Here is a 113,379-nt window from a genome sequence, read left to right on the forward strand (position 1 = left end):
CCGCGGAATCCTCGGCCGGCACACGCTCGCGATAGGCCGGCAGGCCGCCGGAGGAGGGCAGGCCGGCGACGTCGAAGGCGTCCTTGATCGTGATCGGCAGGCCTTCCAGCGGGCGGGCCGAGCCATTCCCGATCCGTTCGTCACTGATGCGGGCCATGGCGCGAGCGGCCTCGCGATCCTGCGCGACGATGGGGTTGAGGCGCGGGTTGAGCGCGTCGATGCGGGCGAAGGTGGCCTCGAGCAGTTCGGTGGCGCTGACGCGGCGCGCGAGCAGGGCCGCGCGTAGGGCGGTGGCCGAGGCGGTCAGGTCGATGTCGGCAGCCATCGCGGCATCATTCCGCGTCGACGGCGCGGGCAAAATCGCGCCAGAGCAGGACGAGGCGATCGAGCTCGGCGAGATCGTCAGGCTTCAGCTTGCCGAGCGTGCTGGCGACGAAATCGCGCTGGGTGGCGATGCCGGCCTCGGCCAGCCGGCGACCTTCCGAGGTCAGGTGCATGGCATAGGAGCGTCGGTCGCCGGCGATCGCACGACGCTCGACGAGGCCGGCCTGGACGAGGCGGTCGACCAGCCCCGAGACATTGCCTTTGGTGACATAGAGCCGCTCGGCGAGCTCGCTCTGGCTGATGCCTTCCTGTTCGGTCAGGGTCGAGAGCAGGTCGAATTGCGGGATCGAGAGGCCGAGCTTGCGGATGCGCCCGGTCATCTGCATCAGCATGCGCTGGTGCAGCCGCATGAAGCGGAACCAGACCCGGTCAGGCTCCGTCGCCGCGTGCGGCACGCTCTTCGGTGCGGTCATCGCGCTTCCCCCCCTTTGGAACGATCAGACCTAAACCATCTGGAGCCGGCAGGCGAGCCTTCGATGGTGCACTTTCCTTTCGCGGAGGCACGTCGTTATCCTTCGGAAAAAGATAAGTCTTCGGGAGGAACGCGCATGCTCGGCCTGATGCAGGATTGGCCTCTTCTGCTCCACCGGATCATCGACCATGCCGCGATCCAGCATGGCACGCGTGAGGTCGTCAGCCGCGCGGTCGAGGACGGCACATTGCGGCGGCGCAGCTATGCCGAGATCAGGGGCAGGGCACTCCGCGTGGCCAAGCGGCTGCAACGTGACGGCGTCAAGCTCGGCGACCGGGTGGCGACGCTGGCCTGGAACAGCGACCGGCATCTCGAGCTCTGGTACGGCATCAGCGGCATCGGCGCGATCACGCATACGGTCAACCCGCGGCTGTTCCCGGAGCAGATCGCCTGGATCATCAACCACGCCGAAGACCGGCTGCTGTTCCTCGACCTGACCTTCGTACCGATAATCGAGCAGCTGCAGGAGAAGCTGCCGAGCATCGAGCGCTACGTCATCCTCAGCGATGCCGCGCATATGCAGCAATGCAGTCTCAAGGGCGCGGTCGCCTATGAGGACTGGCTCGCCGAGGCGGATGAGGATTTCGCCTGGGTTGCCTGCGACGAAAACACGGCGGCGGGGCTTTGCTACACCTCCGGCACCACCGGCGGACCGAAGGGCGTGCTCTATTCGCACCGCTCCAACGTGCTGCATGCGCTGGCCTGCGCGGCGCCCGACTATATGGGGCTGTCCTCGCGCGACACGGTGATGCCCGTCGTGCCGCTCTTCCATGCGAACAGCTGGTCGCTGGCCTATTCCGCGCCGATGACCGGCGCCAAGCTGGTGATGCCCGGCGCGAAGCTCGACGGCCCCTCCCTGCACGAGCTGCTGGAAGGCGAGGGCGTGACTATGACCGCGGCGGTGCCGACGGTCTGGCTCGGATTGCTGCAGCATCTGGAGGCGACGAACGGCAAGCTTTCAACGCTGAAGCGGGTCGTCATCGGCGGTTCAGCCTGCCCGCGCGCGATGACCGAGGCGTTCGAGCGCAAATACGGTGTCACCGTCGCGCATGCTTGGGGCATGACCGAGATGAGCCCGCTCGGCTCCTTCTGCTCGATGAAGCCGGTCTATCAGGGGCTCGAGGGCGATGCGCTCTACGACCTCAAGGTCAAGCAGGGCCATCCGCCCTTCACGGTGGAATTCCGGCTGACCGACGATGCCGGCCGCGACCTGCCCTGGGACGGCAAGACCTTCGGTCGGCTGAAGGTACGCGGGCCGGCGGTGGCTGGCGCCTATTACCGGCGTGAGGACGAGAACATCCTCGACGACCGGGGTTTCTTCGATACAGGCGATGTCGCGACCGTCGATCCGGCCGGCTACATGCAGATCACCGACCGCTCGAAGGACGTGATCAAGTCGGGCGGCGAGTGGATCTCCTCGATCGATCTCGAAAACCTTGCCGTCGGCCACCCCGATGTGGCCGAGGCGGCTGTGATCGGCGTCGCGCATCCGAAATGGGACGAGCGGCCGCTGCTCGTTATTGTGCCGAAGCCGGGGCGCACGCCGAGCAAGGAGGAGATGCTCGCCTTCATGACCGGCAAGATCGCGAAATGGTGGCTGCCGGATGATGTGGTGCTGGTCGAGGCGATCCCCCACACCGCGACCGGCAAGATCCAGAAGACCGTGCTGCGCGAGATGTTCAAGGATTATCGGCTGCCGGGCTGAAGCTTATCGCCCTTTGCGGGAACCACGTCGTCATTCCGGGCTTGACCCGGAATCCATCATAAGGCTCTGAGCCCTTCGATGGATTCCGGATCGGCGCCGCTAACGCGGCTTGTCCGGAATGACGGCGTGTTTCGTCTGTCAGAACTCCTCCCAGCCGGCATCCTGGGCGCGGCCATTGGCGACCTTGCGCGGGGCGGGGGCGGCCTTGGACTGGGCGAAGGCGGCTTCCGCCAGCTGGCGCAGCCGCTCCGGCTCGGCGGCCGGGGCCTTGGCGGATGCAGCCGGAGCCGCTGCCGCCAGAGCGACCGGTCGTGCGGACGCGCGAGCCGGGGCCTTCACCGGGCGCGCCGTGGACGAGGCCGCTGCCGGGACGGGCTGCGGATAGCCTGACTGGCCGATCGCCTCGCGGCCGGTGCGGAAGGTCGCGACCAGCTCGTTGAGCTGGCCGATGCGGCCCGAGAGCGCATTGGCGGAAGCGGCGCTCTCTTCAGCCAGCGCCGCGTTCTGCTGGGTCATCTCGTCGAGATGCGCCACCGCCTGGCTCATCTCGTCGATGCCGTTGGCCTGCTCGCCGGAGGCCGCCGAGATGTCGGCGATGGTCGCCGCCACCTTCTGCGAGGCTTCGAGGATGCGCGCGAGCTGGTCGCCGGCCTGGCGCACCAGCTTCACGCCCGCGCCGACCTCGGCATTGGAGGAGGAGATCAGGCCCGAGATGTCCTTGGCCGCCTCGCCCGAGCGCTGCGCCAGCGTGCGCACCTCGGAGGCGACGACGGCGAAGCCCTTGCCGGCCTCGCCGGCACGCGCCGCCTCGACCGCGGCGTTGAGGGCCAGGAGGTTGGTCTGGAAGGCGATGTCGTCGATGACGCGGATGATGTCGGAGATCTTCTGCGAGGCGCTCTCGATGCGGGCCATGGCCTCGACCGCCTGGCCGGCGATGGCGCCGCCGTTCTCGGCGGCCTGCATGGCGTCGTCGGCGATGCGGGCGGCATCCTTCGCGGCCTGGGCCGAGGCCTTGACCGAGGCGGCGAGCTCCTCGGTGGTGGCGGCGGTCTCCTCGAGCGAGGAGGCCTGCTCCTCGGTGCGCTTGGAGAGGTCGTCGGCGCCCATGTTGATCTCGCGGGCGGCCAGCCCGACATCGGCCGAGGTGGTCTGGATCGTCGCGACCGTGGCCGAGAGCCGGTCGACCGTCTCGTTGATCGCGCCCTTGAGATCGGCGAAGCGGCCGCGATAGGCGGTCTCGACCCGGCTGGTCAGGTCGCCGCCCGCGATCGCCGACAAGGCCTGCGCAAACTCCGTCGTCGCAGAATCAACCACAATGTTGATATCGTTGATGCCCTCGACGAGCTCCTTCAGCGGGCCTTCCATGTTGCCGACCTGGGCCTGACCGGAAAAGTTGCCGTTGCGGGCGTCGGCGACGATGGTCGCGACTTCGCCGAGCAGCTTCTGGACATGCGCCGCCTGCTCGGCATCGGCCAGCATGGCGAGCTCGCGGTCGCGCCGGTTCTGTTCGAGCGCCAGCGCATTCTCGCGATAGGTTTCGAGGGCGCGGCTCAGCGCACCGATCTCATCCGGCGAGGGGGCCGGGGGAATGGCCTGCGCGAAATCGCCCTGCTGCATGCCGTCCAATGCGGATTTCAGCGAGACCAGCGGACGCGCGACGCGCCGCTGCACGCCGCGCCAGCTCAGGACGCAGATGACGAGAAGCACCGCGAGCAGGGAGCCGACGATGCCAAGCTTCCCCCAGGCTTGGTTGAGCTTCTCGCTGGTCCGCACGCTCATGTCGTCGAGCGACTGGGTCACGGCGGCGACGATCGGCTCGAAGGGGGCGTTGCACTGCTTCGTCCATTCCTCTGCTCCGATGATGGGGCCGGAGCCCTGGCCGAGCTTGCCGATCAGCTCGTCGATCTTGCGGTTCGACACGTTGACCTCGGCGGTCATGACACCGATCTTCCGGACGAGTTCGCTGCCCACGCCCGGCCGTGAAGCGAGCTGCTTCAAGGTGTCCAAAGAAGCGTTCGAGACGCCGCGCATTTCGCCTAGGCGGCGCAGCTGCGCGGCATCGAGCGCCTTGCCCGAGCCGAAGGCCGGACGCAGCAGCGAGCATTGCGTGCCGTAATTGGCGCGAACATCCCAGCCGGTGGATTTGAAGCCCTGCAGATCGGCCAGGACCGGGTCGGCGAGGCGGGCGGCATTGGAGGTTTCGTCCGATGCCTTGACGATGGCCGTCTCGATGGCGCCGACGCTGTTGTACCAGGGCATGGTCGCCGCGAGGCTGCGCTGGGCCTTCGGCTTCCCGGCCTCGGCATAGAGGTCTGCCATTTTGGCGTTGGAGAGCTTCTGCTCCTGCTGGATGCCGGCGATCAGCTCCTTGCGGTTCGGCAGATCCGTTTCCTGCAGCTGCGTGATCGCTTCGGCGATGCGGGTGCGGCTGGCCTGCTCGATCTGCTTCAGTGTCGGGGTCGGGTCATCCGCGACCTGGATGCTGGTCTGCGCCTGGCCGCGGGCGGAGCGGATCATGTTGCCGGCGAGGAGCAGCGCCTTGTCGGCCTCGACCAGCTCTGCCAGCCGCAAATTGGTGTGCACCTCCTTGATGGACTGTTGCGCCATGTAGGTCAGCGCGCCGATGCCGGGCACGCACAGGCAGGCCATCGTGGCGACGAGATAATTCTGGATCGAGGAGGGGAAGAATTTCACGGCGGGACTCGGAGAGCGACGTGCGGCTGGGAAGGCGGTTTACGCAGGCCGAAGAGACGCCTCGGCGCGGGCCGGCGCCTCTTCGCGCCCAGTTACCGCCAATTTGATTAAGATTGCGCTTAGCGCGCCGCTTGCCTTCCTCTTCGTCCGGCGTCACCTAAAGGCGATGCATCGCCGTCTCGTCTTCGAGGAACCGGTTTCGCGCGCCGCCATCTGGAGCCGGCGGCTGGCGTGGTTTTCGCTCGCGGTGCTGCTCCTGTCGCTTTTGCTCGTCCGGCTGCGGGAGCCTAGCATCGAAGGGCTCGCGCCTGTCGCCGGGGCCTATATCTTCGTCTTTGCTGCGCTCGGCCTGGCGATCCTGGCCTTCATCCGCATCTGGCAGTCCGGCCACCGCGGCATCGGCATGGCCGCCTGGGCGATGCTGCTGTCGCTGATCCTGCTCGTTCCGCTCGGCTATGTCGCAGTGAAGCTCGTGACCAAGCCTGCTCTGGCCGACGTCTCGACCGATATCGATGATCCGCCTGCCTTCAGCCGCTCGCAGGCCGCATTGACGGCACGCGGGGGGCGCGTGCCGCCCGACGTGCCGTCCGTGCGCCGGCGCGTGCAGCGTCAAGCCTATCCGAAGGTCGTGCCGATTCTGCTGGAGATTCCCGCCGAGAGCGCCTTCGACGTCGCGCGCCGTGCGGCGACCGGGCTGGGCTGGCAGGTGCTGGAAACCGCGCGGCCGGGCGGGCGCAGCGGGGCAGGGCGGATCGAGGCGGTGGCGCGAGGGCGCATCCTGCATTTCTCGGAGGACATCACCATCCGGGTCAGGCCGCGCGTCGACGGCAGCCGCATCGACATCCGCTCAGCCTCGCGGCTGGGCAATCATGATCTCGGCGCCAATGCCGCGCGCATCGCCGCCTTCGTCGACGAGGTCGAGCTGCTGATGGACAATCGCTAGATCAAGCGAGACGGTAGCGGCTCGTCAGGGCCGGCACGGCGTCGCTGACCTCAACCGCGCCACGCTGCACCAGATCCTCAAGCTGCGCCAGCACCGAGAGCGCAGCGGCGCCGTGCAGGGCCGGAGCCAGCCCCTGATAGATCACCGGAACCATGGCGGCGATCGTCTCGTCGCCTTGGCCCAGGCGGTTGAGAACCGCCGCCTCGCGCTGTCGGCGATGATGGACGAGCCCGCGTAGGAAACGCTGCGGCTCGGTGACGGGGCCGCCATGGCCCGGCCAGTAGCGCGCATGATCGAGGCCGCGCAGCTTTTCGATCGAGGCCATGTAGGCGGCCATCGAGCCGTCCGGCGGGGCGACGATCGAGGTCGACCAGGCCATGACGTGGTCGCCCGAGAACAGCGTCGCTTCTTCAGCCAGCGTGAAGGCCAGATGATTGGCGGTGTGGCCGGGCGTCTCGACCGCGGCAAGGCTCCAGCCCGGCCCCGTAACCGTGTCGCCGTCGTGCATCAGCCATTCCGGCTGGTAGACCGTATCGGCCGCGGCATCGAGGACGCGGCCTTCGCCGGGGCCGAGCTCGCGGGAGGGGCGATGCGGCCCGCAGCCGACCACGCGCGCGCCGGTGGCAGCCTTGAGCGCCGGCACGGCGGGGGAGTGATCGCGATGGGTGTGCGTCACCACGATATGGCTCACCGTCTCGCCGCGGAGCGCGGTCAGCACGCTCTCGACATGGGCGGGATCATCGGGACCGGGATCGATAACCGCTACCGTGCCATGGCCGACGATGTAGGTGCAGGTGCCGGTGAAGGTCATCGGCCCGCTGTTGCCGGCAATGATGCGGCGCACCAGCGGCGACAGCGTCGCGACCTCGCCGGCCGGCGTCGTCGCGCTCCTGTCGAATTCGATCTCGTCCGCCATCTCGCCGTGCCTCGTCCGGGCCTGAGCCGATTTCGCTAGATCGCCGTGCGTCCTTTCGGACGCAAGGTGGCGATCTAGCTCCTTGTTTGAGCATCGGATTTGCCCGAAAAGTGGATTCCACTTTTCGGTCCGATGCTCAAGGCCGGTTGCCCATTCCTGCAAAGCCTGCTCGCTTGTGAGGCTCCGTCGCATTTTCTATAGACGCAATAGCGGCCGCGTCGCGCGGTCTTTTCGGGAAAGGACGACAAGCCCATGGCCGACATGATCCCCATGCAAGCTCCGACGCTCGCCGGCACGCTCCTTCCCGCGGCGGGCACACGCGCCGCCATGCTGCGCAATGTTGCGCTCGCCTTCGCTGGCAGCCTGCTCCTCGTCGCGGCCGCCAAGATCAAGGTGCCGTTCTGGCCGGTGCCGATGACGCTGCAGACGCTGGCCGTGCTCGGGCTCGGCGCCGCCTATGGCGCGCGCCTCGGCGCCGCGACCATGGCCCTGTACATCGCTTATGGGCTGGCCGGGTTGCCTGTGTTCACCAATACGCCGCCGGTTGCGGCAGGCCCGCTCTATCTCGTCGGACCGACGGGCGGCTTCCTGATCGGCTTCATCGTCGCGGCGGCGATCGCCGGCTGGGCGGCCGAGCGCGGCGGCTCGTTGCTGCGGCTCGTCGGCGGGCTCATCCTGGCCGATGTCGCGCTCCTGGCCATCGGCTGCCTGTGGCTCGCCTTCGGTGCCCAGATGGCGGGCGGCGCGACGGGCGTCGGTCTCGCCAAGGCTTTTGCCTTTGGCGTGCAGCCCTTCCTTCTCGGCGAAGCGCTGAAGGTCGCGCTCACGGCTTGCGTCGCCGGGGCGGGCTGGTCGCTGATCGGCCGGCGCGGCTGAGCAGGCCTGCTTTTCGCGAGAATAGCATCTTCAAGAAGAAAGGCCGGGGTTTCGCGCCCCGGCCTTTCTCGTTTCTTGTGCGCTCGCGGTAGAGCCGTTTTCGATCAGAATGAACCGTCATTGCGAGCGAAGCGAAGCAATCCAGGGGGCTGGGTGAGACGTTCAACCCAGTCCCCCTGGATTGCTTCGTCGCTTCGCTCCTCGCAATGACGGCTCCCGCGATCCAGCCTGATCGAAAGGGCGCTAGCTTGTCGACTGACCGCCGCCGCAGCTCTTGCCGTCATAGGGGCCGAAGAGCGGGCCGAAATTTCCGCATTTGTCGCAGCCCGAGAGCGAGAGAGCCAGCCCGAGCAGGCCGGCGAGGAGGATGATGCGCTTCATGGCCCCAACCGTTCGATTCGATCCGGGCTGCAATCTAGAGCATTTTCGAGCGAAGTGGATACCGGTTCGCGTGAAGAAAATGCGACAAAACAAGGAGATAGAACGGGTCGGCGACGCGCGACAGGGGTGAAGACGGCGCTCAGAGGCTGACGTCCACGAGCCAGCCCAGGATGCAGATCGCCGAAACGGCGATCAGGGCGATCGTGGCTTTCGCGTCGTTCGGCCAATGGCGCAGCATGCTTCGACTCCGTTGCGGGAGCCGTCGCAATAGTCATGCCATTTAACAGGGGGGTGACGGTTTCCCCGGTGCCTGGGAACCCCGGGGAAACCGCCGTCTCGACCGGCCAGGGCGATCTCGCCGGTCGACGTTCCGAATTCAGGTTTCGCGGAAAGCCCGCGCCATGCTGTCCTTGAGCGGCTGCAGCAAGTACTCGAAGAAGGTCCGTTCGGCCGTTTGAATGTAGACATCGGCCGGCATGCCCGCCGTCGGCTGGAAGCCGGGAACGCTGGCGAGACTCCTGGCGTCGAGGCGAGCGCGCACCACGTAGAGATCGGGCACGCCGGGATAGGCGCGCTGCTTCTCGTCCGGCAGCGCATCGGCGGAAATGTAGATGACGCGGCCACTGACCATCGGTGTGGTGCGCTGGTTCAGGGCGGTCAACCGCACGGTGGCGAGCTGGCTGTGCTTGATCTTGTCGATGTCCTGGGGCCGGACACGCGCCTCGATGATGAGTTCGTCCTGCAGCGAGACGATCTCCATGATGTTCTTGCCGGCTTCGATGACGCCGCCAGGCGTATGATAGCGCAGCTTGACGACGGTACCTCTGACGGGAGCGGCGATCGTCGAGCGATCGAGGATTCCCTTCACCGTATGGATGCGCTCGCGCACGTCGTTGAGGTCGGCGCTGATATCCTGCAACTGGTCGGAGGCGACCTTCTGGGCGTTCTTGCGCACGCCGTCGATCTGTTCGAGGGAGCGGGCGATCCGCTCGCGGGAATCACCGATATCGCCGGTGATGCGCCCGGCTTCACCGACCAGGTTGGCGGCCTGGCGCTGGAGCGAGAGCACCTCCGGCTTGCGGATGTAGCCGCGTTGCAGCAGCGCCTGCTTGCCTTCGAGCTCCTCCTTCAGCAATCGCGACTGCTGTTGGACGCCGGCCAGCTGCACCCTGCTGCCGGTGATCTTCTCCTCCAGCGCGTCGATGCTCTTCTGGTGAGCGGCGATCTCGCTTGCGATGTTGTTCTGCCGGGCCCGGAATGCGATGCGCTGCGCTGCCATCAACGTGGCGATGTCGGGGTCATCGCGCCTTTCGGTCAGATGCTGAGGAAAGGAGAAGTCGCTGCGGCCGGCGACTTCCGCCCTGAGCCGTGCCTCGATCGCCTCCAGGCGAAAGAGCTTGAGCTCATGGCGGCGCAACTCGGCGCGCGAAGAGGTGTCGTCGAGCTTGACCAGGGGCTGGCCGCTTGCGACCACATCGCCCTCGCGGACGAGGATTTCCCGGATCACCCCGCCTTCAAGATGCTGGATCGTCTTGTTCTGGCCGGTGGTGACGAACACGCCGGTCGCGATGACGGCGCCTGCGATCGGCGCGGTGTTGCCCCAGACACCGAAGCCCATGACCGTCGCGGCGACGATGACGACGCCGCTCAACGTGGCCATGCGCGTGCTGCGCGGCACGTCCGCATACCAAGGCTGCGAGATCAATTGCCTGGCCATATGCCCACTCCCGTCTCCCTAGATCGCCCCGGTCTCGTCAGTGTGGCTTCGGCGTGCCGCCGTCGATGCTGCGCCGGCCGACGATCATCGGCAGGATGTCGTCGCGTGCTCCGATCGCCTGCACGGCGCCGTCCTTGATCATCATGATCTTGTCGACGCTGCGGAGCAGGGCAGGGCGCTGCGTGATTGCCACCACCGTCATGCCGCGCGCCTTTGCTCGTTCGAAGGCGCGCGCGAGCGCCATTTCGCCCAGCACGTCGAGATTGGAATTCGGCTCGTCGAGCACGACGAGGCGCGGATTGCCAAAGAAGGCACGCGCCAGACCGAGCCGCTGCTTCTGCCCGCCCGAGAGCGGCGCGCCGTCGATGCCGATCTGCGTCTCGTAGCCATGGGCGAATTGCGCGACCATCTCGTGGATATCGGCGATTTCGGCAGCCTCGAAGACATCGGTGTCGGAAGCGTCCTCGCGCATACGGGCGATGTTGGCCTTGATGGAAGCCGGGAAGAGCTGCACGTCCTGCGGCAGGTAGCCGACATTCTCGCCGAACTGCCGCGGGTCCCAGTTGCGCTGCTCCATCCTGTCGAGCCGGACCGTGCCGGCGGTCGGCGTGATCGAGCCGACGAGCATGCGCGCCAGGGTGGACTTGCCGCAGCCGGAGGCCCCGACGATGGCCAGTGAATCCCCGGGCTCCAGGCTGAAGCTGATGCCGTTGAGGATGACCTTCTTGGTCGGCGGCGGCACGTAGAGGATGCGCTCGACATCGAGGCGCCCCTTGGGGTTCGGCAGCTTCAGGCGGTCGAGATTGAGCGGGGAGGCCTGCAGCAGCGCCTTGACGCGCTGGAAAGCTGCGCGCGCATGGATGAAGTTGCGCCAGCCCTCGATCGTGCCTTCGAGCGGCGCCAGCGCACGGCCGGCGACCACGGAGGAGGCGACCACCATGCCGCCCGTCAGCTGGCCTTCGAGCGAGAGCATCGCTCCCCAACCCAGCATCGCCACCTGCGTCCCGAGGCGGAAGAACTTGGAGGCGCCGGTCATCACGATGTTGCGGTCCTGGGCGCTGACCTGAGCCTTCAGGGATTCCGCCGTCTCACGGCCCCACATCACGACGCCCTCGGGGATCATGCCCATGGCGTTGATGACCTGCGCGTTGCGGGACATCGCTTCCGACTGCAGGTTCGCCCTGGTCGAGAAGGCGCTCGATCGCGCGAAGGGGGCGGCCGTGAACTGCTGGTTGAGATAGGCGATCACGAGCAGGACGATCGCCGCGACGGTGACGATGTAGCCGAGATGCGGATGGATCAGATAGACCGCCAGCAGATAGATCGGCGCAGTCGGCGCATCGAGCATGGTCAGGATGACCGGGCCGGTCAGGAAGCTGCGGATCTGCTGGAGATCGGCGAGCGTCTGAAACTCGCGGTTGGAGCCTGTCTGGGCTGCCTTGGCGGCCGCGGCGAGCACCGGACCGCCGAGCCGACTTTCGACATCGACGGCCACGCGCATCAGCATGAAGCGGCGCACCATGTCGAGCAGCACATGCGCTCCGATCGCCAGCATGACGATGATCGAGAGCATCATCAGCGTGTCGATGCTGCGACTCGTCAGCACGCGGTCCGACATCTGGAAAAGATAGATCGGCACGGCGAGGACGAGCGTGTTCACCACGATCGAGAACAGCGCCACGATCATCAGGTTGTGCCGCGCGCCGGCGAGGCCCGCGCCGAGAACCTGCTTGAAGTCACGATCGCCGAGGCGCTGCTCGATCGGCGTGCCGCCACCCGGACCTCCGCCACCTCCGCCGCCGCCGCCGCCGCCCCGGCCCTTGCCGCCGTCAGGGGCCTTCTTCGGAGCCTCCGAGTCGGTCCTGGAGCGCAGCGTGACCGGCTCGGGTGCCGGCTGGCCATCACCGCGCGCATCCGCACGGACATCCTCTTCCTTGCGCGGCAGCGGCGCCTCGATCGTGGGAGAAGCGGTCGGGCTGTTGGTGTTGGCCGTGCCGTTGACCATGATTGCCGCCAGCCCGATCGTCGGCGGCAGGCCGACCACTCGCATCGGTTTGGCGGCGGCCGAAGGCAGCGCTACGGACGTTGCTTCGCTCTTCTCGGTCATGCCCCTTCCCCGTCTCGTTCTTCTCGCTTTCAGACCATGATGTTCGACGTCACGTGATCGTGCTGGGCCGGGTCCGGTGGCGGCGCATGTCGGCAATGCGGCTCAGGCTCCGGCGCGGCGTGCTCGGCGAAGGCGACGAGCTCCGGAACGAGCGTGCTGGTGTCGTGGACCTTCACCGTGTCGCTGTCGGTAACGATGTTGACCTGGATCAGCACGGACTCCTCATAGGCTTGGCCGCTGAGGTAGTTCGAGGTCGACATCAGCCCGGGATCGACGATGAAGGCCTCGTTGAGGGCGCTGTTGCCGCCCGCGGCGACACCTTGCTCCGTGCCTTCCTTGGCGCTGGCCTGAATGCTCTGGTCGCCATCCACCATGAAATTGACCTGGGTGATGACATTCGCATCGTAGTAGTCGCCGGCCACGTAGAGGATCTTCAGCGTCCCGGAGGCATCGCCGTAGAGGTGCCAATCGGCATTCGGCGTGAGAATCGTTGCTCCGGCGGCGAACTGGTCCACCAGTTCGTGATGGGCATCGAGCATCGGCTTGAAGGCCGCGTCGTAGGTCTCGATCGAGGCCTTGTTGGTGAGGCTGTTGAAGCCGCTGGTGACGGTGGTGTCGTCGTCCGCGTTGCCGGTGCTGTAAAGCTTGGCATAGTCCGGATCGAGCAGGATGTTGTATTGATAGATCCAGTCGGCGCGATGGTAATTTCCGTCGATGACGATGACGTCATAGTCGGCGATGCCGCGGATCTTGGCCAGGTTGAGCTGTTCGTTCTCGCCGGTATGGAGGTTGAAGTAGGTGCCGGCTTCTGCCTGGACGGTTCGGTCGTTGTCATCCAGGCTGTTGAACTGAACGATCGACTTGATGTCGTAGAACTCGCCGGAGATGACATCGACGCTCCAATGGGGTGTCGCCGCCGCGCCCTTGACGTCGATGGTCGCGTGATGGGTCACGAATTCCGCGATGTTGTGGGCGTCGTTGCCGTGGGTTTCGATGGCGGGGGTGAGCGCGCCGGCGACGGCGACATCGACGTGGTCGTTGTCGACCAGGATGTTCAGCTGAACGATCCCGCGGCTGTAGAAATAGTCGCCGCCGACCATCATCGATCCGACGGCTTCATTGGTGTCGACGATGGCGGCGGCGTTGATCTGCTTGTTCAGACCGGTTTCGGCCAGCGTCGCGACGCCGCCCGTCGGGGCCGCCACGTCCAGCTTCGCCTCCGTGACGGTCTGAACGGGAGGATCCTCCGGCCGCCAGGGGGCGCTGTCGAGGACGGTCGGCACGTGGGGATCGGGGGCGCCGACGACGCCGTCGACGATGCGCCCTTCCGGCGCCGCAGGAACGGTGCTGCCCTCCGGATACGGACTCCCGGTTTGTGTCCACAAGGCATCGCGAGTCGAAACCATCGCGATGATCTCGCTCGGCCCCGCCCGAAGCGCCTCGTTCATCGTCGGAATGCCGTCCGGCGCGATGTCGTTGGCCTGATCGACGAGGGCCTCGAACTGCTTCTCAAGATGGAGTTCCGGCGGGATCACCGGGCTGCCGTCGGCATGGGTCACGGCATTCGACGTCACGAGATCGCGGTCATCCGCGACATTGATCTGCCTGAGCTGCAGCAGGGCCTCGTCCCCGCCCGCTTGGTACTCGACGGTGATCACCCGCGGGCCCGAGTGGTGCGCAAGGCTCATGTCGTAGGGATCGGGAGGCTGCGGCTTCGACGGCGGCAGTCGAAGCGCCGGCAGTTCCTTGTTCGGAAGGCCATGGGGATCCGGCATGGATACCGGCGCGAAGCTCACATGCGAATCCGCGGTCGGCGGTTCCCTGATCGTGGTGGGAACCGAAACGAGCTCGTCGAAATCGAGGCCGTGGCGGGGCTCGCGAAGAAGGTCGTCAACGGCCGGAGGGAGCGGCGGCGGCGTCTCGCCGTCATAGAAGCCTGATGTCCGCGCGACGGAGTCGGACAGGCGCAGATAACCGATGAACTGCCAGATCGTCTCGGTGAAGCCGCCGGCTTGCATGGCACGATCTCCTCCATCGCGTTCGGCTTGCGCCGGGCGGGAAGATTTCAGCCGCATGTCGCGAAGGGACATGTCGGGCCCGGAGCGGAAACCGCGCGGGGCGTATCAGTCCCCACGCGGTCGCTGGTTGCGCCGGTTTTCAGAACGCGTCGTTCGCGTCCCCTCCGACCATCGTCAGGTCGACCGAGTTGAACTGGATGTTGGCACCCATGACGATCGACTGGGTGAAAGCCTCCTGGGTGAGGCTGGCGGCCGCGGAGGCCGCGCCGATGCCGTTGAAGCTGCCATCGTCGCCGGTGATGGCGCCGACATGGGATTCTGCCGCGCCACCGACGGCCCGTGCGATCATCGTGAAGTCGCCGACACCGCCCGTATCGCTCGAGGCATGGCAGCCGGACGTGTCGGCCAGGCCACCCGTCAGGCCGCCTGCGCTGTAGCTCACGGACGGGCTGCTGAGCGTATCGTAGTCGGCCAGGTTGTTGACCTGATCGAGATTGAAGTTGTTGCCGCTTTCGAGGGTCTGGGTGACCACGTCCGGCATGATGATCGATTCACTGATATCGTGGATCGTGTCGATATCGATGACATCATTGTCCGCTGGCGGCAGGAGCGCCCCTGACAGGTCGAGATCGACGGTCACATCGACGTTCACGCTGTTGTTCACGTGATTGTCGACCTGGTTGTCGATGTGATTGACGTTCTCGTTGAAGTTCAGGTTGCCGTTGGCATTGAGGTTGCCGTTTCCGTTCAGGTTGAGATTGCCGTTTTCGCTCGAATTACTGGCGGAGTTCCAGACGTCGGTGTCGACGGCCTGAGCCGCATACTGAGCCTGCCCCTGCGCCTGGCCCTGTCCTTGACCCTGGCCCTGTCCTTGACCTTGACCTTGACCTTGACCCTGCCCCTGCCCCTGCAGCTGAGCCTGCAGTTCAGCCTGACCCTGCAATTGGCCCTGCAATTGGCCCTGCGTCGGATCGTCTTTGTGATGCTTGTTGGACTGACCCATGACATACTCCTACGCATTCGGGAGACATCGATAGGGTCCGGCAGCGCCTCTCTTCTGCGGTGCGCGGCACGGATTCGGACGATGTCGGTTGGAGATGGTTGAGCACTGCAAATCTTACGCTTTACATGGAAGATGTGCTCGCTCTTGGTTTTATTCGTGGATTACGCTTCCGTTATTCCATTTATTCTCCTTTCCCGAGTTAGAGGCAGTGGAGAATCAATTCTTCGAGAAGGTTATCCGGAAGGCCATATTGAGGTTGTCTATTGGCTGTAACGATCTGTGAGTGCGCATAGATTTTTGTATTATTTAGTTGTAAAAAGTAATTTTTGTATCATTTCTTTAAATATCGAGCTAGTAGATATGTGTAATACCGCTTATATTGCGAGCCATTCTGGCGCGCGGTCGGTATTTTTTCTTTCATAGTTCAAATTTGATGTATATAAACAGCCATGAAGGGGCTGAAGGGTCAATGTGCTGAATCGTTACCCTGCGTTATCGGGGTCATTGAATTTTCGTGACCCAGGAGGTGGCCTCGTGAAGCTTGGTGCCTTGTGTGCCGGAGATTGGCTATGCCGAACGCCGTCCGCATGCACGACGAACAGGCTGCTTTCCTCTCGCTCGAGGCATTGGTCTGGCGGGACGGGCCGGTCTGCCCGCATTGCGGGGAAAGCAGCCGGCTCGGCCGGCTGAGTGGGCTCAGCACGCCGATCGGCATGTGGAAATGCTATGCTTGTCGCAAGCCGTTCACCGTCAGGCATGGCACGATCTTCCAGAACAGCCACGTGCCCATGCATGTTTGGCTGCAGGCGCTCTATCTGCTGACGGCGACTGGTGAGCGCATCAGCTCACAGAGGCTGGGACAGATTCTCGGCGTGTCTGTCCGGACCGCCTGGCATCTCAAAACGAAAATCGCCGCCAGTGTGGAAGCCGCGAAGGATCCGCAGGGTCCGTGGCACGGCGAAAGCGCGGTCAATCGCGTTCTGCGGGAGCCGTTTCCCGACAGCCCCGCGCCGCTCCAGCCCGGGCAGGCCGTCTGCAAGGCACGCTACGAACGCTTTCTGGCGGCGACCGCGGGCGTAGCGCATCATCTCGACGACGCTGTTTTCGTTGCGGCTTTGCACAAGCTGCTGCGAAGCTCCGGCACGGGCTCCGATCCCGGGGACGACGTGTTGGAACAGCAGCTCGAACTGAGTCTGTTCGATGAACCCTCTGGTCGAGGGGGCGGCGCGGACGATGAGGGGCTGCGTTGACCGGTGTCCCCGGAGAAGCCGGCATCGTCTTGGCGCTATCGGTTATTGCGGCCGGGGGCTGCGGCGGAGGCACTGATCGACATGTTCCTCCCAGAGTCGCTGCAAGGCCGGGTCGAGCGGCATGACGAGAGCGTCGAGCTCGTCAAGCTCGGTCGCAGGGCGCAGTATCTCGAGAAAGGCGACGGCGCCACGGGCGCCGGCTGCGAAGGCCGGATCCTCGTGGCTGGTGAGCAGGCAGATTTCCTCTCCGATCAGCTCCGGACCCATTCCTGTGACGGCGTTCAGGACATGGGCTTGAACAGCAGCCAGCGCATGCGTGCGCATCGGGCCGCAATGGCGCTGGGCGATCAATGTAACGAGCGTGGCGAGGAAGCCGATGATCTGCGGATGAAGCCAGTCGCCGGCTTGCAATATTGCCGTTCCAGCAGGGTCGCGACGCAGGAAGGGGTCGATCGCGGCATGGGCCATGCGGCGCGCCTTGCGAATCTTGAGCAATTCGAACATCGCGCCTCCGCTCTGCGCGAAGCCTAACCCGAGGGAACCTCCGATGCGCATGCTCTCTCGAGGACAAGCAGCCTTGCCGCCCCGGCCGGATTTCGATGTGCTGGAAGCGGCTGCCGCGCGCCCGTCCTCCAGCCGCAGAGTAGCCTTCATGAACCTCGTAGGCGATCTGAATCTCGCCTGGTCGAACAACGAAAGCCTGTTCATCTATGTGCTGATGTGGCTGCTCGGCAGTGACGAGAAAGCGGCGGCGATCGTCTTCGCCACGCTGAACACCACGCGCGCGCGGCTGGATCTCGTGCAGCGTCTGGCCAAGATCGCATTGGCCGACAAGGCCGTGCGTAGCGAGCTCAACGAGATCGTGGAGCGCTTTTCGGCGGCGACGCGGCTGCGCAACGATCTCAGCCACGCAACCTTCGTCCTCGATTCGCAAGGCGAGATCACCCATACCCAGCACATGAAGGTCGAGGAAAGCCGGGGCAGTCTGCGCTTCGGCGTCCGCCGGGCCGTCGATGACGCCAGGCTGGAGGAGATTTCCCGCACGATCCGCGAGCTTCACGCGCTCAACCGGCGAATCTGGGATCTCATGCCGGTCCTGGAGGCGGCGACGCGGGGGTGAGAGGTAGTCGTTGCGTCGATGCTGCCGCCATCAACTCGGAGCGGGCGCAGGTAGAGATGTGTCCTGCGGCCCGAAACTGTCCGGATATCTGTCAGGAAAAGAAAAAAGGCCTTTCGGCCCTGTTCTCAACTACTTGATATTTCTCGGGAATTTTGGTCGGAGTGGCAGGATTTGAACCTGCGACCCCCTCGTCCCGAACGAGGTGCTCTACCAGGCTGAGCCACACTCCGATCAACTGGTGGCCGGCTTATAGCCAGCACGCGGCCGCGGTGCAACAGCTCGTTTGCAGGTTCGGGATGATTTCTTGCGAAGGCCCCGGATGCGCGTCGCGAGGCGGTTGCGCATGACGGCGACGCGTTCTAGAAGGCGCGACGCATTGGGGCGTCGCCAAGTGGTAAGGCAGCGGTTTTTGGTACCGCCATTCCCAGGTTCGAATCCTGGCGCCCCAGCCATTCTCTCGTAAAGCACTGATTTCAAAACGGTTCTTCTGCCCTTTGCGGCCCGTGTAGCGCGGCGCGATCTTTTGCACAGGGCGGTTGGTTCTGTGCTCCGTAGGTCCGCTCATGACCCGTTGCGCATTCTGCGCATATCGGAAGAGGTCGACTTGTTTGTCCCTGGGGTTGGCTGTCCAGCTTGACGGGATCGCATCTCTCATTCCGCCATCGCCGGCTGGACGGTGCTTGGCGAACTCAAGGCTGCGGCCAGAAGCCGACCCACGACGACAATGAACAGGTCGGGGCGTTCAGGATATTCCTGCAGGTCGAAGGCTACGCCCAACACCACAGGCTGCTGATTGGGAGCTTTGATCGGCCAGAAGTCGAAGCGCGAGGTATCGAAAGGGTATACCCCCGCTCGCACAAGATGGCCTTGGTCGAGCGATGATTGCGCCGCAGCCAGTTCGCTTGCGCTGGCGGTTATCGGTCCAAGCGACGAGATGATTTCAAGCAATCCATCAGCGGGCGTCATCACAGCGACCGAGACATGGAACATCTCTTCGAGCGCCGCAGCTGCCCTGTTCGCCATGTCACGAGGTTGCCTCGCTTCGGAGACGGCTGAGCTGAAGGACTGCAAAGCTTGTTCCTGGCGGAGCCGCAATTTGATGGCCGCTTGCCGTCGGGCCGCCAACGATGCCAGGCTACTCGCTAACCCGCCCACGACGAGAAGCAATCCAATCGCCCAGACGTTCGCCGGATCCTCGACCTGAAACGAGAAGCGCGGTGCCGTGAAGAAGAAATTATATGCCGACGCGCCCGCCACAGCGGCGAGCATCGAGGGGCCGAACCCGAATATGATGGCTGCTATGATGACTGGCAGCACGTAGATGAGCGAAAGGTTTGGAACTGCCGCCACGCTTTCCAGGGCGGACGCAATCACCGTCGCAAATGCCGTCAAAACGAGAGCGGCGAGATATCCGGCCACCACCGGAAGATCGGGGCGATCCCGATACGCGGCGCCGGCGATTGGACCGGCAGGAAGATTATCTCGGTCGTGGGTGCTTTCCGAGTTCGCCATGACAAGCCTTCCTCGATTGCCCAGCTGCCGCTGACGGCCATCAGCGACCCGACGCCCTCAGATTTATGACGGAGGGCATAGGCGTTCCATGCGAGAGAACGCATCCGGAAATAGGAATTTGATAGGCGTGGATCCGATGGTTGCCGCCGTCGGCGAGAATGCCGAGACCGGCCGTCAGCCGGGACCCTTCCCAAATCGCCGGCGCGGCGGACATGTGCAACTCCCGGTCGATTGACTCTGTCGCTCGATTTGTTCTTCTAATGTTCTCATTCTTGAGGGCGAGAACAATGACAGCCGAGCCGCTGGACGAGCCGCCGGAAGCCGACGAATTCGACTGGGAAATCGTCGAGCTCGTCGACGAGTATGGGACCGAACGGGCCGCCCTGCGCGCGACGTACCAAATCTTGAAAGCGGTCCTGGCCGATGCCGATCGGGCGGTTTCCCGAGGCTTCGTGCGCGGCCTGTTCTCTCAAGGAGCGCGGCCCATCCGTGATCCGGGGTGACTGGGCAAAAAGGCGAGAGATGGCCGATGCTTTCATTACGGATCTTGAAGGCAGGCGCATTGACCTGCCGGGGAGCGGCGTATTGTCCCTAGGGACAGGTGTCATGGCCTCGAAGGCCGCGACATGATGCAGGACGGGTGCGTGGCTGCATAGATGCGCATGGCCCAAGAAGACTTTGGCGCGAGATCTTGGATAGTGTTTCGGGCCTGGTGCGAGGTCATGCCATGCATATGCGAATTGTGCTCGCCAGCCTCATCGTCAGTGGGCTCGCCTCTCAGGCGCTTGCGCAGACGACTGCCGCGCCCTCTCAATCGCCGGCGCCAGCGGGAATTCAGGCAGGGCAGGGCGAGCAGGCTCTCTCCAGCGCCCAGCTCGATGCGCTGGTCGCGCCGATCGCGCTCTATCCCGACACCTTGCTGGCGCAAGTTCTGATGGCCTCGACCTATCCGCTCGAGGTGGTGCAGGCGGATCGATGGGTTGCGGCCAACAAGAAGCTCAAGGGCGACCAGCTCAAGGCGGCGGTCGACAAGCAGCCGTGGGATCCGAGCGTGAAATCGCTGGTCGCGACGCCCTCCGTGCTGGAGATGATGAGCAAGAATCTTGACTGGACACAAAAGCTCGGCGACGCGGTCCTTGCCCAGCAGCCTGATCTCATGGACGGCATCCAGAGGATGCGGACGCGGGCCTACGATGCCAAGAAGCTGTCTTCCGGCTCTCAGCAGAAGGTCACGGTCCAGCCAGCCACCGGCAGCAGCAAACAGACGATCCTGATCGAGCCGACCAGTTCGGACACGGTTTACGTGCCCTATTACGACCCGGCTGTGGTCTACGGTTCCTGGCCCTATCCCGACTATCCGCCCTACTATTTCCCTGAGCCGGGCTATATCGCCACCGGCGTTCTCGCGACGGGCCTCGCCTTCGGCACCGCCTATGCGCTCGGACGCTGGGCCACGGGGGGATATTGGGGCGGAAACGTCAACTGGGTCGGTGGCGGAAACATCAATATCGACCGCGATCGCGTGACCCATTGGGAGCATAATCCCCAGCATCGCCACGGCGTTCAGTATCGCAACGACGCGGTCAGGCAGAAATTCTCCGACAACAACATCCGCGCCGGAGCCGAAGGTCGGATGGATTTCCGCGGGCGCAGCGGCGAGCAGGTTCTGCGCCCCGAGGGCGGTCGCGGCGGGGCCGGAGCGGTCGCCGGTGCACGACCGGAGCAACGGCCGGGAGAGCGTCCCGGAGCCGGCGCCAGACCCGAGCGTCCGGGCGGCGACCGTGCTGCGGCCGGCAATCGGCCGGGCGGGGACCGGGCGGCGCGCCCCAGCGGTGGACGCCCGTCCGCCGACCGGGGTCGGGGCTCGGCGCCGCCGCGGGCAAGCACGCAGCCGCGTCGTCCTCAATCCGGAGCAAGCCGTCCGGGGCCGGCGCGCGACAGCGCCTTCGGCAGCATGCAGCCGGGCCGGGCCGCGAGCCTTCAGTCACAGCGCGGACATGCCAGCATGGCCCGTATGCCCGCGGGCGGTCCCCGGATGGGGGGTGGAGGATATGGCGGCGGAGCGCGTATGGGAGGCGGGGGCTTTGGTGGGGGCGGACGCGTAGGCGGCGGTGGCGGTGGGCGCGGGGGTGGCGGGCGCCGTTCCGACATCCAGCTCAAGAACCACGTCATGCTGCTGGGGGTGATGGAGAACGGGCTCGGCTTTTATCGCTTCGCCTATAATGGCTCCCAAACCAGCTATGTCGGTGTGATCGCACAGGAGGTGCAGACTGTCGCGCCCGGTGCGGTGCATCGCGGCGCGGATGGCTACCTGCGGGTGGACTACCGCCAGATCGGGGTTCCCTTTCAGACCTTCGAACACTGGAAGGCTTCGGGTTCGCACATTCCCACCGGGAAGCCCTGGAACTGAAACAGCGTCGTCGTCTGCCGGTGCGTTTCGCAACTGAGGATGCAGTTCCATGATCATGACATGGCCAGCGGCGCATCTGCTCGTTCGCCTGCTTTGCGGGATGGTCGCGGGCTTCTGTGTCGCCTCGACGGCCGCTCGCGCACAGGAGCTGTTCCAGTCTCCCGAAGAGGCTGCCGCGGCGCTTGTCGCCGCGGTGCGCGACGGAAACTCCACGGGTTTGTACTCGGTTTTCGGGATGTCCGGGCGGGACATCCTCTTCTCGGGTGACGAGGTTCGCGATGCCGACAATCGCAAGCGCTTCATCGCGGCCTATGATGCCCGGCATTCGATCGTCGAAACCGGCCGGACAGCCACGCTGCTGGTCGGCGAGGATGCATTCCCGTTTCCGATCCCGATCGTCCATTCACGCGGCGGCTGGAAATTCCTGGTGGAGGCCGGGCGCAGGGAACTCCTCGCCCGCCGGATCGGCAAGAACGAACTGGATGCCATCCAGGCAAGCCTCGCGATCCTCGATGCGCAATTCGAGTACGCCGCAAAAGGCCATGACGGTCGAAATCCGGGGATCTACGCCCAGCGAATCGTCAGCCAGCCGGACAAGCATGACGGTCTCTACTGGCCGACCGGGCCAGGCGAGGAGCCGAGTCCGCTTGGTGAATTCGCCGCCCAGGCTGCAGCTGAAGGTTACAAGGCAAGCGAGACGCCGCAGCCTTATCACGGCTACTACTTCAAAATCCTGAGAAAGCAGGGACCTGCAGCCGTTGGCGGGGCAACCGACTACGTCGCCGGCGGCAACATGATCGGCGGTTTCGCGGTTCTTGCTTATCCCGCAACCTATGCGAGATCCGGGATCACGAGCTTCCTCGTCAATCACGCGGGCACGGTCTACCAGAAGGATCTCGGGCCCAATACACGCCTGATCGCATCGCGCATGCAGAGCTTCAATCCCGATCAAGGTTGGGAGAAAGTCGCACCGGAGAAAGCGCAATAGTGGAGTGGCAGGCCCCACCGCGCTGGCGGTCGAGGCCGAAGGGCGGCTCCGCTGCGCTGACGACAGCTCGGGGTGGTGGCGTCGATGAAGCGCTGGTTGCCGATCGCGGACGGGCTGCTTCCCTACAGGTGGGAATGGCTGCGCTTCGACATTACCGCAGGGCTTGCGATCGCCGCCGTCGCCATTCCAAGCGCGATTGCCTATCCCGCCATAGCCGGGCTTCCCGCCGAGGTCGGGTTCTATGCGAGCATCCTGCCTCTGGTCGGCTATGCGCTGTTCGGACCATCGCGCAAGCTGATCGTCGGGCCCGACGCCGCGACCATGACCGTTCTGGCTGCAACGCTCGCGACGCTGCCGCTGGACAATCCGGCAGACCGAGTGGCCGCAGCCGCCGGGTTGGCGCTGATCGTCGGAGCCTTCTGCATCCTCGCGAGCATGCTCAATCTCGGGGTGGTCGCGTCGTTTCTGTCGCGGCCGATCCTGATCGGCTTCATCAGCGGCATTTCGATATCCATTCTCGTCGGGCAGATCGGGCGATTGACCGGCGTGCGCATCGAGTCCGATGGCCTCGTGCTGCCTCTGCTCGAGATCATTCGGAAAGCCTCCCAGATCCATTGGCTGACCGTGTGGTTCGGCGCTGCGATGTTCGCGCTGCTCGTCGTGCTGGCGCGCCTCCGCTCTCCCATTCCCGGGCCTCTGGTCGTGGTCGTCGTGGCGGTTCTGGCATCGGCGGTCTTCGACTTCGAAGACCGGGGCATGAAAGTCATTGGAAGCCTGCCCGGAGCGCTTCCGACCATGGTCCTTCCGAAGATCGCGCATCTGCCGATCCGGGAGCTTCTGCTCGGTGCGGCAGCCATCTGGCTTGTCGGGGTCAGCTCGGGGCTTGTCGCGGCGCGCAGCTTCGGCGCGAAGGACGGTTTCAAGGTCGATGCCGACCGGGAGCTGACCGGGCTGGGAGTGGCCAATATCTGCTCCGGCCTGTTCAGCGGCTTTCCCGTCACGATCACGGATTCGCGGACAGCGACCAATTTGGCTGCCGGCGGCCGCTCCCAGCTGTCCGGCCTGATCTCAGCCGCCACGCTGACGGTCCTGCTGCTCTATCTGAACGATGTGCTGCGCGTCCTGCCCAACACTGCGCTTGGCGCGATCCTCGCCTTCGCGGCGCTGAGCCTGATCGATATCTCGGGGTTGCGGGAGACCTGGCGGATCAGCCGCATGGAGTTCGTCTTCGCCCTGATCAGCATGTGGGGCGCCATCAGCCTGGGCGTGCTCAGCGGCGTCGTCATCGCCATTGCCGGCACGCTGCTCTATGTCCTGCTGAAGGAAATGCGGCCGCGCGATGCCTTGCTAGGGCGCGTTGAGGGCCGACCGGGCTTCTACAAGATGCACCGGACGGAGAACGCCGCGCCACCGCCGGGGATGGTGCTCTTCATGATCCAGGGCAGCATTCTGTTCTTCAACGCCGACTACATCCGCTCCCGGCTCGAAAGCGTCACGAAGGAGGCCCCACCCGGTACGTTCTGGTTTGTGCTGGATGCGGGTGCCGTCGCGCAGATCGACACGACGGCAGCCGCCATGCTCCTGCAGTGGCGCTCCGACCTGGCGGCGATGGGGCTGACATTCGCCATTGCGGAACTGCACAGGGAGCCGCGGGAGATTCTGGAACGCGCCGGGTTCTTCGAAGGGGCGAGCGCGACGATGGTTTTCGAGGATCTGGAGGACGCGGTTCGAACTCTCGGGGAGAGATCGTCACGGTAAGAGACCGTTTTCCGATCAGGCTGGATCGCAGAAGCCGTCATTGCGAGCGCAGCGAAGCAATCCAGGGGGACTGGGTGAGACGTTCAACCCAGTCCCCTGGATTGCTTCGTCGCTGACGCTCCTCGCAATGACGGTCCAGACGGATCGAAAAATGCTCTATCCGGAGCGTTCGGCGGGCCGGTATTCCCGAACCAGGATGTCGCAGCTGACGATCAGCACCCACATCGGAAAGACCAGGAAGGTCCAGTCGACGAGGTGGCTTCCGAAGAGGATAACCGTCGCAGCCGCATAGCCAGCGATCGCCGTCCAGCGCGCGGTGATGCCGGTACGGAGCACGATGGTCGAGGCGGTAATCAGGAAAACGCTCGATACCTTCATCGCGTAAATGCTGGCGAGGTTGTAAGCGAAGGATCGTGCCAGGGTGAAGGTCACCGAGCCCGCGAGCTCGCCCGGCCGAGCTGCATGCGTGATGAGGATCGCGCCGATCGCCGAGGCCGCGACGAACAGCATACCGATGAAAAGAAACCCGCTGCCGAGAAATACCGTCGCGAACAACCTGTTTTCTTGAGCACCCAATCGGTCACGCAGCACGCCCATGAACCAAAGGAAAGCGATGCCCGCAAAGGGGATCAGGTTCAGGGCCAGCGCGACCTTCCAGGATTGGGCTCCCACCCAGTCGCCTGGATCCTGTGGGTGAAGCCGCAGGGTCTGCAGCACCAGCACCAGCGCAAACAGGAGCAGAACCGAAAACAGAATGCCGGCGACGGCAGCTGCCTTCGGCGTCTTGAGCCCATCCGGCGCATGGCGAGGAGGCGGCACGTTGCGACCCTCGTTTCAGGAGCCGGTGCGGATATCTCCGACCCAAAGAGCCTGGTTGGCAGCCGGCCTCAACCTCACCTCTCAGGGACTTTCAGGCCGGAGCAGGCCGAGCCGCTCGGCACAGGTCACGAGCTCGACGACGGAGCGGACCTGCATCTTTTCCATGACCTTGTGCCGATGGGCCTTGATGGTCCGCTCGGTCGTCCCAAGCGTGAAAGCTACCTGCTTGTTCATTTTGCCGCGGACGACCAGATCGAAGACCTGCCGCTCGCGTTTGGTCAGCCGCCCGAGGCGTGCCAAGCCGGTGCGAACCCAGTTTTCGTGTTCATTGACGAGGCGATGGCGCGAGATCGCGCGATCGATGGCGTCGAGGAATTCGTCGCGCTCGACAGGCTTCGTGAAGAAGTCTTCAGCTCCGGCCTTGATCGCCCGGACGCCAACCCGGACGTCACCTTGGTCAGTCAGGAAGATCACGGGCAAATTCAAGCCAGCCTTGCTGAACAAATTTACGAAATCAGGGATGGATTTGTCTGGCGATAGAGTATCGATAACGATGCAGCTTGCGCTTTCGATATCCGGCCTGTGATTCAAGATTTCGTCGGCGCTGACATATGCCTTGGTCTCATACCCGCAAGCTCGAAGCATGCGCCCGATGCCGGCCTGAGATGCCGCGTCACCATCGACGATGTGCACAAGAGCTGACATGGCCAATCCCTCGATCTCACCGTAGGCAGCTCGCCTTCCGGCAAGCGCCGAGCGGCACCGGGTTTAAGGACTCTTCAGCGCCTCCGGAGTGCAGCGCCGATATCTGGTTGCAGTGCCCCCCTCGGGCGCGCTGTAGCGATAGAGGCCGCCATCCTGACTTAAGGAGAGCACGGCCCGTGCGGTGTCGGTCGCGATCGTCGTCGTACAACTGAGATGGATGATCTGCCGCTCGCCTTGTGGGTTGATGCGGCCGATCCGGCAGGTTGCGAGCGGAGTGGATAGCTGCTGGCCCCGGATGACGAATGCCGCGGCAAAGGCGTTGGCCGGCCGCTTGAAGCCGAGTGTCTTCCCCGCTGCGACGAAGACGTTGGCGCAGATCTGCCCTTCTTCGAGCCAGGCTCCTTGGAAAGCCGTCGTCCGTGCCCATGCGCCCTGTGTCGCGAGCGCCGCAAAGGCGATGACGAACAAACACGGTCGTGCAGCCATGGCAGTTATCGCGCCTCCGATCGGCAACCGGTGTGACTGAGACGTGAAGAGCAGCCCCCGGGGGGCCTCCATTCGGGATCAAAGCGGGAATACCGCTAGCTCACAGCTGCGACGGCACAACACCGCTACGCCACCGGCCGCTTTGCTTCCCATCGGTCAGAAGTGAAAGCCGCGAACCAAGTCCGGGGTAGTAGGTTACGGTTGGTTACGTGCCGCGCCGGTTTCCGGTGTTCCCGAATTCGAAGGAGCACTCGAACTCCGCTCGATTTCAGCGGCGAAACGGACAGGGACGGGGAAACCGGCCTCGATGGCGCCGCGGATTAGAATGACGCGATCCCTTGCATTGAAGTTGCGGCTGTTCAGCTCGTCGTCGAAGTCGTTGAAGAATCCGGGCATCAGGCGCAGGAATTCGGCGCGGGATTGTGCCGCTTCTGTCTGCAATCCCTGCCGCGCGAAGATCAGTGCGGCGACGAAATGGTAGATTGAAAAGCGACGCAGGTTTGCGCGGCGGATGAGGTCGGTGGCTCGCACATTGTCGCCTTGCATATAGGCGGCCAAAGCCAGGAGCCCGACATAGTAGTCCGAGTGGCCCGGGTTTTTTGCCATCGCCTCTTCGAGCAAGGAGGTTCCTCGCTGCCAGTCTCCGGCCTGGGCTACCCGGCTGCCGAACTCGCCGAGCAGTTCGGTGTCGTTGGGGTTGAGCGTGAGCGCCTGAGAGCCGACCCGTAGCGCCTCGCCGGGCTCCTTGCTGAAATACAGGACGGTCATCAGTGCCTGAAGGGCGCGGATATTCTCCGGATCGAGGCGGACCGCGCGCTCGGCTGCCGTCCTCGCCCGTTCCAATGGCGGCGGCGAGCCCAATCGCTTGTTCAGCTCAAAGCGATCCTCGTCGAGATAGAGGTAGGACAGCATCGCCCAGCCGGTCGAAAAGTCCGGATAGCGTGCCGTGACATTCTCGAGGCACGTGCGCGTCGCTGCATGCTCGGTTTGATCGAGTACGGTGCGGTAACGGTAGAAGCGATAGGTGCATTGATAGGTTTCCAGATTTTGGACACCTCTCAATTGCGTTGGCCGTGGTGGGGCGCTGAAGATGATTCCGTAGGGCTGGGCGATCGCGGTCGCGACCCTCGAGGCGATCATCGCTTCAACGCCGACGATATTGGCGGCACGTGGATCGGCGTCATAGGTTCCCGACCAGACGATGGCGGAACTTTCCCCATCCAGGACGCGGGCTGTCACCCGCAGCTTGCCGTCGGAAAGACGGATGCCGCCCTCAAGAATATAGCGGTTGCCGAATTGGTTGGTGATTTCCGAGGCCGAGGCGCTGGGTGATACGGCGGCAGAAGTCTCCCGGCCGAAAACGGTCAATTCCTTGAAGCGCGAGAGCTGCGTCAGCAGTTCCTCGCCGAGACCGGCAATATAGAAATTGACCTCCGGTTGCCCCGACAGGTTCGAGAATGGCCTGACGATCAGCGAGGGTCCTTGCGGTCCTGGCGGCTCGTTGGCAGGGGGCGGTGGAGATGGCAGGACGGCTAACCACAGGAGCGGGGCGGCAAGGCACAGTGTCGCCATAGCGATAGCCCAGGCGAACCAGCGGTTTCCCCACCGCGCGTCGCCTGTCCCCGCCAGCTCTTGCCCTTCCGGAGCAGCGGCGTGCGCGGGACCTCCACTATGGTTTGGCTGAGCCTGTCGCCGTTGGAAGCGCGGCACGTAGCCGCCCTTGGGTATCTCGATCAGGATCGGGTCCGAGTTCCCATCCAGGAGATAGTAGCGCTCCAGGGCGCGCCGGAGGCGCCCCGCTTCGATCCGAACCACCGGATCGTTCTGCATGTCGAAGTTCGCGTCGCGGCCGAAGACTTCGACCGCGACGGAGTAAGCTTTGATACGGTCTGAGTGACCCTCGAGAGTTCGATTGATCACATAGGTCAAGAACTGGCGCACCCGATCAGGGACGTTGAATTCAGTGCTCGCCAGGATCTTGTCCAATTGCGCACGAATTTCATTGTCCTGAAGCCTGGCTTCTGGACAATTTTCCAAATTTTCATAACTACTGAGTCGATTATTTTCCATGGAATTGGCTACCCCAAGCCAAAAATCCACGTGAAAACTTGAAATCTAGGTCGCGACCTTCGCGTAAGCTCCCGTTATTTACTCCCAAACGCGCTGCGCGGCCAGATAATTGTTCGCGTTTCGCAGGGGGGCTCGTTCCAATGGATCCGGGCGTTCTGGCTGCCATTCGGCTGCTGCCGAAGCACAGGAAGGCGATCGAGGAACTGGTGCTGAGCAGCGAGAATTTTCGGTCGTTATGCGTGGACCTGGGCGACGCAGAACGAGCTCTTCGACGTTGGGAGGCTTCAGAGGCTCCCGGGACGGCTGCGCGATGCGTCGAGTATCGGCATCTGATCGATGGTCTCGAGTCCGAGCTTCGGCAGTCGATACGGGAATGGCAGGCCCGGTCCCAAGGGGGCATCAAAGAGTAACGAGCGGTGGCTTCAACTCAGGGTGGAGAGTGACGATGTCGAAGCATGTAAGCTGGGCTCTGGCGATCTCGTTGGCCTTGGGCGTCGCCGCCTGCGCGCCCACGATCACCAGCCGGACCATCGTGGTGGCCGGTGTCGGACCCGTGGAGGTCGAGCGGATCAATGTCGAAGTCGCGGGAGTCGACCCTGGCGCGCGCATCGTCGCCGTGCGGCAAGGACGCTTCGTGTGGGACGTCGCGGTTCCGGAGGTGTTTGGCGACCTGCAGGGCATTCGCGTCGGCGACAGACTGGACATCCAGCGCGCCGAAGGGGTGATCCTCGGCGCCCGGCGCGCAAGGAAGGGAGCCCGGCCGGGGATCGTCTACACCGATACCGTCGGTGCGCCGTCCTTCAGCAATCTGCCCGACAAGTTCGTGACCCGGTCGCTGACGCTGACTGCGCGCTTCGAGAGGTTCGACCCGGCTACGGGTGTCGTGGACTTCGTCGGACCAGCCGGACCGCGCAGCCTCACCGTGGCCGATCCCATGATCAAGGACGATCTCAGGCGCATGCGGCGCGGTGACATGATCGAGCTGTCGTTCGCCGAGGCCGTCTACATCCAGAAATACTGAATTCGCCGGCTCAACGCTGCGTCAAGAACGCTGGTTGCGATCGATGAAGGAGATGCAACGATGTCGCCCGCTGGTCAAACCCCCCACGCCGCAACGCTCGCCGACGAGAGTTTCATGTCGGCCGATGATCTGCGGTCCTACATGACCGACCTCGAAATGGCTCGGGCGTCCAAGCTGGGGGGCGCCATGAACAAGGCCGAGGAGGCGCAGCGCAAGCTCGTCGCGACGCTGCGCGAGGAAATTGCCGTCACGCCGGAAAAGATCGAGGAAATCAAGCAAAGCCTCGCGACAAAGACCCGCGCGGCGGCCAGCCGGGGTGAGACGGAGGTCCTGGTCATGCGCTTCCCGAGTGCGCTCTGCACGGATCGGGGGCGCGCCATCAACAACGCCGAGCCGGATTGGCCGAGCACGCTCACCGGCCGGCCGCGGCAAGCCTATGAATTCTGGAAGGAACATCTGCAGCCTGCGAAGTACAAGCTTCGCGCCATGATCATCGACTGGCCGGGCGGGCTGCCCGGAGATGTCGCGTTCTTCTTGAGCTGGTCCTAGAGCATCGAACCGAAAAGTGGAATCCACTTTTCGGCGAAATCCGATGCTTAAACAAAGGGATAGATCGCCACTTTGCGTCCGTAAGGACGCACGGCGATCGAGAGCATTTTCGAGCGAAGTGGAGACCGGTTCGCGTGAAGAAAATGCGATCAAACAAAGACCTAGCGGAGAGGGAGCCGGCGATGAAAGCCAATGGCAGCGAGCCTCTGAAACGAAAGCCCTATGAGCGGAAGCTGCGTGATCTTCACGCGGAGCTGGTCAATCTCCAGGAGTGGGCGAAGCATGCGGGCGGAAAGGTCTGCATCGTCTTCGAAGGGCGCGACGGGGCCGGCAAGGGCGGTGTCATCAAGGCGATCACGGAGCGTGTCAGCCCCCGCGTCTTCCGGGTGGTGGCATTGCCGCCGCCGACGGAGCGAGAGAAATCGCAAATGTATGTGCAGCGCTATCTGCCGCATCTGCCGGCGGCGGGCGAGATCGTGATCTTCGATCGCAGCTGGTACAATCGGGCGGGCGTCGAGCGGGTCATGGGCTTCTGCACCGAGGAGCAGGCGAAAGGCTTTCTGCAGGTCGTCTCCGGCGTCGAGAAGGCGATCGTCGATTCCGGCACCATCCTGCTGAAATACTGGCTGGAAGTCGGCCAGGAAGAACAGACGCGCCGGATGCAGGAGCGCATCACCGATCCGCGGAAGATCTGGAAGCTGTCTCCCATGGATCTGAAATCATACGCGCGCTGGTACGATTATTCGCGCGCCCGCGACGAGATGTTTCGCGCCAGCGATACGGTCTGGGCGCCGTGGTACGCGGTTCGCTCCGACGACAAGCGCCAGGCACGGCTCAACGTCATCTCCCACATTCTCAGCTCCGTCCCCTACAAGGCGCCGTCACGGGAGAAGATTAAGTTGCCCAAACGGCAGAAGCCTGATGACTATGAGGAAGTCGATTTCGCACGGAATTGGATCGGCTGATTCGAGACCGGAGTGCGTTTATGGCAGCCGACCTTCATCCGCTCGCGCCGCATCATCTGCCAGCTTTCATTACTGCGCCGGGCGAGACGGACGTGCTCATGGTCGTCTCGGCCGTGATCCTGCTTCTGGCCGTACTGGGCATCGGCCTGATCTTCCTTCGACTGCACACCCTGCCGGAGCGCATGGCGCATAAATCCCAGAAGCTCCAGTTCGAGATCGTTGCGGTACTTGGGTTACTTGCGCTGTTCACCCATGTGCATCTGTTCTGGGTCGCCGGGCTGTTGCTGGCTTTGATCGATATTCCCGATTTCTCGGGGCTGTTCGGCAGAATGGCGCATGCGCTCGAACGCATTGCCGGGATGGCGCCGAGGCAGCCGGCTACCGCTGACGATGCGGCGACAGCGGAGCCGGCGACCGCAGCCGCCGCAGGCGATCCAACCACGCCCCATCGGACGGAGAGCGAGCATGCTTGAGCTTCTCGTCTGCTCCCTGCTGACGCTCCTGCCGGACTATCTCTACCGGCGGTACCGGCAGGGAAAGCGCCTCGGCAAGGAAATCACCTTCTATTCGGTGTGGTTCGAGCTGAGATGGGGCATCATCTCCTGCCTCATGCTGACGGTCGGCCTGATCACGGTGATCTTCTACAATCACCCGTCGACGACGAACGCGGCTGTCATGTTCCGCACTGTTCCGATCGTTCCGGAGGTGAACGGGCGTGTCGCGCAGGTCCATCTGGGGGTCAGCGGCACCGTTGCGAAGGGTGATCCCATCTTCCGCCTGGACAGCAGCAAGCAGGAGGCGGCCGTCGAGGCGGCGCGGCGCAAGATCGCGGAGGTCGAAGCCTCGATCGTCGTGGCGCGGGCGGAAATCGTGGCCGATGAAAGCCGGATCCTGGAAGCCAAGAGCGCTCACCAGCAGGCTCTCGACGAATTGGAGACGAAGCAGGAGTTGCGGCGGCGGAACGACGATATCGTCGCCCGGCGTGAAATCGAGCGGCTCGAGAATCTGACCGCCGGGCGCGAAGCGGCTCTTGCGGCTGTCGTTGCCGGGAAATCCGCGGCGGAGACACGCATCTCGACCTTGCTGCCGGCTGAAAGGGCGAGCGCGGAGGCCGCGCTCGCCCAGGCGCAGACCGATCTCGACAAGACTGTCGTGAGGGCGGGTGTGAGTGGACGTGTCGAGCAATTCACACTGCGCGTCGGCGACATCGTCAACCCGTTCATGCGCCCGGCAGGCGTCCTCATTCCGGAGGAGGCGGGACGGAATGTTCTTCAGGCGGGCTTCTCGCAGATCGAGGGGCAGGTGATGAAGGTCGGCATGGTTGCCGAGGTGACTTGCCTGTCGAAGCCATGGGTGGTCATTCCCATGGTGGTGACGGGCGTTCAGGATTTCATCGCCGCCGGTCAGGTCCGGGGTGGCGAGCAATTGCTCGACGTGCAGCAGGTCTCCAAGCCGGGGACGCTGCTGACCTTTCTCGAGCCTCTCTATCCCGATGGGCTTGATGGCGTGACGCCGGGCAGCAGCTGCATCGCCAACGCCTATTCGAGCCATCACGAGCTGATCGAATCGGGCAAGCTCTCGACCGGACGAAAGATCGTTCTCCACGCCGTCGACGCAGTAGGCTTGGTGCATGCCCTGCTGCTGCGCATTCAGGCGCTGGTGCTGCCGATCCAGACTCTGGTCTTCAGCGGGCACTGAGCGCGCCACGCCTTGCAAAGCAGACGCCCCAAGCGTTGATCATGGGCCGCTGTGGTCGGTTCATGGCTTGCGGGGGAGAACGTCGGGCCTTTCCGCAATTGGTGGGCGTTGCATTCGAACAGTGGTCCATCACACAGCTCGGGCAGATCCGGCACGGGGTCGGCGCGCCTCCATTGCGCTCCGGGCCGCCGCCGCCAGGCCGACCGTGTTCGACGATGGCGCCTCCCGGCGCCTATGGCGGTCGAGCATGAACCGGCACGGAACTTGCCGCGACAGAGGGACATTAGTCCGGGTCGATAGGGATGAAGCCGGTCAGAAATCCCGTGATGAATAACCCAAGACCCCACCGGATAAACTGCCAGCTCAACGACGTGGAAGTCGTAACAGCTTGACCGCTCATCGAAATGGTTGCGTTGGTCATCATTGTGCCTCTCGCTGTGTTCTGATGCGCATAACTGTCGATCGGCGCGACAGAGGGAGTTACTACTGTTGATGCCGTGAGTTTGGGGACCCTGAGTCAGATCGGATGAAACGGATGTGCGCAGGGCATCGGGGGAGTACATGGACAGGCTTCACGGCGGCGTCATGAAGAATCATGTAACTAGTTGGTCGGCTGCTCTGGCCATCAGCCGCCAAATTTGTGTCTGCCCCCATCAGCCTGCCGGATAGCAGACGTCGCCAACGTACAGGGATGGTCGAGAGCTGACCTCAGCCCTCCGTCTTCAGCGCCGTACACCGATCGATCTCGGCGCGCTGCAATTCGTGCAGGGCACTCGCCCTTCTGCGCATACTTTAGAAGATCGCCAATCTATGGACTAATGCGCGTGTTTGCCTCGAACACGCCAGCAAGTGACCACAAATGCGCCATACCCCGAGATCGCTGCTCCCAGCATCGAGTCAGCCGATCCTATCCGACCGCTTTGTCGAGTCGCTGACGAAGGACGGTTTTCTGACGTTTCGAAATGTCAGGCTGCAGTACCTGCGCGCTGCCGCCGCACTTTCCGTCCTGCTTTACCATGCCTCCGTCGTCGTCGAGCGCATCAACGGCAACGCTAGCTTTCTGACGGTCTTCGGCGGGTTCTGGGGCGCCTATGGCGTAGCGGTGTTCTTCGCCCTCTCAGGCTACTTAATGGGAGAACTCATCCAGCGCGACGATCCTGCCCGTTTCATGGTGAGCCGCCTGGTCAGGATCTACCCGCCGATGCTGCTCGCAGTGGTGATCTTCTGGGTCGCGTTCTTCGCGGCCGGATTCCTGCGCAGCATCGATCCCATCGGCCTCCTGCTCGCGCCAGCCGGATCGCGTGACTACTTCCTCGCCGTCGAATGGACGCTCGTCTACGAGATGAGCTATTACGTCATTCTCGCTCTGCTGGGCTTTGCCGGCCTACGCCGGTTCGCATCCTGGCTAGCGGCGTGCTGGATCGCCCTCATTCTCGTCGTGCTCGCGAAAGACGGTCTTGTGCGCGACGAAACTCTCCCGCTCCTCAGCGAACTGCCGCTGCAGGCGATCAATCTGCCATTCTTGGTCGGCTTCTTGCTCCCAGTTCTCGCCCGGCGCCGCTGGTTGCCTCCGGGCCTCTGGCTTGTCGCAATACCCGCGACCGCAGCAGCCGCCTACCTCATCCCGGGCGATCCGCGAATGAAGTCGGTCATCCCAGCGATCCTCATCGTCGCGGCAGCCGTCCGTACTCCGAAGCCAACACCCGAAACCGCATTCGGCATGATCGGTGAGCGCCTGGGTGACGCGAGCTACATGCTGTACCTCTGCCATATGCCGCTGATGACCCTCTTCGGCAGCTTCGCGCCGGCTTTCGCGCCTAGCCTCGCGCTTTGGCTCGGCGGAATAGGGGCTTCCATTGCATTCTCGCTGGCGCTCGCGCCGGCGGATCTCTGTATGCACCGCTGGTTCAAGACCAGGATCGCTGCAGCCCCGGTGTCCCGCCTTCGCGCGCTCGCGCTGAGCTTCATCGCGATCTTCGTCGGCATCGCCGCCTATGCCGATTTCCACGCCCGCGAAAAGCGGGAGGCATACGCTCATGCGATGGCGATCATCACCCGCGGCAAGCCAGCCTCTTCGGCGACGATTCGCGCGGAAGTCGACTCCGTCGACCGGCTGCCAGACGGCACACTGATCATACGCGGATATGCCGTTGACCTCGACAAGCCGAAGCTCCTGGCGCACGCCGCCGTCGTCCGTGACGGAAGCATCGTCGTCATGGAGCGATTGCGGCGGATGCGGGCAGACAAGGCACGTTCCTGGTCGCGCCCCGATCTAGGCGGCTCCCGTTTCGGCTTCGTGCTGACGGTGCCGAAGAGAATTGCCTGCTCGGCGGGCGAATTCGACGTGCGTGTCGCATTCGATGATGGTCGGCACATCGTCCCCGTGATCGCGCCGTCAGTGCGATTGTGCGCGTAGCCTCACCGGCGATCGGCTGGTTCGATCTCAATCACGCAAATCCCGCGGCGCGAAGGCGGACGAGCCGACAGAACTTATCTCCGGCGGCGCCACGAAAGTCTGAGGCGCCTAGCATCAAGCCCTGGACAGGCCCCGGCGCAGGCGTGCGATTGCTCGGCCCCAAATAGCCGAGTCGTGTTGCGGCGATGCTGTATGGAGCCGCCGCACTACCTTTGTAAAGCATTGAAATCTAACGAAGCGTGTTGCGTGCGGTCGCAACACGAAATCACGCTCTGTTCTCAGGTGCAACTTCGCCTAGGTAATTGATTTTGCTTTGAAAAGTTGTGGTAGCGGGAGAGGGACTTGAACCCCCGACACGCGGATTATGATTCCGCTGCTCTAACCAGCTGAGCTACCCCGCCACAGACCTCGTAGCCGGCTGGGCCGGCCCGTCGTCGAGGCGCGATATATGCGCCGCGATAGGGGTGCGTCAAGCCTTGGATCGCGAGTTATCAGCAGAGGAGAGCTTGCGCAGCCGGACGACCTTGAAATAGCCCCGTCCGACATGGACGGCTTCGTAGCGGCCCGTCGCCTTCGCCCAGTCCGTCAGACGGCTGACCTTGAAGTCGGAACTCCAGCCGATCGCCTTCGACAGCGGAGCGACGGCGCTCCAGAACGGGGCGAGAAGCCCGCCGTCATCGACGAGGCGGCTCGAGATGATGATCTCGCCACCCGGCTTCAGGACACGGTCCATCTCGGCCAGCGCCTGCTCGGGATCGGGCACGAGGGTGATGACGAACTGCGCGGTCACGGCGTCGAAGCACTCGTCGCCGAAGCCTAGCCGGCAGGCATCCATCACCATCAGCCCGCGCACATGCCGCAGATTCTGTCTGGCGACCTTGCGATGCGCCACCTTGAGCATGTCGAGCGAGAGGTCCGCGCCGAGGACGCGCGATTCCGGCGTGAAATAAGACAGGGTGAGGCCGGTGCCGACACCGATTTCCAGGATGTCCGGCCCGCAGGCGCAGGCCGCGGCGACCGCCTCGCGCTGAGGGCGCGCCAGCATGCGCTGATAGATCCGGTCGTAGAACTTGGCCCAGGTCGCATAGACGCGCTTCTGGCCGTCGAGGTCGTAGGTCACCGGCATGGCTGGAATCCGAGCAGAGAAGCGGGGCCTGTCAGGACAGGGCGAGCGCCGCGGGCACGGCGGTGGCCGGCATGGCGAGCGGCCGGCGCAGGATGGTGCCGCCGCCGAGCACGCGCGAGCCGGGGCCGGCATCGGCGTAGATCACGCAGGCCTGGCCGGGCGACACGCCTTCCTCATCGCCGGCGAGTTCGATGCGCAGGCCCTCCGCGTCGCGGAACAGGCGGGCCGCGCGCGGCGCGCGGGTCGAGCGGACGCGCACCGCGACATCGAGGCCCTCCGGCGGCAGAGCGTCGAGCGCGGTTTCGCCGAGCCAGTTGAGATCGCGCAGCCGGATTTCGCGCACGCTCAGCGCCTCGCGCGGGCCAACGATGACGCGCGCAGCATCGGCGTCGAGGCGCAGCACATAGAGCGGCTCGGCCGCGCTGATGCCGAGCCCCTTGCGCTGCCCGACAGTGTAATGAAGCACGCCCTCATGGTGGCCGAGCACGCGCCCGTCGAGATGGACGATGTCGCCGGGCCGGGCGGCGCCGGGCTTCAGCCGCTCGATGACATCGGCATAGCGGCCGTTCGGCACGAAGCAGATGTCCTGGCTGTCCGGCTTGTCGGCGATGGCGAGGCCGAGCTCGGCCGCGAGCGCGCGGGTCTGGGTCTTGTCGATATGGCCGAGCGGGAAGCGCAGCAGATCGAGCTGCTCCTGCGTCGTGGCATAGAGGAAATAGCTCTGGTCCCTGCTGGCGTCAGCGGCGCGAAACAGGCCGCGATGGCCGTTGCCGAGGTCGCGACTGACGACATAGTGCCCCGTCGCCAGCGCATCGGCGCCGAGCTCCTTGGCGAGGTCGAGCAGGTCGCGGAACTTGACGGTGCGGTTGCACTCGACACAGGGGATCGGCGTCTCGCCGGCGAGATAGCTCTCGGCGAAGCGCTCGATGACGGCATCGCGGAAGCGGCTCTCATAGTCGAGCACGTAATGCGGGATGCCGATCGCCTCGGCGACGCGGCGAGCGTCATGGATGTCCTGCCCGGCGCAGCAGGCCCCGGCGCGATGGACGGCGGCGCCGTGGTCGTAGAGCTGAAGCGTGACGCCAATCACGTCATAGCCCTCGCGCTTGAGCAGGGCGGCGACCACCGAGGAATCGACGCCGCCCGACATCGCCGCGACGACGCGCGTCGCCGCAGGCGGCTTGGCGATGTCGAGGGAGTTGCGGGGCGTGGTCATTGTCTGCGGAGGCGTCCGTGGCTCGAAACTGCGATCTTTGCGCGTCTGCCGGCTCTATACCGGCTTTGGCCGGATGCTGCCAGCAGGATCGGCAAATCCTGCCGCCTTGCGGCCTCTGCACCGGCGTTTCTTGCCGCAAGAGGCTGGTATCCTTGCGCTAAGACCTTGATTCCGAACAGCTCTGCTCTGGCGTGCAACTTGCTGGTGGCGGGCGGGTGCGTTGTTGCCCGCATCGCGGAACCATTCATGTCGATCCAGCCCGTCTTCACCAATCAGCGCGCTTCGGACGCTCCCGCTTCGCGCCGTCGCGCCGAGGGCGGGGAGGGAGAGGCCTTTTCCCTGCCCGGGTTGCAGGAGGAGAGCGACGCCGGGGCGGCGAAGAGCACCAGCACCAAGGCAACCGACAAGACTGGTGCGGTCGAGGAGGCGGTTGCCGCGGCTACGGGCTCCCAAGCTGAGAAGATTTCGGCGGCGGCGAACGGAAAGGGCGAGCTTGTCGTGAAGCCGGGCGATGTCGTCGCCAAGCCGTCCAAGCCGCAACAGACCGAAGCTCCTGCTCCTGCCAGCGGGATCGATTTCCTGATCGCGATGGCGGCTGCGCAGGCTGAGGCCGCCGCGGTTCAGAGCGGCGAGGGAAAGCCGAAGGCGGACGGCCAGGCGAAATCCACTGAAGGCGAGCCGAAGCCGACCGAAGCCAAGACGGATGATGACGCAACCGATGCGGCGAGCCAGCTATCGGGCGCGGACCAGGTCAAGGCTGTCGCCCAGCCGCCTCATCCCGTCGCGATGATGGCGGTTCCATTGTCGGTTCCGGCCTCTGCTGCCGGTGGGGATGTGTCGCAGTCTGCGAATGCATCCGCGATCGCCGTGGGTGACGGAGCAAAGCCGCAAGCGATACCGCTTCCGCTTCCCGGCTTCGCCAAGGCTGACGCGAGTTCGGCGAAGGCCACCGAAACGGTCGCTGCTGGAGATACCGCACCCGTCGACGGCAAGACATCGCTGACGGCAGGTCACGTGGCCGAGATCAAGGGAGCGGAGGAGAAGGCCGTCGTTGGCACAGCCACGAAGGTCGATGGTGCGCCGGCCGCGGCCGATCCAAAGCTTCTCGACGGCCTGCAGCAGGCGCTCGGCCCGCTCGATCTCTCGACCATGCTGCAGCAGACGTCCGGCACGCCCGCTCATGACCGCCTTGCCCAGCCGTTCGATCCGAACCTGGCGGCGAACGGAGCCGCGCCGGCTCAAGGGCAAGGCGTTGCGAGCGGCCAGCAGACGCCGGTCCATATGGTGCCGATCGAGATTGGCCTGCGCGCGATGTCGGGTTCGAAGCAGTTCGATATCCGTCTCGATCCGGACGAGCTCGGACGGGTCGATGTCAATCTGTCGATTTCCGACAAAGGTGAGGTCAGCGCCAGGCTGGTCGTCGACCGGGTCGAAACCCTGCACCTCCTGCAGCGCGACGCCCGCACGCTGGAGCGCGCCTTCGAGCAGGCGGGTCTGAAACCGTCGGATGGCGGAGTCGATATCAGCCTGCGCGACCCCTCCGATCAATCGGCCTTCCGTCAGAACCGCCAGCATGACGAGGCGCCGCAGCGTCCGCGCGTGCCGCAAGGCGCGGAGCGGGCGGACGAGGCTGCCCTTTCCACCGATCCCGCCCCGCAGCGCCGTCTCGTGCGGCTCGGCGGCGTCGATCTCAGCATCTGAGCAAGGACAAGCGCCATGGCTGTTTCCGGGACAAGCGGCACGTCCGGCACGTCGACCAACAACAACAGCACGGTCACCGGCGGTACCACCGGGATCGCAAACAACTTCGACCAGTTCCTGCTGCTGCTGACGACGCAGCTCAAGAACCAGTCGCCGCTCGATCCGCTCGATACCAACCAGTTCACGGCGCAGCTCGTGCAGTTCGCTGGTGTCGAGCAGCAGCTCAAGACCAATGAGACGCTGAGCTCGCTGCTGAGCCTGAACGCGGCCGGCACGGCGACCAACGCCGTCGGCTTCATCGGCGCCAAGATCACCGCCGATGGCGCCACGACGCGGCTGATCGACGGCAAGGCCGAGTGGAAGGTCAACATGGCTTCGGCCGGAACGGCCAACATTACGATCAAGGATTCGAAGGGCAACGTCGTCCAGACCGCCACCAAGACGCTGGTCGCTGGCGACCAGACCTATAGCTGGGACGGCACGACCTCGATCGGCTCCAAGGCGCCGGATGGCGAGTACACCATCACGATCGATGCGAAGAACGTGGCGGGCGAGCCCGTCACGGCCAAGACGCAGATCGGCGGCATCGTCGACGGCGTCGACTTCACCTCCTCGATCCCCATGCTGAAGATCGGTTCGATCAGCGTGCCGATCGACAAGGTGAAGAGCGTGGTGCGCAGCGAATGAGCCGGGGCGAATCAATCGTGGAGATACGACACGATCGTTTTAGCCAATTTTTAAAGCCGGCCACCTATGCTGCCCTCAGTAGCTCTGTTGAGTTGTGTGAGTGTACCATGACCGAGCCATTGCGACCGCGGGTGAAGTACGTGATCGGACCGGACGGAAGTCCGCTGACGATTGCGGACCTCCCGCCGATGAATACAAGGCGCTGGGTCATCCGGCGGAAGGCAGAGGTGGTGGCCGCAGTGCGCGGCGGCCTGCTCAGCCTGGAGGAAGCCTGCCAGCGCTACACGCTGACGGTTGATGAGTTCCTGAGCTGGCAGATGTCGATCGATCAGCACGGCCTCGCCGGGCTGCGGACGACCCGGATCCAGCACTACCGCCAGTAAGCCGCGGATCATTGCGGTTGTCTTCAAAGGCGTCGGTCCGGGCAGGACCGGCGCCTTTCGCGTTTGCGCGGCGTGTCCGCACGGAAAGTTTAACGGAGAGCCGCGAAAAATTAACCGACCGCTAACCATGCACTGGGAAAAACTTGCCTAGTGGGTCGGGGCCAATGCGCCGTCCCTTCGATTCTGTGGGACGGATGGCGGCGTGAACGGCCTGATCGAGCAGTTTGCCAAATTCGGCGCGGCGCGGCTGGCGGCCATGCTGGCGGTGACACTGGCTCTCGTCGGCTTCTTCGGCTTCGTGATGCTGAAGATGTCCCAGCCGGCGATGAGCGTGTTGTTCACCGATCTTTCCAGCCAGGATGTCAGCGCGATCCTCAAGGATCTCGACACGCGCGGCATCAAATACGAGCTGCGCGGCGACGGCCAGACCGTGCTGGTGCCCAAGGCCGATGTGCCGCGGCTGCGCCTCGACCTCGCCGGCAAGGGCATCCCGGCTGGCGGCGGCGTCGGCTACGAGATCTTCGACAAGGGCGACGCCTTCTCCTCGACCAGCTTCGTCCAGAACATCAACCATCTGCGCGCGCTCGAAGGCGAACTCTCCCGCTCGATCCGTTCGATCAGCCGGGTGCAGGCGGCGCGCGTGCACCTCGTCATCCCCGAGCGGCGCCTGTTCGAGCGCGACCGCGAGCCGCCGCGTGCCTCGATCGCGCTCAAGCTCGCCGGCGATCTCGACGCCGCGCAGGTGCGCGCCGTGCGCCACCTCGTCGCCTCGGCCGTCGACGGGCTGAAGCCTGAACGTGTCTCGATCGTCGACGAGCGCGGCCGCCTGCTGGCCGATGGCGCGCAGAGCGATCAGGGCCTGATCGGGCTCGGCATCGAGGAGCGCCAGACCGCGATCGAGAAGCGTATCAAGTCGCAGGTCGAGGATATCGTCGCCAGCGTCGTCGGCTATGGCCGGGCGCGCGTGCAGGTTTCGGCGGCGCTCGACACCAACCGCATCGAGAGCCGCTCCGAGAACTTCGATCCGGAAAGCCGTGTCCTGCGCTCCAGCCAGAACCGCACGGAGGCATCGACGACGAGCGAAGGCGGCAACGGCGCCGTCACGGTCGGCAACGAACTGCCAGGCGCCCAGCAGACGCAAGGCACGCAGCAAGCCCAGCGCGAGAACTCCTCGAAGAACGAGGAGGTCGCGAATTACGAGATCTCGCGCACGACCCGCACCGAGGTGCTGGAAGGCGGGCGGATCAAGAAGCTGTCGGTCGCCGTTCTCGTCGATGGCAACTACAGCCGTAGTTCGGCGGGCGAACTCTCCTATCAGCCGCGTAACGCCGACGAGCTCGAGCGCATCGGCGAGCTGGTGCGGACCGCCGTCGGTTTCGACCAAGGGCGCGGCGACAAGGTGGAAGTCGTCAACCTGCGCTTTGCCGAAGCGCCCCCGCCGCCAAACGACCTGACCGAGCAGACGCTGATGCAGCAGCTCACCTCCTTCACCCGGGAGGACCTTGTCCGCTTCGCCGAGCTCGGCGTGATCTCGCTGCTGACGCTGATCGTGCTGATGACCGTGGTGCGGCCGCTGCTGAAGCAGGTTCTGGCCTCCGACAACAGCAATGTCCGCACGATTCCATCCTTCATGCGCAATGGCGGCGCGCTGGCCGGGCCTGATGCGGCGACGGGCGATCCGGCAGGCAGCCCGGGCCGGGCGGTCGCCACGGTCGGCCCCGATGGGGAGGTGCTGCAGGCGGAGGTCGAGATGCCGTCCGAGCGGATGCTCGCGATCGCGCAGGTCAAGGGACAGCTCAAGGCGCAATCGGTGGAAAAGATCGGGGCGCTGGTCGCGCAGAACCCGGCCGACTCGGTCGCGGTGCTGCGTAGCTGGATCCACGAGAAAGTTCCGGCGTGACGGGCTGCTGAACCATGGCCGAGACACGATCCATCGCAACGCGCAGCACGGCCCTCCAGGGCGGCATCGAGGGCGGCGGCTTCGGCGTGACCTCGATCGCCGAGATGACCGGCCCGCAGCGGGCGGCCGTGATCCTGCTCGTGCTCGGTGAGGACCACGGCCGGGCCATCTGGCAGGAGTTCGACGACGACGAGATCCGCATCATCACCCGCGCGATGGCTGAGCTCGGCACGGTCGATGCCGACGAGGTCGAGCGGCTGATGCTCGATTTCGTCGGAAAGCTCTCCAGCGCGGGAGCCGTCACCGGCTCCTTCGACCGCACGATCTCGTTGCTCGAAAAGATCCTGCCGACGGAGCAGGTCGCGCTGATCATGGAGGAGATCCGTGGACCGGCTGGCCGCAACATGTGGCAGAAGCTCGGCAACATCGACGCGATGGTGCTCGCGAATTTCCTCAAGAACGAATACCCGCAGACGATCGCCGTGATCCTGTCGAAGATCCGGCCCGACCACTCAGCGAATGTGCTGCGCAACCTGCCGAACGACCTCTCGATCGAGGTGGTCGGCCGCATGCTGCGGCTCGAATCGGTGCAGAAGGAAGCGCTCGATCATATCGAGAACACCCTGCGGACCGAATTCGTCTCGACGCTGACCCAGACGCGCCGGCGCGATCCACATGAGATGATGGCCGAGATCTTCAACGGTTTCGACCGGCAGACGGAGATCCGCTTCCTTTCGGCGCTCGATGCTTCCAACCAGGAATCGGCCGAGCGCATCCGGGCGCTGATGTTCACCTTCGAGGATCTCGCCAAGCTTGATCCCGCCGGGCTGCAGACGCTGATGCGCCAGGCCGACAAGGACACGCTGGCGCGGGCGCTCAAGGGGGCGAGCCAGTCGATGCGTGACTTCTTCTACGGGGCCATGTCGCAGCGCGCCGCCAAGAACATGCAGGATGACATGGAAGGTCTGGGGCCGCTGCGGCTCAAGGAGGTCGACGAGGCCCAGACTAAACTCGTCCAACTGACAAAGGACCTGGCGGATAAGGGCGAGATCGTCCTGTCCAAGGGAAATGCCGACGACGAGCTGGTGTACTAGAGGCTGCTGTGAACCAGGAGGTGGATTTGATGAGGTCAAACCGGCGAAGATGGGAGGAGCATTGCGCCGCCGATACGTCGGTATCGGCAAGCGATGCGACGCTGCAGCTCCGCCGTTTTCACCTCACCCGCAGGGCGCGGCGCTTTTGCGCGACTGCTGTGTCGTTCTTCGTAGCAAACCGAAGGGTTTGCGTCCTCGAACTCCTTGCATTCGCGCAAAAGCGCCAGCGTCAAATCCACCCCCTGGTTCACAGCAGCCTCTAAGATGGTTTCCACCACGAAGTTCATGTTCGGGACGGATTTTCGCGAAGGCGGCCGCAAAGCCGCCGGCGAGGCCGATCTCGCGGCGGCACGGGCGGAAGGATTCCGTGCCGGGCAGGAGCAGGCGCATCGAGAGGCGCAAAGTCAGCTTGCCGGGCTGACCGGGCAGCTCGCCCGCTCCGCCGAGCGGCTCTTCGCGCAGGAGGCGGCGCGGACCGCCGCGATCGAGGAACATGCGGCGCATGTCGCGCTCGTGACGGCGAAGGCTTTGGCGGGCGCTGCCCTGGCGGAGAAGCCGATGGCGGCGCTGGCGGGAGCGATCCGCGAAGCCTTAAGCCATGCCCGGACGGCGCCGCATCTCGTCTTGCGCGTCAACGAGGCCGTGGTCGAGCAGGCGGAGGAACTGATCCGCAAGCTCGCGGCCGAGCATGGCTTTGCGGGAAAGCTGATCGTGCTCGGGCAGGCGGACATCGTGCCCGGCGATGGGCGCATCGAATGGGCCGAGGGCGGTTTCGTCCTCGACAGCCAGCAGCTTTCGGCCCTGGTCGAACAGGCGGTCGCCCGCGTGTTCGGCCATGGCCAGGCGGAACCATGAAAGTCTGAGCCATGAGCCAGCAGAACGACCTCAACCTGCCGCCGCTGAATCAAGCCGACTTGTCCTTCGACCAGAACCAGAACTCGGTCGCACATTCCGGCCCGGTCCCGGTCAAGACGGCGGAGGATCTCGAGCAGGTCTTCGACGTGCCGGTCACGGTCTCGGCCGTGCTCGGTTCCTCGAAGGTTGCGGTGGGCGACCTGCTCCAGATCGTGCCCGGCGCGGTGTTGGAGCTCGACCGGCGCGTCGGCGAGGCGATCGACATCTTCGTCAACGAGCGGCTGGTGGCTCGCGGCGAGGTCGTCGTCGTCGAGGACCGGCTCGGCGTGACCATGACCGAAATCATCAAGGCGGACCGGTGAGAACCGGCCCCGCCATCGTGACGCTAGATCGCCGTGCGTCCGAACGGACGCATAGTGGCGATCTACCTCTTTGTCTTAGCATCGGATTCCTCCGAAAAGTGGAATCCATTTTTTGGTCCGATGCTCTAAACAGAAGGACCTGAGCCATGCGCCTCATCATCGCCGGCGGTCTCAAGGGACAGATCATCGCCGCGGCCAAGATCGCGATGTCGCACGGAGCGGCCGTGACCCATACCGATGGGCTCGATCAGACGCTCGCGGTGCTGCGCTCGAAGGGCGCCGATCTGCTGATGATCGATGTCGCGCAGCCGATCGCGGCCTATGTCGCGGCGTTGGAGGCGGAACGCATCCGCACGCCGATCGTCGCCTGCGGCACCTCGACGGATGCACGCGCGGCCGTGGCAGCGATCCAGGCCGGCGCCAAGGAATATGTGCCGCTGCCGCCGGATCCGGAGCTGATCGCGGCAGTGCTGGAGGCAGTCGCTGCCGACCAGTCCAGCCTGATCTGGCGCGACCCGGCGATGGAACGCGTCGTGCAGCTCGCCTCGCAAATCGCGCGCTCGGAGGCGCCTGTCCTCGTTACCGGAGAGAGCGGCACCGGCAAGGAGGTGATCGCCCGTCATCTCCATCAGAAGTCGGCGCGCAAGGACCGGCCCTTCGTCGCAGTGAACTGCGCCGCCATTCCTGACAACCTGCTCGAATCCGAGCTGTTCGGTCATGAGAAGGGCGCCTTCACCGGCGCCATCGCCCGGCGCATCGGCAAGTTCGAGGAAGCCAATGGCGGCACGCTGCTGCTCGACGAGATCTCGGAGATGGATGTGCGCCTGCAGGCGAAGCTCCTGCGTGCCCTGCAGGAGCGGATGATCGACCGTGTCGGCGGCGCCCAGCCGGTCAAGGTCGACATCCGCATCATCGCGACGTCGAACCGCAATCTGGCGGACGCGGTGCGCGAGGGCTCCTTCCGTGAGGATTTGTTCTACCGTCTCAACGTCGTGCATCTGCGCCTGCCGGCGCTGCGCGAGCGGCCAGCCGACATCCTGGTGCTGGCCGAGCATTTCGCCAAGAAATATGCCGATCTGAACGGGTTGCCGATGCGGCCGATCGCAGCCGACGTGCGCAAGCTGCTGCTCGGCAACGCCTGGCGCGGCAATGTCCGCGAGCTGGAGAACACGATGCACCGGGCGGTGCTGCTGGCGAGCGGTCCGGAGATCGCGTCTACGGCCGTGCTGACGCCGGAAGGCGAGGCGCTGTCTTCGTCCCCTGCGCGCGACCCCGCCGCGCGCGCCGCGCAGACCGCGGAGGCCATGACCCGATCGCTGGTGGGGAACACCGTCGCCGATGTCGAGCGGGAGCTCATCCTCGATACGCTCGACCACTGCCTCGGCAACCGCACGCACGCGGCCAAGATCCTCGGAATCTCGATCCGCACGCTGCGCAACAAGCTGAGCGAATACACCGCCGCCGGCATCACCGTGGCGGAGCCGGGTCAGACACGCATCAGCGTGGCCTGACCCGGAAATTGCAGCTCAATAATAGTAACGTCGGCGGTAGTAATAGCGCGGGCGGTAGTAGTATCGTGGACGGTAATAATACCGCGGGCGATAGTAGCGCCGACGATAATAATAGCGCGGGCGACGATAGTAGTAGTACTGGCTGAATTCGGCGTCGGTCTTGTCCAGCGCCTCCTTCATGTCGGCCGGAACGGCTTCATCGCCCCTTGCGGGCTCGGCTTCCGGCTTCAGGGCCGGCTTCGGCTGGGCCGCTTCGGCGGCGGCGATGCCGCCCATGCCGGCAGCGGCGAAGCCTCCGACCAGCGTCATCAGGAATGAGCGTCTGTCCACGACGACCTCCAGGCTGTTGTCTCCATATCGTCCGTGCATTCTTAGAGCCTGAATGCCGGCAGGAAGTAATGCGTTTGAAGGATGCTTTGTTCCCCGACGCGCGGTTTTCTTCCTTATGGTTAGGGCCAAGGCTGCGCTCAATCCACGGCGTTCAGCGGGCGGGCAACGCTCTCGAGCGGCCGGCGTTCGGCGCGGATCGCGAAACGGCCCGCAATGAAGGCCGCCGCCAGCATCAGCGCGGCGCCGAGCAGATAGCCGCCGAACACGCTGCCGCGCGAACCGGTGTCGATCAGGATGCCGAAGAGCCAGGGACCGGCGACGCCGCCCACGCCGGTGCCGATCGCGTAGAACGCGGCGATGGCGAGCGCGCGCATCTCGACCGGGAAGGTTTCCGAGACCGTGAGATAGGCCGAGCTCGCGGCGGCGGAGGCGAAGAAGAAGACGATGCTCCAGCACAAGGTGAGCTGCGAGGCGGTGAGCCAGTCCTTCCAGAAGAGATAGCCGGTTCCGGTCAGCAGCAGGCCCGACAGAGCGTAGGTCGCCGCGATCATCACGCGCCGGCCGATCGTGTCGAAGAGCCGCCCGATCAGCAGGGGGCCAAGGAAGTTGCCGACCGCGAAGGGCAGGATGAACCAGCCGATCTGCTGCGAGGGCACGCCGTAGAAATCGGTCAGGATCAGCGCATAGGTGAAGAAGATGGCGTTGTAGAAGAAGGCTTGCGACAGCATCAGCGAAAGGCCGACAAGTGCGCGCTCGCGATGAACCACGAAGAGCGCGCGGAAGACCTCGCCGAGCGGGGTCGCGGGCCGCGGGCGCAATCGGGTCCGTGTCAGCACCTCGCTTGTCGGCGCGATGAAGCCGGCGCGGCGCTCGATATCGGCGACGATGGCGGTGGCGCGCTCCGGATGGCCGTGGCTGATCAGCCAGCGCGGGCTCTCCGGAATCCATTGCCGCAGGATCAGGATGACGAGGCCCAGCAGGGCGCCGATGAAGAAGGCGAGGCGCCAGCCATATTCCGGATCGATCCGGGCTGGATCGAGCAGGACGATGGCGCCGAGCGCGCCGAGCGCCGCGCCGACCCAGAACGAGCCGTTGATGACGAGATCGGTCCAGCCGCGTACGCGGGCCGGGACGAGTTCCTGAATGGTGGAGTTGATCGCGGTGTATTCGCCGCCGATGCCCATGCCGGTCAGGAAACGGAAGACGATGAAGCTCGCGACGTTCCAGGAGAAGGCGGTCGCTGCCGTCGCGGTGAGGTAGACGAGAACCGTGATGGTGAAGAGCTTCTTCCGGCCGAGCCGGTCGGTGAGCCAGCCGAAGAAGACGGCACCGAGCACCGCACCGGCGATATAGGCTGCGCCGGCGAGACCGATCTCGGTGTTGGTGAATTTGAGGACCGGACTTTCCTTCAATGCGCCGGAAACGGAGCCGGCGAGCGTGACCTCGAGGCCGTCGAGAATCCAGGTGATGCCGAGCGCGACGACGACGAGCGTGTGGAAGCGCGACCAGGGCAGGCGGTCGAGGCGGGCGGGGACGTCGGTCTCGACGACGGGACGCTCTGCTCCCAGTGGTTGGGCGTGCTGCACGGGTTATCCCCGACGATAAACGGCGCTCTTGCGGCGCTTTGAGGCGGGCGAGCGCCGGCCGGGACGAGCGGCTGCGCGCGAATGATGCATGCGACCCCCGGTCGAGCCGGCGCGCTGCGTCGAAACGCAAACGATCGATGCCCGTGAAGGTTCCGGTGATGCATTCAGGCACAGGCCCTCGCAGGCTGGCTTAACCAATCATTCACCATGAACCCGGCAAGAATTGCCGGGTTGCGCTCCGCTTCGGAGCGCTGGCCCGCCATGGGCGGGCACGAGGCGGCGGAGCGGTCGATGACCGATGTGACGGCGGGGCAGGGGAGAGGGTTCAGCCTTCCCGATCGCGGCGCGATGGGAAAGCTGTTCAACCGGCCGGACCTGTTCCTCGCCGTGGGCGTCATGGGCATCCTGGTGGTGCTCATCTTCCCGATGCCGGCGCTGCTGCTCGACCTGATGCTGGCGCTCTCGATCATCCTGTCGGTGCTGGTGCTGATGACCGCGCTCTTCATCGAGGAGCCGCTGGAGTTCTCGGCCTTCCCGACCGTGCTGCTGATCGTCACCATGTTCCGTCTGGCGCTGAACCTCGCCTCGACACGTCTCATCCTCGCGCATGGGCACGAGGGCACGGCGGCGGCGGGCCATGTCATCGAGGCCTTCGCCGGCTTCGTGATGAGCGGCAATTTCGTGATCGGGGTGATCGTCTTCACCATCCTGATCATCGTGAACTTTGTCGTCATCACCAAGGGTTCCGGCCGCATCGCCGAGGTGGCGGCGCGCTTCACCCTCGACGCCATGCCGGGCAAGCAGATGGCGATCGACGCCGATCTTTCGGCCGGCCTGATCGACCAGGAGACCGCCAAGGTCCGCCGCAAGGCGCTGGAGGATGAATCTTCCTTCTTCGGCTCGATGGACGGCGCCTCGAAATTCGTGCGCGGCGATGCCATCGCCGCCCTGCTGATCACCTTCATCAATGTGCTCGGCGGCATCATCATCGGCGTGGCGCAGCAGGGGCTGAGCTTTGGCGATGCGGCGCATAACTACACCCAGCTCACCGTCGGCGACGGTCTCGTCAGCCAGATCCCGGCGCTGATCGTCTCGACGGCCGCGGGCCTGCTCGTCTCGAAGGCCGGCGTGCGTGGCGCTGCCGACAAGGCGCTCGGCAAGCAGCTTTCCGGCTATCCCAAGGCGCTCGGCATGTCGGCGGCGGTGATGCTGCTGATCGCTCTCCTGCCCGGCATTCCGATGCTGCCCTTCCTACTGCTGGCGGGTGGCGCCGGTTTTCTGGCCCGCCATTTCGGCCGGGCAGCCAAGGCGCGCGAGGCCGAGCAGGCGCTCGCCGGCACGGCGCAGCCCGGCGCGGCGCTGGCGGCCGACGGCTCGCCCCGCGAGGAGACGCTGAACGACCTGCTCAAGATGGACGAGCTGAAGATCGAGATCGGCTACGGGCTCTTGCCGCTGGTCAATGCCACGGGCGGACAGGACCGGCTGACCGATCAGGTGCGGGCGCTGCGCCGCCAGCTCGCCGCCGAGCTCGGCTTCGTCATGCCGGCGGTTCGCATCGTCGACAACGTCCAGCTCGAGGCAAACCACTACTACATCAAGATCAAGGAGATCGATGCCGGTCATGGCATCGTCTATGCCGGTCTGTACATGGCGATGGATCCGATGGGTGGCTCGGTGAACCTGCCCGGCCACAACGTCCTGGAGCCGACCTTCGGCCTGCCGGCGACCTGGATCGACGGCGCCCTGCAGGACGAGGCCCAGCTGCGCGGCTACACAGTGGTCGATGCCGCGACCGTGATCTCGACGCATCTGACGGAAGTGCTGAAGTCGAACATGCCGGAGCTGCTCTCGCATGGCGAGGTGCAGAAGCTGCTGCGCGAGCTGCCGAAGGACCATGCCGATCTCGTCAAGGAGATCGTGCCGAACCAGATCTCGACCACCGGCATCCAGCGCGTGCTGCAACTGCTGCTCTCCGAGCGCATCTCGATCCGCGATCTGCCGACCATCATCGAGGGCATTGCCGAAGTCTCGGCCAGCGTCCGGAACCCCCGCGACATCGCCGAGCATGTCCGCGCCCGGCTGGCGCGCCAGATCTGCGCGCAGTTCTCGAACCAGCATGGCGTCCTGCCGATCATCACGCTGTCGCCGGCCTGGGAAGGCGTCTTCGCCGAGTCCATCATCGGCCAGGGCGAGGACCGGCACCTTGCCATGCAGCCCTCGCGGTTGCAGGAATTCGTGCATCACGTCCGCGACAAGTTCGAGGATGCGGCGCGCATCGGCGAGATGCCGGCGCTCGTCACTTCGGCCATGGCGCGGCCCTTCGCGCGCCAGATCATCGAGCGCTTCCGGCGCGAGACGCCGGTGCTGTCGCAGGCCGAGATCCATCCGCGCGTGCGTCTCAAGACGGTCGGCAGCGTCTGACGGCCTATCGAACCTCACCGTCATTGCGAGCGCAGCGAAGCAATCCAGGGGGACTGGGTTGAACGTCTCACCCAGTCCCCCTGGATTGCTTCGTCGCTTTGCTCCTCGCAATGACGGTCGCGCCTCCCGTTTCCACGGGGCTCCGATGCCTGCGGTGCAATGGTCAGCGCTGTGAGCTGCGGCTAAGCGGAGGCCATGTCGCGCAACGCTGCCCTTTTTGCCGTGATGTGCCTCGTCTGGGGGCTGACCTGGCTGCCGGTCAAGGTCGGTGCATCGCATGTGCCGCCGGTCTTCCTGGCAGCGGCGCGCTTCACCATCGCCGGTTTCCTGATGCTGGTCTGGGCCGGGCGCGACGTGCCGAAGGTGCCGCGCGATGCCTGGCCGCGGCTGATCGGCACGGCGCTCCTGCTCAACACCGGCAACTACACCCTGCTGTTCTGGGGCACGGCGCATGCGCCGAGCGGGCTCGCGGCCATCGTCAATTTCGCGACGATTCCGATCTATACCCTGCTGGCTACCCGAGCCTTCGAGGGCGAGCGCATCGACGGACACAAGCTCGCAGCGATCGGGCTCGGTACGGCCGGCCTTGGCTTCCTGTTCGCGACGCGCGCTCTTGGCGGGCTTTCATCGGCGCAAGGCGATCCGCTCGAGGCGTGGGCGCTTGCGGCCGTGGCGGCCGGAACCTTGCTCTACTGCGTCGGTGCGGTGCTGGCGCGCCCGATCGCGGGATCGATGCCGACGCTGACGCTCGCCGGCTGGCAGACGCTGATCGGCGGCATCGGCCTCACGGCTGTTTCGCTCGCCGTCGAGCCGGTCGGTTACGACGATCTGGCGAGGCTGGTGCTGTGGCCGGTTCTGCCCGCCGTCGTTTTCCTGGTCATCGGCGGCTCGCTGATGGGCTTCACCATCTATATGCGGCTGCTGCGCGACTGGGGCGCGTTCAGGGCCGGGCTCTACGCCTTCATCAGCCCGGCGATCGCCGTCGCGGTCGGCGTCCTGGCGCTGCACGAGCCGTTCGGCTGGTCGGAGGCGACCGGCGCGCTGCTGATGTTCGGAGCTGCCGCGATCGCGCTCAAGCGTCCTTCGCCCAAGCCCGCCAGGGCCGTGACGGCCTGACTCAGGGCGGCGGGGCGATACGGGTAGTGCGCTTGAGCTGCGCCCGCTCGAAAGCCAGCACGATCGGCAGCGAGAACACCAGCGGCAGGATGAGATAGAACAGCCGCCAGATCAGCAGCGCGGCGAAGACCGCCGGGGCCGGCACGCCCGGCATGACGGCAAGGAAAACCGCCTCCATCACGCCGACGCCACCTGGGACCTGGCTGAGAAGGCCGGCCGAGAAGGACAGCAGGAAGGCGCCGAGCACGATCAGGAAGCCCGGATTGCCCTGTTCCGGCAGCGCGAAGTAGATGATGCCCGCTGCGCCTGCCAGTTCGAGCGGGGCGGCGAGATACTGCCTGACGACGATGCGCAGCCGTGGATAGATGATCTCGAACTTGCCGATCTTCAGCGGCTTGAAGCGCAGCCAGGAGCCGATCGTATAGAGCGCGACGAAGGCGAGCATGCCGACGCCGATCAAGCGCGCCGTTTTGTCGCCGATCGCAAACCAGCGCGACATGCGTTCCAGCGGGCGCAGGATCTGCGGCTCGTAGATCAGGACAAGGCCCATCAGGAAGATGGTGCCGAAGGCGAAGGTGAACGAGCAGAGCGCGACGAGCACGGCGACTTCGCCGGCCGTCAGGCCCTTCGCCGTATAGGCCCGGTAGCGCACCATGCCGCCCGAGAAGACCGAGGCGCCGATATTGTGCGAGAGCGCGTAGGTCACGAAGGAGCAGAGCGAGATATAGAACCAGGAGATACCCTTCTCCTTGCCGAGATGGATCAGCGCGATCCGGTCGTACCAGGCGAGGGCGGCATAGGCGACGAGCGTCGCGAGTGCGGCGTGGAAGAAGGCCTCCGGCGGGATGACCGCGATCTTGTGGCCGATCCGCTGGGCGATGATCTTGATGCTCTGCCAGAGGTTGGCGTTGGCGAGCAGGGCCTCGATCGCGGCGTCGGAGCCGGCCTCGGCCTTGAGCTTGCCCCAGAGCAGTTCGACCGACCAGACCACCGCGACGAGCCCGATGATCGGCCAGAGGTAGTCGAGATAACGTTTCATACAGGCCGCGGGGCTGGGAATTGGTGACGGGTGGCGGGCGGCCCACGTCGTCACCGCTGCGGCGCGAACCTGTCATTCTCTGTGCCAGCGTGCGGGGGCGAGGGCAAGCGCCCGAAGGCGCCTGCCCCGCCGCCGGGCCGGGTTATTTGCCGTTCTTCTTCAGCCAGTCCTGCATCATCGCCACTTCCTTCTCCTGGTCGCGGATGACGCTTTCGGCGAGTTTGCGGATCTCCGGGTCCTTGCCGTGAGCCAGAACGACGCGCGCCATGTCGATTGCGCCCTGATGGTGCGGGATCATGCCGCGGACGAAATCGGTATCGGCATCGCCGGAATAGGGGATGCCCATGTCCTTGTGCATCTTCATGTTGGCCTCCTTGAAGGCCTTGGTCGAGGCACTGTCGGCGCCCATCGAGGCTGCCGGGGCGCCGTGCTGGCCGTGATGCTGCTGTGCATGTGCGGCGCTGCCGAGCGTGCCGGCTGCGAGAATGGCTGCCAGTGCGATGGCGGTACGGTTCATCTGTCTTGTCCTTGATCGATGGAAAACGCGGATCGCGCCGGAAAGCCGCGTCATGATCCGCCGGGGATTCTGGGTCACGCTGGCGACAATGTTCGCGGCGGAGGTTCGGCGGGCTCCGTCGAGCGGCCCTGAACCAGCATGACAACGGGCGGAAGCGCTCTCGACCAGGAGATCTGTTCCAGAATCACGGGAGCCACCGGAGCTTCGGCGATCAGGCCGCAGCCGACGACGCAGCAGGGCGGCTTGGCGGAAGCCGGATGCCCGACCGGGCTCGTCGGGTGACAGGGAGTGGCGGCCTCGGCCCGTTCTGTTGCGGAAGTCGGTGCTGGTTCTGCCCGATGAGCATGCGCGGGCATGGGCACTCGGATCATCGTCGCCGCGAGAGTGACATGCGGCACCACCGCGAAGCACATCACCAGCAGCGCGAACGGCCAGCCGGTAGGACGGTCGCATCGCGGCCCCCTCGATCCAACCATGGTGTCACGCCGGGCATGCATCATCACGCAATGCTCTTTCGAACCCGATCATGTCATGATCGCGGCGACGATCCTTCTTTCGAGCCGCGACCTGCCTTCCATGCCTGAGAGCCTCATCATCACCCTGACCGGAACGACCGACCTGCCGCCCGGCAAGATCGCGACGATCGTGACATCGCTGGAGATGTTCGAACGCCCGCCGGAGCGGGCCGATCCGCCGGGAACAGAGGGCTTCTCGCTTGACCCGATCGCGCGCGGTGACATCGAGCGCTATCTGCGCATCTATCGCCAGCTCGGTGAACGCTGGATGTGGTTCAGCCGCCTGACCAAACCGCGTGCCGAACTCGAAGCGATCTTCTCGGATCCGGCAATCGCGGTCTATGCGGCCCGCTTCGACGGACAGGATGTCGGCCTGCTCGAACTGGACTTCCGCGTGCCGGGGGAGGGGGAGCTCACCTTCTTCGGGCTCGATGAGCCCGTGGTCGGGAAGGGGCTGGCCGCTGGCTGATGAACCGGGCGCTGGAACTGGCCTGGGCCAGGCCGATCTCGCGCTTCTGGGTGCATACCTGCACGCTCGATCACCCGGCCGCGCTCGCATTCTATCAGCGCTCGGGCTTCACGGTGTTCAAGCGCGGGGTCGAGGTCGATGACGACCCACGCCTGACAGGCAAGCTGCGCCGCGACGCCGTTGCGCACCATCCCGTCATCGCATGAGAAAAGGGCGGCGTCCGGAAGACGCCGCCCTTTTTCACTGAAGCTCTTGGAAACTCTAGAGTATTTCCGCGTTTCTCCGAATCGCGAAAATGCTCTAGGTCTTTGTTTTATCGCATTTTCTTCACGCGAACCGGTGTCCACTTCGCTCGAAAATGCTCTTGAAGCGGATCAGGCGCGCGAGCGCAGCCCGATCGCGTCCATCGTCGCCTGATCGCGTGCGGCTTCGGCGGCGCGCTCGGTGGCGCGTTCGCGATCGTCGAGGATCTCGACCTTCTTCATGTCCTCGAAGGCTTCCTGCAACTCGGCCTTGGCTTCCTCGAGCTGGCCCTTCAGATTGTCGGCCGACTGGCGCAGGTTGTCGCGGCGACCCAGAGCCGCCTTGGCATAGGTCGGGTAGGCGAAATGGGACGAGTCGGTGATGCCGGCGCGGGCTTCCTCGGCCTGGATCTCCCGATCGAGATCGTTCGCCATCCTGTGGAAGTCGGCGATCATCATTTCGATCTGGCTCACCCGGCGACGTTTCTCGTCGACCTGGAAGCGCTTCAGCCGCAGAAGGGTCTCTCGCGACTTCATGTCGTTTTCAACTCCTGATTACGCATTGGCCCTTACCGACCCCTCGGCGCGGGCCTGAACTCCGCGAGACGTGGCGCAGCATGGCGCAAGGAGGTTGACCTTTCCTTACCGAAACGGGCTGCTTTTTCTGCATGCTCAAGCCGCGTCGCGGCTCCTGCCGCAGCCTGTCGCGATGATCTAGTGACTGCGAGAGTGGCCGTCCGGCCCTTGCCCGCGGATATTCTGTCTTGGCTGCCTTTCCTCGTTTCGGCGGGCACATCCCCCTGCTCTCCGGCCTCGCCCTCACGCGCATCATCGGCTGGGGCTCGACCTTCTATTCGCCTTCGGTGCTGGTCAGCGCGCTCGACCGTGAGCTCGGCCTCAATGCCGAGATCGTCTTCGGCGGCATCACCATTTTGCTGATCACCGGCGCACTGGTCGCCCCGGCGATCGGCCGCCAGCTCGACCGCGAAGGCACGCGCCGCTCGATGTGCATCGGCGCGATCATCTGCGCTCTCGGGCTCGCCGTTCTCGCCACCGCACAGGGGCCAGTCAGCTATCTCGCGAGCTGGTTCGTGATCGGGCTGGGGCATGCAATGTCGCTCGCCAATGTCGGGAACGTCACGATCGCGCAATTGATGGGCGAGCGGACGCGGCGCGTCATCGGACTGATGATGCTGGTGACGGGCCTTGCCTCCAGCGTATTCTGGCCACTGACCGCCCTGCTGACGGGCGCTTTCGGCTGGCGCATCACCGTGCTCGTCTTCGCGGCCATGCAGATCGTGATCGTGCTGCCGATCTATGCCGCGGTGCCGCGTTTCCAGCCTGTGCAACCGTCGGCGAAAGTGACCGGAGCTCCCTCGGCCGGCGAGGAGGGGCGTGTTCCATCCTCTTCCCGCAAGGCGGCGTTCTGGCTTGTCGCGCTTGCCTTCTCGGCGAGCGGCCTGGTGTCCTGGGGCCTGCCGCTGCACCTGATCACGCTGTTCCAGGAGGCGGGGCTGACACAGGCGGAAGCCGTCTGGATCGCAACGCTGAGCGGGCCGGCGACGATCGCCGCGCGCGCCATCGATGCCACTGTCGGAGAGCGCCTGCCGGCGGAGAAGACTGCGCTGTTCGGCCTGCTGCTGGGGCCAACACTATGTCTGGTGCTGCCCTTCGTCCCGATGACGATCGGCGCGGCAGCGGGCTTCGTTATGCTGTTCAGCGCGGCGCTCGGCGTGATTTCGGTGGCGCGGGCGACGCTGCCGCTCGCCCTGTTCGGCCGCAACGGCTTCGCCGCGATGCTCGGCAAGCTCACCGTGCCCCAGAACATGGCCTTTGCCGCCGCGCCGCTGCTCTTCGCGGTGATGGTCGAGCGGCTCGGGGCCGACCTGACGCTGGTCGTTTCCGCTGCGATTCAAGCGGTCGGGTTCGCAGCGATGTTCGCCCTGGTGCGGATGATGGCACGGGCCTGAAGCGTTTCAGATGCCCGCCAGCAGGGAGGCGATGGCGAGAGCCGCCGGCAGAGCCTGGATGTAGAGGATCTTGCGACTTGCGGTGGCCGCGCCGAAGAGGCCGGCGACGAGGACGCAGGCCAGGAAGAACAGCTTGATCGCGAATCCCGCGGCGCCGAGCCAGAGCCCCCAGGCCAGGCCGGCGACGAGGAAGCCGTTATAGAGCCCCTGATTGGCCGCCAGCACCTTCGAGCGCGCAGCGAATTCAGGCGTCAGCCCGAAGGCCTTGTGGCCGCGCGGCGTATCCCACAGCCACATCTCCAGAATGACGATGTAGGTGTGGATGAGGGCAACGAGGCCGATCAGAACCGAGCCGATCATCGAAGGGGGCATCCTGCGCAAGGGGACTGAAACGGCGTCAGACGCGATCGCTCATGATCGCGTGGAGACGTTGATAGCATTCGGGCAGCGGCGTTGCGTCGTCCTTCGCCTGCTTGAGGAAGGCTTCAAGCGCCGGATGCAGGCGGATCGCCTCGTCGACCTCTGCGGAAGCGCCCTGGCGATAGGCGCCGAGCCGGATCAGCTCCTCCATGTCGGCATAGGTCGCGAGCGTGGCGCGGGCCTTCTGCACGATCGGGTAATAGGCCGGGTCGCAGGAGCGTGGCATGGTTCGCGAGACGGACTTCAGGATGTTGACCGCCGGGTAGCGGCCGCGCTCGGCGATGGAGCGCTCCATGACGATATGGCCGTCGAGGATGCCGCGCACCGCGTCCGCGACCGGCTCGTCATGATCGCCGCCGTCGACCAGCACGGTGAAGAGCCCGGTGATCGCGCCGTCCTCCGTGCCGGGGCCGGCCCGCTCCAGCAGGCGCGGCAGTTCGGCGAAGACGGTTGGCGTGTAGCCCTTGGTCGTCGGCGGCTCGCCCGCCGCCAGGCCGATCTCGCGCATCGCCATGGCGAAGCGCGTCACCGAATCCATCAGGCACATCACCTGCAGGCCGCGATCGCGGAAATACTCGGCGAGCGTCAGCGTGGTCAGCGCCGCCTGCTTGCGCATCAGCGCCGGTTCGTCGGAGGTGGCGACGACGACGATCGAGCGGGCGAGGCCCTGCGGCCCCAGGTCTTCCTGCAGGAATTCCTGCACTTCGCGACCGCGCTCGCCGACAAGGCCGATGATGTTGACGTCGGCCTGCGCATAGCGGGCCAGCATCGAGAGCAGGACGGACTTGCCGACGCCCGAGCCGGCGAAGATGCCCATGCGCTGGCCGATGCAGCAGGTCAGGAAGGTGTTGAGCGCCCGGACGCCGAGGTCGAGCGGTCCGCCGACGCGCTGCCGCTTATGGGCGGGCGGCGGGTCGTTGCGGAAGGCGTAGAGTGTGTCGCCTTGCGGCAGGGGCGGGCCACCGTCGACCGGCCGGCCTAGCGCGTCGACGACGCGTCCGAGCCAGGCGGGGGTCGGGCGCAGGCCGGGCTGGGCGCGGTCGACATGGACAGGGCAGCCGCGGCGCACGCCATCGAGCCCGCCGAACGGCATCACCAGAGCCTTCTCGCCGGAGAAGCCGACGACCTCGCAGGGGACGCGGGTGTCCGCGGCGATCTCGATGCCGACACGGCCGCCCAGGCTCATCGCGCCGATCGGCCCGGCGACCTCGACGAGCAGGCCGCGAACGCCGATGACACGGCCATAGACGCTCACGCTCTCGATATGCTCGATGGCGGAGGCGAGGGCGGAGAGGCGGTCGGGACCGTGCGCAGGTGAATTCATGAAGCGAGATCGTTCTTGCCGGCGGGCGAGGAGGGGCCGAATATCAGGCAAATCGCCCCTGTGGATGATTTGGTAAGGGTTCCTAACAAATTGAGCTCATTTACCATCCATTAAGCTCTGTGATTAAGACTGTAGATCGAGGCTGCGGCGTGTCGCAGGGCCGTTTGGACCTGTTTCCCGAAGCAACCCTCCGCGAAAGGCGCATTTCGCGGGTGAAAGTTCACCGATCCGTGTCAAATTCGACTCACCTCGACAAGGATCGTTCACTTTCTCCGAGGAAGCGCTTGCGCTGGGGAATCACGGTTTGTTAACCAGTTTCCTCGTAGCGTGTCGCGTGGCGTTTCATTGGGCAAGTGCGTCGTCGTCAAGGGCCGGGAAGGTCCGGGCGAAAGCAACGGTCAACCTGCCCTGCGGGCGAAATTGGGGACGTGGACATGCGGGTTCTGCTGATCGAGGACGATAGCGCGACCGCTCAAAGCATCGAGCTCATGCTCAAATCCGAGAGCTTCAACGTCTACACGACGGATCTCGGCGAAGAGGGCGTCGATCTCGGCAAACTCTACGACTACGACATCATCCTGCTCGACCTGAACCTGCCCGACATGTCGGGCTACGAGGTTCTGCGGTCCTTGCGCGTTGCCAAGGTCAAGACGCCGATCCTGATCCTCTCCGGCCTCGCCGGCATCGAGGACAAGGTGAAGGGCCTCGGCTTCGGCGCCGACGACTATCTCACCAAGCCGTTCCACAAGGACGAGCTGGTCGCCCGCATCCACGCGATCGTGCGCCGCTCGAAGGGCCACGCCCAGTCGGTGATCACGACCGGCGATCTGGTCGTCAACCTCGACACCAAGACCGTGGAAGTCGACGCCGCCCGCGTCCACCTCACCGGCAAGGAATACCAGATGCTGGAGCTGCTCTCGCTCCGCAAGGGCACGACGCTCACCAAGGAGATGTTCCTCAACCATCTCTATGGCGGCATGGACGAGCCCGAGCTCAAGATCATCGACGTCTTCATCTGCAAGCTGCGCAAGAAGCTGGCCAACGCGTCGGACGGCAAGAACTACATCGAGACCGTCTGGGGCCGTGGCTATGTGCTGCGCGAGCCTTCCGACGTCGACGAGCGTATCCCGGCCTGACGTATTCCCGTCGCCTGCCCGTCATCGGGCGGTCACGAAGCGACGGCATACAAGTTTTGACCTGATCGTCGGATGTACACGACAGGTCGACGGGACCCCGCCGCGAGGCGGGGTTTTTGTTTTGGCGGAACGGCAGCGGCAGCGATGTTGTGGGCCAGGCTCAGGAGCGCCAGCCGGCAAGAGGCTCCGCGTAGGAGCGGGCGCCAAGCGCTGCGGCGGGGCGCGGCTGCGGAGCGAGGGCGGCCTGGCGGTAAAGGCCCCGATGGTCGGGGTCGCAGGTCAGCCTGGTGGCGAGCCCGAGCACGGTTTCCGCGGCGCCGAGGACGAAGGCCCCGTCGGGGACGAGGCGCGGGGTCAGCAACTCCAGCACCTTCACCTTCGTCGGCACGTCGAAATAGATCAGCACGTTGCGGCAGAAGATGATGTCGAAGCGGCCGAAATGATCGTTCCGCTCCAGCAGGTTGTGCTGGCGGAACTCGACCATGCGGCGCAGCCGCTCGCAGACCTGCCATTTGTCGCCGCGCTGCTCGAAATGCTTCAGCAGCATCTGGATCGGCAGGCCGCGCTGGATCTCGAACTGGCTGTAGATGCCCGAGCGGGCCTTCTCCAGGATCTCCGAGGAGATGTCGGTGCCGATGATCTCGACTTTCCAGCCGGCGAGGTGATTGGCGTGGTCGTCGATGATCATGGCCAGCGAATAGGCTTCCTGTCCGCTCGACACCGCGGCGCACCAGATGCGCAGCGTGCGGCTGGCAGCGTTTGCCACGATGCGCTCCGGCAGGATCACATCGCGGAACAGGTCGAACGGCGTGCGATCGCGGAAGAAGAGCGTCTCGTTCGTGGTCATCGCATCGACGACGGCACTTTCCAGCGCGCGATCGCGGCCGAGCCGCAACTGGCCGATCAGCGTCGCGATATCGGCGATGCCGCGCCGGCGGCACAGGATGCTCAGGCGGCTTTCCGCCAGATACAGCTTGTCGGCGGTCAGCGACAGGCCCGAACGCTGCTGCAGCAGCAGCCGGAGGAAGGCGAAATCGGTCTCGGTCATGCCGGCTGCACCCCGCGCACGAGGCAGCGGATCGAGGCGCCGATCTCGTCGAGCGCGATCACGGCGCTGGCATGGCGCGCGCGGACGACCGAGCCCGGCATGCCCCAGATCGTGCTGCTCGGCTCGTCCTGGGCCAGAACGGCCGCTCCGGCGTGGCGCAGGGCGCCGGCGCCCTCGGTGCCGTCGCTGCCCATGCCGGTGAGAACGAGGCCCAGCGTCGCCGCGCCGAGATGGCGCGCGGCATCGTTGAACAGCACGTCGACGGCGGGCCGACAGAAGTTGACCGGCGCCTCATCGCCGATGCGTGCGACGATGTGGCCGAGCCGGCGGTCGATGCCGAGATGGCGGCCGCCAGGGGCGACATAGACGGTGCCGCGCATCAGGCGCTCGCCGTCGAAGGGCTCTCGTGCTGGAACGCCGATATGGCTCGCGATCTGCTCGGCAAAGGAGGCCGTGAACAGCGGCGGCATGTGCTGGACGACCAGCGTCGTCAGGTCGTGCAGGCCCTCGCCGATATCGAACAGCACCTTGGCGACGGCCCGCGGCCCGCCGGTCGAGGCGCCGATCACGAGGTAACGCGGCATCACCGAAACCATGGGGCGCAGATTGACGGGGCCGCTATGCGGCAGATCGACGATGTCGACCTCCGGCGGCAGCGAACCCGGCCGCGCTGCCGTATGGGCGATGTTGCCGAGCTTGAGCAGAAACTCGCTGCGGAAATCGAGGGACAGCGTCATGCCGGCGCGGCTGTCGGGCTTCGAGACGACGTCCATCGCGCCCTTGGTCATGCATTCGAGTGCGATGCGGGTGTTGCGCTCGTTCAGCGTGGCGGCGAGCAGGACACCGGTGTTGGGGCTTTCCTTGAGGATCTGCGGCAGTGCGGCTGCCCCGTCCACGCCCGGCATGTCGAGATCGAGCACCATGACGTCCGGCTTGTAGCGCGTCGCATGGGCGACGGCCGTCTCGCCGTCCCCGGCGACCGCCACCACATGAAAATGGCCAGCTTCCCCCAGCCAGCGGGCGAATAGCCCGCGGACGACGACGGAATCGTCGGCGATCACGACCGTCTTGTGTCGGATCGGCGGAGCCGGAGGGTGGAGGCGGGACGCCATCATGCTGATGCTGCTTGCTGGATCGGCCATATCGACCGGCGGAAATCGGGCATCCGGGGCAGGGCTGGACCGTTCAGAGCAGGCCGACCTGGTGGAATTTCGATGCCACGATATCCTTGTCGAAGGGCTTCATGATGTATTCGTCCGCGCCGGCATGCATGGCACGCGCGATATGGGCGATGTCGTTCTCCGTGGTACAGAAGACGACCTTCGGCCGCTTGCCGCCCGGCATCTGGCGCAGCGTGCGCAGGAACTCGTACCCGTCCATGATCGGCATGTTCCAGTCGAGCAGCACGGCGTCGGGCATCTCGCCCTTGCAGGCATCGATGGCGCGTGCGCCATCCTCGGCTTCGGCGATGCGGAACTGCAGGCCTTCCAGGATCCGGCGTGCGACCTTGCGGATCACCGCTGAGTCATCGACGACGAGGCAATATTTCATGGTCTGTCTCCAAAACTCTGTGGCCGTGCCTCAGGCCGCGGCGGGGAGGTCAAGATCGAGGACAGCATCGAGATCGAGTATGACGAGGAGTTCGTCGGCAAGCCGGTGAACGCCGCTCGCCAACGCGGTCCAGACACGGTCGAGATGAACGGGCAATGGCTCGAAGGTGGAACGGTCCAGCCGGATCACCTCGCCGACGGCATCGACGATCAGGGCGTAGGCCTCGCCGCGATGATCGATACCGATCGCCGTCAACTCGCCTTGCCCCAGGGTATCCGGAACAGGCCTGCCGAGCCGCTTGCGCAGGCAGATTGCCGTGACGATGCGCCCGCGCAGATTCAACAAGCCGACGATCTCGCTCGGAGCGCGGGGCACGATCGTGATGCGATCGGTGATGAAGACGTCCTGCACGCGCCCGATCGGCAGCCCGAGCAGCTGCTCGCCGATCCGGATCGTCACGTAGTCGAGCGAATCGCCGAAACCGGCGGACGCCATCTGCTGAGCCTTGTCGGGTCCGGGAAGGGTCATGCCGCCTGCCTCATATCCGCGCTGCCGGCATTCAGCTCGCTCAGCAAAGCCCGGCGATCGAATTTCGCAACGACATCGTCGAGGCCGGCCTGTGCGGCGCGCATGTGCAGATCCGGTGTCGCGCAGGTGGTGAGGCCGAGGATGCGCAGGCGCTCGCTTCCGGCCTGGGCACGCAGCGTCGCGGCCAAGGCGAAGGCCGCTTCGATCTGTCGATCGAGATCGAGCAGGACGATGCTGAACGGCTCGGCGGCTGCCGAGGGATCAAGGTCGAAATCGGCCGCCATGGTGATCATGTGGCCGGATGCCTTCAGGATCGGGCTCAGCATCTCCCGCAGGAAATCCGATGGCTCGATCAGCAGGACACGGGCGGACGGGGTGGAGCCGCGCTTCGCGGCAAACCAGCCGGGCTCGTTCAGCGGCAGGTAGTGGGCGAGATCGACGATATCGGTGGCGCGGCCCCGGATCATGGCGGAACCGATCACGCCGCGCTCGTCGCTTGTGGCCATTTCGAGATCGAAACTGTCCTCGACGATGTCGACGATGGCTTCGACTGCCAGCGCAACGGTCAGATCGCCGTCCGAGACGATGACGAGTGGCTGGATGCCCTGGCTGCGCAGCTGCGTTTCGGCGAGTGGCGTGACGGGAACGAGGCGCCCGCGATAGTGCAGCAGAGTGCGGCCGCCACCGCGCTGGAACTGGTCGGCATCGACCTCCTCGAGCCGGGTCACCAGCGACAGGGGCAGTGCCTGGAGGCTGCCGGCGCCGGTCCGGAAGACGAGCATCGTCGTCTTCTCGCTCCCTTGCGCATGGGAGGGCGCGGTATGCGGCTTCGCTTCGGCCTCATCCGACAGGACCGCGCCGACCAGGCTGGCGACGCCGTTGGGGTCGACGATCAGCACGACGGCTCCGTCGCCGAGGATGGTATTGCCCGAGAAAAGCGGGATGTGGCGCAGCTTGCTCGACATCGGCTTCACCACGATTTCCTCGGTGTGGAAGACGCTGTCGACGAGGATTCCGAATTGTCGCTCGCCGATCTGGGTGATGACGATGAAGCCTTCTCCCTCCGCCGCCTTGGGCGCGCCCATCAGCTCGGGAAGCGAAATGATCGGCAGCAGACGTCCGCGCAGCCGCAGGACCGGGGCGCCGTTGATCTCCTCGATGCGGTTGTCGTCGCCCGTCTTCACCCGCACGAGCTCGCGCACCGCGATCTGCGGAATCGCGTAGCGGTCATTGCCTGCCACCACGATCAAGGCAGAGATGATCGCGAGCGTCAGCGGGATCTTGATGGTGATGGTGGTGCCAAGGCCGGGACGGCTGGCGATGTCGATCATCCCGCCGATCGAATCGACATTGGCCTTGACCACGTCCATGCCGACGCCGCGGCCGGAAACCGCCGTCACGTTATCCGCCGTCGAGAAGCCGGGCAGGAAGATGAAACGGCTGATCTGGGCATCGCCGAGCTTCTCGATCTCGGCTTCGGTGGCAAGGCCCCGGGCGATGGCCTTGTTCCGGATGCGTCCAACATCGAGCCCGCGCCCGTCATCCGCGATCGAGATCGTGACGGAGCCGCCCTCGTGATAGGCGGAAAGCCGGATCGTGCCCTGTTCGGGCTTGCCGGCTGCCCGGCGCTCCGCCGGAAGCTCGATCGCATGGTCGGCGCAGTTGCGGACCATGTGGATGAGCGGATCCTTGATCAGGTCGAGGATCTGGCGGTCGAGTTCAGTTTCCGCGCCCTCGGTCACGAGTTCGATGCGCTTGCCGAGTTCGGTGCTGAGGTCGCGCACGATGCGCGGCAGCTTCGACCAGGCGTTGCCGATCGGCTGCATGCGCGTCTTCATCACGCCGTCCTGCAGCTCGGCGGTGATCAGCGACAGGCGCTGCAGCGGGGCCTTGAGCTTGGCGTCTTCCTGCTGGCGAGAGACATCGAGGAGCTGGTTGCGCGTCAGAACGAGCTCCGAGACCATGGTCATCAGATGCTCGATCGTATCGACATTGACGCGCAGGGTTGCCGGGCCGCCGTTCCGAGCCGGCGCCGGTCCCTCATCGGCGTGCTGAACGCTCTCGCTGCCTTCGATGCGGCCGTTGCGGTCGCGCTGCGGCCCCGGGGCGCTGCGGAAGACGATGTCGTCCGTTGCAGGCTCGGCCGCAACCTGGCCATGGCGCGCGAGATAGGCGGCGACGGGGTCGACCGGCTCCTCGGTCGGATGCGACTGGCGGAGCTCGCCCTTGGCATGGTCGGCCAAGGCCTGCAACTCGCAGATCAGCGTCTCGTCGTTGCCCTCGGGCTCCTGCCCTTTCTCGGCCAGCTCGGCGAGGATGTCCTTGATGCGGTCGATGGTTTCGAGGATGGCGGTGACGGCGCTCGGCTTCACCGTCGCACCGTCGCGGAACTGTCCGATCACCGACTCGGCCGCATGGGTGAGGGCTTCGAGCCGCGGCAAGCCGATGAAGCCGCAGGTTCCCTTGACGGTGTGAACGAGCCTGAAGATGTTGCGCAGGATGTCCCGATCGTTCGGGTCCTGCTCGAAGCGGACGAGTTCCCGGTCGACCGTATCGAGGTTCTCGCCGGTCTCGGTCAGGAACTCTTGCAGCAACTCGTCCATGCAGGAACATCACTCAACGCGAAACCCTACAGGAACTAAAGCAGGAGAAGGGTTTATGATCGGTTGAGATCACCCATCGACTGTTTCGGTCTCAGGCCGCCTTGGCTGCCTTGATGGTCACGGTCTCGCCGTCGATCGCGACGGAAACCTCCATCCCGGCGGCGCGTGCCACCATGCCGGTATAGACCGGCTGGACCGCGTGGGCGTCGATCGTGCCGCCCGGTGCATTGCCGGCCAGCAACTCCTCGACATGGGCGGGGATGCGGGCATGCGAGCCCGTGGCGGTGATCTCGAAGCTGCCCTGCTCGCCCTCGACGCTGGCGCGCGAGACCAGCTTGCCGCCGCGCGGCACGGCCTGCGAGGCGATGACCAGCAGGTTCAGCAGGAGCTTGACCTGATTCTTCGGCAGCAGGGCACGGGGCGCGTCCCAGTCGAGCGAGAGCTTCTCGTCGTTGAGGAAGCCGTTGGCGACGTTGCCGGCATCGCCGAGGTCGATCATCGCGCCGGCCGATCCTGCCGCGCCGAAGGCGAGGCGCGCAAACTGCAGGCGGGCCGAGGCGTTGCGGGCGCTCTTCTTGATGAGCTCAAGCGCGAAGTCGCGCATCGAGGGGTCGTCTTCCTCCAGAACCTCCAGAGCGTTGACAATCGCGCCGACCGGGCTGATCACGTCATGGCAGACGCGGCTGCAGAGAAGAGCGGCCAGGTCGAGCGAGTCGAGCGAGATGGCGGTCATGGGGGTGAAATCCTGGGGTGAGCGATGCGCCGAGGGTAGGGCGCCATTGCTGCCAGATATGCTGTCATCTTGGTTTTCATGTGGTTAATCGCCATATCCGGGTCAAATGTTCGAAGGATGGGCCGCCATGATCGGCCGTGACGATCCCCGTCTGCGTGATTGCGACGGGTTGGCGCGCAAACTTGCGGAAGCTGCCAGAGTCAGTGCGAGCGTCCTGCTGGCGAAGCGGGCGGCGCGCGATGTGAAGCTCAAGCAGGACGGTTCGCCGGTCTGCTCCGCGGATTTGGCTGCCGATTATGCCGCGAAGGATGCCCTTGCGCGCCTGTGCCCCGGCTTCCCCATTATCAGCGAGGAAACCGCCGACAGCGTCGCGCCGGGCGAGGTCTTCATCCTGCTCGATCCCCTGGACGGCACGCGCGAGTTCCTGGCCGGCGGCGACAGCTATTGCGTTGCGATCGCGGTGATCCGCGAGGGCAGGCCGATTGCTGGCGCGATCGCCGCTCCGGCCATCGGCCGGCTCTGGTTTGCCGGCGAGCACGCCTATGTGCAGGATTTCGCCGCCGATGGCACCGCGCTCGGGGAAGCGCACCGCACGTCTGTGCGCGCGTTGCCCAGCGACGGGCCGGTCGCACTGGTCAGCCGCTTCCACGGCGATGGCCGCAGCGACGGTATCGCGGCGTCGATGTGCTGCCACAAAGGTATCCCCGTCTCGTCAGCCGTCAAATTCGGGATGATCGCTTCGGGCGAGGCGGATCTGCATGTCCGTTGCGGCCAGACCATGGAATGGGACATTGCTGCCGGCGACGCCATTCTCTCGGCAGCCGGCGGCGTGGTGCTGACGCTTGACGGCGCGTTGCCGCATTACGGCGTGAGCGAACGGCAGTTCCGCAATCCGCCTTTCGTGGCGGCGTCGAGCGAGGCGCTGGCGCGGAGGGCGATCGCCGGTGATACCGGCTGCTGAGAGCTCTCAGCGGGCGACGAAACGCAGCACCGATTTCCAGCGATCTTCGGCTTGAGCCAGGAGCGCGGCATCCTGCAGGAAACGCTGGCGGTTTTCCGCCGTGCGGAACAGGAACAGCCGCGAACCGATGATCGCGTATTGGCACGGGTCACTCTCTGCCGCTACGCCGCTGGCGACGCCCGTCGGATCGAAACCGGCAAAGGCGGGCGCGTAGATTGCCGGCGCATCGCGGAAGGCCTCGAGATTGGCCTGCGAGGCGAAGCGCCAGACGATTCCGTCATGGATGAGTTCGTGGTCGGGGAGGCCGGCCGAAGGTCTGCGGCCGAGGCGATAGGACACCGGGTCAAAGCCGTTGATGGCGAGGCCCGTGCGCAGGTCGCGCTGCATCACTTCGCCCAGTGAAGGCAGGCGGGGCAGACCGGTCGGCAGCCCCGGCGCGCCCGACGACGCCGGCAGAACCGGCTCGGCTGACGCGGTGTTGGCGAGGGCGACTGGAATGGCGACGAAAAGAAGGGCAATGCCGGCGCAGGTCGCGCTGCAGTGTTGCCTTGTTGCGGCCTTCATCCCGGAAAATCCTCGCAATCCCGCAATCCCGGGCCGTTCGGCTCGCCGGAATCTTCACGCCTTGGATAGATTTGCAGCGTATCAAACTGGTTACCGAAATGATTCGTTTTCGCCGGACGTCGCTTTTCGACGATCGCGCGAGCGGCGGATAGCCCAGGATCGGCCCGCCTTCCGGTCTGTATCGCACCTGTCGGGAACCGGCGCCGAGCGGCCGGGCGATCAAACCGCCCCGAGGTCTGGCCTGGCCGGACCCTCTGTCCGGAGATCTTGCTCATGAACCAGACCCGCCGCAGTCTCATCAAGGGCGGTCTCGCCGTCGCCGGAACCGGCCTCACCGGCCTGTCGGCCCCGGCTTTCGCGCAGAACTACAACGAACAGCGCTCGTTCTCGCAGAACGAGCTGGTCACATCCGGCCACAAGTTCTTCGGCAATGTGTCGCGTGGCCTGGCGCTCACCATCGAGGAGGCTGTGCGGCGTTGGGGCGAGCCCAATGGCTATGTGCTCGGCCAGGAAGCCTCCGGCGCCTTCGTGGGTGGGCTGCGCTTCGGCGAAGGCCAGCTCTACACCCGCAATGCCGGCGACCGCAGGGTGTTCTGGCAGGGGCCTTCGATCGGCTTCGACTTCGGTGGCGAGGGCGCGCGCACGATGATGCTGGTCTACAACCTGCCGGCGGTCGACGCGCTCTACCAGCGCTTCGCCGGCATCGACGGCTCGGCCTATTTCATCGGTGGTTTCGGTTTCACCGCGATGACGGCGGAGGGCATCACCGTGGTGCCGATCCGCACCGGCGTCGGCTGGCGGCTCGGCGTCAATCTCGGCTATCTGAAGTTCACGCCGCAGGCGACGTGGAACCCGTTCTGACGGCCCTGGTCGGAGCCCCGTCACAAGCACTGGCCTTGGCCGGGCGGGCGTGGCAGATTCGGCTGGAGCCTGTGTTCATGTGCTGCCGGGAGCCGTGAGTCTTGATCGAAGCCGCCATGCTGTTCGCGCTCGGCTTCCTTTGCGCTGCCCTGCTCGCGCTGGCCGCGGTGCCGGCTCTCGCGCGTCGTGCCGATCGGCTGGCGCGCAAGCGGGCTGAGGCGGCCTTCCCGCTCTCCCTGGCGGAAATCGCAGCGGATCGTGACCATCTGCGCGCCGAACTCGCCCTGCGCATGCGCTCTGTCGAACAGGAGGCCGAGCGTGGCTTTGCCGTCAAGGCTGGGGCGATGCAGGAGCTTGGCCGCCGTGACATGACGATCGGCCGGTTGGAGCGCGAGCGCGGCGAGCGCGATGCCCGGATCGCAGAACTTGAAAGCGTGCTGGCAACGACGCAGGCCGGGCTAGGCGATACGCGAAAAGCCCTCGAGCGAGAGCAGGCCGGCCATGGTGAAACGGCGGCAACGCTGGAGAAGCGGCTTGCCGATCTGGCGAGCCTGGAGCAGAGCCTGGCGGAGGCACGGCAAGCTCTGACGGGCACAGGGGCCGATCTGAGCACGCGCGATGACGAGCTTGCGCGGGAACGCGAGACGGTCAGGCGGATCGAGAAGCTGCTCGCCGAGCGCGAGGCGGAATTGGCGGCGAGCCGCGACGCGCATGAGAAGCTGCGCGTGGCGCAAGTGGAGGACCGCACGCAGATCATGGTCCTGCAGGGCAAGCGCGACGAGCTTGCCGGGAGACTGGCGAGCGTCGAGGATCGGCTGGCCCGCAGCGAGGCGGCACTGAAGGCGATGACGGGCGAGCGCGACGGCGAACAGGTTCGGGCCGGCGCTTTCTCCGCCCGTGCCGAGCAGGCCGAGGCGGGGCTCGCAGCGGCCGATGCGCGGGCCAGTGCTGCCGCCGTCGAGGTGCAGCAGCTCGCCGTGCGGCTGGAGCAGGCGATGTCCGACCATGAAGCCCTGCAAGGCAAAACGGATGCCCTGGAACAGGCGCTCGCGGCCAAGAATGACGAGCTGGCCGATCTGAGGCAGCGCAAACAAGGAGAGATCGCCGCCTTGCAGGACAGCCAGCGCGAACGCGAAAGTCAGATCGAGCTTCTGCGTGCCGAGCTTCAGACGCTGGAAGGCGCGCTCAGCCAGGCCCGTGACCACCGGAACCAGCTTCTGGACGAGATGTCCAACCTTCGCAAAGCGGCATCGGGCACGCTGGCGAACGCGGCCTTGCGCGAGGAGATCGTCCGGCTGGCCGACCGCCTGATGAGCCTTTCGCCGAAACGCGAGGCCGCCGAATAGCGCGGCATATGCCGGGCATCATTCGCGTGGTCCGATGGCTTCGAAAAGCGGTTTCCTCTTTTCAGCCCGATGTTCTAGGAAGACGGGGCCTCCCGGCGCGCCGGCGCCACCTGAATGGTTTTAAATCGTGACGGACAGCCAAATCGATCTCTTGTGCCTGGGCGAGCCGCTCGGCGAGTTCAACGCCACCCGGGCCGAGACCGGGGCCTTCCTGTTCGGGCATGGTGGCGACACTTCGAATTGCGCCGTTGCGGCAGCCCGGCAGGGCATGTCGGTCGGTTATCTCGGGGCGCTCGGCGACGACAGCGCCGGCCATTCGATCCGGGCGCTGTGGAAGCGCGAGGGCGTCGACGATGCTCATGTCTCGACGCATCCGACCGCGCCGACGGGGCTCTATTTCGTCGATCACGGCCCGTCCGGCCATGTCTTTTCCTATCTGCGCGCCGGCTCGGCCGCGAGCCTCTACGGCCCGCGCGACCTGCCGCGCGACCTCATCCGCTCGGCCCGCATCATCCAGGCCTCCGGCATCAGCCAGGCGATCTCGCCAAGCGCCTGCGACGCGGTGTTCGAGGCCTTCGAGACCGCGCGCAAGGCCGGCGTGCTGACCGCCTACGACACCAATCTGCGCCTCAAGCTCTGGCCGCTGACCCGCGCGCGGGCGATCATCCACGCCGCCTGTGCCATGGCCGATATCGTTCTGCCCGGGCTCGACGACGCGACGCAGCTCACCGGGCTCAACAATCCCGACGCCATCGTCGACTTCTATCTCGGTCTCGGCGCGCGCCTCGTGGCGCTGACGCTCGGCCATGAAGGCTCGCTGGTTGCGACGCCGGTCCGACGCGAGCGCTTCCGGCCGATCAAGGTCAACGCCATCGATGCAACTGGGGCCGGCGATTGCTATGACGGCGCCTTCCTCGCGGAATATCTGCGCACAGGCGATGCCTTTGCCGCGGGCGCCTATGCCAATGTCGCCGCGGCGCTGTCGACGCAAGGATATGGCGCCGTCGCACCGCTGCCGCACCGGGCCGAGGTCGAAGCGCGCATGGCGGCTGAGGCCAAAGGCTGATGACCGTTCCAGTCCTGAAGCGTGCGGGCGATCTCCTCGCCCGCTACGATGTGCTGATCAGCGATGTCTGGGGCGTCGTTCATGACGGGCTCTGGGCGCTGGAGCCGGCCTGCGAGGCATTGATCGCCTTCCGCGAGCGCGGCGGAACGGTCGCGCTGCTTTCCAATGCTCCCGGGCCGTCCACACAGGTGGCTGGTCTGCTCGATACCAAGCGCGTGCCGCGCGAGGCTTGGAACCGGCTCGTCACCTCCGGTGATGTCACGCGTGCACTGATCGCGGAGAGCCATCATAAGCGCGTCTACCATATCGGTTGGCAGAGCGATCGGGCCGTTTTCGCCGGGCTCGATGTCGAGCTGGTTGGCGAGGAGCAGGCCGACATCATCGTCGCGACCGAGCTCAACGACTACCGCACCGAGACGCCGGAACAGTACCGGCCGCTGCTCGAGCGCTTCGCCGAGCGCGGCCTGCCCTTCATCTGCGGCAATCCCGATCTCGTCGTGCATGTCGGCGAGGATCTGCTGCCCTGCGCCGGCTCGCTGGCGGCGATCTACGAGGAGCTGGGCGGCACGGTCGCCTGGGCCGGCAAGCCTTATCGTCCGGCCTATGACCTCGCGCTCACAGCCGCCGCCGAGGCGCGCGGCGGCAAGTCGGTCGAGCCTGGCAAGGTGCTGGTGATCGGCGATGCGGTCAGGACCGATCTCGCCGGCGCGCGGCTGATGGGCTTTGACAGCCTGTTCATCGCCGGCGGCATCCATCGCGACGAGACGATGCATGGCGGCGAGGTCGATCCGGCCGGGCTCGCCAAGGTGCTGGATGGGCTGCCGGTCCAGCCGATCGCCGCGATGGGCGCACTGGCCTGAAGCCGCCCGCCGCGGCTCAATGCGCTTCGCCCGGCCGTGCGTTGCGCAGCGTCGTCAGCGTCACGGCGATGCAGAACAGCATGCCGACGATCGACAGGACGGCAGCGGCGCGGAAGCCGAGCATGAAGGCCTCGCAGGCCCGCGCCAGCATCGGCCCGGCCTGATCGGGCGCGAGCCCCGTCGCGAAGGCCAGGGCGCCGCCCAACGTCGAGCGTGCCGGGGCGAGCGCCTCGACGCTGACGCCGGGCACGACGACATCCGCCATGCGGCTGCGATAGAGCGCGGCGCCCAGGCTGCCGAGCACGGCGATGCCGAGCGCGCCGCCAAGCTCGACACTGGTTTCCGACATGGCTGAAGCGGCGCCGGTGCGTTCCGGCGGAGCCGATCCGACGACGATGCCGGTGGTCAGCGTGATCACCGGCGTGAAGCCGATCGAGAACACCACCGAGGCGGCGACGATCTGCACGAGGCCCGGCGCAAAGACGAGCCAGACGAAGCCGATCGCCGAGACCGCCATGCCGCCCGCCATCAGCGCCGCTGGCGTGAAACGGCCGACGAGGCTCGGCGTCACGAAGGAGGCGAGCGTGAAGGCGACGGCCGAGGGCAAGGACCAGAGGCCGGCCTGCAGCGGCGTCAGCCCGGCGACGAGCTGGAAGTACTGCGCCAGGAAGATGAAGCTGCCGAACATGAACAGGATGCCGGCGAGGTTAATCGCCAGCGCCGCCCGGAAGGCAGGGATGCGGAACATGGCGAGATCGATCATCGGGTCGGCGAGCCGCGCCTGTCGCCGCAGGAAGAGCAGCACGAAGCCGAGACCGGCGATGATCGACACGGCAGCCTGCCAGTCGAAGCCCTCCGCCGCCCAGTGCTTGATGCCGTAGACAAGCCCGAGCACGGCGGCGAGCGAGAGCAGGGCGCTGAGGATGTCGATGCGGCCGGCGTTCGGCGCGCGATATTCCGGCAGCAGGATCGGGCCGATGGCGAGCAGCAGCAGCATCGGCGGCACGGCGATCAGGAAGGCCGAACCCCACCAGAAATACTCGATCAGGAAGCCGCCGACGACGGGCCCGATGATGGCGCCGACCGAGAAGCTGGCGATCCACATCGAGATCGCGAAGGTGCGTTCCTTCTCGTCGCTGAACATCACGGTGATGAGCGACAGCGTCGAGGGAGCAAGCGTCGCCCCGGCGATGCCGAGGACAGCGCGCATGGCAATCAGCATCTCTGCGCTGTTGGAGAAGGCCGCAACGGTCGAAGCGACACCGAAGAAGGCTGCGCCGATCATCAGCAGCCGCCTGCGGCCGATGCGGTCCCCGAGCGTGCCCATGGTCATCAGGAAGCCGGCGACCATGAAGCCGTAGATGTCGATGATCCAGAGCAGCTGGCTCGCGCTCGGTTTCAGGTCGCGCGTTAGCGTCGGCACGGCGAGGTTCAGCACTGTGAGATCCATCGAATAGATCATGCAGGGCAGGGCGATTGCGAGCAGGCCAAGCCACTCGCGGCGTGTCGCCTTCCGTTCACCCTGGCTTGAAATGGGTGCTGACGTCATCGTTCACTCGCAGCCTTTGGTATCCAGGCCGGCCCTTTGCCATGAGAGTGCGGCTGAATCTGGCAGGAGAGGGCGGTAGCTACTCCTACGCCCGACGGGCGCGCTATCCCTGCCGGGTTGCCGCGAGATTGCGCAGCCGCGCGACGATGTCCCCGTAGAGGCCCTCGATCGGGCGGAAGACGAAACGCACTGTGGATTTCCCCGGCGGGACGACGACGGCCCGGAAAAGCACGTTGGCGCGCAGCAACTCCGCCGGCCGATCGTCGATCTCGACCCGCCACCAATGGTGCCAGACATCGTTGAGGACGAGATAACCGCCGCGTGGCGCATCGACGGCGATCGTCACCGTGGTCGTGCCGTAATCGCGGATCGCGACCGTGGCCGGCCCGATCGCGCCCGTGGCGAGCGGCGGTGGATCGCGGTCGAGCAGGACGGTCCGGCGCGGATCGAATCCGGTGGGCCATTGGCCGCTCGTCAGGATGCCGTCGAGATCGGCCTTCTGCGCCTCGGTGACGAGCAGGATGCGCGGCAAGGCGCGCGGGTTCTCATAGACATAGGCGTCCTTCGTCCGGGCGATCTGGCGGAGGTCCCCGGGTTTCAGCCGCTTGTCGATCTGCTCGATCGGCACGCCGGTCGCGATGAAGCGCAGTCCCAGCATGTCGGCCAGCAGCGAGCGATAACCCGGCATCAGGGCGGAGAAGGTGCGCTGATCGGGCAGGGCGACATGGTCGCCGGCGCCGGTCGCCTTGCTGTAGAGGCCGAGCCGCAGCGGGTTGTAGCCCAAGGTGTTGTCGAGTTCATGGACGAGGCTGGCATTGGGCCAGTGAAAGTCGATGGCGGCGAGTTCAATCCGGTCACGCCGGTCGGGCGCGGCGGTGCGGGCGGTTTCGCGTTTGAGCAGAGCGATGGTCTCGTTCGTGCTGTCCTTGCGCAGCACGTCATACATCTGCGGCGGCAGGGCGGTGGATTCGCTTGGGCCGTTATTGACGGAAAGGTCCACGACGAGCGTGGCAGCCAGGACGACGGTGGCCGCGAGCGCCGAGCCGCGCTGGGCCAGGCCGCGGGCGGCGACGATGCTTCCAAGCGAGAGCACGCCGCAGAGAAGCGCGATCACGAGCGGCGAGGTGGCGACAGGGATGCGCCCGACCGTCCAGGCGAGCCAGAGGGCGAGGGCGAGCGCTCCGGCGAAGATCAGCGCTTCCAGGGCGATCTGCCAGGGCCGCGCCTTCGGCGCCGTGCCTGTCATGACGAGATGGGTGAGATAGCCGCCGAGGATGGCGAGCAGGGCGCCGAGGATGAAGAGCGCATCGGCGGGGCGGCGGTAGAAGCTGATGCCGGGCAGCTCGAACAGCAGCCTGAAGGCGGGGGTGTAGCGGCCGAGCGCATAGAGCAGGGCGATCAGCGCCGCGACGCTGAGTGCGACGATCTCGCGCCGCCAGAGCGCCCCGCGGACGAGGCCGATGGTGAGGATCAGCCCCATCGGCAGCAGGCCGAGATAGAGCTGGCTCATGTTACGGGCGAGGAAGAGCCCGAGCGGGCCGAAGCGGGCCTCCCAGGCCGGGCTCGGCGCGCCCCAGAAATCCGCGAGCGGCCCGGCCGCGCCATAGAGATTGGCGATCAGCCCGGTAAGCAGCGCGGCGGGGTGCAGCGAGCCCTTGCCGGCTTCGACGAAGTCGATCGCGGGGCGGTTCGACTCCTGCGCGATGAAGCCGGTCAGCAGGATGGGGATGGTGGCGACCAGAATGGCGCCGAGCGTGCCGGCAAGCAGGGGCAGCAAGCTAGTACGGAAGGCGCGCCAAGGATTGCGCGCCATCAGGATCGCAGCGATCACCAGCCCGGCGAGGACGTAGACGCCGATCAGCGCGACCTGATCGCGGCCTAGCACCATGAAGCCGGAAGCCACCCCGGCGGCGAAGCCGTAGCCGATCGAGCCGCGCTCCAGCGCGCGGGAGAGCAGAAACAGGGTGACAGCGAAATAGCCGAGGCTCAGCACCTGCCCGACATGCTGGATTCGCCAGGCGGCGGCCGCGCCGAAGGCGAAGGAGAGCGCCGCGACGACGGCGCCGGCCGGATGCCAGCCGCGGTCGCGGAAGATCAGGACGATCGCCAGCGCGCCGACGAGCAGCGTGCCGAGCACCGCGCCATCGTTCCAGCGGAAATCGGGCGCGGGATTGAGCGCGGCGATCAACGCGAAGGAGGGCGAGAAGATCAGCGATTGCGGATCGGCGACCTGCGGCGAGCCGGAGAAGACGTAAGGGGTCCAGAACGGAGAGAGGCCGCGATGCCAGCTATCGGCGAGGAACTGGAGCTGAGGGTGGAAATGGGCCTTGGCGTCCCAGGGGATGGTGACCGCGCCCGAGAGCCAGGGCCAGGACAGGGCCAGCCAGCACAGGAACACGATGCAGAACACGCTGGCCAGCGGCCAGCGTGTCGGACTGCTCTCGGTCGCTATCGTTTCGGGCACGGGCATCAGCCTGGCCTGGCCGCAATCGCAAACGCCGTCAATCCGTCGGGGCGGCCCGCGCCATCAGCGCGTCCATATCGATGAAATGCCCGGCGCGGTCGCGCTTCGAGGCGAGGTAGCGGACATTGTGGGCGTTCGGGCGACCGAGCACGCGCTGGCTTGCGGCCACCTCGAGGCCCGCCGCCTGGATCGCGCCGATCTTCTGCGGATTGTTGGTAAGCGCCACGACGATGGAGACGCCGAGCTGCTTCAGCATGGTCGCCGCGAAATCGAAATGGCGCTGGTCGAGATCGAAGCCGAGCACCTCGTCGGCGTCGTAGGTGTCCCAGCCCTGGCTCTGCAGCTTGTAGGCGCGCATCTTGTTGGAGATGCCGTTGCCGCGGCCTTCCTGGTCCAGATAGAGCAGAACGCCGCCATCGTTCTCCGCCATCCACTGCACGGTCTCGCGCAGCTGGTCGCCGCAGTCGCATTTCAGCGAGCCGAAGAGATCGCCAGTAAGGCAGGCGGAGTGGAGGCGCACCGGCACGGCCGCCGAAAGATCGGGCTTGCCGACAATGATCGCGACCTGATCGCGCAGCCCCTCGCCACCGCGGAAGACGACGAACTCGGTCTCCGGCGCGCCTTCGAGCGGCACCGGCGCGCGGCCGACGATCTTCAGCGATGCGGCCTGCTCGGCGCGGTAGCCGTTGACTGCATCCAGGGCGACCTCGACCAGCGGCTCGCCGGCGATATCGGCAGCGCTGACCGGCACGACGATGACGGCCGGCAGGACGAGCGACAGGCGGGCCAGCTCGAGCGCGGCTTCGTCGAGACCGGAGGCGGGCGCGATCGGCGCGTCCATCCGCGCATCGATCTTGAGAGCGAGCGTCTCGATACGGCCGAGATCGATCGTGGGCAGGGCAAAAATGCCGCTTTCGCTGCGCCCCTTGGCGCCAAGGCGGCGCAGCCGGGCGCCGCTCAGGACCAGATGGCCACAGCCATGCGCCAGCTCATTGAGACCCTGTACGAGCGCATCTTCGGCCAACTCGGCAGACAGGGCGAGCGCGCGCTGATCACCGTTCCGCAGCAGGACGGGGCGGCCGGCACGAAACTCGGCGATTGCCCGGTCCACCCTCACGAGAGCAGTTTCGAGGGAGGGGCCGAAGAGCGTACGCGACTCAGGCATCGGGAAGTCCGTCAGATTGGGCCGGCAAGCGGCCGAGGAGCGTCAGAGGCACCATCGCAGGACGATATAGGGGTTCTTGGTTCGCCCTTCCAGCAACGTTCCCGTCAGGGCACGGTTCCACGGCGCGCAAGCGCTCAGGAACCAAGAAACGGGAACCTGACCGGAGCACCGTCGTATAGGCTGGTGAGCTTGAACGTGGGATGAATGCTTTCCCTAGATCGCCATGCGTCCTTTCGGGCGCGTAGTGGCGATCTAGCTCCTTGTTTAAGCATCGGACCGAAAAGTGGGATCCGCTTTTCGGTCCGATGCCCTAGCGGCAACGCCCGGAGAAGAACGATCGATGTCGAAGGAGATTGCGCCCGGCGACCGCTACAGCGCGACCGCCCGCACGCTACACTGGATCACCGTGGTCGCGGTCTTCGTGATGATCCCGGTCGGCGTGACGATGAGCTATCGCGGCAACGTCCTGAACCTCTGGGACGGGCTGACCAACGGCCTTTACAGCGCTCATAAGCTGACCGGTTTCCTGCTGCTGTGGCTGACGGCGGGGCGGCTGATCTACCGCCTTCTGCATGGTGCGCCTCCGGATGAACCGACGCTGGAATGGTGGCAGAAGGCCGGCTCGCACCTCGTCCACTGGCTGCTTTACGGGCTGCTCCTCGTCGTGCCGCTGCTGGGCTGGACCGGAGTATCGCTGTTTCCCGCGCTGACCGTGTTCGACCTGTTCACTCTGCCGGCGCTGACTCAGCCGAATGAAGCGGCCGCCAAGCAGGTGCTCGGCATCCACGGCAAGCTTGCATTGACGCTTGGGGCGCTTGCGATCTTGCATATCGCGGCGGCGCTCTATCACCGCTTCATCCGCAAGGATGGCGTCCTGCGCCGGATGTGGCCGGGATCCGGCTAGGTCATCCTGCGTCCTGCCGGACGCAGGGGGCGATCCAGCCCCTTGTCGAGGCGGAGCCTCAGACTGGTCGCGCCCAGAGATCCTGATGGCCGATCCGTGCGGACCCGGCTTCTCGGCGTGTGGCAAGCCAGCTCTCAATGGTGGCTGGATCGACCCGCCCGGTTTCGCGCACGGCGTCCGCGATGCCTTCGGCCAGGGCTGCGCGCAGATCGGCGCGGGCGCCGTCGATCAGCCAGCTGCTGTCGCCCATGGAAACCGCGAAGCCGGTCTTGCGGAAGGCTTCGGCCATGATCTCGCAGGCTTCAGGGCCGGCGGAGGGGCCGAAGCCCTTGTCACCGCGCTGATGATCAACAAAGGCGGTGTGGATGCCGATATCGGCGGGGTGCTCCGGCTGCCAGTCCTCGCGGCCGTCATAGGTCAGCACGGCATAGAGCGGCAGGTGCTGGCTTGCCAGCGCGGCGACGAAACGCTCGATCCAGCGTCGCGAGGTGAGGTCGAAGAGGGCGGCCGCCGTTACCAAGTCTGGCCGCCAGCCCAGCACCCAGTCGAGATCCTTGTCGAGATCGACCCGGCGGGTGTCCACGCCGATCAGCTTTTCGCCCTTGGTCAGGACGAGTTCCTCGCCCTGCTCGCGTGCTTCATCGGCCCAATCCGTCAGGCGGCTGCGCGCATGGGCGAGCAGATCGGTATCGTGATCCACGAGTGTCCAGTGCTGACGATCGGGCAGGGCGGCGTAGGAGGCACGCAGATTTGAGCCGGCGCCGCAGCCGAGATCGAGGATCGAGAGCGAAGATTGGTCGGAGAAATATGCGCCGACCGCGGCGAGGACCTGCGGGTTGCGCGCCGCATGATCGGCGGGCTCGCGCAAGGCGAGCCATTCCGGAGAGAAACCAGACATTACCGCACCTCTTGGCCGTCACGGTCGAGGCATGCCCCGGCGACAATCTGAGCCGTATCCCGCCAGCGCGGCAACGTCTTGGCTGCCGCCCATGCGGCGTCGGCCCGCTGCCGGCGCTCTGGCGGCACATCAATCAGCCTCGCGAGCGCCTTGGCAAGTGCCGCGGCGTCGCCGGGTGGCACCTTGAGGGCGGCGGCGTCAGGCAGGGCTTCGGCGCCGGCCCCGCTCAGCGTCGTGACGATAGGTAAGCCGCGCGCCAGCGCTTCGGTCAGCACCATGCCGTAGCCCTCGTAGAGCGAGGACATCACGAAAATGTCGGTCCGGTCATAGAGGCGCCATAGGCTGCCGGGGTCCACGCTGCCGACGAACGAGATGCGGTCCGCAAGCCCGATTCTGGCGATCCGGTCCTGCAGGTATTCAACCGTGCGGGGTGCATAATCGGGCGAGCCGGCGATGGTCATGATCCATTGCCGGTCCCTGATGGCAGCGAGTGCTTCGACCAGCACGTCGTAGCCCTTGCGGGGAATGATCGAGCCGACGGCGAGCAGGCGCACAGCGGCGCCGATGCTTGCGCGCGTAGCGGGGGGCACGGAATCGGTGCCGGGAATGGCGATGGTGATGTCGCCGGGCGCCACGGCGTAGGCAGCTGCGAGCATGTCGCGTGTGGCCGGGCTGGTGACCACCACGGCGCGCGCATGGCTGAGTGCCAGCTTTTCGCTCTGGCGCAGGAAGGACACCTCGCCAGGGGCAAGCCCTGTCTCCAGCGCCAGCGGATGATGCACCAGCGCGACGAGTCGGTCCGCGAACCGTGCCGCGAGCGGCTCGGGGAAGGCGCCATAGGCGAGGCCGTCGATCAGGAGGATGTCGTCGGGCGCGGTTACGGCGAGCAGCTGTTCCGTCGCCGTCAGGTCTTCGGCCGTCGGAAATGGAAAGGAACCAGGCAGGGCGAGATGCCTGGCCTCGATGCCCATCTCGCGCCATTCCTGCAATAGCCGGCGATCATAGCCGTAGCCACCGGTTGGCGCGTCGATATCGCCGGGGATGGCGAAGACGATGGCACTCACGCCAGCGTGCCCTCGTAGCTGGCGCGGGCGAGATCGGTCTCGTGGAGCGTGACGCGGATCTTTGTGAGGCCGGCGCCATCGGTGCCGAGCGCGCCGGATTTTGCGGCCGCGGACATGGCGTCGAAGATGTGCTTGCAGAGGAATTCGGTCGTGGTCAGAACGCCGGCGAATTGCGGGAGGGCGTCGAGGTTCTGGTAGTTGAGCGGCTTCAGGGTCTTGCCGAGCACGTCAAGTGCGGCGCCGATGTCGACGACCACGTTCTGCCGGTTCAGCGTCTCACGGAAGAAGGCGACGTCGACCACGAAGGTCGCGCCATGCATGTTCTGCGCGGGACCGAAGAAGGGATCGGGCAGCGAGTGGCCGATCATGATGCGGTCGCGGACTTCGACGGAAAACATGCGATCTCCTCGGGAGGCGCCCGAAGCGGGACGCGGTCACGGCTGCGCTTCATAGCAAATCGCGGCGGTCAGGCCAGCGGCACCGGGCGCGAGCAGTTCCGGAATGCGCAGCGGCGCGTCACGGAACGCGACCTCCTCGGTGATCAGCGCATCGAGCCGGTCATCGGCAAGGAGCGCCATGGCGGCTCCCGCCCGCCTTGCATGATCCCAGCGCGCCCGATGCGAGGCGGCGACCATGCCGACCTGCGACGAGACGAGCTGGAGACGGCGCGTATGGAAGGCGCAGCCAAGGGTGGCCGGCACCGTGCCCTCGCCATACCAGCTCATTTCGACGATCCGCGCCTCGGTGCCGGCTGCCGCCACGGCCGTGGCGAGGCCCGAGGCCGTCGCGCTGGTATGGAAGACGAGATCGGCGTCGCGCGGGGCGGCATCGGGCGTGGCGAAGGCGAAGCCGAGCTTGGCCGCCAGTGCGGCGCGGCTGGGCTCGATATCGACCAGCGTCACCTCGGTCCCCGGCAGGCGGGCGGCGAGCCAGGCGACGAGCAGGCCGAGGACCCCGCCTCCCACCACGACGATCCGGTCGGCCGGGCCGGAGCCGGCGTCCCAATGGGCGTTCAGGGCCGTTTCCATATTGGCGGCGAGGATGGCGCGCCGTGGCGGAACGCTGTCCGGCACCTGGATCAGGCTGCTGCGCGGCGCAATGAAGCGGTCCTGATGCGGGTGAAGGCAGAAGACGATGCGGCCGAGCAGGTCGTGAGGGCCGGCATCGACGCGACCGACGGCGCAGTAGCCGTATTTGACCGGAAAGGGGAAGCTGCCCTCCTGGAAGGGCGCACGCATGCGCTCATGCTCGGAAGGCGGCACGCGGCCCTCGAAAATGAGGCGCTCGGTGCCGCGGCTGAGACCGCTCCACAATGTGGTGACGAGGCAGTCCTCGGGGCTCGGCACCGGCAGGGCTACATCATTCAGGCTGCATTCACGGGGGGCTGTATACCAAAGCGCGAGGGCCTTGGCCCTTGCGTCAATCGTGGTTGCAGGCTTTAGCTCCCGCGCCATCGCGTCTGCCCTCCGTCCGAGCCTGTCTGCCTCCCATGACAGAGACTGCCACGAACCAGCGTTCCGGTCCGACCACGTTCCAGCGGGTGACGCAAGAGGTCGAAGCGCTCGGCCTGACGCCAGCCGGGCTGCAGGACGCAACCGTCCTCCGGCGACGGCGCCTTCTCGTTCTCGTGCTGAACCTTGCGACTCTGGCCCTGTTGCTGGCAGGGCTTGCTCAGGTGCTGGGGGTGGGGGGCTGGACCGCTGCGGATGTGGCGGTCTTCGTCGCTTTCCTTTTCGGGGCACCCTGGACCGTGCTCGGCTTCTGGAACGCGGCAATCGGGCTTTGGCTGCTGCATGGCCGCAAGGATGGTCTTGCCGAGGTCGCGCCCTTCGCCGCGGCGGGCGAGCGGGCGACGCCGCTTACACTGCGCACTGCCGTGCTGATGACACTGCGAAATGAGGATCCGGCGCGCGCTTTCCGCCGGCTCAAGGTGGTGAAGGAGAGCCTGGATGCGACAGGAGAAGGCGTCTGGTTCGATTACTTCGTGCTGTCCGATACCAATGATCCGGCGGTTGCCGTTGCCGAAGAGGCTCTGGCAGCGGCCTGGGCGCAGGAGATCGGCGAGCCGGCGCGCCTGATCTATCGCCGCCGCACCAACAATGCCGGCTTCAAGGCCGGCAATCTCCGGGATTTCTGCGAGCGCTGGGGCGAGCGCTACGAGCTGATGCTCCCACTCGATGCCGACAGCGTCATGGCCGGCGAGACGATCCTCGGCATGGCCCGAATGATGCAGGCACATCCGAAGCTCGGAATCCTGCAGAGTCTCGTGGTCGGTATGCCCAGCCGCTCCGCTTTCGCCCGCATCTTCCAGTTCGGCATGCGCCACGGCATGCGGCCCTACACGATGGGCTCGGCATGGTGGGGTGGGGATTGCGGGCCGTTCTGGGGACATAACGCACTGGTGCGGATCGCGCCGTTTCGCGATCATTGTTACCTGCCTATCCTGCCCGGCAAGGCACCTCTGGGCGGGGCGGTGATGAGCCACGATCAGGTCGAGGCGACGCTGATGCGCCGCGCCGGCTACGAGGTTCGCGTCCTGCCGGTCGAGGGCGGAAGCTGGGAGGAGAATCCGCCGACCATGCTGGAGTTCGCCAAGCGCGACCTGCGCTGGTGCCTCGGCAATCTGCAGTATCTCAAGCTGCTCGACCTGCCTGATCTCGAGCGGATGAGCCGGTTTCAGCTCGTCTGGGCGATCCTGATGTTCCTCGGGCTGCCGGCCTGGACGCTGATGATCGCGCTCCTGCCGCTGAAGGTTCTGGACGACCGGGCGATCGCGGATTATCCCGTAACGCTGGCGGCCGGCCTCTATGTCCTGTTCCTGGCGATGTATCTTTCGCCCAAGCTCGCGGGTTTCGCCGATATCCTGCTGACGCGTGCCGGGGTGCGCCGCTATGGCGGCGCGGCGCGTTTCTTGGCCTCGGCCGTGATCGAGGTGCTCTTTGCTTTCCTGCAAGGCGCGGTATCGAGCTTCCGGACCACGCTGTTCATGATCGGGCTCGCCTTCGGGCGGGCCAGGATCGGCTGGAATGGCCAAGCGCGCGACGCCCATGCGCTGTCCCTTGCCACCGCCTTCGCGGGCTTATGGCCGCATCTGCTGTTCGGGACGTATCTCGTCGCGGCGCTCGGCCTGCTTGCGCCGGCGGTGCTGATCTGGTCGCTGCCCCTGACGGCGGGCTATCTGCTGGCGATCCCTTTCGCGATGCTGACCGCCTGGCCGGCTGCCGGCGCCTGGCTCGCCGGCCATGGGCTTTGCGGCATCCCGGAGGATTTCGAGATGCCGCCGGTGCTGGCCGCCATTCGCGACGGGGAAAGCGCATGAACGCCACCGCCTATCCGAAGGGAACGGTGAAAGCGCTTTCGCGCAGCCTGCGTGTCTATCATGGCGACAAGCAGCGCAACGCGGCGATGGATCGGCTCTACGGGGCCTTCCTGCAGCCTGGCGATCTCGCCTTCGATATCGGCGCCCATGTCGGCGACCGCATTTCCTCGTTTCGCAGGCTTGGTGCCCGCGTCGTTGCGTTGGAGCCGCAGCCGGGACCGGCGCGTGTCATTCGCCTGATCCACCGACGCGATCCGTTGGTGACGCTGATTGCGGCGGCTTGCGGCGATCATGAAGGCTCGATTGCCCTCAAGATCAACAGCGCGAACCCGACCGTCTCGACGGCGTCGGCCGCTTTCATCGGTGCAGCGGCCGGTGCGCGGGGCTGGGAGGGACAGGTCTGGGACCACGAGATCACCGTGCCCTGCACCACGCTCGACCGGCTGATCCTGCGCCACGGGTTGCCCAAGCTCCTCAAGATCGACGTCGAAGGCTTCGAGGCGCATGTGCTGGCGGGGCTGACCAAGGCGGTGCCGGTGATCTCCTTCGAATTCACGACGATCCAGCGCGAGGTTGCCGAGGCCTGCCTCGCCGTGCTGGAGACGCTCGGCCCCTATCGCTTCAATGTCGCGATCGGAGAGAGCCAGAGGCTCGAACTCGCCGAGCCCGCAACCGCGGACGCCATGGGCGATTATCTGCGCGGCTTGCCTCACGCCGCCAATTCGGGCGACGTCTACGCCATCCTGGCACATTGAGGGCCGCCTTTGGAGGCTGTCTCCGTCGAGCCAGGCGAGTGCTGGGCCGAGAAAAGCAGCGTCTGCATCGATGCCTCCCGGCGCTCGCGGATTGAGGAATCTCTGGCAACCATCTGTCGAGACCAGCGTTGCAGTGCAGATCGGGAGCTGCTTCGTCGCCGCAGTTTTCGCCGGCATATGAGGCAATGCGGCCAGCCGGCGTTCATCTTGCGTCGCTAAGCTGCCTCGAAAACCACTCGCCAAGGATCGCCATGCCCAGCCATCTTCGCCCGCTCGCGGTTTCGGTCGCGCTTCTCGCTTCCCTGACGATTGCGCGAGCTGCCGGCGACGTCGCCGTCGAGGTGAGGAACGAATCCGAGCCCGTGCTCTGCGCCGAGAAGGACAACGTCACGATCAAGGCGATCTCGCCGGAGGTGCGGCGCTTCCAGATCGAGGCGGCGCATCCGGCCTACATCGCGGGACTCGTACGCGACAACTGGGATGCCGACTGGGCGAATTGCGACATGAAGGGCGATCCGTCCTTCGCGCCGCCGACCCCGCCGCGCCGCACCACCTTCTGGGAGACGATCGATTACTGGCTCGTCGGCTACACCTTCCCGACCTTCTGGCGGCCGGCTGACACCACCTTCCGCGTCGGCGACCGGGTAGAGAAAGGGCTGCATCTCGTCCAGCTCTGGAAGCTCGGCAAGGACAAGTCCTACGAGGTGCTGGTCGTCTATCCGCAGGACGGCTACTGGCGCGCCCGACCGCTGCCGCCGGAGCATCTCGGCTTCTCCTCCTACGGTTCTTCCTTCCTGTTCGGGCCGATCGAGCAGGACGGGCGCCCGGTGGTGAACATCAAGGAGATCGAGTTCGATCCGAAGACCCTGACCTTCAAGCTGAACTTCAAGGACGGCTCGGCCGGCAGCATCAGGCTCGACAGCGTCGACGAGAACCGGATGGTGCTCGATGCGGTGCTCGACAAGCCGGTGACCGGGGGCAGGGCCTTCGTGGCGTTACGCTCGATGTACGTCACCGAGTTCAACAACGACGTCGCCCGCATCGCGCTGCGCGAGCCCGGCGCCAAGGGCTGGCGCGAGGAGGCGCTGATGTCGTACCCGGGCGGCAAGGCGACCGATATCTGGATGGGACGAACCACCCATTCGCGCCACAACACCTCCTCGCCCGACATGGTTTTCCGGCGTTTCTCGGCCGATCCGAACCCGCCGCCGAAGCCCGAGAAGAAGTGACCGTCGGGTCGGCGGGTCGGAACGCATTCCCTCCCTGCCGCGTTTGGCCATGACGCGGCGGGCTGAGCGCGCTAGCTTGTCGCGATTGCTATCGCTTAGCCCGCAGAGACCTTCATGCCGCGTTTTGCCGCCAACCTCTCGATGATGTTCACCGAATGGGATTTCCTCGACCGTTTCAGGGCGGCCGCGGAGGCCGGCTTCGAGGCCGTGGAGTTCCTGTTCCCCTATGAGCATACCCCGGAGCAGGTCGGGCTCGCGCTGACGGGTAGTGGGCTGGAGCAGGCTCTGTTCAACTTGCCGCCGGGTGATTTCGCCAAGGGTGAGCGCGGCATCGCGGCACTGGCGGGGCGCGAGGACGAGTTTCGGGCCTCGGTCGACAAGGCGCTGAGCTACGTGCACGAGACCGGCGTCAAGCGCCTGCACATGATGGCGGGGCTCGCCGATCCCAATGATCCTGTCGCGCAGAAGACCTATCGCGCTTCGCTCGCCTATGCCGCAGACAAGCTCGCCGAGCATGGCATCGACCTCCTGCTCGAGCCGATCAACGGCAAGGACATGCCGGGGTATTTCCTGAACGATTTCGATCAGGCGGCGACCTATATCCGCGAATCCGGCCGGCCGAATGTCCGGCTGCAGTTCGACATGTACCATTGCGAGCTGATCCACGGCGACGTCTTGGCACGGCTGAAGGCGCTCTATCCGCTCGTCGGCCATGTCCAGATCGCCCGCGCCAAGGGCCGCCACGAACCGGACGCCTCGGGGCCGGACTATCCGACGCTCTTCGCCGAGCTCGATGCGCTGGGCTATGACGGCTTCGTCGGCTGCGAATATCGGCCGGAGCGCGGTACGCTCGAAGGTCTCGGCTGGTTCACACCCTGGCGGAAGCCGCTCTGATGCGCCCGCCGTCGATATCCTATCCGGTGCTGGTCGCTGATATCGGCGGCACGAACTGCCGGCTGTCGCTGGTTCCCGATCCGGACAGCCCGCATCGGCCGCTCGCGCGGATCGGCACAGGCAGCTACCCGACGGCGGAGGCCGCATTTTCCGAAGTGCTCGCGGAGGTTTCGGAGAAGCCGCGTTCGGCCGTGCTCGCCGTCGCCGGGCCGCTCGACGGCCGGCAGGCGCAATTGACGAACGCGGTCTGGAATCTCGACGGGCCGCGGATCGCGGGCGCTCTCGAACTGACGCAGGGCCTTCTGGTCAATGACTTCGAGGCCCTGGCGGCTTCGCTTGCCGTCCTCGGCCCGGAGGATGTCGTTACGCTGGTCGAGGGCAACCCGGAGTCGGAAGGCGTGCGGCTGGTGCTGGGTCCGGGGACCGGCTTCGGGGCGGCGGCGCTGCTGACGCATGGTGAACGCGGCATGCTGATCCCGACTGAAGCCGGCCATATCGGCATCGGCCCGGAGGACCTGACCGAGCAGCGGATCTGGCCGGCGCTAAGCAACGGCATACCGCGGTTGACGGTCGAGCATCTCCTGAGCGGTGACGGGCTGGTGCGCCTGCACAAGGCCGTGGCGCGGACGTCCGGCATGCTGGAGGCAGAGATGAGCGCCGCCGATGTCTCCCGCCTCGCCCATGACGGGGACCCGGCGGCGCTGATGGCGGTGGTCTGCTTCTGGCGGCTGCTGGCACGGGTCGCCGGCGATCTCGCCCTCGTCTTCAAGGCGACCGGCGGCGTCTTCATCGCCGGTGGGATTGCGCCGCACCTGCTGGCGCTCGCGGACGGGGCCGCGGTCCGCGCGGCCTTTGCCCGCAAGCCGCCGATGGAGGATCTCGCCGGGCGCTTTGCCCTGCACGTCGTCACCACGAAGGACGCGGCCGAGCAGGGGCTCGCCGCAATAGCCGCCAATCTCCACCGTTTCGGGCTCGACGATCCGAAGCGGCTGTGGTTTGGCTGAGCGCTCCGCTCATCCGACTGCTTCCCGACAGGTTCGCGTGCAGCCCATCTATTCGATCCAGGTCCTGCGCGCGCTCGCGGCCTTCATGGTCGCGATCCATCACGTGCAGCCGGATGCCGCCGTGCTGGCGGCGCAGGCAGGCCTGAGCTTCAGCCGCAGCGACCTGCTGCCCTGGATGGCCGGCGTCGACATCTTCTTCGTCGTGTCCGGCTTCATCATGGTCCACGCCTCGCAGGACCTGTTCGGACGTGCGGGTGCCTGGCGGGAATTCCTGAAGCGCCGGCTGGCGCGCATCGTACCGCTCTACTGGGCGATGACGACGCTGTTCCTGCTGGTCGGTCTCGCCGTTCCGGCGGTGCTGAACTCGGGCGTGCCGAATCTGGCGCAGATCCTCGGCTCCTATCTGTTCTGGCCGGTCGTCTCGACGCAGGGGCTGGTTCAGCCGGTCTATTCGCTGGGCTGGACGCTGAATTACGAGATGCTGTTCTACGCGCTGTTCGCCGCCGGGCTTGCCCTGCCGAAGCGCTGGACCTTGCCGGCAGTCATTTTGGTCCTGGCCGCGCTGGTCGGGATGGAGAGCCTGAGCGGACCCTTGTCGCTGCCTTTCGCATTCTGGGGGCAGCCGATCGTTCTCGAATTCGCCGCCGGCATGGGCATTGCCGTGTTGCGGCGCAGGGGGCTTCGCCTGCATGGCGCCCTGCGCGTCGCGGTCGCCATCGGCGGCGTGGCGGTGCTGATCGCGGCCGCACAACTTCCTGGCACGGATGGTCCATGGAGCAGCGTGTTGTGGCGCGGCGGTGCCGCCGTCCTGTTGATGCTCGCCGCCGGCTGCGGCCGCGAGGGCATCGTGCCGCCGAAGCCGATCATGGCGCTGGCAGCGGTCGGCGATGCCTCCTATGCGCTCTATCTCGTCCATCCCTTCGTGATCCGGGGGATGCGCGAGGTCGCGCTGCGGATCGGGCTCCATGCGCCGATGCCCTACATCGTGCTCGCGCTCACCGGTGCCGTGGTAGCGGCGGTGCTGCTCTATCGTTTCTTCGAGAAGCCGGCGACGCGGCTTGTGCGGCGCTGGCTGGGAAGCAGAGGCGGCCGTCATGCTCGGGCTTGACCCGAGCATCTCCGGCAGGAAGAGGCTCCGGAGCCGCTCTGTCATGAGATTCTCGGGTCTGCGCTTCGCTTCGCCCGAGAATGACGGCGGCACTCAGTTCAGCTTCATGCCCTTGAGCGACTGGCCGACCACGCCGCCATCCTTGCGCCGCTGCGGCCGCTTGGACTTGATCGTGTCGACATGCTCGGGCTGGGGGTAATAGCCGCGCTCCATGATCTCGAGCGAATACTCTTCATAGGTCAGGCCGAGGGCCGAGGCCTTCTCCTCGCGTCGTAGCGCGATCTCGCGCGGCTTCTTCCAGGCTTTGCGATGGGCGAAGCGCCAGTCGAAATAGCGCCCGATCGTGCCTGAGCCGGTGGCGGAGCGGCGCTTGCGTTCCTTCAACGGCGGGCCGCCATTATGGCCGATCCCGATCGGGCGTTCGCTGGGCATGGCTCTCGGACTCATGGGCTGCTCCGCCTCACGATAGGGGGCGGAATGGCTCTGGCAAGGGCCGTGCCATCGCCTGTAGGGCGTGACAGGGCGGCGGCGGCAGTCTATCCCGCAGGCCGGAAACAGGACGGATCATGGCCCCCTTGCTGCATCTGCGCGACGTCGCGCTCACTTTCGGCGGACAGCCGCTGCTCGAAGCCGCCGAGATCGCGGTCTCGGCCGGCGAGCGCGTCTGCCTGGTCGGCCGCAACGGCTCGGGCAAGTCGACCCTGCTCAAGATTGCGGCGGGCCTCGTCGAGCCCGACCATGCCGAGCGCTTCGTCCAGCCCGGCGCGACCATCCGTTACCTGCCGCAGGAGCCGGACTTCACCGGCTTCGATACGGCACTCGCCTATGTCGAGGCAGGCTTGGGACCCGGCGACGACGCCTATCGCGCCCAATATCTGCTGACCGAGCTCGGTCTGACCGGGCGAGAGAACCCGGCCTCGATGTCGGGCGGCGAAGGGCGTCGGGCAGCGCTGGCGCGTGTGCTGGCGCCTGAGCCCGACATCCTGCTGCTCGACGAGCCGACCAACCATCTCGACCTGCCGGTGATCGAATGGCTGGAGCAGGAATTGAAGTCGCTGCGTTCGGCCATGGTGCTGATCAGCCACGACCGGCGCTTCCTGACCTCGTTGTCGCGCGCGACGATCTGGCTCGATCGCGGCGTCACGCGGCGGATGGAGAAGGGTTTTGGCGACTTCGAAGCCTGGCGCGACGAGGTGCTGGAGCAGGAGGAGCTGGAGCGCCACAAGCTCGATCGCAAGATCGCGCGGGAGGAGGACTGGCTGCGCTATGGCGTCAGCGCCCGGCGCACCCGCAACCAGCGCCGCCTCGGCGAACTCCACGCGCTACGCGAGCAACGCCGCACGGCCCGGGCCGCGACCGGCCAAGTCCGGCTTGAGGCTTCCGAGGCGCAGACCTCCGGCAAGCTCGTCATCGAGGCAGTCAACGTCGCCAAGGCCTATGGCACGAACATGATCGTCAAGAACCTGTCGCTCCGGGTGGCGCGCGGCGACCGGATCGGCATCGTCGGTCCGAACGGCGCCGGCAAGACGACGCTGATCAACCTGCTGACTGGCGCGCTCGCGTCCGACAGCGGTACGGTCAAGCTCGGCACGGCGCTGGAGATGGTGACGCTCGATCAGGGCCGCGAAAGCCTCGACCCGGCGACGCCGCTCGGCGATGCACTGACCGGCGGCGGCTCGGATCAGGTCATGGTCGGCGGCCAGCCGCGCCATGTCGTCTCCTATATGAAGGACTTCCTGTTCCAGCCGATCCAGCGCGGCACGCCGGTCGGCGCGCTCTCGGGCGGAGAGCGCGGGCGGCTGATGCTGGCCCGCGCCTTGGCGAAGCCGTCGAACCTGCTCGTGCTGGACGAGCCGACCAACGACCTCGATCTCGAAACGCTCGATCTGCTGCAGGAATTGTTGGCCGACTATCAGGGCACGGTGCTGCTGGTCAGCCATGACCGCGACTTCATCGACCGGGTCGTCTCGGCCGTGCTGATCTCGGATGGCGACGGCGTCTGGACCGAGTTTGCCGGCGGCTATTCCGACATGCTGGCTCAGCGCGGTCGTGGTGTCGGCGCGAAGCTACGTGTGGTGGAGAAGGCGCCAGCGGCGCCGAAGACTGCGAGCGCCCCCGTGCAGGCCGCGCCGGCGCCCAGGCGCAAGCTCTCCTTCAACGAGAAGCATGCGCTCGAAACGCTGCCGAAGAAGATCGAGGCGTTGCAGGCCGAGGCCGCGAAGCTCAACACCGCCGTGGCGGGCGATCTTTACACGCGCGATCCCAAGCTTTTCGCCAAGGCGACGGCGCGGCTGGAAGAGGTGTCGCGCGAGATCGGCGATGCCGAGGAGCGCTGGCTGGAGCTGGAGATGCTGCGGGAAGAGATTGGCGCCTGAACCTCGCCGTCATGCTCGGGCTTGACCCGAGCATCTCGGAAACCAGTGCCATCCCGTCACGAGATTCTCGGATAGGCGCTTCGCTTCGCCCGAGAATGACGGCGAGCCATTCGATTTCCGTATCCGCCTTAGCGCAAAAGCGCATTTACCGACTCGCTCAATCGTTTCAAACATCGTGGCAAGCGAGACCACGAGGAACGACCATGAGACTCAAAGGCAAGACGGCGCTGGTGACCGGCGCGGCGCAGGGCTTCGGTTTCGGCATCGCCGAGACCTTCGTGCGCGAAGGCGCGCGCGTTGCGGTGCTGGACATCAACGGCGACAAGGCCAAGGAAGCCGCGAAGGCGATCGGCCGCAAGGCCTTCGCCGTGACCTGCGATGTCGGCAAGGCCAAGAGCGTCGACAAGGCGGTCGAGAAGGTCATCGCCAAGTTCGGGCGGCTCGACATCGTCGTCAACAATGCCGGCACCACCCATCGCAACAAGCCGATGACCGAGGTGACCGAGGAAGAGTTCGACCGGATCTTCGCCGTCAATGTGAAGTCGATCTATCTGATGGCGCGGGCGACCGTGCCGCATTTCCGCGAACATGGCGGCGGCGTCATCCTCAACATCGGCTCGACGGCGGGCCTGCGTCCGCGTCCGGGCCTGACCTGGTACAATGGCTCGAAGGGCGCGGCGAACCTGATCTCGCAGTCGATGGCGGTCGAGCTCGCGCCGGACAAGATCCGCGTCAACGCCATCGCGCCGGTCGCCGGCGAGACGCCGTTGCTCGCCACCTTCATGGGCGAGGATACGCCCGAGCGGCGCAAGGCCTTCACCTCCACCATCCCGTGGGGCCGCTTCTCGACGCCGCAGGACATCGCCAATGCGGCGCTGTTCCTGTGCTCGGACGAGGCCGACATGGTGACGGGGTCGGTGCTGGCCGTCGACGGCGGACGCTGCGTTTGAGCTATAGCATCGGACCGAAAAGTGGAATCCGCCTTTCGGAAAAATCAGATGCAATAACAAATAGATAGATCACCGTTGCTGTGTCCGCTAGGACGCACGGCGATCTATGGGGCGCTACTTCTGGCCGCGCCGGCCGAACTCGGTTCGCTGGCGCGTCGCTGGGGTTTGCCGTGCCGTTCCGAGAAAGCCCTGGGACTGGGCCGGGGCAGGCGTGGCGGGAAGCGGCTTCTTGCCGGCGATCGCCTGCTCCATGGCCAGCGACAGTTGCGCATTGCTGGCCGTCGAGCCGCGGTCGTCCGGGATGTTGCGGGCGAAGGATGGCGCGGTGCTTCCCTGGCCTGCGCCCGGCGCCGGGCTTGCGAACAGCAGATAGAGCCACATGCCGGTCAGCAGGAGATAAAGCAGGCCGGCATATCCCAAGCTGCTTACCGGATCGTCGAATGTACGGGCGGCGACCAGCGTCTGCACCTGAAGGGCCAGCGTCAGGCAGATGCCGATGATGTAGATGCCGATGAAGAGCTCGCCGCCGCCGGCGTCGCGACTGCGGCGCATGGCGAAGCTGATGCGCATGAAGGCAAAAAACGCGCTCACCAGAAATACTGTCGCTGCCAGCCGGTAGCGGCCGGGTCCCGACGGGCCGATGAAGGCCTCATGCTGGATCGCGATGCAGATCAGCAGCACCACCGTCTCGATGATGCCGACAAGGCACGACCTGACGAAGAACTGGCTTCTGCCGAGGGTTCCGGAAAACATCTGCGCCTCCTTCCCTTACGAGAGCATAGGAAGCCCGCGTGAAGAGCGGGTAAATGGCCGCAGATGCCTAGATCACCGCGCGCCCGATAGGATGCGGTAACGGTGATCTATGTATTTGTTATCGCTTCTGATTTTTCCGAAAACTGGGTGCCCTTTTTCGATCTGATGCTATGGTAACGTGGGGTTTGTCAGGTCGGCTTTGTGTGAAGCGCGATTTCCTGGCGGAGGATGACCGTGCCGTCGGGCTCGAAGCCGCGCTGCTCGAGCGTGATCCGAGGGGCTGTCGCGTCACCTGCGATGTGGAACAGATGCCATGCGCCGAGCTCGCCATGGCCGCGCGGGCCGAGCGAGGCTGAGGGCACGCCGACGATGGGAACGTCGTGGGCGGGGCCGGGGCGCCAGGCCAGCGAGAAGCTGTGATTATGGCCGTGGATGATCAGGTCGGCGCCCTTGCGCCTCAGCATGGTCTCGAAAGCGGCGGCATCGACCAGTTCGCGGCCGCGTTTCGCGCCGCCGACATAGGGTGGGTGGTGGATCAGCACGACGCGGATGAGACGCTCGTCGCGGGCGCGGTCGAGCAGTGCGGCGATGCGCTCCATCTGCTCGCTGCCGATGCGGCCCGTCGCCATCAGCGGCAAGGTCGGAACGCCGCTGTTGACGCCGATCAGCGCGACCGGGCCGCGGCGGCGGTACCAGGGATAGCCGGCGCGGCCCTCATCGTTGGCGCACCAAGGGGCTAGCAGCCCTGCGAGGGGCTTCAGCGAGGAGCGCGCATAGGCGTCGTGATTACCCGGCACGAAGCTGACCGTCTCGCGCGGCCCGAGCGTGTCCAGGAAGGCGAGGGCGGTCTTGAATTCGTCGGGCAGGCCGATATGCGCGACATCGCCGGTGCAGGCGACATGGTCCGGCTGCTGCGCGTGAATGTCGGCGACGATGCGCGCCAGGACATCCATGTCATGGGCATGCCGGCGCTTGCGACGCCAGTTGACGTAACCGGTCGCGCGCTTGCCCAGAAGCTGATGCAGCGAAAACCCGGCGAGCGGGCCGAGATGCGGGTCCGACAGATGCGCGAGCTTGAACACGCTCCAGCGCTTGCCCTTCCCGCCCGCCGTCAGTCAAGCGCGCCTTAGATCGCCGCGCGTCCTATCGGACGCGGTAACGGTGATCTATGTGATTGTTATCGCATCGGATTGTTCCGAAAAGTGGATTCCACTTTTCGGTCCGATGCTATGACGCGTCTGGACTGACGGGATGCGGAAAGCTTCAGTTGGCGGCGCCGGTCAGTTCCGACACGATACGGGAATCGGTCAGGGTCACGGCGGGCTTCCAGACATAGGCCGGCTTGGCCTTCAGGTAAGAGACGATGAACGAGAGCAACATGTTGGTAGTTCCTAGCGGATGCGGCGGCTGTGTGGTCCTTATTTGGGGCGCGTTTGTGACGGGGCAAGCGACGTGGTTGACGGTTCGTCATGCGTTTTTTGCATAGACAATTGCCGCGGTCTTGAGAGTCGTTCCGATGCAATCGCCGGCACCCCAGGCCTCGACCGATACGGAAATGCCGCGGACGCTCCGGCATCGGCTGCTCACGGCATTGCTGCATGTCTATTTCCGGCTTTCTCGCAGCATGACGTTCGGCGTGCGCGCAGCAGTGCTCAATGACCGCGGCGAGGTCTTCCTGGTCCGGCACGGCTATATCCCCGGCTGGTATCTGCCGGGCGGCGGTGTCGAGGTTGGCGAGACGATGTGGGACGCCCTGGAGCGGGAGCTCGCGGAAGAGGGCAACATCGCGATCACGGGGCCGGCGTCGCTGCACGGCATCTTTTTCAACCGTCAGATTTCGCGGCGCGATCATGTCGCGCTCTTCGTCATCCGCTCCTTTACGGTCGAAGGCATCAGGCGGCCGGACCGCGAGATCGCCGAGGCCGGCTTCTTCCCGCTGGATCGTCTGCCGGAAGGGACGACACCAGCCACGAGGCGACGGCTGGAGGAGATCACCGCCGGAAATCCCCCCGCCGCGAACTGGTGATGCCGCCTAGGGGTCAGTCGGAGCCTTTCGCCAGCTTGCCGAAATCGGCATCGAGCTTCGCCAGCGCCGTCGCGATCTTCGCGCGCTTTTCCTTGATCCAGGCATCCTGCTGGTCGAGGCGCTGCTTCGCCTCGGTCAGCATCCGGTCCATCTCGGTTGGTTGCGGTCCGCCTAAGGTGACGCGGCTTTTTACGATCGCGACGGGGTCCAGCGTCGCGCGGAACTCCGTCTCGCTCATCGGCAGCTCGGCTGCCGGAAGTCCCATCTCCGTTACCGCCTTGCGATAGATCGCCTGCGCCTGCGCATAGGGGAAATCGGTTGGCTTGATGTTGTTGAGCTTGGCATAGTCGACGACCTCGGAGGCGAAGTGGTGCCCGGCGCGGAAGGGCAGCTTGTATTTGCGCATCAGCACGTCCGCGAGCTCCTGCGAGGCAGTCCAGTCGCTGTTGAGCTCCTCCAGAGCGCGGTCAGGGTCGATGGCCAGCGCCTTGAGGATGCGGTCGAGCCCCTGCAATGCCTTGGCGGCGCCGTCGATCATGGCGCTGTTGGCCTTGGCATCCTTGGCGTCGGGCATGCCGGGCGGGATGTTGTGCGCCTTGAAGACGGGTCCCATCGCCAACGACAGCACGGCCGAGGCGTCCTCGCGTGTGCCGTTCAGCAGGCCGGGGTTGCGCTTCTGCGGCATGGCGCTGGAGACATAGGTGTTGCCGCCGCCTTCGCGCAGCAGGATCCACGGCCGCGACTGCGCATATTGCGTCATCAAATCCTCGATGAAGCCGCCGACATGGAGGGCGATGCCGGTGACGATCCCGCCGGCCTCGACCGGCAGGTCGGCGGCGGCGATCTGCGAGGCGTCGTAGGCGTTGTCGACGAGAGCCGCGAAGCCGAGATAATCAGCCATGCGCTGGCGATCGAGCGGCCAGCTCGTGCCGTTGAGCACGGTCGTGCCCATCGGAGAGCGGTCGACGCGGGCGTAGGTTTCGCGGATGCGCTGGGCGTCGCGGTCGAGGCCCGCCGCGAGACCGAGGAGATAGTGGCCGTAGCTGTTGGGCTGGGCGGCGACGCCGTTGGTGTAGTTGGGCACGACGGTCTCGCGATGCGTGGCGGCGAGTTCCACCATCGTCCGCGTCGTCCGGTTGAGCTGGTCGGCCAGTGCCAGCAGGCGGTCGCGCATGATCGCGGCGCGATAGGTCGCATGCATGTCCTGGCTGGAGCGCCCGGCATGGATCAGCGTGACCTCGACGCCGGCTTCCCTGATCATCAGCGGCTCGAAGGTGATGACGGTCGAAGGGCGCCTGGCGCCGGGCTGGTTGCCGGCCTCGATGACCTTGGCGATGCCTTGCGCCAGCTTCGGCGCCAGCGCGCGGTCAAGCAGCCCTTGCTCGGTGTTGATGACCGTGCTCGCCTTGTTGATCTCGCCGAGCCAGAAGAACTCGTCCCTCACGGGCTCCTTCGGTGGCGTCTGCTGCTGAGCGTGGGCGGGGAGCACGCTCGCCGCCAGGAGCAGGGCAGCGGCGCGCAGCGGAGATCGGGACATCGGTTTCCTCCGTTTCGACAGGCGGCGCCTTCATCGCGCCCGGCGCCGCCTCGCAGCGGCGGGCCCCCGTTCCAGGTCGCGAGTTGAGACCAATCCATCAAGCTCGACAAGCAGCCGCTACAGCGACGCAAGACGGATGGACGCCGCTTGGAAGCTCTGCTAGAGGCGCTGCCATGACGATCGGGCACAAGCTGCGAGACCTGCGACGACCGGCGCGCTGAATGCGCCTGCCCGGCATTGCGCCCATACGCGCCTGCCTTCGCTTAGCCGATCCGCTTCCCGCCTTGCGTACTCGTCATGACATCTCTGCCGCTGACCATCCGCCACGAATTGCCCGTGGACGCCGCCGCCATCGAGCGCCTGCATGAGCGCGCCTTCGGCCCCGGCCGCTTCGCCCGCACCGCTTTCCGCCTGCGCGAGGGCGTGCCGCCCGATCCGGAGCTCTCCTTCGCCGCGCATGTCGGCACCTTCCTCGTCGGTTCGGTGAAAGTCACGCCCGTCCTCGCCGGCGGCCACAAGGCGCTGATGCTCGGGCCGCTGACGGTCGATCCCGCCTTCGACGGCAGGGGCATCGGGGCCGCGCTGATGAACCGCTCGATCGAGGCCGCGCGCGAGGCCGGCCACGATCTGATCATGCTGGTCGGCGACGCGCCCTACTATGCGCGTTTCGGCTTCAAGGTGCTGCCGCCGGGCCAGCTCGTTCTGCCGGGCCCGGCCGATCCGGCGCGCTTCCTGGCGCTGGAACTGGTCGAGGGCGTCCTGAAGGAACGCCGCGGGGCGGTGATGGCGATCCGGTAAGGAAGGACGGGGCCTGTCCCCTCTCCCCTTGCGGGAGCGGGTTAGGGTGAGGGGTCTCTCGACGCCGATCACGAGCCGGATATCGACTTGCGAAGACCTGCGCGACCCCTCATCCGGCCCTTCGGGCCACCTTCTCCCGCAAGGGGAGAAGGAAAGGGTCACGCCTGGCGCTTGAAGCGCCGCCCGCTCTCGCCCAGCCAGCCGGCGACGAGTGCGCCGAACAGGATCGCGAGACCGATCAGTCCGACGAAGAGCGGCGAGATCTGCACGCCGCGCACGATGCCGGAATCGCTGATCCTGAGACCGATCCAATCATTGCCGGCGAACTGGCTGCCGGAGCGTACGGGCACGATGCGCGGCAGGCTGACACCGGAATCGCCTTCATGGCCGATGCGGCGCGAGGAGCCGCCGGTCGCCTGTGCCAGGTTCTGGAGCGCAGCGGGGTCGCTGACGACTTCCATCAGTTCGCGCGGGTTCTCGGGGCCGACGCTGGCGAAGGCGGTGAGATTGTCGGCCGTCAGCCGGTAAAGGCCCTGATCGCCGGCCGGGATCCGCGCGGTGAACAGGCCGGGACGTCCCGCTTCGAGCGCGATCGAGCGTGATTGGCCGTCGGGGCCGGTGATGGTGACCGGGGCAGGGTTGTCGCTCAGCGTCTGACGCTCAACCTCGATGGTGCCGCCGCGGGCGGTGGCGCGCAGCGCCTCTTCCTCCAGCTCCGGCTCCTTCATCAGCCAATGGCTGAGGCGGCGCAGCAGGTCGAGATAGGGGCCGCCGTCGCGGAAGCCGCGTGCCCAGAGCCAGGCATGATCGGAGAGGAAGAGCGCGACGCGGCCCTTCTGCTCGCGGGCCAGCATCAGCAGCGGCCGCTCGCCGGGGCCGGTCATGACGGGGGAGGCGCCGGCACGCGCCTGCGCGCCGACCATGCGCAGCCATTCGCCCCAGCGCGGCGGCTGGACCTCGGAGCCCGGCAGGTCGCGGGTGACGGGGTGGCGCTTGCCAGGCTCGCTGACCTGAGCGCGATAGGCCTCGTCGATGACGCTGCCGTCCGGCACGGCCGGCAGGATCTGGCCGAGCGGGGTCCGGGCCAGCGTCTGTGATCCCGCATATTCAGGACCTGCTGCGACGAGCAGCGCGCCGCCGTCGCGGACATAGCGGACGATGTTGTCGAAATAGATCAGCGGCAGGATCGACTGGTTGGCGTAGCGGTCGAAGATGATCAGGTCGAATTCCTTGATCTTGACCTGGAACAGCTCGCGCGTCGGGAAGGCGATCAGCGACAATTCGTTGATCGGCGTGCCGTCCTGCTTCTCCGGCGGACGCAGGATGGTGAAATGGACGAGGTCGACATTGGCGTCGGCCTTGAGCAGGTTGCGCCAGGTCCGCTCGCCGGGATGCGGCTCGCCCGAGACCAGCAGCACGCGCAGCTTATCCCTGACTCCTTCAATTGTAATAACCGCACGGTTGTTGGCGAGCGTCAGCTCGTTGTCGAGCGGCGCGGCCTCGATCTCGACGACGTTCGGGCCGCCGCGGTCGATGCGGATCGGCACCTGCACGATCTGGCCGGTCGCGACATCGCGGCGGGCGATGATCTCGCCGTCGCGGCGAATGGTGAGGCCGGCGCGGCTCGCCCCGTTCTTGTCCATGACCCGCAGGCGGATGACCTGATCCTTGCCGACGATGCCGAAGCGCGGCGAATCGACCAGCACGATGCGGCGGTCGATCTCGGCATTGCGGCCGGTCGTCAGCACATGGAGTGGCGCACGCAAGCCGAGCGCCTCGGCATTGGCCGGGGTGTCATGGGCGAGGCCGTCGGTGATGGCGATGGCGCCGGCGACACGCTCGGACGGGACGTCGGCGAGGCTCGACGCCAGCGCCTCGAACAGGCGCGTGCCGTCGCTCGACCCCTGCGCATCGCGCAGCTCGACGATCCTTGGCTCGATATTGGGGATGCCGCGCAATTGCCGCTCGACCTCGGCCACGGCGGCATTGGTCTGGGCCGAGCGATCGGCAAGGCGGTTCGAGGCCGAGCGATCGACCACGACGGGGACGACGTCCTTGACCGGCTCGCGCTCCTCGAAGACCAGTGAGGGGTCAGCGAGGGCGACAGCCAGAACGATCAAGGCCAGCGCCCGCAGGATGGCGCCGCGGCCGGTGAGGACGAGGGCGGCGCCGGCGGCAAGCGCCGCCAGCACGGCGAGGCCGATCAGCAGCGGCAGCGGCACCAGCGGGGCGAAGGAAACGCTCCACATGGTCATTGTCCCAGGCGTTCGAGCAGGGCCGGAACATGGACCTGATCGGCCTTGTAGTTGCCGGTGAGGGCATACATCACGAGGTTGATGCCGCCGCGCAGCGCCATCTCACGCTGACGGGGATCGGCGCCGGAGAGCGGCACCAGCCCTTCACCGCGCTTGTCGATGGCCCAGGCGGCGGCGAGGTCGTTGGCGGTGATGATGATCGGTGAAACGTTGTCGCCGGCGCGTGCCGGGCGCCGGCCGTCACTGTCGGCCGGCGGCAGCGTCTCGACCCAGGTCGTGCCGCTGTCATAGCGGCCGACGAGCTCGTCGAGGATATAGAAGGTCTTGGTCAGCACATGGTCGCGCGGCAGCGGCTCGAGCTCGGGAATATCGAGCGTCTGCAGCATGCGCTTGAGCTGGTCGCCCTCCGGCGTGGTGCCGCCGCCGGGACGGGCGCTCATGGCGTCGCGCGTGTCGAAGATCACGAGGCCGCCGCCCTTCATATAGGCTTCGAGCTTGCGCAGGGTTTCGGCCGAGGGGATCGGCCGACCGGCGACCACCGGCCAGTAGAGCACCGGGAAGAAGGCGAGCTCGTCGCGCTCGACATTGACGCCGACGGCGTCGCCCGGCTCCAGCGCGGTGCGCGCGCCAAGCACGGTGTTGAGCCCGGTGAGACCGGCCTTCGACATGTCGTCGACCGCCCTGTCGCCGGTGACGACATAGGCGAGCCGCGTCACCGCGCCATTGGCGAGCAGCGCGCGGGGAATCGGCGGGCGAGCCTCCGCTTGGGGGTTCGTTGCAGGTTGGGCGCTGGCCGGGTCGGGCGAGAGGCTGCCTGCCAAGCCCAGCGCGATCAGGATCGCGGCCGCTGCGGTCGCTTTGCGGGCGCGGCCGAAGCCGAGCCGGCCACCGAGCCAGAGCGTCGCCAGCGTATCGACGACCAGCAGCAGCAGGGCGAGCGCCAGCAGGGGCGGGCGGGCATCGCGCGCCACGGGCTCGTCGATCGGCAGGATCGGTGCGCCGAGGCCGGCGAGATCGAGCGCTGCGAGCGTATCGTTCGGCGTGAGCGCATTGACCGCGAGCGTGCCGTCGGCCGGGCCATAGAGGCCGGGCGGATGGGCGAGGGTGCCGCGGCCGGCATAGTTGCGGGGCACGGGCTGGCTCGTCGCCGGCGGGGTGCGGAAGCGGCCGCTGCCGTCGAGGACGCGGGTCGGCGAGAGCGTCTCGACGCGAACCTCGTCGCTCTGGGCATCGGCGGCGGGGCCGGTGCCGGCGAGGTTCACGACCCTGCGCAGCATCTCCACGAAGAGGCCGGAGAGAGGCAGGTTCGACCAGGTCGTATCGGCCGTGACATGAACCATGGCGATGAGGCCGTCGCCGCGGCGCTCGCCGGTGACCACCGGCGTGCCGTCTTCGAGCGCGGCCCAGGTCTTGCGCGAGAGATCGGCCTCGGGCTCCGCCAGGATCTGGCGGCTGACGCGGATGTCGTCGCTGATCGTCAGCCCGTAGAAGGGGCTTTCGCGCGTGAAGGGCGCAAGCTTGCGCGGTGTCTCCCAGGAGAGGCCGCCACCGAGCGTCCGCCCACCGCGGCGCAGGCGGACCGGTGTCAGATCGTCCGAGGAGGCGGCGAGGCGCGCGCCGGCGAAGCGCAGCAGCACGCCGCCGCGGGTGACGAAATCGGAGACCTTGGCGCTGGTGTCGCGGTCGAGCGCGCCGATATCGGCCAGCACCAAGACCGAGAGATTCTGCGCGAGGAGTTCGCCGACCGGGTCGGTCGAACCCTGGCGCGGCTCGCGGACCTCGGCGAAGGGCTGGAGCGCGCGAGAGATGTAGTAGGTCGGCGACAGCAGCGGCTGCGCGGTGTCGGCAGTGGCGCCCGAGACGATGCCGATCCGGCGGCGCTTGGCGCGATCGTCGAGCAGGGCGACGGCGCCTGCGTTGTTCTCGCCGAGGATCTCGAGCCGCGAGACGGCGTTGCGCACCTCGATCGGCAAAGTCAGGCGCGCCGTCGTCTGCAGGTTGGAGCCTTCGAAGATGAACGGCGTGTCGCCGAGCGGCAGGCCTTTGAGGTCGAGCGCGCGGACGTGCCCGCTTGCGGGCGCACTGGCGATCGGGCGCAGGACCTTCACGCTGAGGGCGCCAGCGAGATTGTCGGGCGCGGCGAGCGCGAGCTGGTTCGGTGGACCGGCATGGATCGAAAGCCGCCTTGCGTCGGCAAGTTCCTTCAGCCTGGCCTGGAAGCTGCCGTCGTCCGAAACCGCGAGGCCGTCGGATATCCAGACGATCTCGGCTTCCGGCGCGCTCTGCAGGAAGGTTTCGATCCGTGGCAGATGGGCGGCTCGATCCGGCGCATGGGGCTGGAGCGCCAGCGCGCGCAGCCGGTCGAGCGCGACGCGCGGCTCCGCCAGTGCGATCGCGGCAGGCGCCTCGGCCAATCCGACGATGGCGACCGGACGGCCCTCGCGCGTCGCCGCGGCGATCCGCGATTCGGCCACGGTGACGCGGTCCGGCCAGTCGGAGGCGGCGCCGAAACCGTTGTCGACGAGAAGCAGGACGGGGCCGCGCAGGGCTGCGCCCTCGCGCGGCGGGTTCCAGATCGGGCCGGCGACGGCGAGAATCACGAGCGCAGCGACCGCCATGCGGATCGCGAGCAGCCACCAGGGCGTATGCGCCGGCAATTCCCGCTTGGCGACGAGGTCCGCCATGATCTTGAGCGGCGGGAAGTCGATGCGGCGCGGCCTTGGCGGCGTCACGCGCAGGATCAGCCAGAGCGCGGGGAGCAGGGCGAGCGCGGCGAGTGCGAGCGGTGCGGTGAAGCTCAAGGGGAGGGCGCTGAACATGGCGGCTCCCTCAGAAACCCGACACGCCGCGCGAGGCGGCGACGAGGCTGGCGATGCGCAGCACGGCCTCGCTCGCCGGGCGGTCGGTGCGGTGAAGCGTCAGGGTCCAGCCGGCCTTGCGGCAGGCTTCAGTAATCGCCTCGCGATGGGCGGCGAGGCGCTGGCGATAGGCGTCGCCCCAGGCGCCGGCGTCACCGACGCGCAGTGACAGCCCATCCTCCAGATCGAAAAGCTCGGCCTGGCCGGTGAAGGGGAAGATTTCCTCGATCGGATCGGCGATCAGCAGGAGGTGGCCGCGCGCGCCGCTCGACGCCATGGTGGCGATGCGCTGCGCCAGCGAAGCGGAGGGCGAGAGCCCGTCGGTGATGATGATGGCGTCCGCCAGCCGCGGCAGCGGCTCGCCGGGCGGCAGGTCGGCTTCGCTATTGCGGCTATCGGCGGCAATGGCTTGGGCCAGCAGCTCGACGATGCGGCGCGAGGCCAGCGCCCGTGTCAGGCCGAGATGGCCGACGCGCTCGCCACCCTCCACCATCGTCTCGGCCAGAGCGAAACCCGCGACCAGTGCGCGGTCGACCTTCGGCGCCATCGCCAGCGAGGAGGCGAAGCCCATCGAGGGCGAACGGTCGATCCAGAGCCAGATCGAGTGCGAGGCTTCCCATTCACGCTCCCGCACGAAGAGATGGCCGTCGCGGGCAGAGCGGCGCCAGTCGATGCGCGAGGCGGATTCGCCGGCGACCAGCGGGCGATACTGCCAGAAGGTCTCGCCCGGGCCGGAGCGGCGCCTGCCGTGGATGCCGTGGACGCTGGCGGAGACGCGGCGGGCTTCGAGGATCAGGCGGGGCAGGCGCGCGGCAAGGTCGAGCGATTCCGTCAGAGCCGGCTTGGCGGGTTTCCGCTCGTTCGGACCCAGGACGCGCGTGCGCAACATCGGCCTATCCCAGCCGTTCCACGAGCCGGCCGATGACACCCTCGACGGTCTCGCCATCGGCGCGGGCGGCGAAGGTCAGCGCGACACGGTGCTTGAGGACCGGCTGGGCGAGCGCGGCGACATCGTCCACGGACGGCGCGAGCCGGCCCTCGACCAGCGCGCGGGCCCGCACTGCAAGCGTCAGCGACTGGCTGGCGCGCGGACCCGGACCCCAGGCGAGCTTGTCGGTGATGGCGGTATCGCCATCGCCGGGGCGGGCGGAACGGACGAGGTCGAGGATCGCATCGACGACCGCCTCGCCGACCGGCAGGCGGCGCACGAGACGCTGGATCGACATCAGCGTCTCGGCGGTCATCGCCTGGGACGGCTTGTATTCGGTCGCGCCGGTGGTTTCGAGCAGGATGCGCCGCTCGGCCTCGCGGTCGGGATAGCCGACATCGATCTCGAGCAGGAAACGGTCGAGCTGCGCCTCGGGCAGGGGGTAGGTCCCTTCCTGCTCGATCGGGTTCTGGGTGGCGAGAACGTGGAAGGGCGCGGGCAGATCGTAGCGCTCGCCGGCTACGGTGACGTGATGCTCCTGCATCGCCTGCAGCAGCGCGGATTGGGTGCGGGGCGAGGCGCGGTTGATCTCGTCCGCCATCAGGAGCTGGGCGAAGACCGGGCCCTTGATGAAGCGGAAATGGCGCTTGCCGTCGCTGCTCTCGTCGAGCACCTCGGAGCCGAGGATGTCGGACGGCATCAGGTCGGGCGTGAACTGGACGCGCCGGGCGCCGAGGCCGAGCACCGTGCCCATGGCCTCGACCAGCTTGGTCTTGGCGAGGCCGGGCACGCCGACGAGCAGGCCGTGGCCGCCTGCGAGCAAGGTCACCAGCGAGAGATCGACCACCGCCTGCTGGCCGAAGATGACCCCGCCGATCTCCTTGCGCGCTGCGCCGATGGCGCCGAGCGCGGCCTCGGCCGCTTCGACGATGCCGCTGTCGAGATCGACGGGGGAAGTGCTCTCGCTCGCGCGGGCTTGCGCCGCCATGTCGGTCTCCTTCACTGTCGCGGGCCGTTGCGCCGCCATGCGAACCGGTCGATGTGTTCCACCGTTGAATGTGGACGGGCCAACCGTGCGGCTCAAGCGCCGAATGGAATGGTACACATCATCTCGGCTTCACGATTATGTGGAGTTCAAGGCAGAAACGCGATGCAACCAATATGCCGCAGCAAGGGAAGACGGGGCTTTCGATGACGGCTCCGGGCAATGCGATGGACCGGCTGATGGCCGCGCTGGGCAGCGGAAAGGCGCGCGGATTGCCGCCGGTCGAGCGCTGGAATCCGGCCTTTTGCGGTGATCTCGACATGCGGATCGCCGCTGACGGCACCTGGTTCTATCTCGGCACGCCGATCGGCCGGCCGGCGCTGGTGAAGCTCTTTTCCTCGGTGCTGAAGCGCGAGGGCGACGATTACTTTCTCGTGACTCCGGTCGAAAAGGTCGGGATCAAGGTCGATGATGCGCCATTTCAGGCTGTTGAAATGCAAGTGGATGGCGAGGGTGACGAAAGGAGCATCGCCTTCCGGACGCAGGTCGACGATCTGTTCTGCGTCGGGCCGGAGCACCCTTTGCGTTTCCAGCGGGCTGCGAAGGACGGGCTGAAGCCTTATGTCCATGTCCGGCATGGCCTCTGGGCCCGGCTGACGCGCGCGCTGACCTATGATCTGCTCGCGCTCGGCGAGGTGCGGGAGGCCGAAGGGCAGGCGATGTTCGGCGTGGCAGTGGCCGGCCGGTTCTACCCGGCGCTGCCGGCGAGCGAGATCGAAGGCATCGGGATTTGACGTGAACGACCAGGCTCTGAACCTCAGCACCGAGGCTTTCGCCAAGCTGGCGCGCGAGCGATTGCGCGCCGAGCCGCCGGCGCTTGGCGACCTCATCGCTCGCCCTCGCGGTGACCACGAGAATCAGCCGCAGCCCGTGCCGGTTCCAGACGAGAAGCGCGCGGTCCCCGCGGCTGTGCTGATCGGAATCGTGCCGCGCCAGGCGGGGCCGACCGTACTCCTCACCCAACGGGCCGCGGCGTTGCGCAATCATTCGGCGCAGGTCGCCTTTCCCGGAGGGCGGGTCGATGCGGTCGACGGTTCGCCGGTCGTGACCGCCTTGCGCGAGACCGAGGAGGAGATCGGTCTGTCGCGGGAGCGCATCCGCACGCTCGGCTTTCTCGACGCCTATCTGACCGGCACGGGTTATCGCATCGTGCCGGTGGTCGCACTGATCGAACCGCCCTTCTCGCTGGCGATCAACCATCACGAGGTCGACGAAGCATTCGAGACGCCGCTCTCCTTCCTGCTCGATCCCGCCAATCACAAGCGGGAGGGGCGCGAGTGGAAGGGGCATTTCCGCACCTACTATGCGATGCCGTTCGAGGGTCGCTATATCTGGGGTGCGACCGCCGGCATGATCCGTAATCTTTACGAGCGGCTGGCTGGTTAGCATTGCTTTGCGCGGAGAGCGCGCCGGAGAACGACGAAGCCGATGCTGCGCGCGATCATCGAAGAGGTCCTGCTCTTCGTCCTGCCCTTCTGCGTTTTCGCGGGCTATCTCGTCGTCAAGCGGCGCAACCCTTTCGACGTCGAGCACTGGAGCCGGCACGCCTTCTGGCTCGCTATCACCGGCCTGCTGCTGGCGATCGGAGTGCTCACCTATACCGGTTTCATTGCTCCGCGCAGCGAGGGAGCGTACGAGCCGCCGCATATGGAGAATGGGGTGCTCGTGCCTGGCCGGTTCAAATGACCGGGGGGCACGAAGAGGCCATCGGCCGCTTCCTGGCCGAGCCGATCCTGGCCCGCCTCCTGAACGCACTGAACGGGGAGGGAGAGGAAACCCGCATCGTCGGCGGCGCCGTGCGCAATCTCCTGCTCGGCGAACCGGCGAACGACGTCGACCTCGCCACCACCGCTCTGCCGCGGGAGACGATCCGACGCGGCCGGAAGGCCGGGTTCAAGGCTGTGCCGACGGGAATCGAGCATGGCACGGTGACGCTGATTTCAGACGGCACGAGTTTCGAGGTGACGACGCTGCGGCGCGACGTCGAGACCGACGGGCGGCGCGCCAAGGTCGTTTTCGGGCGGGATTTCGCCGAGGACGCGCTGCGGCGCGACTTCACCATCAATGCGCTGGGCCTGGATCGCGATGGCAAGCTGCATGATTACAGCACCGGTCTTGCCGATCTGGCCGGGCGGCGCGTGCGTTTCATCGGTGATGCCGAGACGCGTATCCGCGAGGACTATCTGCGGATCCTGCGCTTCTTCCGCTTCCATGCCCGCTATGGTGCGGGCGCACCCGATGCGGAGGGCCTGCGCGCCTGCATCGCAGGTCGCGACGGGCTCGCTGGCCTGTCGCGGGAGCGCGTTCGGGCGGAGCTGATGAAGCTGGTGGTTGCTCCCGGAGCAGCCCCCACGCTCGAAGCCATGGCCGCGGCCGGGCTTTTGCTGCCTGTGATCGGCGCCGTGCCGCATCTCTCGCGCTTCGCTGCCATTGCCGGCGAGGGCGGCGAGCGTGTCTATCCAGCCTTCCGGTTGGCGGCGCTCGCTGTGTCGGTTCGGGAGGATGCGCCGCGTTTGCGCCAGAGGTTGCGGCTCTCGAATGAGGAGTTCGACCGGGTCGACCGGATCGCATTGGCTCTCGAAGGGCTGGGCGGGCAGGCGAGACTGCCGTCGCTGGCGCGGCTGCGCCATGTCGCCGACCGCGCCGGAAGCGATGCTGCCGCCGCGGCCCTCGTCTTGCTAACGGCCTCGTCGGGCGAGGAACTCGGCATCGCGGTGCAGGATCTCATCGGCCAGCTGGGCAGGACACCTGCTTTCCTGCCGCGCGGGCATGATGCGCTCGCCCGCGGCGTGCCGAAAGGCGAGCGCATCGGGCAGGTCCTCGCAGAGGCCCGCCGGCTCTGGATCGAGGCCGACTGTCCGGCCGATGTGGAAGCGCAGTTCGAACTGCTTGATGTTGCCGCTCAAACGCCTCGTTGACCCACTGTTGTCCGGTTCGCCTCGCGCAGGCGGGTGCCGGGGCGGGCTCCTCCCTTCCCCCTTGTGGGGAAGGGTATGGGGATGGGGGTGGTTCCGCTTGGTGAGCGTTGAACCCCGTCGTTCGACCCCCACCCCTGCCCCTCCCCACAAGGGGGAGGGGTTCCCCGCGCCTGTCATCTCCGTCGCTGTTCCATGGAAAGCCTTCGATCCATCGTGCTTTCCAAGACGGTCCTCAAAACGAACCGGACAGCCGTGGGCTTGACCCGAGCATCTTCTGAAAGAGATTCTCGGATCTCCGCTTCGCTACGTTTGAGAATGACGCCTGCCCGACAGTGACTAGGGCCAGCGCACCGTCGGCGGCATCGAGGACAGGATCGAATCGACGTTGCCGCCGGTCTTCAGCCCGAAGATCGTGCCGCGGTCGTAGAGCAGGTTGAACTCGACATAGCGGCCGCGGCGGACCTGCTGCTCATGGCGCTCGGCCTCGGTCCAGGGCTTGCCGATATTGCGGCAGAGCACATTGGGATAGATGTCGAGGAAAGCCTCGCCCACGGCCTTGGTGAAGGCGAAATCGGCCTCGGCATCGCCGGTCCAGACATAGTCGTAGAAGATGCCGCCGATGCCGCGCGGCTCGTTGCGGTGCTTCAGGAAGAAGTACTCGTCGCACCACTGCTTGAAGCGGGAATAATCCGCCACGGCCGGGAAGTTCTCACAGGGCCGGCGCATCGCGGCATGGAAATCCCGCGAATCCGGGTCGTCCTGGTTGCGCCGGGCGTCGAGCACCGGCGTCAGGTCGGCGCCGCCGCCGAACCAGGGCTTCGTCGTGACGACGAAGCGCGTGTTCATATGCACGGTCGGCGCGTGCGGGTTCCAGGGATGGGCGATCAGCGAGATGCCCGTGGCGTGGAAGCGCGGATCCTCCGAGGCGCCGGGGATCTGGGCCGCGAAATCCGGATGAAAGCTGCCATGGACGGTCGAGACATGGACGCCGACCTTCTCGAAGACACGGCCCTTCATGATCGACATCACGCCGCCGCCGCCGGGCGCGCCGTCATGGTTGGTGCGCTGCCAGGGCGTCCGGACGAAGCGGCCGGGCTGGTTGGTTTCAGGGGGGAAGGGGCCGCCCGCCTCGTCCTCGACCTCCTCGAAGGCGGCGCAGATCCGGTCGCGCAGATTCTCAAACCAGGCGGCCGCGCGGGGCTTCATCGCCTCGATGACAGCCGGGTCGGCGGGCGCAGCTTCAACGGGCTTGGGTTTGTTCATGGTCGTGTCCATCACGGCGCGGAAAGCCGCCTGTCTGTCGCAACGCCTCACCCATTACCATCGCAGCCGCAAGCGCGACATTGAGCGATCGCAAAGCCGGGCGCATCGGGATGTGAAGGCTCGCATCGGCCGCAGCCTGCACCGCGGGCGTGACGCCGGCCGATTCGCGCCCGACCAGAACGATGTCGCCGGGCTGGAAGACGAAGTCCGGCAGCGGGGTCGCGCCATCCGTCTCCGCGAGGACGAGGCGGTGGCCGGCGTCACGCCGCCACTGGTCGAAAGCCGCGAAGGAATCGTGCCGGGAGACGGCGGCACGCTCGAGATAATCCATGCCCGAACGGCGGAAATGCCGGTCCGAGACGTCGAAGGCGGCGGGCTCGATGATATCGACCGCGATGCCGAGACAAGCCGCCATGCGGATCATCGTGCCGGCATTCTGCGGAATATCCGGCTGGAACAGGGCGAGACGCAACATGGCCCTGTCATGCGGTGACGCCCGGATATGCGTCAAGCAGGCTGGCCATTCGCATAGGCGGGGGCCATATGCCTCGAAACCGTCGTGATGCCGCTCTCGAGGCTGTTAGGGACTATGGGATGGATTTGACGCTGGCGATTTTGCGCGACTGCTGTGTCTTTCTTCGTAGCAAGCCGGAAGGCTTGCGTCCTCGAACTCCTGGCATTCGCGCAAAATCGCCAGCGTCAAATCCATCCCATAGTCCCTAACAGACTCTAGGAAGGCAGACATGTTCGCTCCGCTCTTCCGCTGGCTTGAAAGCCGAGTCGACGTCTTCGCTCCCTTCGACGAGCAGGAGACGCCGCCGCACGGCGTCTGGCCCTTCATGTGGCACCACATCAAGGGCGTGAAGGGCTGGATGGCGGCGATCATGATCACCGGCCTCGGCTTCAGCGGCATCGAGGCGGCGATGTATCTGATGGTCGGCTGGTTCGTCGATCTGCTCTCGACGCAGTCGCCCGAGACGATCTTCCGCGACCATGGCTGGCTGCTTGCTAGCGCCGCCTTCCTGCTCGTGGTGGTCAGGCCGCTGATCTATTTCGCCAACCACGCCATCGTCGATCAGGTCGTGGTGCCGCAGATCACCAACCAGATCCGCTGGCGCAACCATGTCTACACGCTCGGCCATGCGCTGGGTTATTTCCAGAACGACTTCGCCGGGCGGCTCTCGGCCCGCGTCATCCAGGCCGGGCAGTCGATCCGCGGCGCCACGATCGAGGTCATCGACGACCTCTGGTACGCGCTCGTCTTTGCCTCCGTGGCGATCGGCTTCTTCGGCAAGACGAGTCTCTGGCTCGCCCTGCCGGTCGTCGTCTGGCTCGGCGCCTATGTCTCGCTGCTCATCTATTTCGTGCCGCGCGCCAAGAAGCGTTCGGAGGCGAACTCCTTCGGCCGTTCGAGCACGACCGGGCGCATCGTCGATTCCTACACCAACATCCTGACGGTGAAGCTGTTCGCGCGCGCCGATGCCGAACGCTCCGCCGTCCGCGACTCGTTGACGCGGTGGAACGCCTCGTTCCTCAACCTGTCGCGGTTGATCACCGGCGTCAGCGTCATCCTGCAGACGATGAACAGTCTGCTCGTCGTGGTGACCGCCTGGCTCGCGCTGCTGCTGTGGAGTCAGGGCGAGATGACGCCGGGCGCGGTCGCAGCCGCGATCGGCCTCGTGCTGCGCCTTGTGCAGATGTCCGGCTGGCTGATCCATCTCGTGCGCGGCATCTTCGAGAATATCGGCTCGGTGCAGGAGAGCATGGAGACGATCGCCAAGCCGCATGATCTGCGCGATGCGCCGGATGCCCGGCCGCTCGTCGTCGACAAGGGCGCGATCAGCTTCGAGAAGATCCGCTTCAACTACGGCCGGGGCGTCGGCCTGTTCGAGGGACTCGATCTTCAGATCAAGCCGGGCGAGCGGGTCGGTCTGGTCGGACCGTCCGGCGCCGGCAAGTCGACGCTGGTGAACCTGCTGCTCCGGCTCTACCCGCTCGAGAGCGGGCGCATCCTGATCGACGGGCAGGACATCGCCCATGTCACGCAGGACAGTCTGCGGGCGCAGATCGGCATGGTGACGCAGGACAATTCGCTGCTGCATCGCTCGATCGGCGACAACATCGCCTATGGCCGGATCGGCGCGAGCGAGGCGGAGATCATCGCCGCCGCGCAACAGGCCGAGGCGCATGACTTCATCCTCGGACTCGGCGACCAGGACGGGCGCCAGGGCTTCGATTCGCGCGTCGGTGAGCGCGGCGTGAAGCTCTCGGGCGGTCAGCGCCAGCGCATCGCCATCGCGCGCGTGCTGCTCAAGGATGCGCCGATCCTGATTCTCGACGAGGCGACTTCGGCGCTCGATTCAGAGGTCGAGGCGGCGATCCAGCAGCAGCTCGCGGCGCTGATGGAAGGCAAGACGGTGATCGCGATCGCGCATAGACTTTCGACCATCGCCGCGCTCGACCGGCTGATCGTGCTCGATCAGGGGCGGATCGTCGCGACCGGAAGCCATGACGAGCTGATCCGGCGGGGCGGGCTCTATGCCCGGCTCTGGGCGCGGCAATCGGGTGGCTTCCTCGCCGCCGCCGATCCGGAAAAACTCGCCGTCTGACAGCGGGGCGATCTCGCCTGGAACCTCGCCGTCATTCCGGGGCAGGCCGCAGGCCTGAGCCCGGAACCCAGAACCGATGCGGCTTATCGGAAGAGCACCGAGGGCAGTTGCTCTTCGCGGTCAGGGCATCGGTTCTGGGTTCCGGGCTCTTCGCTGGCGCGAAGCCCCGGAATGACGACGGGGTTCCGCTGAAATGCAACAGGGCCAAAGCCTTCGCCTGCGAACTGTGCGCCATGCATGGGCGGGAGGTTCGCGACAGTAGACTTCGTCCAATCTGCATGTCAAAGAGCCCACGGTGACGCACCGCCGCATTGCGGCGGTCGCGGCGCGCCCCTATGAGGGCGAGAGGCGACAATTTCGAGCTGTTCCAGCTCGCAAGACGTGTAAGAGGATTGGATCGTGGCGCACGCGACCGATACATCGACCGGAACAACCCGCCGCGATTTCCTGATGCTCACGACCGGAGCTGCCGGCGCCGTCGGCATCGGCGCTGTCATCGTTCCCCTGATCAGCCAGCTCGCTCCCGATGCGCAGACCGTCGCGGCCGGCGCGCCGATCGATCTCGATCTGTCGCCCATCGCCGAGGGCCAGTCGATCAAGCTGTTCTGGCGCGGCAAGCTGATCTTCGTGCGCCACCGCACCAAGAAGGAGGTCGACGAGGCCCTCGCCGTCGACATCGCCACGCTGCGCGATCCGCAGACCGATCAGCAGCGCACCAAGGCCGGGCACGAGCGTTTCCTCATCGTCTACGGCAACTGCACCCATCTCGGCTGCGTGCCGCTCGGCAACGCACCCGGCGAGCCGAAGGGCGATTTCGACGGCTGGTTCTGCCCCTGCCACGGCTCGCACTACGATTCCTCCGGCCGCATCCGCAAGGGCCCGGCACCGCTCAACCTGCCGGTTCCGCCCTACGCCTTCACCGCGGACACCAAGATCAAGATCGGCTGAGCAATGCGCTCGACGCTTTCCCGCCAAGATGAGACAGCCTTGAGGCATTCTTCATGAGTGGTCACAGTTCCTACGTCCCGAAGACCGGCATCGAACGCTGGCTCGACGCCCGCCTGCCGATCGTCCGCCTGGCTCATGATTCGGCCGTCTCCTATCCGGTGCCGCGCAACCTGAACTATCTCTGGACGTTCGGCGGCATCCTCGTGTTCATGCTGGTGGCGCAGATCGTCACCGGCATCATCCTGGCGATGCACTACACCGCCAACTCCCTGCTGGCGTTCAACTCCGTCGAGCACATCATGCGCGACGTGAACTATGGCTGGCTGCTGCGCTACCTGCATTCGAACGGCGCCTCGATGTTCTTCATCGCCGTCTACGTGCACATCTTCCGCGGGCTCTATTACGGTTCGTACAAGGCGCCGCGCGAGGTGCTCTGGATCCTCGGCGTGGTCATCTTCCTCCTGATGATGGCGACGGCCTTCATGGGCTACGTGCTGCCCTGGGGCCAGATGTCCTTCTGGGGCGCGACCGTCATCACCAACCTGTTCTCGGCGCTGCCGGTGATCGGCGAGACGATCGTCACCTTCCTGTGGGGTGGCTACTCGGTCGACAACCCGACGCTGAACCGCTTCTTCTCGCTGCACTACCTGCTGCCGTTCATGATCTTCGGCGTCGTCGTGCTGCACATCTGGGCGCTGCACGTCGTCGGCCAGAACAACCCGACCGGTGTCGAGGTGAAGAACGTCGAGAAGGATACCGTGCCTTTCACGCCCTACGCGACCGTCAAGGACATCTTCGGCATGGTCGTGTTCATGATCCTGTTCTCCTGGTTCGTGTTCTACCAGCCGAATTTCCTGGGCCACGCCGATAACTACATCGTTGCCAACCCGGCCGCGACGCCGGCGCATATCGTGCCCGAATGGTACTTCCTGCCGTTCTACGCGATCCTGCGCGCCATCCCCGACAAGCTCGGCGGCGTTCTCGCCATGGGCTCGGCCATCGTCGTGCTCGCCTTCCTGCCCTGGATCGACACCTCGAAGGTCCGCTCGATGAGCTACCGCCCGATCGCGCGCCAGCTGTTCTGGGCCTTCGTCCTGGTCTGCATCGGCCTGGGCTATCTCGGCGCCATGCCGGCGGAAGGCGGCTACGTCATCGCCTCGCAGATCTTCACCGCGCTGTATTTCGGCTTCTTCGTCGCGCTCTTCGTCGTCGGCCTGTTCGAGCGGCCGAAGGCGCTGCCGACCTCGATCGCCGATGCCGTGCTCGCAGCTTCCGAGAAGAACGGCTCGGCGGCGCGCATCGCGATCGCCACCGCTGCCGAACCGAACGTCAAGGGCTGACGGAACCATGAGCAGAACATCGTTTCGTCTCGCCCTGACCGGGCTCGCCGCCGGCCTGTCGCTGGCGTTCTTCCAGCCGGCGGCGCAGGCTGCCGAGGGTGTGGCTCATCCGCCGGCTCTCAGCTGGTCGTTCTCCGGCCCCGTCGGCAAGTTCGACCGGGCCCAGCTGCAGCGCGGCTTCAAGGTCTACAAGGAAGTCTGCGCGGCCTGCCACGGCGCCAGCCTGGTCCGTTTCCGCAACCTGTCGGAGCCGGGCGGCCCCGAATTCACGCCCGGCCAGATCGCTGCGCTCGCCGCGACCTATCAGATCAAGGACGGCCCGAACGATCAGGGCGAGATGTTCGACCGGCCGGGCCGGCCGGCCGACGCCTTCCCGTCGCCGTTCCCGAACGAACAGGCGGCGCGCGCGGCCCAGGGCGGCGCCTATCCGCCGGACTTCTCGGTGCTGGCCAAGGCCCGCACCTATGTGCGCGGCTTCCCGACCTTCATCTTCGATATCTTCACCCAGTATCAGGAGCAGGGGCCGGACTACATCCACGCCCTGCTGACGGGCTATGAGGAGCCGCCGGCAGGTTTCCCGGCGCTCCTGCCGGGGCAGAACTACAACAAGTACATGCCCGGCCACCTGATCGCGATGCCGAAGCCGCTCTCCGACGGGCAGGTCGAGTATCCGAAGGGCCCGGACGGCAAGTCGCCGGTGCCTGAGACGGTCGATCAGTATGCGCGTGACGTCGCCGCCTTCATGGTCTGGATGGCGGAGCCGCATCTGGAAGCGCGCAAGCGCCTCGGCCTGCAGGTCATGCTCTTCCTCGTGGCCTTCTCGTTCCTGCTCTACTACACCAAGAAGAAGGTGTGGTCGCGCATGCCGGACGGCTCGCCGGCGCACTGACGCGACGGGACGTGATTTCGGAACAGGCCCCGCCCAGCGGGGCCTTTTTCGTTGATGCCCGGAACCTGGAGCACGACGCCGTTCCAGAAAAGTGCGGACAGCGCGGGGAACCCCTCTCCTGCATCGAAGTCGGCTGTTGCCGACTTCGACACTTTAAAGCGCTGATCTCGGGCAAGCCCGAGATCAGTGAGAGGGACAGGGGTGAGGTGTAGGCCACTGGACCAGTAAAGTGTGCCTTCACCGCAGCAACGGTGAGGTCACGGCTAAAGCGTCCAACGGCCTTCCCCTCACCCTGCCCTCTCCCTCCGGGAGAGGGTTCCCTGCGCAAGCTGGAGTGACCTCCTGTTCATGGATTCCGGGCTCAAGCGCTCCGCGCTTGCCCCGGAATGACGGTGGTGGTTCTGCCGCGAGGCGCCGGGTCCATGCGTCGCGGCTGAGTCGTATTGCGACCGTCATCGAAAGATGGTCCCTTCCGCGCCCGCAACAGATCGCCGCGCGTCCTATCGGACG

The 113,379-nt window shown here is 66.0% G+C and carries 101 protein-coding genes and 3 tRNA genes (1 of these 104 cut by a window edge); 54 read left to right on the top strand and 50 right to left on the bottom strand.

The window, feature by feature from the left end:
- Both FQV39_RS26255 and FQV39_RS26260 read right to left on the bottom strand, forming a co-directional pair.
- Positions 1-325 carry the 5' end (the start) of an amidase gene (locus FQV39_RS26255; protein WP_149132973.1) on the bottom strand. The gene continues 1,142 nt to the left of window position 1, outside the view, so only the first 325 of its 1,467 coding nucleotides appear in the window; its start codon is at positions 323-325; the stop codon falls past the left edge of the window.
- 7 nt (positions 326-332) lie between these two features.
- Positions 333-797, bottom strand: a complete 465-nt coding sequence (locus tag FQV39_RS26260) for a MarR family winged helix-turn-helix transcriptional regulator (RefSeq protein WP_149132974.1) — start codon at positions 795-797, stop codon at positions 333-335.
- 135 nt (positions 798-932) lie between these two features.
- Between FQV39_RS26260 and FQV39_RS26265 the strand changes: the two genes are divergently transcribed.
- Entirely contained in the window at positions 933-2,561 is a 1,629-nt protein-coding gene (locus tag FQV39_RS26265; RefSeq protein ID WP_149132975.1) for a long-chain-fatty-acid--CoA ligase, read from the top strand.
- 138 nt (positions 2,562-2,699) lie between these two features.
- Here FQV39_RS26265 and FQV39_RS26270 read toward each other — a convergent pair whose 3' ends face one another.
- Complete coding sequence (locus FQV39_RS26270) at positions 2,700-5,255, bottom strand: methyl-accepting chemotaxis protein (RefSeq protein ID WP_149132976.1); 2,556 nt, start codon at positions 5,253-5,255, stop codon at positions 2,700-2,702.
- A gap of 166 nt (positions 5,256-5,421) precedes the next feature.
- Here FQV39_RS26270 and FQV39_RS26275 point away from each other — a divergent pair, with 166 nt between their 5' ends.
- On the top strand, positions 5,422-6,198 hold the full coding sequence (locus FQV39_RS26275) for a DUF1499 domain-containing protein (RefSeq protein WP_149132977.1): 777 nt from the start codon (positions 5,422-5,424) through the stop codon (positions 6,196-6,198).
- 1 nt (position 6,199) lies between these two features.
- Here FQV39_RS26275 and FQV39_RS26280 read toward each other — a convergent pair whose 3' ends face one another.
- Positions 6,200-7,114: an MBL fold metallo-hydrolase gene (locus FQV39_RS26280; protein ID WP_149132978.1), complete on the bottom strand. Its 915-nt coding sequence runs from the start codon at positions 7,112-7,114 to the stop codon at positions 6,200-6,202.
- Between the two features lie 252 nt (positions 7,115-7,366).
- Between FQV39_RS26280 and FQV39_RS26285 the strand changes: the two genes are divergently transcribed.
- Positions 7,367-7,990, top strand: coding sequence for a biotin transporter BioY (locus FQV39_RS26285; RefSeq protein ID WP_248313147.1), 624 nt, complete (start codon positions 7,367-7,369; stop codon positions 7,988-7,990).
- A gap of 243 nt (positions 7,991-8,233) precedes the next feature.
- Here the strand turns inward: FQV39_RS26285 and FQV39_RS33330 are convergent, their stop codons facing one another.
- The 5 genes from FQV39_RS33330 to FQV39_RS26310 form a co-directional block, all read right to left on the bottom strand.
- Positions 8,234-8,371 (bottom strand): hypothetical protein, encoded by a 138-nt coding sequence (locus FQV39_RS33330; protein ID WP_187640068.1) that lies wholly within the window; start codon positions 8,369-8,371, stop codon positions 8,234-8,236.
- 376 nt (positions 8,372-8,747) lie between these two features.
- Positions 8,748-10,088, bottom strand: coding sequence for an HlyD family type I secretion periplasmic adaptor subunit (locus FQV39_RS26295; RefSeq protein WP_149132980.1), 1,341 nt, complete (start codon positions 10,086-10,088; stop codon positions 8,748-8,750).
- A gap of 37 nt (positions 10,089-10,125) precedes the next feature.
- Positions 10,126-12,195: a type I secretion system permease/ATPase gene (locus FQV39_RS26300; protein ID WP_149132981.1), complete on the bottom strand. Its 2,070-nt coding sequence runs from the start codon at positions 12,193-12,195 to the stop codon at positions 10,126-10,128.
- A 29-nt stretch (positions 12,196-12,224) separates the two neighbouring features.
- The gene (locus FQV39_RS26305) at positions 12,225-14,213 is read right to left on the bottom strand and encodes a hypothetical protein (RefSeq protein WP_149132982.1); all 1,989 of its coding nucleotides are present in this window, start codon (positions 14,211-14,213) and stop codon (positions 12,225-12,227) included.
- A gap of 139 nt (positions 14,214-14,352) precedes the next feature.
- Entirely contained in the window at positions 14,353-15,216 is an 864-nt protein-coding gene (locus FQV39_RS26310) for a hypothetical protein (protein ID WP_149132983.1), read from the bottom strand.
- A 569-nt stretch (positions 15,217-15,785) separates the two neighbouring features.
- On the opposite strand from FQV39_RS26310, the gene FQV39_RS26315 reads away from it, so the two are divergent.
- The gene (locus tag FQV39_RS26315) at positions 15,786-16,466 is read left to right on the top strand and encodes a transposase (RefSeq protein WP_149132984.1); all 681 of its coding nucleotides are present in this window, start codon (positions 15,786-15,788) and stop codon (positions 16,464-16,466) included.
- Between the two features lie 42 nt (positions 16,467-16,508).
- On the opposite strand, the gene FQV39_RS26320 is transcribed toward FQV39_RS26315, so the two are convergent.
- Positions 16,509-16,970 (bottom strand): hypothetical protein, encoded by a 462-nt coding sequence (locus FQV39_RS26320; protein WP_149132985.1) that lies wholly within the window; start codon positions 16,968-16,970, stop codon positions 16,509-16,511.
- Between the two features lie 43 nt (positions 16,971-17,013).
- Between FQV39_RS26320 and FQV39_RS26325 the strand changes: the two genes are divergently transcribed.
- Entirely contained in the window at positions 17,014-17,586 is a 573-nt protein-coding gene (locus tag FQV39_RS26325) for a hypothetical protein (RefSeq protein WP_248313148.1), read from the top strand.
- 153 nt (positions 17,587-17,739) lie between these two features.
- On the opposite strand, the gene FQV39_RS26330 is transcribed toward FQV39_RS26325, so the two are convergent.
- Positions 17,740-17,816, bottom strand: a tRNA-Pro gene (locus FQV39_RS26330).
- Between the two features lie 147 nt (positions 17,817-17,963).
- Between FQV39_RS26330 and FQV39_RS26335 the strand changes: the two genes are divergently transcribed.
- Positions 17,964-18,038 (top strand) — tRNA-Gln (locus FQV39_RS26335).
- Positions 18,039-18,237: 199 nt separating this feature from the next.
- Here the strand turns inward: FQV39_RS26335 and FQV39_RS26340 are convergent.
- Positions 18,238-19,098: a DUF4118 domain-containing protein gene (locus FQV39_RS26340; RefSeq protein ID WP_149132986.1), complete on the bottom strand. Its 861-nt coding sequence runs from the start codon at positions 19,096-19,098 to the stop codon at positions 18,238-18,240.
- 287 nt (positions 19,099-19,385) lie between these two features.
- Between FQV39_RS26340 and FQV39_RS26345 the strand changes: the two genes are divergently transcribed.
- The 4 genes from FQV39_RS26345 (at position 19,386) to FQV39_RS26360 (ending at position 24,254) form a co-directional block, all read left to right on the top strand.
- A complete protein-coding gene (locus FQV39_RS26345; RefSeq protein ID WP_149132987.1) occupies positions 19,386-19,601 on the top strand; it encodes a hypothetical protein in 216 nt (71 codons plus the stop codon).
- Positions 19,602-19,825: 224 nt separating this feature from the next.
- Positions 19,826-21,508 carry a DUF3300 domain-containing protein gene (locus FQV39_RS26350; RefSeq protein ID WP_149132988.1) on the top strand — a complete coding sequence of 561 codons (1,683 nt, stop codon included), beginning with the start codon at positions 19,826-19,828 and terminating at the stop codon, positions 21,506-21,508.
- Positions 21,509-21,608: 100 nt separating this feature from the next.
- The gene (locus FQV39_RS26355; RefSeq protein ID WP_349238596.1) at positions 21,609-22,496 is read left to right on the top strand and encodes a DUF2950 domain-containing protein; all 888 of its coding nucleotides are present in this window, start codon (positions 21,609-21,611) and stop codon (positions 22,494-22,496) included.
- An 84-nt stretch (positions 22,497-22,580) separates the two neighbouring features.
- Complete coding sequence (locus FQV39_RS26360; RefSeq protein ID WP_149132989.1) at positions 22,581-24,254, top strand: SulP family inorganic anion transporter; 1,674 nt, start codon at positions 22,581-22,583, stop codon at positions 24,252-24,254.
- Between the two features lie 156 nt (positions 24,255-24,410).
- Here the strand turns inward: FQV39_RS26360 and FQV39_RS26365 are convergent, their stop codons facing one another.
- The 4 genes from FQV39_RS26365 to FQV39_RS26380 form a co-directional block, all read right to left on the bottom strand.
- Positions 24,411-25,073 (bottom strand): hypothetical protein, encoded by a 663-nt coding sequence (locus tag FQV39_RS26365; protein WP_149132990.1) that lies wholly within the window; start codon positions 25,071-25,073, stop codon positions 24,411-24,413.
- An 81-nt stretch (positions 25,074-25,154) separates the two neighbouring features.
- Positions 25,155-25,778 carry a response regulator transcription factor gene (locus tag FQV39_RS26370; protein WP_149132991.1) on the bottom strand — a complete coding sequence of 208 codons (624 nt, stop codon included), beginning with the start codon at positions 25,776-25,778 and terminating at the stop codon, positions 25,155-25,157.
- 63 nt (positions 25,779-25,841) lie between these two features.
- Entirely contained in the window at positions 25,842-26,264 is a 423-nt protein-coding gene (locus FQV39_RS26375; protein ID WP_149132992.1) for a hypothetical protein, read from the bottom strand.
- 195 nt (positions 26,265-26,459) lie between these two features.
- Positions 26,460-28,334 (bottom strand): adenylate cyclase, encoded by a 1,875-nt coding sequence (locus FQV39_RS26380; protein WP_187640069.1) that lies wholly within the window; start codon positions 28,332-28,334, stop codon positions 26,460-26,462.
- Between the two features lie 439 nt (positions 28,335-28,773).
- On the opposite strand from FQV39_RS26380, the gene FQV39_RS26390 reads away from it, so the two are divergent.
- The 6 genes from FQV39_RS26390 (at position 28,774) to FQV39_RS26415 (ending at position 34,983) form a co-directional block, all read left to right on the top strand.
- The gene (locus FQV39_RS26390; RefSeq protein ID WP_149132995.1) at positions 28,774-29,355 is read left to right on the top strand and encodes a hypothetical protein; all 582 of its coding nucleotides are present in this window, start codon (positions 28,774-28,776) and stop codon (positions 29,353-29,355) included.
- A 60-nt stretch (positions 29,356-29,415) separates the two neighbouring features.
- Positions 29,416-29,904, top strand: a complete 489-nt coding sequence (locus FQV39_RS26395) for a hypothetical protein (protein ID WP_149132996.1) — start codon at positions 29,416-29,418, stop codon at positions 29,902-29,904.
- Between the two features lie 182 nt (positions 29,905-30,086).
- Entirely contained in the window at positions 30,087-30,869 is a 783-nt protein-coding gene (ppk2, locus tag FQV39_RS26400) for a polyphosphate kinase 2 (protein WP_149132997.1), read from the top strand.
- A gap of 20 nt (positions 30,870-30,889) precedes the next feature.
- Complete coding sequence (locus tag FQV39_RS26405; RefSeq protein ID WP_248313150.1) at positions 30,890-31,342, top strand: hypothetical protein; 453 nt, start codon at positions 30,890-30,892, stop codon at positions 31,340-31,342.
- Positions 31,335-32,567: an HlyD family secretion protein gene (locus FQV39_RS26410; RefSeq protein ID WP_149132998.1), complete on the top strand. Its 1,233-nt coding sequence runs from the start codon at positions 31,335-31,337 to the stop codon at positions 32,565-32,567. The genes FQV39_RS26405 and FQV39_RS26410 overlap by 8 nt, the downstream gene beginning before the upstream one ends.
- Positions 32,568-33,426: 859 nt before the next feature.
- Complete coding sequence (locus FQV39_RS26415; protein WP_149132999.1) at positions 33,427-34,983, top strand: acyltransferase family protein; 1,557 nt, start codon at positions 33,427-33,429, stop codon at positions 34,981-34,983.
- Positions 34,984-35,307: 324 nt separating this feature from the next.
- On the opposite strand, the gene FQV39_RS26420 is transcribed toward FQV39_RS26415, so the two are convergent.
- The 3 genes from FQV39_RS26420 to mnmA all read right to left on the bottom strand — a co-directional run bounded on the left by FQV39_RS26420 (position 35,308) and on the right by mnmA (position 37,325).
- Positions 35,308-35,384, bottom strand: a tRNA-Met gene (locus FQV39_RS26420).
- A 68-nt stretch (positions 35,385-35,452) separates the two neighbouring features.
- Positions 35,453-36,109 (bottom strand): class I SAM-dependent methyltransferase, encoded by a 657-nt coding sequence (locus tag FQV39_RS26425; RefSeq protein ID WP_149133000.1) that lies wholly within the window; start codon positions 36,107-36,109, stop codon positions 35,453-35,455.
- A 31-nt stretch (positions 36,110-36,140) separates the two neighbouring features.
- Positions 36,141-37,325, bottom strand: a complete 1,185-nt coding sequence (mnmA, locus tag FQV39_RS26430; protein WP_149133001.1) for a tRNA 2-thiouridine(34) synthase MnmA — start codon at positions 37,323-37,325, stop codon at positions 36,141-36,143.
- Positions 37,326-37,571: 246 nt separating this feature from the next.
- On the opposite strand from mnmA, the gene FQV39_RS26435 reads away from it, so the two are divergent.
- The 8 genes from FQV39_RS26435 to flbD all read left to right on the top strand — a co-directional run bounded on the left by FQV39_RS26435 (position 37,572) and on the right by flbD (position 45,818).
- Entirely contained in the window at positions 37,572-39,026 is a 1,455-nt protein-coding gene (locus tag FQV39_RS26435; RefSeq protein WP_149133002.1) for a flagellar hook-length control protein FliK, read from the top strand.
- Positions 39,027-39,041: 15 nt separating this feature from the next.
- Positions 39,042-39,713 (top strand): flagellar hook assembly protein FlgD, encoded by a 672-nt coding sequence (locus tag FQV39_RS26440; protein WP_149133003.1) that lies wholly within the window; start codon positions 39,042-39,044, stop codon positions 39,711-39,713.
- A 107-nt stretch (positions 39,714-39,820) separates the two neighbouring features.
- Positions 39,821-40,096 carry a CtrA inhibitor SciP gene (gene sciP, locus FQV39_RS26445; RefSeq protein ID WP_038359348.1) on the top strand — a complete coding sequence of 92 codons (276 nt, stop codon included), beginning with the start codon at positions 39,821-39,823 and terminating at the stop codon, positions 40,094-40,096.
- A gap of 202 nt (positions 40,097-40,298) precedes the next feature.
- Entirely contained in the window at positions 40,299-41,996 is a 1,698-nt protein-coding gene (fliF, locus tag FQV39_RS26450) for a flagellar basal-body MS-ring/collar protein FliF (protein ID WP_149133004.1), read from the top strand.
- A 104-nt stretch (positions 41,997-42,100) separates the two neighbouring features.
- Positions 42,101-43,090, top strand: a complete 990-nt coding sequence (gene fliG, locus FQV39_RS26455; RefSeq protein WP_248313464.1) for a flagellar motor switch protein FliG — start codon at positions 42,101-42,103, stop codon at positions 43,088-43,090.
- 264 nt (positions 43,091-43,354) lie between these two features.
- The gene (locus FQV39_RS26460) at positions 43,355-43,945 is read left to right on the top strand and encodes a FliH/SctL family protein (RefSeq protein ID WP_149133006.1); all 591 of its coding nucleotides are present in this window, start codon (positions 43,355-43,357) and stop codon (positions 43,943-43,945) included.
- Positions 43,946-43,956: 11 nt separating this feature from the next.
- Positions 43,957-44,307 carry a flagellar motor switch protein FliN gene (gene fliN / locus FQV39_RS26465; RefSeq protein ID WP_149133007.1) on the top strand — a complete coding sequence of 117 codons (351 nt, stop codon included), beginning with the start codon at positions 43,957-43,959 and terminating at the stop codon, positions 44,305-44,307.
- Positions 44,308-44,453: 146 nt separating this feature from the next.
- The gene (flbD, locus tag FQV39_RS26470) at positions 44,454-45,818 is read left to right on the top strand and encodes a sigma-54-dependent transcriptional regulator FlbD (protein ID WP_149133008.1); all 1,365 of its coding nucleotides are present in this window, start codon (positions 44,454-44,456) and stop codon (positions 45,816-45,818) included.
- A 15-nt stretch (positions 45,819-45,833) separates the two neighbouring features.
- Here flbD and FQV39_RS26475 read toward each other — a convergent pair whose 3' ends face one another.
- Both FQV39_RS26475 and FQV39_RS26480 read right to left on the bottom strand, forming a co-directional pair.
- Positions 45,834-46,148, bottom strand: a complete 315-nt coding sequence (locus tag FQV39_RS26475; protein ID WP_187640070.1) for a hypothetical protein — start codon at positions 46,146-46,148, stop codon at positions 45,834-45,836.
- A 137-nt stretch (positions 46,149-46,285) separates the two neighbouring features.
- On the bottom strand, positions 46,286-47,734 hold the full coding sequence (locus tag FQV39_RS26480) for an MFS transporter (RefSeq protein WP_149133010.1): 1,449 nt from the start codon (positions 47,732-47,734) through the stop codon (positions 46,286-46,288).
- A gap of 348 nt (positions 47,735-48,082) precedes the next feature.
- On the opposite strand from FQV39_RS26480, the gene flhA reads away from it, so the two are divergent.
- Entirely contained in the window at positions 48,083-50,155 is a 2,073-nt protein-coding gene (gene flhA / locus FQV39_RS26485) for a flagellar biosynthesis protein FlhA (RefSeq protein ID WP_472840663.1), read from the top strand.
- Between the two features lie 195 nt (positions 50,156-50,350).
- A complete protein-coding gene (locus FQV39_RS26490; protein WP_149133012.1) occupies positions 50,351-51,271 on the top strand; it encodes a DMT family transporter in 921 nt (306 codons plus the stop codon).
- Between the two features lies 1 nt (position 51,272).
- Here FQV39_RS26490 and FQV39_RS26495 read toward each other — a convergent pair whose 3' ends face one another.
- Both FQV39_RS26495 and copM read right to left on the bottom strand, forming a co-directional pair.
- Positions 51,273-52,310, bottom strand: a complete 1,038-nt coding sequence (locus tag FQV39_RS26495) for a lysylphosphatidylglycerol synthase transmembrane domain-containing protein (protein WP_149133013.1) — start codon at positions 52,308-52,310, stop codon at positions 51,273-51,275.
- 142 nt (positions 52,311-52,452) lie between these two features.
- Positions 52,453-52,827 (bottom strand): CopM family metallochaperone, encoded by a 375-nt coding sequence (gene copM, locus FQV39_RS26500; RefSeq protein ID WP_149133014.1) that lies wholly within the window; start codon positions 52,825-52,827, stop codon positions 52,453-52,455.
- A gap of 531 nt (positions 52,828-53,358) precedes the next feature.
- Here copM and FQV39_RS34265 point away from each other — a divergent pair.
- Positions 53,359-53,811, top strand: coding sequence for a hypothetical protein (locus FQV39_RS34265; protein WP_349238565.1), 453 nt, complete (start codon positions 53,359-53,361; stop codon positions 53,809-53,811).
- Complete coding sequence (locus FQV39_RS34270; RefSeq protein WP_349238566.1) at positions 53,811-54,017, top strand: N-acetyltransferase; 207 nt, start codon at positions 53,811-53,813, stop codon at positions 54,015-54,017. The genes FQV39_RS34265 and FQV39_RS34270 overlap by 1 nt, the downstream gene beginning before the upstream one ends.
- 168 nt (positions 54,018-54,185) lie before the next feature.
- Here FQV39_RS34270 and fliJ read toward each other — a convergent pair whose 3' ends face one another.
- Positions 54,186-54,590, bottom strand: a complete 405-nt coding sequence (fliJ, locus tag FQV39_RS26510) for a flagellar export protein FliJ (protein WP_149133015.1) — start codon at positions 54,588-54,590, stop codon at positions 54,186-54,188.
- 227 nt (positions 54,591-54,817) lie between these two features.
- Between fliJ and FQV39_RS26515 the strand changes: the two genes are divergently transcribed.
- A complete protein-coding gene (locus FQV39_RS26515) occupies positions 54,818-56,023 on the top strand; it encodes an MFS transporter (protein ID WP_149133016.1) in 1,206 nt (401 codons plus the stop codon).
- A gap of 6 nt (positions 56,024-56,029) precedes the next feature.
- Here the strand turns inward: FQV39_RS26515 and FQV39_RS26520 are convergent, their stop codons facing one another.
- Positions 56,030-56,383: a DUF1304 domain-containing protein gene (locus FQV39_RS26520; RefSeq protein WP_149133017.1), complete on the bottom strand. Its 354-nt coding sequence runs from the start codon at positions 56,381-56,383 to the stop codon at positions 56,030-56,032.
- 37 nt (positions 56,384-56,420) lie between these two features.
- Positions 56,421-57,767, bottom strand: a complete 1,347-nt coding sequence (fliI, locus tag FQV39_RS26525; protein WP_149133018.1) for a flagellar protein export ATPase FliI — start codon at positions 57,765-57,767, stop codon at positions 56,421-56,423.
- A gap of 434 nt (positions 57,768-58,201) precedes the next feature.
- Between fliI and ctrA the strand changes: the two genes are divergently transcribed.
- Positions 58,202-58,903, top strand: a complete 702-nt coding sequence (ctrA, locus tag FQV39_RS26530) for a response regulator transcription factor CtrA (protein WP_056711445.1) — start codon at positions 58,202-58,204, stop codon at positions 58,901-58,903.
- Positions 58,904-59,063: 160 nt separating this feature from the next.
- Here the strand turns inward: ctrA and FQV39_RS26535 are convergent, their stop codons facing one another.
- The 6 genes from FQV39_RS26535 to chpT form a co-directional block, all read right to left on the bottom strand.
- A complete protein-coding gene (locus FQV39_RS26535; RefSeq protein ID WP_149133019.1) occupies positions 59,064-59,951 on the bottom strand; it encodes a CheR family methyltransferase in 888 nt (295 codons plus the stop codon).
- The gene (gene cheB / locus FQV39_RS26540; RefSeq protein WP_149133020.1) at positions 59,948-61,066 is read right to left on the bottom strand and encodes a chemotaxis-specific protein-glutamate methyltransferase CheB; all 1,119 of its coding nucleotides are present in this window, start codon (positions 61,064-61,066) and stop codon (positions 59,948-59,950) included. Before cheB ends, FQV39_RS26535 begins: the two co-directional genes overlap by 4 nt.
- A gap of 70 nt (positions 61,067-61,136) precedes the next feature.
- Positions 61,137-61,502, bottom strand: coding sequence for a response regulator (locus tag FQV39_RS26545; protein WP_149133021.1), 366 nt, complete (start codon positions 61,500-61,502; stop codon positions 61,137-61,139).
- Between the two features lie 30 nt (positions 61,503-61,532).
- On the bottom strand, positions 61,533-62,030 hold the full coding sequence (locus FQV39_RS26550) for a chemotaxis protein CheW (RefSeq protein ID WP_149133022.1): 498 nt from the start codon (positions 62,028-62,030) through the stop codon (positions 61,533-61,535).
- Positions 62,027-64,633 carry a chemotaxis protein CheW gene (locus FQV39_RS26555; RefSeq protein WP_149133023.1) on the bottom strand — a complete coding sequence of 869 codons (2,607 nt, stop codon included), beginning with the start codon at positions 64,631-64,633 and terminating at the stop codon, positions 62,027-62,029. The genes FQV39_RS26550 and FQV39_RS26555 overlap by 4 nt, the downstream gene beginning before the upstream one ends.
- A gap of 91 nt (positions 64,634-64,724) precedes the next feature.
- Positions 64,725-65,366, bottom strand: a complete 642-nt coding sequence (gene chpT / locus FQV39_RS26560) for a histidine phosphotransferase ChpT (protein WP_149133024.1) — start codon at positions 65,364-65,366, stop codon at positions 64,725-64,727.
- Between the two features lie 127 nt (positions 65,367-65,493).
- Here chpT and FQV39_RS26565 point away from each other — a divergent pair, with 127 nt between their 5' ends.
- Entirely contained in the window at positions 65,494-66,327 is an 834-nt protein-coding gene (locus FQV39_RS26565; RefSeq protein ID WP_187640071.1) for a 3'(2'),5'-bisphosphate nucleotidase CysQ family protein, read from the top strand.
- A gap of 6 nt (positions 66,328-66,333) precedes the next feature.
- Here FQV39_RS26565 and FQV39_RS26570 read toward each other — a convergent pair whose 3' ends face one another.
- Positions 66,334-66,891 (bottom strand): YHS domain-containing (seleno)protein, encoded by a 558-nt coding sequence (locus FQV39_RS26570; protein ID WP_149133026.1) that lies wholly within the window; start codon positions 66,889-66,891, stop codon positions 66,334-66,336.
- A gap of 273 nt (positions 66,892-67,164) precedes the next feature.
- Here FQV39_RS26570 and FQV39_RS26575 point away from each other — a divergent pair, with 273 nt between their 5' ends.
- From FQV39_RS26575 to FQV39_RS26590, 4 genes are all read left to right on the top strand, one after another.
- Positions 67,165-67,752 (top strand): DUF1134 domain-containing protein, encoded by a 588-nt coding sequence (locus tag FQV39_RS26575; protein WP_149133027.1) that lies wholly within the window; start codon positions 67,165-67,167, stop codon positions 67,750-67,752.
- Between the two features lie 101 nt (positions 67,753-67,853).
- Complete coding sequence (locus FQV39_RS26580; protein ID WP_149133028.1) at positions 67,854-69,098, top strand: coiled-coil domain-containing protein; 1,245 nt, start codon at positions 67,854-67,856, stop codon at positions 69,096-69,098.
- Between the two features lie 127 nt (positions 69,099-69,225).
- On the top strand, positions 69,226-70,164 hold the full coding sequence (locus FQV39_RS26585; RefSeq protein WP_210251144.1) for a sugar kinase: 939 nt from the start codon (positions 69,226-69,228) through the stop codon (positions 70,162-70,164).
- The gene (locus FQV39_RS26590; RefSeq protein ID WP_149133029.1) at positions 70,164-71,024 is read left to right on the top strand and encodes a TIGR01459 family HAD-type hydrolase; all 861 of its coding nucleotides are present in this window, start codon (positions 70,164-70,166) and stop codon (positions 71,022-71,024) included. The genes FQV39_RS26585 and FQV39_RS26590 overlap by 1 nt, the downstream gene beginning before the upstream one ends.
- A 16-nt stretch (positions 71,025-71,040) precedes the next feature.
- Here FQV39_RS26590 and FQV39_RS26595 read toward each other — a convergent pair whose 3' ends face one another.
- The 3 genes from FQV39_RS26595 to ribA all read right to left on the bottom strand — a co-directional run bounded on the left by FQV39_RS26595 (position 71,041) and on the right by ribA (position 76,202).
- Positions 71,041-72,573 (bottom strand): MFS transporter, encoded by a 1,533-nt coding sequence (locus tag FQV39_RS26595; RefSeq protein WP_149133030.1) that lies wholly within the window; start codon positions 72,571-72,573, stop codon positions 71,041-71,043.
- 103 nt (positions 72,574-72,676) lie between these two features.
- A complete protein-coding gene (locus FQV39_RS26600; RefSeq protein WP_149133031.1) occupies positions 72,677-75,043 on the bottom strand; it encodes a glycosyltransferase family protein in 2,367 nt (788 codons plus the stop codon).
- Between the two features lie 31 nt (positions 75,044-75,074).
- Positions 75,075-76,202 (bottom strand): GTP cyclohydrolase II RibA, encoded by a 1,128-nt coding sequence (gene ribA / locus FQV39_RS26605; protein WP_149133032.1) that lies wholly within the window; start codon positions 76,200-76,202, stop codon positions 75,075-75,077.
- 340 nt (positions 76,203-76,542) lie between these two features.
- On the opposite strand from ribA, the gene FQV39_RS26610 reads away from it, so the two are divergent.
- Positions 76,543-77,106 (top strand): cytochrome b, encoded by a 564-nt coding sequence (locus FQV39_RS26610; RefSeq protein WP_149133033.1) that lies wholly within the window; start codon positions 76,543-76,545, stop codon positions 77,104-77,106.
- Positions 77,107-77,164: 58 nt separating this feature from the next.
- Here FQV39_RS26610 and FQV39_RS26615 read toward each other — a convergent pair whose 3' ends face one another.
- The 4 genes from FQV39_RS26615 to FQV39_RS26630 are packed head-to-tail and all read right to left on the bottom strand — an operon-like array spanning position 77,165 to position 80,522.
- The gene (locus FQV39_RS26615; RefSeq protein WP_149133034.1) at positions 77,165-78,004 is read right to left on the bottom strand and encodes a class I SAM-dependent methyltransferase; all 840 of its coding nucleotides are present in this window, start codon (positions 78,002-78,004) and stop codon (positions 77,165-77,167) included.
- On the bottom strand, positions 78,004-79,068 hold the full coding sequence (locus FQV39_RS26620; RefSeq protein ID WP_149133035.1) for a glycosyltransferase family 4 protein: 1,065 nt from the start codon (positions 79,066-79,068) through the stop codon (positions 78,004-78,006). Before FQV39_RS26620 ends, FQV39_RS26615 begins: the two co-directional genes overlap by 1 nt.
- On the bottom strand, positions 79,065-79,466 hold the full coding sequence (locus FQV39_RS26625; protein ID WP_149133036.1) for a 6-pyruvoyl trahydropterin synthase family protein: 402 nt from the start codon (positions 79,464-79,466) through the stop codon (positions 79,065-79,067). The genes FQV39_RS26620 and FQV39_RS26625 overlap by 4 nt, the downstream gene beginning before the upstream one ends.
- Positions 79,467-79,502: 36 nt before the next feature.
- On the bottom strand, positions 79,503-80,522 hold the full coding sequence (locus tag FQV39_RS26630) for a zinc-dependent alcohol dehydrogenase (protein ID WP_472840610.1): 1,020 nt from the start codon (positions 80,520-80,522) through the stop codon (positions 79,503-79,505).
- 35 nt (positions 80,523-80,557) lie between these two features.
- Here FQV39_RS26630 and mdoH point away from each other — a divergent pair, with 35 nt between their 5' ends.
- The 6 genes from mdoH (at position 80,558) to FQV39_RS26660 (ending at position 87,377) form a co-directional block, all read left to right on the top strand.
- Complete coding sequence (gene mdoH, locus FQV39_RS26635) at positions 80,558-82,387, top strand: glucans biosynthesis glucosyltransferase MdoH (protein ID WP_149133037.1); 1,830 nt, start codon at positions 80,558-80,560, stop codon at positions 82,385-82,387.
- The gene (locus FQV39_RS26640; RefSeq protein ID WP_149133038.1) at positions 82,384-83,142 is read left to right on the top strand and encodes an FkbM family methyltransferase; all 759 of its coding nucleotides are present in this window, start codon (positions 82,384-82,386) and stop codon (positions 83,140-83,142) included. The genes mdoH and FQV39_RS26640 overlap by 4 nt, the downstream gene beginning before the upstream one ends.
- A 251-nt stretch (positions 83,143-83,393) precedes the next feature.
- A complete protein-coding gene (locus FQV39_RS26645; RefSeq protein WP_149133039.1) occupies positions 83,394-84,371 on the top strand; it encodes a hypothetical protein in 978 nt (325 codons plus the stop codon).
- Positions 84,372-84,485: 114 nt separating this feature from the next.
- A complete protein-coding gene (gene otnI, locus FQV39_RS26650) occupies positions 84,486-85,265 on the top strand; it encodes a 2-oxo-tetronate isomerase (protein WP_149133040.1) in 780 nt (259 codons plus the stop codon).
- A complete protein-coding gene (locus FQV39_RS26655) occupies positions 85,265-86,269 on the top strand; it encodes a glucokinase (RefSeq protein WP_149133041.1) in 1,005 nt (334 codons plus the stop codon). Before otnI ends, FQV39_RS26655 begins: the two co-directional genes overlap by 1 nt.
- A 37-nt stretch (positions 86,270-86,306) precedes the next feature.
- Positions 86,307-87,377, top strand: a complete 1,071-nt coding sequence (locus tag FQV39_RS26660) for an acyltransferase family protein (protein ID WP_248313152.1) — start codon at positions 86,307-86,309, stop codon at positions 87,375-87,377.
- Positions 87,378-87,470: 93 nt separating this feature from the next.
- On the opposite strand, the gene FQV39_RS26665 is transcribed toward FQV39_RS26660, so the two are convergent.
- Positions 87,471-87,824, bottom strand: coding sequence for a hypothetical protein (locus FQV39_RS26665; protein WP_187640072.1), 354 nt, complete (start codon positions 87,822-87,824; stop codon positions 87,471-87,473).
- 119 nt (positions 87,825-87,943) lie between these two features.
- On the opposite strand from FQV39_RS26665, the gene FQV39_RS26670 reads away from it, so the two are divergent.
- Together FQV39_RS26670 and FQV39_RS26675 are read left to right on the top strand one after the other, a co-directional pair.
- The gene (locus FQV39_RS26670; protein ID WP_149133042.1) at positions 87,944-89,752 is read left to right on the top strand and encodes an ATP-binding cassette domain-containing protein; all 1,809 of its coding nucleotides are present in this window, start codon (positions 87,944-87,946) and stop codon (positions 89,750-89,752) included.
- A gap of 203 nt (positions 89,753-89,955) precedes the next feature.
- Positions 89,956-90,702 carry an SDR family oxidoreductase gene (locus tag FQV39_RS26675; RefSeq protein WP_149133043.1) on the top strand — a complete coding sequence of 249 codons (747 nt, stop codon included), beginning with the start codon at positions 89,956-89,958 and terminating at the stop codon, positions 90,700-90,702.
- 114 nt (positions 90,703-90,816) lie between these two features.
- Here FQV39_RS26675 and FQV39_RS26680 read toward each other — a convergent pair whose 3' ends face one another.
- Together FQV39_RS26680 and FQV39_RS26685 are read right to left on the bottom strand one after the other, a co-directional pair.
- The gene (locus FQV39_RS26680) at positions 90,817-91,455 is read right to left on the bottom strand and encodes a hypothetical protein (protein ID WP_149133044.1); all 639 of its coding nucleotides are present in this window, start codon (positions 91,453-91,455) and stop codon (positions 90,817-90,819) included.
- A gap of 188 nt (positions 91,456-91,643) precedes the next feature.
- Positions 91,644-92,537 (bottom strand): metallophosphoesterase family protein, encoded by an 894-nt coding sequence (locus tag FQV39_RS26685; protein WP_149133045.1) that lies wholly within the window; start codon positions 92,535-92,537, stop codon positions 91,644-91,646.
- A 473-nt stretch (positions 92,538-93,010) separates the two neighbouring features.
- On the opposite strand from FQV39_RS26685, the gene FQV39_RS26690 reads away from it, so the two are divergent.
- Entirely contained in the window at positions 93,011-93,481 is a 471-nt protein-coding gene (locus FQV39_RS26690) for an NUDIX domain-containing protein (protein WP_248313153.1), read from the top strand.
- 13 nt (positions 93,482-93,494) lie between these two features.
- On the opposite strand, the gene FQV39_RS26695 is transcribed toward FQV39_RS26690, so the two are convergent.
- Entirely contained in the window at positions 93,495-95,018 is a 1,524-nt protein-coding gene (locus FQV39_RS26695) for an argininosuccinate lyase (protein ID WP_149133047.1), read from the bottom strand.
- Between the two features lie 297 nt (positions 95,019-95,315).
- Between FQV39_RS26695 and FQV39_RS26700 the strand changes: the two genes are divergently transcribed.
- Positions 95,316-95,816, top strand: coding sequence for a GNAT family N-acetyltransferase (locus FQV39_RS26700; RefSeq protein ID WP_149133048.1), 501 nt, complete (start codon positions 95,316-95,318; stop codon positions 95,814-95,816).
- Between the two features lie 158 nt (positions 95,817-95,974).
- Here FQV39_RS26700 and FQV39_RS26705 read toward each other — a convergent pair whose 3' ends face one another.
- From FQV39_RS26705 to FQV39_RS26720, 4 genes are read right to left on the bottom strand one after another with little or no spacing between them, the layout of a single operon-like run.
- On the bottom strand, positions 95,975-98,065 hold the full coding sequence (locus tag FQV39_RS26705; RefSeq protein WP_149133049.1) for a hypothetical protein: 2,091 nt from the start codon (positions 98,063-98,065) through the stop codon (positions 95,975-95,977).
- Between the two features lie 2 nt (positions 98,066-98,067).
- Complete coding sequence (locus FQV39_RS26710; RefSeq protein ID WP_149133050.1) at positions 98,068-100,890, bottom strand: DUF4159 domain-containing protein; 2,823 nt, start codon at positions 100,888-100,890, stop codon at positions 98,068-98,070.
- 10 nt (positions 100,891-100,900) lie between these two features.
- Positions 100,901-101,818, bottom strand: a complete 918-nt coding sequence (locus tag FQV39_RS26715) for a DUF58 domain-containing protein (RefSeq protein ID WP_149133051.1) — start codon at positions 101,816-101,818, stop codon at positions 100,901-100,903.
- A 4-nt stretch (positions 101,819-101,822) separates the two neighbouring features.
- Complete coding sequence (locus FQV39_RS26720; RefSeq protein WP_210251145.1) at positions 101,823-102,845, bottom strand: AAA family ATPase; 1,023 nt, start codon at positions 102,843-102,845, stop codon at positions 101,823-101,825.
- A gap of 203 nt (positions 102,846-103,048) precedes the next feature.
- Between FQV39_RS26720 and FQV39_RS26725 the strand changes: the two genes are divergently transcribed.
- The 4 genes from FQV39_RS26725 to FQV39_RS26740 are packed head-to-tail and all read left to right on the top strand — an operon-like array spanning position 103,049 to position 105,820.
- Complete coding sequence (locus tag FQV39_RS26725) at positions 103,049-103,636, top strand: DUF1285 domain-containing protein (protein ID WP_248313154.1); 588 nt, start codon at positions 103,049-103,051, stop codon at positions 103,634-103,636.
- 1 nt (position 103,637) lies between these two features.
- Complete coding sequence (locus FQV39_RS26730; RefSeq protein ID WP_187640352.1) at positions 103,638-104,288, top strand: CoA pyrophosphatase; 651 nt, start codon at positions 103,638-103,640, stop codon at positions 104,286-104,288.
- 42 nt (positions 104,289-104,330) lie between these two features.
- A complete protein-coding gene (locus FQV39_RS26735; protein WP_149133055.1) occupies positions 104,331-104,588 on the top strand; it encodes a DUF6111 family protein in 258 nt (85 codons plus the stop codon).
- Positions 104,585-105,820 carry a CCA tRNA nucleotidyltransferase gene (locus FQV39_RS26740; RefSeq protein ID WP_149133056.1) on the top strand — a complete coding sequence of 412 codons (1,236 nt, stop codon included), beginning with the start codon at positions 104,585-104,587 and terminating at the stop codon, positions 105,818-105,820. Before FQV39_RS26735 ends, FQV39_RS26740 begins: the two co-directional genes overlap by 4 nt.
- Before the next feature lie 336 nt (positions 105,821-106,156).
- Here FQV39_RS26740 and hemF read toward each other — a convergent pair whose 3' ends face one another.
- Positions 106,157-107,026, bottom strand: coding sequence for an oxygen-dependent coproporphyrinogen oxidase (hemF, locus tag FQV39_RS26745; RefSeq protein ID WP_248313465.1), 870 nt, complete (start codon positions 107,024-107,026; stop codon positions 106,157-106,159).
- A 34-nt stretch (positions 107,027-107,060) separates the two neighbouring features.
- The gene (locus FQV39_RS26750; RefSeq protein ID WP_149133058.1) at positions 107,061-107,558 is read right to left on the bottom strand and encodes a tRNA (cytidine(34)-2'-O)-methyltransferase; all 498 of its coding nucleotides are present in this window, start codon (positions 107,556-107,558) and stop codon (positions 107,061-107,063) included.
- A gap of 268 nt (positions 107,559-107,826) precedes the next feature.
- Here FQV39_RS26750 and FQV39_RS26755 point away from each other — a divergent pair, with 268 nt between their 5' ends.
- From FQV39_RS26755 to FQV39_RS26770, 4 genes are all read left to right on the top strand, one after another.
- Entirely contained in the window at positions 107,827-109,692 is a 1,866-nt protein-coding gene (locus FQV39_RS26755) for an ABC transporter ATP-binding protein (protein WP_149133059.1), read from the top strand.
- A gap of 399 nt (positions 109,693-110,091) precedes the next feature.
- Positions 110,092-110,640, top strand: a complete 549-nt coding sequence (petA, locus tag FQV39_RS26760) for a ubiquinol-cytochrome c reductase iron-sulfur subunit (protein ID WP_282570114.1) — start codon at positions 110,092-110,094, stop codon at positions 110,638-110,640.
- 53 nt (positions 110,641-110,693) lie between these two features.
- Positions 110,694-111,980: a cytochrome b gene (locus tag FQV39_RS26765; protein WP_149133060.1), complete on the top strand. Its 1,287-nt coding sequence runs from the start codon at positions 110,694-110,696 to the stop codon at positions 111,978-111,980.
- Positions 111,981-111,987: 7 nt separating this feature from the next.
- A complete protein-coding gene (locus FQV39_RS26770; RefSeq protein ID WP_149133061.1) occupies positions 111,988-112,869 on the top strand; it encodes a cytochrome c1 in 882 nt (293 codons plus the stop codon).
- Positions 112,870-113,379: the final 510 nt, after the last annotated feature.

Origin of the sequence: Bosea sp. F3-2, from assembly GCF_008253865.1 — a bacterium.
GTDB lineage: Bacteria > Pseudomonadota > Alphaproteobacteria > Rhizobiales > Beijerinckiaceae > Allobosea.

Coding starts and splice junctions, on each gene's coding strand:
- FQV39_RS26260 (WP_149132974.1), bottom strand. CDS start 797: ATGACCGCACCGAAGAGCGTGCCGCACGCGGCGACGGAGCCTGACCGG.
- FQV39_RS26265 (WP_149132975.1), top strand. CDS start 933: ATGCTCGGCCTGATGCAGGATTGGCCTCTTCTGCTCCACCGGATCATC.
- FQV39_RS26275 (WP_149132977.1), top strand. CDS start 5,422: ATGCATCGCCGTCTCGTCTTCGAGGAACCGGTTTCGCGCGCCGCCATC.
- FQV39_RS26280 (WP_149132978.1), bottom strand. CDS start 7,114: ATGGCGGACGAGATCGAATTCGACAGGAGCGCGACGACGCCGGCCGGC.
- FQV39_RS26285 (WP_248313147.1), top strand. CDS start 7,367: ATGGCCGACATGATCCCCATGCAAGCTCCGACGCTCGCCGGCACGCTC.
- FQV39_RS33330 (WP_187640068.1), bottom strand. CDS start 8,371: ATGAAGCGCATCATCCTCCTCGCCGGCCTGCTCGGGCTGGCTCTCTCG.
- FQV39_RS26295 (WP_149132980.1), bottom strand. CDS start 10,088: ATGGCCAGGCAATTGATCTCGCAGCCTTGGTATGCGGACGTGCCGCGC.
- FQV39_RS26300 (WP_149132981.1), bottom strand. CDS start 12,195: ATGACCGAGAAGAGCGAAGCAACGTCCGTAGCGCTGCCTTCGGCCGCC.
- FQV39_RS26305 (WP_149132982.1), bottom strand. CDS start 14,213: ATGCAAGCCGGCGGCTTCACCGAGACGATCTGGCAGTTCATCGGTTAT.
- FQV39_RS26310 (WP_149132983.1), bottom strand. CDS start 15,216: ATGGGTCAGTCCAACAAGCATCACAAAGACGATCCGACGCAGGGCCAA.
- FQV39_RS26315 (WP_149132984.1), top strand. CDS start 15,786: ATGCCGAACGCCGTCCGCATGCACGACGAACAGGCTGCTTTCCTCTCG.
- FQV39_RS26320 (WP_149132985.1), bottom strand. CDS start 16,970: ATGTTCGAATTGCTCAAGATTCGCAAGGCGCGCCGCATGGCCCATGCC.
- FQV39_RS26325 (WP_248313148.1), top strand. CDS start 17,014: ATGCGCATGCTCTCTCGAGGACAAGCAGCCTTGCCGCCCCGGCCGGAT.
- FQV39_RS26340 (WP_149132986.1), bottom strand. CDS start 19,098: ATGGCGAACTCGGAAAGCACCCACGACCGAGATAATCTTCCTGCCGGT.
- FQV39_RS26345 (WP_149132987.1), top strand. CDS start 19,386: ATGACAGCCGAGCCGCTGGACGAGCCGCCGGAAGCCGACGAATTCGAC.
- FQV39_RS26350 (WP_149132988.1), top strand. CDS start 19,826: ATGCATATGCGAATTGTGCTCGCCAGCCTCATCGTCAGTGGGCTCGCC.
- FQV39_RS26355 (WP_349238596.1), top strand. CDS start 21,609: ATGGTCGCGGGCTTCTGTGTCGCCTCGACGGCCGCTCGCGCACAGGAG.
- FQV39_RS26360 (WP_149132989.1), top strand. CDS start 22,581: ATGAAGCGCTGGTTGCCGATCGCGGACGGGCTGCTTCCCTACAGGTGG.
- FQV39_RS26370 (WP_149132991.1), bottom strand. CDS start 25,778: ATGTCAGCTCTTGTGCACATCGTCGATGGTGACGCGGCATCTCAGGCC.
- FQV39_RS26375 (WP_149132992.1), bottom strand. CDS start 26,264: ATGGCTGCACGACCGTGTTTGTTCGTCATCGCCTTTGCGGCGCTCGCG.
- FQV39_RS26380 (WP_187640069.1), bottom strand. CDS start 28,334: ATGGAAAATAATCGACTCAGTAGTTATGAAAATTTGGAAAATTGTCCA.
- FQV39_RS26395 (WP_149132996.1), top strand. CDS start 29,416: ATGTCGCCCGCTGGTCAAACCCCCCACGCCGCAACGCTCGCCGACGAG.
- ppk2 (WP_149132997.1), top strand. CDS start 30,087: ATGAAAGCCAATGGCAGCGAGCCTCTGAAACGAAAGCCCTATGAGCGG.
- FQV39_RS26405 (WP_248313150.1), top strand. CDS start 30,890: ATGGCAGCCGACCTTCATCCGCTCGCGCCGCATCATCTGCCAGCTTTC.
- FQV39_RS26410 (WP_149132998.1), top strand. CDS start 31,335: ATGCTTGAGCTTCTCGTCTGCTCCCTGCTGACGCTCCTGCCGGACTAT.
- FQV39_RS26415 (WP_149132999.1), top strand. CDS start 33,427: ATGCGCCATACCCCGAGATCGCTGCTCCCAGCATCGAGTCAGCCGATC.
- FQV39_RS26425 (WP_149133000.1), bottom strand. CDS start 36,109: ATGCCGGTGACCTACGACCTCGACGGCCAGAAGCGCGTCTATGCGACC.
- mnmA (WP_149133001.1), bottom strand. CDS start 37,325: ATGACCACGCCCCGCAACTCCCTCGACATCGCCAAGCCGCCTGCGGCG.
- FQV39_RS26435 (WP_149133002.1), top strand. CDS start 37,572: ATGTCGATCCAGCCCGTCTTCACCAATCAGCGCGCTTCGGACGCTCCC.
- FQV39_RS26440 (WP_149133003.1), top strand. CDS start 39,042: ATGGCTGTTTCCGGGACAAGCGGCACGTCCGGCACGTCGACCAACAAC.
- sciP (WP_038359348.1), top strand. CDS start 39,821: ATGACCGAGCCATTGCGACCGCGGGTGAAGTACGTGATCGGACCGGAC.
- fliG (WP_248313464.1), top strand. CDS start 42,101: ATGACCGGCCCGCAGCGGGCGGCCGTGATCCTGCTCGTGCTCGGTGAG.
- FQV39_RS26460 (WP_149133006.1), top strand. CDS start 43,355: ATGGTTTCCACCACGAAGTTCATGTTCGGGACGGATTTTCGCGAAGGC.
- fliN (WP_149133007.1), top strand. CDS start 43,957: ATGAGCCAGCAGAACGACCTCAACCTGCCGCCGCTGAATCAAGCCGAC.
- flbD (WP_149133008.1), top strand. CDS start 44,454: ATGCGCCTCATCATCGCCGGCGGTCTCAAGGGACAGATCATCGCCGCG.
- flhA (WP_472840663.1), top strand. CDS start 48,083: ATGGGAAAGCTGTTCAACCGGCCGGACCTGTTCCTCGCCGTGGGCGTC.
- FQV39_RS26490 (WP_149133012.1), top strand. CDS start 50,351: ATGTCGCGCAACGCTGCCCTTTTTGCCGTGATGTGCCTCGTCTGGGGG.
- FQV39_RS26495 (WP_149133013.1), bottom strand. CDS start 52,310: ATGAAACGTTATCTCGACTACCTCTGGCCGATCATCGGGCTCGTCGCG.
- copM (WP_149133014.1), bottom strand. CDS start 52,827: ATGAACCGTACCGCCATCGCACTGGCAGCCATTCTCGCAGCCGGCACG.
- FQV39_RS34265 (WP_349238565.1), top strand. CDS start 53,359: ATGATCGCGGCGACGATCCTTCTTTCGAGCCGCGACCTGCCTTCCATG.
- FQV39_RS34270 (WP_349238566.1), top strand. CDS start 53,811: ATGAACCGGGCGCTGGAACTGGCCTGGGCCAGGCCGATCTCGCGCTTC.
- fliJ (WP_149133015.1), bottom strand. CDS start 54,590: ATGAAGTCGCGAGAGACCCTTCTGCGGCTGAAGCGCTTCCAGGTCGAC.
- FQV39_RS26520 (WP_149133017.1), bottom strand. CDS start 56,383: ATGATCGGCTCGGTTCTGATCGGCCTCGTTGCCCTCATCCACACCTAC.
- fliI (WP_149133018.1), bottom strand. CDS start 57,767: ATGAATTCACCTGCGCACGGTCCCGACCGCCTCTCCGCCCTCGCCTCC.
- ctrA (WP_056711445.1), top strand. CDS start 58,202: ATGCGGGTTCTGCTGATCGAGGACGATAGCGCGACCGCTCAAAGCATC.
- FQV39_RS26535 (WP_149133019.1), bottom strand. CDS start 59,951: ATGACCGAGACCGATTTCGCCTTCCTCCGGCTGCTGCTGCAGCAGCGT.
- cheB (WP_149133020.1), bottom strand. CDS start 61,066: ATGATGGCGTCCCGCCTCCACCCTCCGGCTCCGCCGATCCGACACAAG.
- FQV39_RS26545 (WP_149133021.1), bottom strand. CDS start 61,502: ATGAAATATTGCCTCGTCGTCGATGACTCAGCGGTGATCCGCAAGGTC.
- FQV39_RS26550 (WP_149133022.1), bottom strand. CDS start 62,030: ATGACCCTTCCCGGACCCGACAAGGCTCAGCAGATGGCGTCCGCCGGT.
- FQV39_RS26555 (WP_149133023.1), bottom strand. CDS start 64,633: ATGGACGAGTTGCTGCAAGAGTTCCTGACCGAGACCGGCGAGAACCTC.
- chpT (WP_149133024.1), bottom strand. CDS start 65,366: ATGACCGCCATCTCGCTCGACTCGCTCGACCTGGCCGCTCTTCTCTGC.
- FQV39_RS26565 (WP_187640071.1), top strand. CDS start 65,494: ATGATCGGCCGTGACGATCCCCGTCTGCGTGATTGCGACGGGTTGGCG.
- FQV39_RS26570 (WP_149133026.1), bottom strand. CDS start 66,891: ATGAAGGCCGCAACAAGGCAACACTGCAGCGCGACCTGCGCCGGCATT.
- FQV39_RS26575 (WP_149133027.1), top strand. CDS start 67,165: ATGAACCAGACCCGCCGCAGTCTCATCAAGGGCGGTCTCGCCGTCGCC.
- FQV39_RS26590 (WP_149133029.1), top strand. CDS start 70,164: ATGACCGTTCCAGTCCTGAAGCGTGCGGGCGATCTCCTCGCCCGCTAC.
- FQV39_RS26595 (WP_149133030.1), bottom strand. CDS start 72,573: ATGACGTCAGCACCCATTTCAAGCCAGGGTGAACGGAAGGCGACACGC.
- FQV39_RS26600 (WP_149133031.1), bottom strand. CDS start 75,043: ATGCCCGTGCCCGAAACGATAGCGACCGAGAGCAGTCCGACACGCTGG.
- ribA (WP_149133032.1), bottom strand. CDS start 76,202: ATGCCTGAGTCGCGTACGCTCTTCGGCCCCTCCCTCGAAACTGCTCTC.
- FQV39_RS26610 (WP_149133033.1), top strand. CDS start 76,543: ATGTCGAAGGAGATTGCGCCCGGCGACCGCTACAGCGCGACCGCCCGC.
- FQV39_RS26615 (WP_149133034.1), bottom strand. CDS start 78,004: ATGTCTGGTTTCTCTCCGGAATGGCTCGCCTTGCGCGAGCCCGCCGAT.
- FQV39_RS26625 (WP_149133036.1), bottom strand. CDS start 79,466: ATGTTTTCCGTCGAAGTCCGCGACCGCATCATGATCGGCCACTCGCTG.
- FQV39_RS26630 (WP_472840610.1), bottom strand. CDS start 80,522: ATGGCGCGGGAGCTAAAGCCTGCAACCACGATTGACGCAAGGGCCAAG.
- mdoH (WP_149133037.1), top strand. CDS start 80,558: ATGACAGAGACTGCCACGAACCAGCGTTCCGGTCCGACCACGTTCCAG.
- FQV39_RS26640 (WP_149133038.1), top strand. CDS start 82,384: ATGAACGCCACCGCCTATCCGAAGGGAACGGTGAAAGCGCTTTCGCGC.
- FQV39_RS26645 (WP_149133039.1), top strand. CDS start 83,394: ATGCCCAGCCATCTTCGCCCGCTCGCGGTTTCGGTCGCGCTTCTCGCT.
- otnI (WP_149133040.1), top strand. CDS start 84,486: ATGCCGCGTTTTGCCGCCAACCTCTCGATGATGTTCACCGAATGGGAT.
- FQV39_RS26655 (WP_149133041.1), top strand. CDS start 85,265: ATGCGCCCGCCGTCGATATCCTATCCGGTGCTGGTCGCTGATATCGGC.
- FQV39_RS26665 (WP_187640072.1), bottom strand. CDS start 87,824: ATGAGTCCGAGAGCCATGCCCAGCGAACGCCCGATCGGGATCGGCCAT.
- FQV39_RS26670 (WP_149133042.1), top strand. CDS start 87,944: ATGGCCCCCTTGCTGCATCTGCGCGACGTCGCGCTCACTTTCGGCGGA.
- FQV39_RS26675 (WP_149133043.1), top strand. CDS start 89,956: ATGAGACTCAAAGGCAAGACGGCGCTGGTGACCGGCGCGGCGCAGGGC.
- FQV39_RS26680 (WP_149133044.1), bottom strand. CDS start 91,455: ATGTTTTCCGGAACCCTCGGCAGAAGCCAGTTCTTCGTCAGGTCGTGC.
- FQV39_RS26690 (WP_248313153.1), top strand. CDS start 93,011: ATGCCGCGGACGCTCCGGCATCGGCTGCTCACGGCATTGCTGCATGTC.
- FQV39_RS26695 (WP_149133047.1), bottom strand. CDS start 95,018: ATGTCCCGATCTCCGCTGCGCGCCGCTGCCCTGCTCCTGGCGGCGAGC.
- FQV39_RS26700 (WP_149133048.1), top strand. CDS start 95,316: ATGACATCTCTGCCGCTGACCATCCGCCACGAATTGCCCGTGGACGCC.
- FQV39_RS26705 (WP_149133049.1), bottom strand. CDS start 98,065: ATGTGGAGCGTTTCCTTCGCCCCGCTGGTGCCGCTGCCGCTGCTGATC.
- FQV39_RS26710 (WP_149133050.1), bottom strand. CDS start 100,890: ATGTTCAGCGCCCTCCCCTTGAGCTTCACCGCACCGCTCGCACTCGCC.
- FQV39_RS26715 (WP_149133051.1), bottom strand. CDS start 101,818: ATGTTGCGCACGCGCGTCCTGGGTCCGAACGAGCGGAAACCCGCCAAG.
- FQV39_RS26720 (WP_210251145.1), bottom strand. CDS start 102,845: ATGGCGGCGCAAGCCCGCGCGAGCGAGAGCACTTCCCCCGTCGATCTC.
- FQV39_RS26725 (WP_248313154.1), top strand. CDS start 103,049: ATGACGGCTCCGGGCAATGCGATGGACCGGCTGATGGCCGCGCTGGGC.
- FQV39_RS26735 (WP_149133055.1), top strand. CDS start 104,331: ATGCTGCGCGCGATCATCGAAGAGGTCCTGCTCTTCGTCCTGCCCTTC.
- FQV39_RS26740 (WP_149133056.1), top strand. CDS start 104,585: ATGACCGGGGGGCACGAAGAGGCCATCGGCCGCTTCCTGGCCGAGCCG.
- hemF (WP_248313465.1), bottom strand. CDS start 107,026: ATGAAGCCCCGCGCGGCCGCCTGGTTTGAGAATCTGCGCGACCGGATC.
- FQV39_RS26750 (WP_149133058.1), bottom strand. CDS start 107,558: ATGTTGCGTCTCGCCCTGTTCCAGCCGGATATTCCGCAGAATGCCGGC.
- FQV39_RS26755 (WP_149133059.1), top strand. CDS start 107,827: ATGTTCGCTCCGCTCTTCCGCTGGCTTGAAAGCCGAGTCGACGTCTTC.
- FQV39_RS26765 (WP_149133060.1), top strand. CDS start 110,694: ATGAGTGGTCACAGTTCCTACGTCCCGAAGACCGGCATCGAACGCTGG.
- FQV39_RS26770 (WP_149133061.1), top strand. CDS start 111,988: ATGAGCAGAACATCGTTTCGTCTCGCCCTGACCGGGCTCGCCGCCGGC.